General features: G+C 72.7%; 94 protein-coding genes and 3 pseudogenes (2 of these 97 running past the window's edge). 57 read left to right on the top strand and 40 right to left on the bottom strand.

Annotated features, from left to right (window positions below; translation table 11 throughout):
- Positions 1–118, top strand: partial view of a DUF4240 domain-containing protein gene (locus tag ACFYOV_RS01255; protein WP_389082414.1) — the final stretch only. Its footprint begins 401 nt before the window's first position; the window shows 118 of its 519 coding nt (coding positions 402–519); the start codon falls outside the window, past its left edge; the stop codon is at positions 116–118.
- Positions 119–175: 57 nt separating this feature from the next.
- Here the strand turns inward: ACFYOV_RS01255 and ACFYOV_RS01260 are convergent, their stop codons facing one another.
- Positions 176–943: a peptidoglycan recognition protein gene (locus ACFYOV_RS01260; protein WP_389082416.1), complete on the bottom strand. Its 768-nt coding sequence runs from the start codon at positions 941–943 to the stop codon at positions 176–178.
- A gap of 286 nt (positions 944–1,229) precedes the next feature.
- On the opposite strand from ACFYOV_RS01260, the gene ACFYOV_RS01265 reads away from it, so the two are divergent.
- Positions 1,230–2,414 (top strand): MarP family serine protease, encoded by a 1,185-nt coding sequence (locus tag ACFYOV_RS01265; RefSeq protein WP_389081268.1) that lies wholly within the window; start codon positions 1,230–1,232, stop codon positions 2,412–2,414.
- 48 nt (positions 2,415–2,462) lie between these two features.
- Here the strand turns inward: ACFYOV_RS01265 and ACFYOV_RS01270 are convergent, their stop codons facing one another.
- The gene (locus ACFYOV_RS01270; RefSeq protein ID WP_389081271.1) at positions 2,463–2,954 is read right to left on the bottom strand and encodes a GNAT family N-acetyltransferase; all 492 of its coding nucleotides are present in this window, start codon (positions 2,952–2,954) and stop codon (positions 2,463–2,465) included.
- 71 nt (positions 2,955–3,025) lie between these two features.
- On the opposite strand from ACFYOV_RS01270, the gene ACFYOV_RS01275 reads away from it, so the two are divergent.
- A complete protein-coding gene (locus tag ACFYOV_RS01275; RefSeq protein WP_389081273.1) occupies positions 3,026–3,928 on the top strand; it encodes a TIGR01777 family oxidoreductase in 903 nt (300 codons plus the stop codon).
- Between the two features lie 206 nt (positions 3,929–4,134).
- Positions 4,135–5,529: an NAD(P)/FAD-dependent oxidoreductase gene (locus tag ACFYOV_RS01280; protein WP_389081276.1), complete on the top strand. Its 1,395-nt coding sequence runs from the start codon at positions 4,135–4,137 to the stop codon at positions 5,527–5,529.
- 648 nt (positions 5,530–6,177) lie between these two features.
- Here ACFYOV_RS01280 and ACFYOV_RS01285 read toward each other — a convergent pair.
- On the bottom strand, positions 6,178–7,644 hold the full coding sequence (locus ACFYOV_RS01285) for a regulator (RefSeq protein WP_389081278.1): 1,467 nt from the start codon (positions 7,642–7,644) through the stop codon (positions 6,178–6,180).
- Positions 7,645–7,996: 352 nt separating this feature from the next.
- Here ACFYOV_RS01285 and lipB point away from each other — a divergent pair, with 352 nt between their 5' ends.
- The 4 genes from lipB to ACFYOV_RS01305 all read left to right on the top strand — a co-directional run bounded on the left by lipB (position 7,997) and on the right by ACFYOV_RS01305 (position 11,133).
- Positions 7,997–8,794 carry a lipoyl(octanoyl) transferase LipB gene (gene lipB, locus ACFYOV_RS01290; protein WP_389081280.1) on the top strand — a complete coding sequence of 266 codons (798 nt, stop codon included), beginning with the start codon at positions 7,997–7,999 and terminating at the stop codon, positions 8,792–8,794.
- A gap of 117 nt (positions 8,795–8,911) precedes the next feature.
- Positions 8,912–9,877, top strand: a complete 966-nt coding sequence (gene lipA / locus ACFYOV_RS01295; RefSeq protein WP_389081283.1) for a lipoyl synthase — start codon at positions 8,912–8,914, stop codon at positions 9,875–9,877.
- A 264-nt stretch (positions 9,878–10,141) separates the two neighbouring features.
- The gene (locus ACFYOV_RS01300) at positions 10,142–10,327 is read left to right on the top strand and encodes a hypothetical protein (protein WP_389081285.1); all 186 of its coding nucleotides are present in this window, start codon (positions 10,142–10,144) and stop codon (positions 10,325–10,327) included.
- Positions 10,328–10,431: 104 nt separating this feature from the next.
- Complete coding sequence (locus ACFYOV_RS01305; RefSeq protein ID WP_389081288.1) at positions 10,432–11,133, top strand: DUF4191 domain-containing protein; 702 nt, start codon at positions 10,432–10,434, stop codon at positions 11,131–11,133.
- Positions 11,134–11,217: 84 nt separating this feature from the next.
- Here ACFYOV_RS01305 and ACFYOV_RS01310 read toward each other — a convergent pair whose 3' ends face one another.
- A complete protein-coding gene (locus tag ACFYOV_RS01310; protein WP_389081290.1) occupies positions 11,218–11,685 on the bottom strand; it encodes an RDD family protein in 468 nt (155 codons plus the stop codon).
- Positions 11,686–11,895: 210 nt separating this feature from the next.
- Between ACFYOV_RS01310 and glnA (ACFYOV_RS01315) the strand changes: the two genes are divergently transcribed.
- The 3 genes from glnA (ACFYOV_RS01315) to ACFYOV_RS01325 all read left to right on the top strand — a co-directional run bounded on the left by glnA (ACFYOV_RS01315) (position 11,896) and on the right by ACFYOV_RS01325 (position 14,389).
- Complete coding sequence (gene glnA / locus ACFYOV_RS01315) at positions 11,896–13,305, top strand: type I glutamate--ammonia ligase (protein ID WP_389081292.1); 1,410 nt, start codon at positions 11,896–11,898, stop codon at positions 13,303–13,305.
- Positions 13,306–13,858: 553 nt separating this feature from the next.
- Positions 13,859–14,116 (top strand): hypothetical protein, encoded by a 258-nt coding sequence (locus ACFYOV_RS01320; protein ID WP_389081294.1) that lies wholly within the window; start codon positions 13,859–13,861, stop codon positions 14,114–14,116.
- A gap of 42 nt (positions 14,117–14,158) precedes the next feature.
- Positions 14,159–14,389 (top strand): hypothetical protein, encoded by a 231-nt coding sequence (locus ACFYOV_RS01325; protein WP_389081296.1) that lies wholly within the window; start codon positions 14,159–14,161, stop codon positions 14,387–14,389.
- A gap of 55 nt (positions 14,390–14,444) precedes the next feature.
- Here ACFYOV_RS01325 and ACFYOV_RS01330 read toward each other — a convergent pair whose 3' ends face one another.
- Positions 14,445–14,759 carry a hypothetical protein gene (locus tag ACFYOV_RS01330; protein ID WP_389081299.1) on the bottom strand — a complete coding sequence of 105 codons (315 nt, stop codon included), beginning with the start codon at positions 14,757–14,759 and terminating at the stop codon, positions 14,445–14,447.
- A 267-nt stretch (positions 14,760–15,026) separates the two neighbouring features.
- Between ACFYOV_RS01330 and ACFYOV_RS01335 the strand changes: the two genes are divergently transcribed.
- The 3 genes from ACFYOV_RS01335 to ACFYOV_RS01345 all read left to right on the top strand — a co-directional run bounded on the left by ACFYOV_RS01335 (position 15,027) and on the right by ACFYOV_RS01345 (position 17,101).
- On the top strand, positions 15,027–15,386 hold the full coding sequence (locus ACFYOV_RS01335; RefSeq protein ID WP_389081301.1) for an arsenate reductase family protein: 360 nt from the start codon (positions 15,027–15,029) through the stop codon (positions 15,384–15,386).
- Between the two features lie 66 nt (positions 15,387–15,452).
- Complete coding sequence (locus tag ACFYOV_RS01340; RefSeq protein ID WP_389081304.1) at positions 15,453–16,274, top strand: hypothetical protein; 822 nt, start codon at positions 15,453–15,455, stop codon at positions 16,272–16,274.
- 122 nt (positions 16,275–16,396) lie between these two features.
- A complete protein-coding gene (locus ACFYOV_RS01345; protein ID WP_389081306.1) occupies positions 16,397–17,101 on the top strand; it encodes a hypothetical protein in 705 nt (234 codons plus the stop codon).
- Between the two features lie 4 nt (positions 17,102–17,105).
- On the opposite strand, the gene ACFYOV_RS01350 is transcribed toward ACFYOV_RS01345, so the two are convergent.
- Positions 17,106–17,969: an alpha/beta fold hydrolase gene (locus ACFYOV_RS01350; RefSeq protein ID WP_389081309.1), complete on the bottom strand. Its 864-nt coding sequence runs from the start codon at positions 17,967–17,969 to the stop codon at positions 17,106–17,108.
- A gap of 161 nt (positions 17,970–18,130) precedes the next feature.
- Here ACFYOV_RS01350 and ACFYOV_RS01355 point away from each other — a divergent pair, with 161 nt between their 5' ends.
- The 7 genes from ACFYOV_RS01355 (at position 18,131) to ACFYOV_RS01385 (ending at position 25,672) form a co-directional block, all read left to right on the top strand.
- Positions 18,131–18,559, top strand: a complete 429-nt coding sequence (locus ACFYOV_RS01355; protein ID WP_389081311.1) for a MarR family winged helix-turn-helix transcriptional regulator — start codon at positions 18,131–18,133, stop codon at positions 18,557–18,559.
- 269 nt (positions 18,560–18,828) lie between these two features.
- Entirely contained in the window at positions 18,829–19,857 is a 1,029-nt protein-coding gene (gene glnII, locus ACFYOV_RS01360) for a glutamine synthetase (RefSeq protein WP_389081314.1), read from the top strand.
- A 409-nt stretch (positions 19,858–20,266) separates the two neighbouring features.
- Positions 20,267–20,833, top strand: a complete 567-nt coding sequence (locus tag ACFYOV_RS01365) for a winged helix-turn-helix domain-containing protein (RefSeq protein WP_389081316.1) — start codon at positions 20,267–20,269, stop codon at positions 20,831–20,833.
- A gap of 76 nt (positions 20,834–20,909) precedes the next feature.
- On the top strand, positions 20,910–21,932 hold the full coding sequence (locus tag ACFYOV_RS01370; RefSeq protein ID WP_389081318.1) for an SDR family oxidoreductase: 1,023 nt from the start codon (positions 20,910–20,912) through the stop codon (positions 21,930–21,932).
- 53 nt (positions 21,933–21,985) lie between these two features.
- Complete coding sequence (locus tag ACFYOV_RS01375; protein ID WP_389081321.1) at positions 21,986–23,272, top strand: sensor histidine kinase; 1,287 nt, start codon at positions 21,986–21,988, stop codon at positions 23,270–23,272.
- On the top strand, positions 23,257–23,910 hold the full coding sequence (locus tag ACFYOV_RS01380) for a LuxR C-terminal-related transcriptional regulator (protein WP_389081323.1): 654 nt from the start codon (positions 23,257–23,259) through the stop codon (positions 23,908–23,910). Before ACFYOV_RS01375 ends, ACFYOV_RS01380 begins: the two co-directional genes overlap by 16 nt.
- 214 nt (positions 23,911–24,124) lie before the next feature.
- Positions 24,125–25,672, top strand: coding sequence for a DUF1996 domain-containing protein (locus ACFYOV_RS01385; RefSeq protein WP_389081326.1), 1,548 nt, complete (start codon positions 24,125–24,127; stop codon positions 25,670–25,672).
- Between the two features lie 80 nt (positions 25,673–25,752).
- On the opposite strand, the gene ACFYOV_RS01390 is transcribed toward ACFYOV_RS01385, so the two are convergent.
- Complete coding sequence (locus ACFYOV_RS01390; RefSeq protein WP_389081328.1) at positions 25,753–26,199, bottom strand: hypothetical protein; 447 nt, start codon at positions 26,197–26,199, stop codon at positions 25,753–25,755.
- 132 nt (positions 26,200–26,331) lie between these two features.
- Between ACFYOV_RS01390 and ACFYOV_RS01395 the strand changes: the two genes are divergently transcribed.
- The 3 genes from ACFYOV_RS01395 to ACFYOV_RS01405 all read left to right on the top strand — a co-directional run bounded on the left by ACFYOV_RS01395 (position 26,332) and on the right by ACFYOV_RS01405 (position 29,575).
- A complete protein-coding gene (locus ACFYOV_RS01395; RefSeq protein WP_389081330.1) occupies positions 26,332–26,844 on the top strand; it encodes a tetratricopeptide repeat protein in 513 nt (170 codons plus the stop codon).
- Between the two features lie 48 nt (positions 26,845–26,892).
- Complete coding sequence (locus tag ACFYOV_RS01400; protein ID WP_389081332.1) at positions 26,893–28,815, top strand: hypothetical protein; 1,923 nt, start codon at positions 26,893–26,895, stop codon at positions 28,813–28,815.
- Positions 28,816–28,879: 64 nt separating this feature from the next.
- Positions 28,880–29,575 (top strand): TetR/AcrR family transcriptional regulator, encoded by a 696-nt coding sequence (locus ACFYOV_RS01405; protein ID WP_389081334.1) that lies wholly within the window; start codon positions 28,880–28,882, stop codon positions 29,573–29,575.
- A 62-nt stretch (positions 29,576–29,637) separates the two neighbouring features.
- Here ACFYOV_RS01405 and ACFYOV_RS01410 read toward each other — a convergent pair whose 3' ends face one another.
- The 7 genes from ACFYOV_RS01410 to ACFYOV_RS01440 form a co-directional block, all read right to left on the bottom strand.
- Positions 29,638–29,997: a 5-carboxymethyl-2-hydroxymuconate Delta-isomerase gene (locus tag ACFYOV_RS01410; protein WP_389081336.1), complete on the bottom strand. Its 360-nt coding sequence runs from the start codon at positions 29,995–29,997 to the stop codon at positions 29,638–29,640.
- Positions 29,998–30,052: 55 nt separating this feature from the next.
- Positions 30,053–35,464 carry a pullulanase-type alpha-1,6-glucosidase gene (gene pulA / locus ACFYOV_RS01415; protein WP_389081339.1) on the bottom strand — a complete coding sequence of 1,804 codons (5,412 nt, stop codon included), beginning with the start codon at positions 35,462–35,464 and terminating at the stop codon, positions 30,053–30,055.
- Positions 35,465–35,911: 447 nt separating this feature from the next.
- Positions 35,912–37,285: an alpha-amylase family protein gene (locus tag ACFYOV_RS01420; protein ID WP_389081341.1), complete on the bottom strand. Its 1,374-nt coding sequence runs from the start codon at positions 37,283–37,285 to the stop codon at positions 35,912–35,914.
- A gap of 306 nt (positions 37,286–37,591) precedes the next feature.
- Entirely contained in the window at positions 37,592–39,337 is a 1,746-nt protein-coding gene (locus ACFYOV_RS01425) for a glycoside hydrolase family 13 protein (RefSeq protein WP_389081343.1), read from the bottom strand.
- A gap of 186 nt (positions 39,338–39,523) precedes the next feature.
- Complete coding sequence (locus ACFYOV_RS01430) at positions 39,524–40,435, bottom strand: sugar ABC transporter permease (RefSeq protein ID WP_389081346.1); 912 nt, start codon at positions 40,433–40,435, stop codon at positions 39,524–39,526.
- A 13-nt stretch (positions 40,436–40,448) separates the two neighbouring features.
- Positions 40,449–41,453, bottom strand: a complete 1,005-nt coding sequence (locus tag ACFYOV_RS01435) for a carbohydrate ABC transporter permease (protein ID WP_389081348.1) — start codon at positions 41,451–41,453, stop codon at positions 40,449–40,451.
- A gap of 96 nt (positions 41,454–41,549) precedes the next feature.
- Complete coding sequence (locus tag ACFYOV_RS01440) at positions 41,550–42,821, bottom strand: extracellular solute-binding protein (protein WP_389081351.1); 1,272 nt, start codon at positions 42,819–42,821, stop codon at positions 41,550–41,552.
- Between the two features lie 421 nt (positions 42,822–43,242).
- Between ACFYOV_RS01440 and ACFYOV_RS01445 the strand changes: the two genes are divergently transcribed.
- Positions 43,243–44,277 (top strand): LacI family DNA-binding transcriptional regulator, encoded by a 1,035-nt coding sequence (locus tag ACFYOV_RS01445; RefSeq protein ID WP_389081354.1) that lies wholly within the window; start codon positions 43,243–43,245, stop codon positions 44,275–44,277.
- A gap of 190 nt (positions 44,278–44,467) precedes the next feature.
- Entirely contained in the window at positions 44,468–45,328 is an 861-nt protein-coding gene (locus tag ACFYOV_RS01450) for a phosphatase PAP2 family protein (protein ID WP_389081356.1), read from the top strand.
- A 33-nt stretch (positions 45,329–45,361) separates the two neighbouring features.
- Here ACFYOV_RS01450 and ACFYOV_RS01455 read toward each other — a convergent pair whose 3' ends face one another.
- On the bottom strand, positions 45,362–48,364 hold the full coding sequence (locus tag ACFYOV_RS01455) for a bifunctional [glutamine synthetase] adenylyltransferase/[glutamine synthetase]-adenylyl-L-tyrosine phosphorylase (RefSeq protein ID WP_389081358.1): 3,003 nt from the start codon (positions 48,362–48,364) through the stop codon (positions 45,362–45,364).
- A gap of 217 nt (positions 48,365–48,581) precedes the next feature.
- On the opposite strand from ACFYOV_RS01455, the gene ACFYOV_RS01460 reads away from it, so the two are divergent.
- The 5 genes from ACFYOV_RS01460 (at position 48,582) to ACFYOV_RS01480 (ending at position 51,617) form a co-directional block, all read left to right on the top strand.
- Entirely contained in the window at positions 48,582–49,100 is a 519-nt protein-coding gene (locus ACFYOV_RS01460) for a pyridoxamine 5'-phosphate oxidase family protein (protein WP_389081360.1), read from the top strand.
- A 46-nt stretch (positions 49,101–49,146) separates the two neighbouring features.
- Positions 49,147–49,596 (top strand): VOC family protein, encoded by a 450-nt coding sequence (locus ACFYOV_RS01465; RefSeq protein WP_389081362.1) that lies wholly within the window; start codon positions 49,147–49,149, stop codon positions 49,594–49,596.
- Between the two features lie 206 nt (positions 49,597–49,802).
- Positions 49,803–50,546: a hypothetical protein gene (locus tag ACFYOV_RS01470; protein WP_389081365.1), complete on the top strand. Its 744-nt coding sequence runs from the start codon at positions 49,803–49,805 to the stop codon at positions 50,544–50,546.
- A 1-nt stretch (position 50,547) separates the two neighbouring features.
- Positions 50,548–50,970, top strand: a complete 423-nt coding sequence (locus tag ACFYOV_RS01475; protein ID WP_389081367.1) for a phage holin family protein — start codon at positions 50,548–50,550, stop codon at positions 50,968–50,970.
- Positions 50,946–51,617: a DUF3618 domain-containing protein gene (locus ACFYOV_RS01480; RefSeq protein ID WP_389081369.1), complete on the top strand. Its 672-nt coding sequence runs from the start codon at positions 50,946–50,948 to the stop codon at positions 51,615–51,617. Before ACFYOV_RS01475 ends, ACFYOV_RS01480 begins: the two co-directional genes overlap by 25 nt.
- A gap of 274 nt (positions 51,618–51,891) precedes the next feature.
- Here ACFYOV_RS01480 and ACFYOV_RS01485 read toward each other — a convergent pair whose 3' ends face one another.
- Positions 51,892–52,428: a GNAT family N-acetyltransferase gene (locus ACFYOV_RS01485; RefSeq protein ID WP_389081372.1), complete on the bottom strand. Its 537-nt coding sequence runs from the start codon at positions 52,426–52,428 to the stop codon at positions 51,892–51,894.
- Positions 52,429–52,631: 203 nt separating this feature from the next.
- Between ACFYOV_RS01485 and ACFYOV_RS01490 the strand changes: the two are divergent.
- Both ACFYOV_RS01490 and ACFYOV_RS01495 read left to right on the top strand, forming a co-directional pair.
- Positions 52,632–53,511, top strand: a pseudogene (locus ACFYOV_RS01490) (helix-turn-helix domain-containing protein).
- Positions 53,508–53,699, top strand: a complete 192-nt coding sequence (locus ACFYOV_RS01495) for a DUF397 domain-containing protein (RefSeq protein ID WP_389081374.1) — start codon at positions 53,508–53,510, stop codon at positions 53,697–53,699. The pseudogene ACFYOV_RS01490 and the gene ACFYOV_RS01495 overlap by 4 nt, the downstream one beginning before the upstream one ends.
- A 517-nt stretch (positions 53,700–54,216) precedes the next feature.
- Here ACFYOV_RS01495 and glnA (ACFYOV_RS01500) read toward each other — a convergent pair.
- On the bottom strand, positions 54,217–55,578 hold the full coding sequence (gene glnA / locus ACFYOV_RS01500) for a type I glutamate--ammonia ligase (protein WP_389081377.1): 1,362 nt from the start codon (positions 55,576–55,578) through the stop codon (positions 54,217–54,219).
- Between the two features lie 333 nt (positions 55,579–55,911).
- Here glnA (ACFYOV_RS01500) and ACFYOV_RS01505 point away from each other — a divergent pair, with 333 nt between their 5' ends.
- Positions 55,912–57,096, top strand: a complete 1,185-nt coding sequence (locus ACFYOV_RS01505) for a globin domain-containing protein (protein WP_389081379.1) — start codon at positions 55,912–55,914, stop codon at positions 57,094–57,096.
- 101 nt (positions 57,097–57,197) lie between these two features.
- On the opposite strand, the gene ACFYOV_RS01510 is transcribed toward ACFYOV_RS01505, so the two are convergent.
- A complete protein-coding gene (locus ACFYOV_RS01510; protein ID WP_389081382.1) occupies positions 57,198–57,644 on the bottom strand; it encodes an RrF2 family transcriptional regulator in 447 nt (148 codons plus the stop codon).
- A gap of 374 nt (positions 57,645–58,018) precedes the next feature.
- Between ACFYOV_RS01510 and ACFYOV_RS01515 the strand changes: the two genes are divergently transcribed.
- The 3 genes from ACFYOV_RS01515 (at position 58,019) to ACFYOV_RS01525 (ending at position 61,173) form a co-directional block, all read left to right on the top strand.
- Positions 58,019–58,681 (top strand): DUF3105 domain-containing protein, encoded by a 663-nt coding sequence (locus ACFYOV_RS01515; RefSeq protein ID WP_389081384.1) that lies wholly within the window; start codon positions 58,019–58,021, stop codon positions 58,679–58,681.
- A 4-nt stretch (positions 58,682–58,685) separates the two neighbouring features.
- Positions 58,686–59,315, top strand: a complete 630-nt coding sequence (locus tag ACFYOV_RS01520; protein WP_389081386.1) for a DUF305 domain-containing protein — start codon at positions 58,686–58,688, stop codon at positions 59,313–59,315.
- Positions 59,316–59,406: 91 nt separating this feature from the next.
- Positions 59,407–61,173 (top strand): NAD+ synthase, encoded by a 1,767-nt coding sequence (locus tag ACFYOV_RS01525; RefSeq protein WP_389081389.1) that lies wholly within the window; start codon positions 59,407–59,409, stop codon positions 61,171–61,173.
- A gap of 923 nt (positions 61,174–62,096) precedes the next feature.
- On the opposite strand, the gene ACFYOV_RS01530 is transcribed toward ACFYOV_RS01525, so the two are convergent.
- Together ACFYOV_RS01530 and ACFYOV_RS01535 are read right to left on the bottom strand one after the other, a co-directional pair.
- On the bottom strand, positions 62,097–63,149 hold the full coding sequence (locus ACFYOV_RS01530; protein ID WP_389081391.1) for an endonuclease/exonuclease/phosphatase family protein: 1,053 nt from the start codon (positions 63,147–63,149) through the stop codon (positions 62,097–62,099).
- A gap of 283 nt (positions 63,150–63,432) precedes the next feature.
- Entirely contained in the window at positions 63,433–66,771 is a 3,339-nt protein-coding gene (locus ACFYOV_RS01535) for a glycosyl hydrolase (protein WP_389081394.1), read from the bottom strand.
- Between the two features lie 311 nt (positions 66,772–67,082).
- Here ACFYOV_RS01535 and ACFYOV_RS01540 point away from each other — a divergent pair, with 311 nt between their 5' ends.
- Both ACFYOV_RS01540 and ACFYOV_RS01545 read left to right on the top strand, forming a co-directional pair.
- Positions 67,083–68,105, top strand: coding sequence for a LacI family DNA-binding transcriptional regulator (locus tag ACFYOV_RS01540; protein WP_389081396.1), 1,023 nt, complete (start codon positions 67,083–67,085; stop codon positions 68,103–68,105).
- Between the two features lie 98 nt (positions 68,106–68,203).
- Positions 68,204–68,427: pseudogene (locus tag ACFYOV_RS01545) on the top strand (family 1 glycosylhydrolase); the annotation flags it as partial.
- Positions 68,428–68,446: 19 nt separating this feature from the next.
- On the opposite strand, the gene ACFYOV_RS01550 reads toward ACFYOV_RS01545, so the two are convergent.
- Together ACFYOV_RS01550 and ACFYOV_RS01555 are read right to left on the bottom strand one after the other, a co-directional pair.
- A complete protein-coding gene (locus ACFYOV_RS01550) occupies positions 68,447–69,067 on the bottom strand; it encodes a TetR/AcrR family transcriptional regulator (RefSeq protein ID WP_389081398.1) in 621 nt (206 codons plus the stop codon).
- A gap of 71 nt (positions 69,068–69,138) precedes the next feature.
- Positions 69,139–70,728 (bottom strand): MFS transporter, encoded by a 1,590-nt coding sequence (locus tag ACFYOV_RS01555; protein ID WP_389081401.1) that lies wholly within the window; start codon positions 70,726–70,728, stop codon positions 69,139–69,141.
- A 213-nt stretch (positions 70,729–70,941) separates the two neighbouring features.
- Between ACFYOV_RS01555 and panB the strand changes: the two genes are divergently transcribed.
- From panB to ACFYOV_RS01570, 3 genes are all read left to right on the top strand, one after another.
- Positions 70,942–71,817: a 3-methyl-2-oxobutanoate hydroxymethyltransferase gene (gene panB / locus ACFYOV_RS01560; RefSeq protein ID WP_389081403.1), complete on the top strand. Its 876-nt coding sequence runs from the start codon at positions 70,942–70,944 to the stop codon at positions 71,815–71,817.
- Between the two features lie 175 nt (positions 71,818–71,992).
- Positions 71,993–73,012, top strand: a complete 1,020-nt coding sequence (locus ACFYOV_RS01565; protein WP_389081406.1) for an ATP-binding cassette domain-containing protein — start codon at positions 71,993–71,995, stop codon at positions 73,010–73,012.
- Complete coding sequence (locus tag ACFYOV_RS01570; RefSeq protein ID WP_389081408.1) at positions 73,009–73,830, top strand: ABC transporter permease; 822 nt, start codon at positions 73,009–73,011, stop codon at positions 73,828–73,830. Before ACFYOV_RS01565 ends, ACFYOV_RS01570 begins: the two co-directional genes overlap by 4 nt.
- Positions 73,831–73,848: 18 nt before the next feature.
- Here ACFYOV_RS01570 and ACFYOV_RS01575 read toward each other — a convergent pair whose 3' ends face one another.
- Together ACFYOV_RS01575 and ACFYOV_RS01580 are read right to left on the bottom strand one after the other, a co-directional pair.
- Entirely contained in the window at positions 73,849–77,202 is a 3,354-nt protein-coding gene (locus ACFYOV_RS01575) for a BTAD domain-containing putative transcriptional regulator (protein ID WP_389081411.1), read from the bottom strand.
- A 325-nt stretch (positions 77,203–77,527) separates the two neighbouring features.
- On the bottom strand, positions 77,528–78,289 hold the full coding sequence (locus tag ACFYOV_RS01580; protein ID WP_389081413.1) for a DUF6578 domain-containing protein: 762 nt from the start codon (positions 78,287–78,289) through the stop codon (positions 77,528–77,530).
- 111 nt (positions 78,290–78,400) lie between these two features.
- Here ACFYOV_RS01580 and ACFYOV_RS01585 point away from each other — a divergent pair, with 111 nt between their 5' ends.
- Entirely contained in the window at positions 78,401–79,201 is an 801-nt protein-coding gene (locus ACFYOV_RS01585; RefSeq protein WP_389081416.1) for a site-2 protease family protein, read from the top strand.
- 6 nt (positions 79,202–79,207) lie between these two features.
- Here ACFYOV_RS01585 and ACFYOV_RS01590 read toward each other — a convergent pair whose 3' ends face one another.
- Positions 79,208–79,396: a hypothetical protein gene (locus ACFYOV_RS01590; protein WP_389081418.1), complete on the bottom strand. Its 189-nt coding sequence runs from the start codon at positions 79,394–79,396 to the stop codon at positions 79,208–79,210.
- A 61-nt stretch (positions 79,397–79,457) separates the two neighbouring features.
- A complete protein-coding gene (gene npdG, locus ACFYOV_RS01595) occupies positions 79,458–80,171 on the bottom strand; it encodes an NADPH-dependent F420 reductase (RefSeq protein ID WP_389081421.1) in 714 nt (237 codons plus the stop codon).
- 175 nt (positions 80,172–80,346) lie between these two features.
- On the opposite strand from npdG, the gene ACFYOV_RS01600 reads away from it, so the two are divergent.
- On the top strand, positions 80,347–80,949 hold the full coding sequence (locus ACFYOV_RS01600; RefSeq protein WP_389081423.1) for a hypothetical protein: 603 nt from the start codon (positions 80,347–80,349) through the stop codon (positions 80,947–80,949).
- Between the two features lie 188 nt (positions 80,950–81,137).
- Here ACFYOV_RS01600 and ACFYOV_RS01605 read toward each other — a convergent pair whose 3' ends face one another.
- Complete coding sequence (locus ACFYOV_RS01605) at positions 81,138–81,368, bottom strand: hypothetical protein (protein WP_389081426.1); 231 nt, start codon at positions 81,366–81,368, stop codon at positions 81,138–81,140.
- A gap of 60 nt (positions 81,369–81,428) precedes the next feature.
- Here ACFYOV_RS01605 and map point away from each other — a divergent pair, with 60 nt between their 5' ends.
- The gene (gene map / locus ACFYOV_RS01610) at positions 81,429–82,286 is read left to right on the top strand and encodes a type I methionyl aminopeptidase (protein WP_389081428.1); all 858 of its coding nucleotides are present in this window, start codon (positions 81,429–81,431) and stop codon (positions 82,284–82,286) included.
- Between the two features lie 138 nt (positions 82,287–82,424).
- Entirely contained in the window at positions 82,425–83,072 is a 648-nt protein-coding gene (locus ACFYOV_RS01615) for a heme oxygenase (biliverdin-producing) (protein ID WP_389081431.1), read from the top strand.
- Between the two features lie 159 nt (positions 83,073–83,231).
- On the opposite strand, the gene ACFYOV_RS01620 is transcribed toward ACFYOV_RS01615, so the two are convergent.
- A complete protein-coding gene (locus ACFYOV_RS01620) occupies positions 83,232–83,876 on the bottom strand; it encodes a PhzF family phenazine biosynthesis protein (protein WP_389081433.1) in 645 nt (214 codons plus the stop codon).
- A gap of 296 nt (positions 83,877–84,172) precedes the next feature.
- Here ACFYOV_RS01620 and efeO point away from each other — a divergent pair, with 296 nt between their 5' ends.
- From efeO to ACFYOV_RS01640, 4 genes are read left to right on the top strand one after another with little or no spacing between them, the layout of a single operon-like run.
- Positions 84,173–85,324, top strand: a complete 1,152-nt coding sequence (gene efeO / locus ACFYOV_RS01625; protein WP_389081436.1) for an iron uptake system protein EfeO — start codon at positions 84,173–84,175, stop codon at positions 85,322–85,324.
- Positions 85,325–85,341: 17 nt separating this feature from the next.
- A complete protein-coding gene (gene efeB, locus ACFYOV_RS01630; protein ID WP_389081438.1) occupies positions 85,342–86,589 on the top strand; it encodes an iron uptake transporter deferrochelatase/peroxidase subunit in 1,248 nt (415 codons plus the stop codon).
- Positions 86,590–86,591: 2 nt separating this feature from the next.
- The gene (gene efeU / locus ACFYOV_RS01635; RefSeq protein ID WP_389081441.1) at positions 86,592–87,464 is read left to right on the top strand and encodes an iron uptake transporter permease EfeU; all 873 of its coding nucleotides are present in this window, start codon (positions 86,592–86,594) and stop codon (positions 87,462–87,464) included.
- Complete coding sequence (locus ACFYOV_RS01640) at positions 87,424–88,419, top strand: hypothetical protein (RefSeq protein ID WP_389081443.1); 996 nt, start codon at positions 87,424–87,426, stop codon at positions 88,417–88,419. The genes efeU and ACFYOV_RS01640 overlap by 41 nt, the downstream gene beginning before the upstream one ends.
- Before the next feature lie 11 nt (positions 88,420–88,430).
- Here the strand turns inward: ACFYOV_RS01640 and ACFYOV_RS01645 are convergent, their stop codons facing one another.
- Together ACFYOV_RS01645 and ACFYOV_RS01650 are read right to left on the bottom strand one after the other, a co-directional pair.
- The gene (locus ACFYOV_RS01645; RefSeq protein WP_389081445.1) at positions 88,431–89,162 is read right to left on the bottom strand and encodes a bifunctional DNA primase/polymerase; all 732 of its coding nucleotides are present in this window, start codon (positions 89,160–89,162) and stop codon (positions 88,431–88,433) included.
- Between the two features lie 273 nt (positions 89,163–89,435).
- Positions 89,436–90,110: a TetR/AcrR family transcriptional regulator gene (locus tag ACFYOV_RS01650; RefSeq protein ID WP_389081448.1), complete on the bottom strand. Its 675-nt coding sequence runs from the start codon at positions 90,108–90,110 to the stop codon at positions 89,436–89,438.
- Between the two features lie 112 nt (positions 90,111–90,222).
- On the opposite strand from ACFYOV_RS01650, the gene ACFYOV_RS01655 reads away from it, so the two are divergent.
- Together ACFYOV_RS01655 and ACFYOV_RS01660 are read left to right on the top strand one after the other, a co-directional pair.
- Positions 90,223–90,468 carry a DUF6243 family protein gene (locus ACFYOV_RS01655; RefSeq protein ID WP_389081450.1) on the top strand — a complete coding sequence of 82 codons (246 nt, stop codon included), beginning with the start codon at positions 90,223–90,225 and terminating at the stop codon, positions 90,466–90,468.
- 366 nt (positions 90,469–90,834) lie between these two features.
- Positions 90,835–91,830, top strand: a complete 996-nt coding sequence (locus tag ACFYOV_RS01660; protein ID WP_389081452.1) for a small ribosomal subunit Rsm22 family protein — start codon at positions 90,835–90,837, stop codon at positions 91,828–91,830.
- Between the two features lie 563 nt (positions 91,831–92,393).
- Here ACFYOV_RS01660 and ACFYOV_RS01665 read toward each other — a convergent pair.
- Positions 92,394–93,524 carry a serine hydrolase domain-containing protein gene (locus ACFYOV_RS01665; protein WP_389082418.1) on the bottom strand — a complete coding sequence of 377 codons (1,131 nt, stop codon included), beginning with the start codon at positions 93,522–93,524 and terminating at the stop codon, positions 92,394–92,396.
- 11 nt (positions 93,525–93,535) lie between these two features.
- A complete protein-coding gene (locus tag ACFYOV_RS01670; protein ID WP_389081455.1) occupies positions 93,536–94,981 on the bottom strand; it encodes a multidrug effflux MFS transporter in 1,446 nt (481 codons plus the stop codon).
- Positions 94,982–95,108: 127 nt separating this feature from the next.
- Here ACFYOV_RS01670 and ACFYOV_RS01675 point away from each other — a divergent pair, with 127 nt between their 5' ends.
- Positions 95,109–96,200: a Gfo/Idh/MocA family protein gene (locus ACFYOV_RS01675; RefSeq protein WP_389081457.1), complete on the top strand. Its 1,092-nt coding sequence runs from the start codon at positions 95,109–95,111 to the stop codon at positions 96,198–96,200.
- Here ACFYOV_RS01675 and ACFYOV_RS01680 read toward each other — a convergent pair.
- Positions 96,187–97,824 (bottom strand): alkaline phosphatase D family protein, encoded by a 1,638-nt coding sequence (locus tag ACFYOV_RS01680; RefSeq protein WP_389081459.1) that lies wholly within the window; start codon positions 97,822–97,824, stop codon positions 96,187–96,189. The two genes, ACFYOV_RS01675 and ACFYOV_RS01680, sit on opposite strands and share 14 nt — an antisense overlap.
- 103 nt (positions 97,825–97,927) lie before the next feature.
- On the opposite strand from ACFYOV_RS01680, the pseudogene ACFYOV_RS01685 reads away from it, so the two are divergent.
- A pseudogene (locus tag ACFYOV_RS01685) lies at positions 97,928–98,813 on the top strand (SDR family oxidoreductase).
- 221 nt (positions 98,814–99,034) lie between these two features.
- Here the strand turns inward: ACFYOV_RS01685 and ACFYOV_RS01690 are convergent.
- The gene (locus ACFYOV_RS01690) at positions 99,035–99,361 is read right to left on the bottom strand and encodes a nuclear transport factor 2 family protein (protein ID WP_389081462.1); all 327 of its coding nucleotides are present in this window, start codon (positions 99,359–99,361) and stop codon (positions 99,035–99,037) included.
- 233 nt (positions 99,362–99,594) lie between these two features.
- Here ACFYOV_RS01690 and ACFYOV_RS01695 point away from each other — a divergent pair, with 233 nt between their 5' ends.
- Together ACFYOV_RS01695 and ACFYOV_RS01700 are read left to right on the top strand one after the other, a co-directional pair.
- Positions 99,595–100,140 (top strand): DoxX family protein, encoded by a 546-nt coding sequence (locus tag ACFYOV_RS01695; protein WP_389081464.1) that lies wholly within the window; start codon positions 99,595–99,597, stop codon positions 100,138–100,140.
- Between the two features lie 32 nt (positions 100,141–100,172).
- Positions 100,173–100,523, top strand: a complete 351-nt coding sequence (locus ACFYOV_RS01700; RefSeq protein WP_389081467.1) for a MazG-like family protein — start codon at positions 100,173–100,175, stop codon at positions 100,521–100,523.
- Positions 100,524–100,628: 105 nt separating this feature from the next.
- On the opposite strand, the gene ACFYOV_RS01705 is transcribed toward ACFYOV_RS01700, so the two are convergent.
- The gene (locus ACFYOV_RS01705) at positions 100,629–102,161 is read right to left on the bottom strand and encodes a peptide MFS transporter (RefSeq protein WP_389081469.1); all 1,533 of its coding nucleotides are present in this window, start codon (positions 102,159–102,161) and stop codon (positions 100,629–100,631) included.
- Between the two features lie 646 nt (positions 102,162–102,807).
- A complete protein-coding gene (locus ACFYOV_RS01710) occupies positions 102,808–104,988 on the bottom strand; it encodes an MMPL family transporter (protein WP_389081471.1) in 2,181 nt (726 codons plus the stop codon).
- Positions 104,989–105,196: 208 nt separating this feature from the next.
- Between ACFYOV_RS01710 and ACFYOV_RS01715 the strand changes: the two genes are divergently transcribed.
- Positions 105,197–107,119: an ABC1 kinase family protein gene (locus ACFYOV_RS01715; RefSeq protein ID WP_389081474.1), complete on the top strand. Its 1,923-nt coding sequence runs from the start codon at positions 105,197–105,199 to the stop codon at positions 107,117–107,119.
- A 378-nt stretch (positions 107,120–107,497) separates the two neighbouring features.
- On the opposite strand, the gene ACFYOV_RS01720 is transcribed toward ACFYOV_RS01715, so the two are convergent.
- The 4 genes from ACFYOV_RS01720 to ACFYOV_RS01735 form a co-directional block, all read right to left on the bottom strand.
- On the bottom strand, positions 107,498–107,650 hold the full coding sequence (locus ACFYOV_RS01720) for a hypothetical protein (RefSeq protein ID WP_389081476.1): 153 nt from the start codon (positions 107,648–107,650) through the stop codon (positions 107,498–107,500).
- Between the two features lie 98 nt (positions 107,651–107,748).
- Entirely contained in the window at positions 107,749–109,965 is a 2,217-nt protein-coding gene (locus ACFYOV_RS01725; protein ID WP_389081478.1) for an amino acid ABC transporter ATP-binding/permease protein, read from the bottom strand.
- A complete protein-coding gene (gene cydD / locus ACFYOV_RS01730) occupies positions 109,962–111,878 on the bottom strand; it encodes a thiol reductant ABC exporter subunit CydD (RefSeq protein ID WP_389081480.1) in 1,917 nt (638 codons plus the stop codon). The genes ACFYOV_RS01725 and cydD overlap by 4 nt, the downstream gene beginning before the upstream one ends.
- Positions 111,879–111,971: 93 nt before the next feature.
- Positions 111,972–112,271: the final stretch of a cytochrome d ubiquinol oxidase subunit II gene (locus ACFYOV_RS01735; protein ID WP_389081483.1), read on the bottom strand. It continues 711 nt past the right edge of the window; the window shows 300 of its 1,011 coding nt (coding positions 712–1,011); its start codon lies beyond the right edge, outside the window; its stop codon occupies positions 111,972–111,974.

Consider the following 112,271-nt stretch of genomic DNA (forward strand, 5'->3'; position numbering starts at 1 on the left):
CCCCGACCTGGACCTCCCCGCGGCCCCCGCGGAGCCCGAGGGCACCCCCCTCGACTTCGAGGACGACTCCGTGCTCGCGGAGCGCTACCCCCGTCTCTGGGAGCGCTTCCGGGGGTGAACGGGGGCGGGGTCGGGCGGCGGTGGCCCCCGCGCGTGCCCGCCGGCCCCCTGCCCGTCACCGCGCGGCCGCCGCGGGACCCGTGGCGTGCGCGGGGCGTCCCTGGAGGCGTGCGGCCATTTCCCGGATGTCCGGGAGGCGGGCGTGCAGGGCCGCGCCGGGGCAGCTGGTCATGAAGCCTTCGTTGTGGCCCGCGAGGGCCGGGAGCGTGGCCGTGGTGCCGGCCGCGTACCGGCTGCCGCCGTTGCTGGACACCAGCCGGACCTCGCCGCGCGGGTCGGTGCCGCTCGGGCCCAGCTTCCAGGCGGCCAGCGCGGCGATGGAGCGCACCATCGCGGGGGGCACGGTCGCACCCTCGGTGAACGTGCCGAGCGCGGCGATCCCGGTGGTGCGGTGGTTGAAGCCCTGGGTGTGGGCGCCGGTGACGGCACGGTCCACCCCGCCCGCGCGGCCCTCGTAGATGATGCCGCAGCGGTCGACGAGGAAGTTGTAGCCGATGTCGTCCCACCGGCGCCCGTCGGTCTGGCCCTCGTACAGGTGCCGGATGATGCCGGGCGCATCGGCGCAGTCGTACCCGTTGGGCGAGTCGGTGTGGTGGACGAAGACGGCGACGACCTCGTCGTCGTAGCGCGGGGGCGGCTGCTCCCGGCCGGCGTCGCCCAGCCAGATCGAGCGCGGCACGACGGGTGGCCGGGGGGCGGTGTACGGGGCGGGGGCGCGGGGGGTGGCGAGGGCGCCGGAGGAGCGGGCGGCCCGTTCGACGCCGTGGGCGCACAGCACCAGGGCGACGGCCGCGGCGAGGCCCGGCAGACAGCCGAGCGCCACGACGACGGCCCGGGGCAGGCGCGCGGGGCCCGCCCCGCCGGGTATCCGGGCGGCGCCGCGCCTTCGCGTCCCACGCCGTCCTCGCACGACACGCATGCACCCACTGTGGGTCCGGACCGCTCGGTCGGCGAGGTGTGCTGTGCCACCCGGTGGAACCATCGTCCGGGTCCGGGGCGTTTCTCCGGGTACGCGCGTGCCCGCCCGTCGTCCGGCGGCCCCCGGGCACGTGGCTGATCAGCGGGCCCCTTCCCCACGTACTAGGGGGCCCGAGAGAAAGGCGGCGTGCGTGGACCTGCTCGACATCCTCCTGCTGCTGGTCGTCCTGGCGTACGCGGCGTCCGGCTACCGGCGCGGGCTGCTGGCGGGCTGCGTCTCGCTGGCCGGTTTCGTGGGCGGCGCGGTGGTCGGCGTGTGGCTGTTGCCCTGGGTGATGGACCTGGTCACGCCGGGGACCACACGGGCGACGGTGGTGGCGGTGGTCACGGTGCTACTGCCGGCCGTGGTGGGCCAGGAGCTGGCGGGGCGGCCCGCCCTCCGGTTGCGCCGGGGGCTGGCCCGGGGGCCGCTGAGGGTGGCGGACGGGATCGGCGGGGCCGCGGCCGGCTCGGTGGCCGTGCTGATCGTGGCCTGGGTGGCCGCGAGCGTGCTCGGCGCCTCCTCGTCGCCGCTGGTCACCTCGGCCATCCGGGACTCGCGGCTGCTCGGCGCGGTGCAGCAGGCGATGCCGGACGCCACCCCCGCGTGGTTCTCACGGGCCACGTCCGCGCTGACCGAGGCGGGCTTCCCGCAGGTGTTCAACCCGTTCGAGAGCGAGTCGACCGCCGAGGTCGCCGAGCCCTCCGGTGACAGCGTCACGCCCGCGGCCACCGCCGCGGCCCGGCGCAGCACGGTGAAGGTCGAGGGCGTCGCCGGCACCCAGGGGCGCGAGGGCAGCGGGTTCGTGTACGCGCGCGAGCACGTGATGACCAACGCCCATGTGGTGGCCGGCATCGACGAGCCGACCGTGCGGGTCGGCGGGGTCGGGCGGGCGTACGGGGCACGGGTGGTGCTGTTCGACCCGCAGAAGGACGTGGCCGTGCTGTACGTGCCCGGTCTGCGGGCGCCGGTCCTGCGGTTCGACGACGAGGCGGGGCGCGGTGACGCGGCGGTCGTCGCCGGCTATCCGCAGGACGGCGGCCTGAACCTCCGGGCGGCGACGGTCGCCGGCCGGGTGGAGGCCCGGGGCCAGAACATTTACAACGACCGGACGGTCACCCGGGAGATCTACTCGATCCGCTCCACCGTGCGCCCGGGCAATTCCGGCGGGCCGCTGCTGACCCCGGAGGGCCGCGTGTACGGGGTGGTGTTCGCCCGTTCCACCTCGGACGCCGAGACGGGGTACGTGCTCACGGCGGCCGAGGTCGCCGACGAGGCGGAGCGCGCGGCGGACGCGACGCGTGCGGTGGACACCGGGGACCTGGTCACCTCGTAGGGACGGGGCAGTTCCTCGCGGGGCAGCCTCTCGGGGAGGTGGGCCCGGTCAGCTCAGGGGCCGGCCCATCAACACGTCGTCCACGTATGTGCCGTCGACGCAGAACTCCTCCGGCTGGACGCCCGTCACCACGAAGCCCTCGGACTCGTACAGCGCGCGGGCGGTGGTGTTGTGGCCGAGGACGCGCAGGGTGATGCGGCGGGCGCCGCGCCGCCGTGCCTCCTCGACGGCAGCCCGCACCAGGGCCCGTCCCACGCCCCTGCCGCGGGCGTCCTCGGCGACGGCGAGGCCGCGGATCTGCCGTACGTGCGCGTTGGAGGCGAGCGCCGTGGGGAAGCCCAGGCGGACGTAGCCCACGAGGCGGCCGTCGTACTCGGCGACGAGATGGTCACGGGGCCCGGAGCGCTCGCTGAAGAAGGAGTCGTACGGCGGCTTCGGGGGCGGGGTGACCGCGTGCAGCGGGGACCAGGTGTCGCGGTCGAGCCGGGCCAGGTCCTCCTCGTCGTCGGGGCGCGCGGAACGTATGTGCGGTTCGGGCATGGCGGCACTGTACGGCGGGGGCGAGGTCCGGCTCGCGTGATTTTCGGGCGCGTGGGGGCAGGATGGGCGCCATGGAACGTATCCGAATCGCGGTGGCCGGTGCGTCCGGTCTGATCGGTGCCGCCCTGGTGCGGTCCCTGACGGCCGACGGCCACGAGGTGGTGCGTCTGGTGCGGGGCGCTCCCCGGGCGGCGGACGAGGTGCGGTGGGATCCGGAGCGGGGGTCGGTGGACGCGGCCGGGCTGGCCGGGTGCGACGCCGTGGTGAACCTGGCGGGGGCCGGGGTCGGCGACCGCCGCTGGACGCCGGAGTACAAGGCGCGGATCCGCGCCAGCCGGGTGGGGGGCACGGCCGCGCTGGCCGGGGCCGTGGCGGGGCTGGATCCGGACGTGCGGCCGCGGGTGTTCGTGAACGGCAGCGCGATCGGCTACTACGGCGAGACCGGCGATCGGGCCGTCGACGAGAGCGCGCCGGCGGGCGAGGGCTTCCTGCCGGCGCTGTGCGTGGAGTGGGAGGCCGCGGTGGCGCCGGCGCGGGAGGCGGGCGTGCGGACGGTGTTCGCCCGGACCGGGCTGGTGGTGGCGCGCGGGGGTGGTGCGTGGGGCCGGCTCTTCCCGCTGTTCAGGGCGGGGCTCGGCGGGCGGATGGGCGACGGGGGCCAGTACTGGTCGTACATCGCCCTGCACGACGAGGTGGCCGCGCTGCGCCATCTCCTGGAGACCGAGGGACTGTCGGGACCGTTCAACCTGACCGCGCCGCATCCGAGGACGAACCGTGAGATCACCGAGGCGATGGCGCGGGTGCTGCGCCGGCCGGCGATCTTCACGGTGCCGGCGCCGGTGCTGCGGACGGTCCTCGGGGAGATGGCCGGCGATGTGCTCGGCAGCGCGCGGGTGCTGCCGACGCGACTGCTGGAGTCGGGCTTCCGGTTCGCCTTCCCGGACATCGAGGAGGCGATCCGGGCAGCGCTCTGAGCGTGTGTTCCCGATCGGAACCGTGCGCCGTGCGACCGGAGGCGGCCGATCCGGGTCGGGCATGCGACCGCCGTGCGCCCGTGCCCTGGCGATGCGCGACTGCCCGGGACCGATCACGGCCCTAACCTCGTCCCGAACTCGGGTATCCCTGGGGCCTGTTGAGGGCATGACGTCTCCAGCGCCCGCGCAACCTCGAGGAGGGGCACGTGCCAGAGCCCACGTACCAGGCGGACGTCGTCGTCGTGGGAGCCGGGGTCGCCGGACTCTCCGCGGCGCAACGACTGACCAGCGCAGGAGTCACCACCACGGTCCTGGAGGCCGCCCCTTGCGTGGGCGGCCGCCTGGCCACCGAGAAGGTCGACGGCTTCCGGCTCGACAGAATCGGGCAGTTGCTGTCCACGGCGTATCCCGAGCTACGGCTGACCCCCGGCCTGGACGGGCTCGCCCTCCGCCCGTTCGCGCCCGGCGTGCTGCTGCACAGCGACGGGCGACATCATCGCGCCGGCGCTCACAACGGCGCGGGGGGCGCAAGGGGCGCACTCCATACCGTGCGCGCTCTGGCGAGCGCCCCTCGGACGGGGGCGGCGCCCAGGCGGCCGATGGCCGTGCCGGGGCGGCAGGTGTCCCTGCCGCGCAGCCGGACCGGCGCCCCCTTGGGCAGCGCGGTCGACCAGGCCCGCCTCGGCGCCGCGTTCACCCGGCTGGCGGGGACGCCGGTGGACCGGCTCCTGGCCCGGCCCGAACTGCCCGCGGCCGAGGCGCTGGTGGCCCGAGGGCTGCCCGCCCGGACGATCGACGGGTTCCTGCGTCCGCTGCTGGCGGCGCTGCTGTGCGACCCGGACCTGACCACGTCCAGCCGCTGCGCGGACCTGGCGCTGCGCGCTTTCGCGAGCGGGCGGCTGTGCCTGCCGGAGGGCGGGGCCGAGGCGCTGCCGGAGCTGCTGGCCCGGACGCTGCCGCCGGGTACGGTGCACACCGGGGTGCGGGTCACCTCCGTCTCGACGACCTCCGTCACCACCGCCGAGCACGGGGAGTTCCGCTGCCGGGCGGTGCTGATCGCGACCGACGCGCGGGCCGCGGCGGAACTGCTGCCGGGGCTGCGGGCACCGGACTTCCACCCGGTGACCGTGGTGCACCACACCACGGACGAGCCCCCGGCGACGGGCGCCGCGCTCCTGCTCGACGCCGACCGGGGCGGGCCGGTGGCGCACACGGCGGTGATCAGCCGGGTCGACCCGGCCCGCGCCCCGGCCGGGCGCGCGCTGGTCTCGTCGACGGTGCTGGGCCGGCCCCCGGCCCATGTGGACACGGCCGTCCGGATGCACCTGGCCCGCCTGTACGGCCTCTCCACCGCGCGCTGGGAGACGCTCGCCGTCCACCACACCGCCGAGGCGGTGCCCGCCATGCGCCCCCCGCACGACCTGCGCCGCCCGGTGCGGCTGCTGGCAGGGCTGTACGTGTGCGGCGACCACCGCGACACCAGTACGGTCCAGGGCGCCCTGCACTCGGCCCGCCGGGCGGCGGCGGCGATCCTGACCGACCTCGGAGCGGACCGCCCCCTGCACACCGCCGACCCATTGCCGGCAGCCCGGGCGGCCTGACCTCCGCTCCCGCCGCCCTCCGCCCGCCCCTCGACCTCGTCCCGGGCGGGCGGCCCGGGTCGGCAGTGGCCCGGAGTCCTCAGGACCCCGCCCAGATGACGCCCCACCTGTCGGCGCGCTCGGATCCCGGGGCGACGCGCCGACCGCCACACGGCCCGCCCACCCCCGCCCACCGCACCACCCCGGCAACCGCACCAACCGAGCGGCCGGTCCGAGCCGGGAGCGGCCCGGATCCGCAGCGCGGCCCGGAGTCCTCAAGCAGCGCGGCCCGGAGTCCTCAGGACACGCCCCAGATGACGCCCCACCTGTCGGCGCGCTCGGATCCGGGGGCGGCGCGCCGACCGCCACGCGGCCCGCCCACGGGCGCCGCGGCCTGCGGCACGGCCGGGCCGCCTGCTCACCGGGTCGGGGCCCGGCCGCCCGACCACCCACGGCCGGCGAGCACGCAACCCCAGCGCCGCGTCCCACACCCCCACGAGCAGGGACGAACCGCCGCCGCGCCGACCCCACGGACACACCCACCCACCGGCGAACTCGCCACCCCGTCGCCTCCGCACGACCGGCCGCACGGACCGTCACCCACGCGGCGGGCGCGGCGCCCGGCCGGGCTCGCCGGTGCACCGCGCCCCCGAACCACCCCGGGTGCGCCTACCCGTACGCCGCCACCCGGTCGCGGTAGCTGCGGACCGGGGCCGCGTCGCGGTAGGGCTCCAGGCGGCGTTCGAAGTCGCGGACGTACTCCACCGCCCGTACCGAACGCATCTCGGCCGCTTGGGCGGCCGCCTCGGCGGCGAGCTGGCAGGCCTGGTCCAGCTCGCCCAGGCCGAGGCGGGCGGTGGCGAGGACCACGCGGCAGAACAGACGGCTGCGGGCGTAGCCGGGGGCGCGCAGCTGCAGTGAGCGCTCGGCGTGCTGGGCCGCTGCCCGGAACTGCTGGAGGTCGCGGTGGCAGTGGCCGAACTCGTCCGCGAGCTGGGCCTCGTCGAAGAACCGGGCCCAGTACGGCACCTCGTCCCCGGGCCGCGCGCTCTCCAGTGCGCGCTCGGCCCGTACCAGCGCGGTGGTGCAGGCCCGCACCTCGCCGAGCACCGCGTGCCCCCGTGCCTCGGCGGCGTGCAGCAGCGCCTGCACGAGCGGCGGCACGGATCCGCCCGCGCCCTGCTGGGCCACCCGCGCGAGTTGCACGGCCTCCCGCCCGTGCCCGAGGTAGACGGCCTGTCGGCTCATGGTGACCAGCACGTACGCTCCGTAGGCCCGGTCCCCCGCCGCCTGCGCCAGCCGCAGCGCCTGCACGAAGTAGCGCTGGGCGAGCCCGTGCGCGGCGATGTCGTACGAGGTCCAGCCGGCCAGCCGGGTCAGGTCGGCGGCGGCCGCGAACAGCCGGCGGCCGGTCTGCTCCCCGTAGGTGCCGCGCAGCATGGGCTCCAGCTCGTGCTCCAGGTAGCGCACGAGGGCCTGGCGGGCGTGGCCGCCGCCGTAGGCGTCGTCCAGGGTGCGGAACAGTTCGCCGACCGAGCGCAGCGCGGCGATGTCGCCGCCGGAGACCTTCTGCCCCGGCCCGCGCTCGGCCTGCTGCCCGCGTCGGCGCGTGCCGAGCTCCGGCGGCCCGGCGGTACGGGTGCCGGGCCGGCCCTGGGCGGGGACGCGGACGGCCGGCTCGGCGCGGGCGACCTTCTCGTCGGCGCGCCCGATCAGCCAGTCCCGGCTGGGCACGACGAGCCCCGCCGAGGTGAAGGCGATCTTGCGGAGCTCGGCGTGACTGCCCGAGTCCTTGCGCCACAGCCCGCTGACGATGTCGACGGCCTCCTCGGGCGTCGCGGCGAACTCCAGCCCCGCGTAGACGGGCGCGCAGGCGTCCAGGCCGAGGTCCTGCGCGGTGAGGCGGCGGCCGAGGCGGCGGGTGAAGACCTCGGCGATGAGCGCGGGTGTCGTACCCCGGGGCTGCTGGCCGCGCAGCCACCGGGTGACGGATGTCTTGTCGTATCTGAGGTCGAGCCCGTGTTCGAGACCGAGCTGGTCCACGCGACGGGCGAGTCCCGCGTTGGAGAACCCCGCTTCTGCGATGAGCGCGGCGAGCTGGCGGTTGGGGGTGCGCTGCGCGGGTCGTTCCGTCATCTGCGGTGCGGTCTCCTGCCTTCCGGCGAACGATGTGCCCGGATTGCCTGTGAGCAGCCCTTATGGCCTCGTGGACGGCGCGAATGTAGCGGAGAGTAAACACCCCATCGCACATTTCGACAGCCATTCATCCGATCGTGTGAGGATTGGACCCAGGCTGACGGTCCGCGGCCGTTCCGGTGCCGGACCGGGGACGGGCCGGGGACGGGCCGTGGGCCGATCGTCCTCACCCACCGGGCCGGTCGGCCTCCGCGCGGGGGCCGACCGGCCGCCGGTCCGGGGCCGGTCGTACGGTCGTACAGTGGCGTGGGCGCGTGTCGCGCCTTACGAACCTTCCAGGGAGGCGCTTGCCGTGAGTGAGTTGCGGTTCGTCCGTATGGGTTTCGGTACCGAGGCCGTGGACTACCGGGTGGCCTGGGACGAGCAGCGCCGGGTGCACGCAGCGCGGTTCGCCGACGAGGTGCCCGACACCGTGATCCTCCTGGAGCACCCGCCGGTCTACACGGCCGGCCGGCGCACCGAGCCGGGCGAGCGGCCACTGGACGGCACCCCGGTCATCGACGTGGACCGCGGCGGCAAGATCACCTGGCACGGCCCCGGCCAGCTGGTGGGCTACCCGATCCAGAAGCTGCCCCGCCCGGTGGACGTGGTGGCGCACGTGCGGCGGCTGGAGGAGGCCCTGATCCGCGCCTGCGCGGAGTTCGGCCTGGAGACCACCCGCGTCGAGGGCCGCAGCGGGGTGTGGGTGCTGGGCGACCCGGTCGAACAGCGTCCCGCGCTCGGCGGACTCTCCCTGGACTTCGACCCCCGGCTGCACGACGAGGAGTTCGACCCGCGGCTGAACGGCCCCGACTACGCGCCCTCCAACGCCGGGCAGCGCCGTGAGGACCGCAAGATCGCCGCGATCGGCATCCGCGTCGCCAAGGGCGTGACCATGCACGGCTTCGCTCTCAACGTGAACCCCGACAACAAGTGGTTCGACCGCATCATCCCGTGCGGCATCCGCGACGCCGGCGTCACCTCACTGGCCAACGAACTGGGCCGGGACGTCACGATCGAGGAGGTGCTCCCGGTCGTGGAGCGCCACCTGCGGCAGGTGCTGGAGAACGCGGATCCCCAGCCGCGCGAGGTCGAGCGGGCCTCGGCGTAGAAACCGGTGACCGTGCGGCTCCCTGGCCGTGCGCCCCGCCCGCACCGCGCCGGGCAACCATCGAAAACACGGGCGTACCCTTGAGGACGCCGAAGAATCAATCGCTAGGGAGCCGACGTGTCCGCAGTCGCACCCGACGGACGCAAGATGCTGCGCCTGGAGGTCCGCAACAGCCAGACCCCCATCGAGCGCAAGCCCGAGTGGATCAAGACCCGGGCGAAAATGGGTCCCGAATACACGCAGATGCAGAAACTCGTCAAGAGCGAGGGCCTGCACACGGTCTGCCAGGAAGCCGGCTGCCCGAACATCTACGAGTGCTGGGAGGACCGCGAGGCGACCTTCCTCATCGGCGGCGACCAGTGCACCCGGCGCTGCGACTTCTGCCAGATCGACACCGGCAGGCCGGAGGCGCTGGACCGCGACGAGCCCCGCCGCGTGGGTGAGTCCGTGGTCACCATGGACCTGAACTACGCCACCGTCACCGGCGTGGCCCGCGACGACCTCGAGGACGGCGGCGCCTGGCTGTACGCCGAGACCGTGCGCCAGATCCACCAGCAGACCGCGAACCGCGAGGGCGGCCGCACCAAGGTGGAACTGCTCGCCCCCGACTTCAACGCGGTCCCCGAGCTGCTGGAGCAGGTCTTCGCCACCCGCCCGGAGGTCTTCGCGCACAACGTGGAGACCGTGCCCCGGATCTTCAAGCGCATCCGCCCCGGCTTCCGCTACGACCGGTCGCTGAAGGTCCTCACCGCCGCCCGTGACTACGGCCTGGTCACCAAGTCCAACCTGATCCTCGGCATGGGCGAGACCCGCGAGGAGGTCAGCGACGCGCTGAAGCAGCTGCACGACGCCGGCTGCGAGCTGATCACCATCACCCAGTACCTGCGCCCGTCCGTGCGCCACCACCCCGTCGAGCGCTGGGTGAAGCCGAACGAGTTCGTGGAGCTGAAGGAGGAGGCCGAGCAGATCGGCTTCTCCGGCGTGATGTCGGGCCCGCTGGTCCGCTCCTCCTACCGGGCCGGCCGCCTCTACCAGATGGCCGTCGAGAAGCGCGGTACGTACATCGCGACCCAGGCCGTCTGACGCCGCGTCACCCCCCGCGTCCGGCCAGGATCCGCGACTGTGTGAATTCGCGCACAAGCACCTACTTGCGAGTAGTGACCGATATGACGCGGTCCCGACCGTCCTCCCAGTTGAGGGCACGTGTCGGGGCCGCGTCGGCGTTCCGCTCCACCGCATCGGCGCTTCATGGGTGTTTGACCGGCCGGTCACCCGCTGGTAACACCGAACAGTGACCCTGGAGTCACAGGTCGTACACCCGTTCCGCTTCGAGGGGGGACCTCCGTCATGCAGGCCGCGCCCGTCCGCGCCAACGCCATCCCGTCCTTCACCACCGCCCTGCGCGCGGTGGAGTCGCTGCTGATGAGCGGAGGCCAGCGCACCGCCCGCCGCAACGCCTGGACCTCCGTACTGGAGGACCGCCGCCGCGCCAAGGACCGGATCGAGGCCCAGCGGGTGCTCGAGCAGACCTGACGAGCCGCCCGGCGATCCTCCCCTGACCCCGCCCGCTCCGCCGTCCCGCCCCCGCGCGGGCACTGCCGTCGTCGGTGCTCCCGGGGGCACGTAGACTTCGTGGCATGGCGAGGAAGGAAACCGCAGCGGACGCTGCGAACCCCGGGCGACTGAAGCAGATCGCCCTGACCTACAAGATGACCCGCAGGGCCGACAAGAAGATCGGTCTTGTACTCGCGGCTGTCGGAATCGTCACCTTTGGTGTCTTCCTCGCGATCGGTTTCTTGATCGGTCACCCCATCTATCTCGGCATCCTGGGCCTCCTGCTCGCCTTCCTCGCGACGGCGATCGTGTTCGGGCGCCGGGCCGAGCGGGCGGCCTTCGGGCAGATGGAGGGACAACCGGGCGCCGCCGCGGCCGTGCTCGACAACATCGGCCGGGGCTGGACCACGACCCCCGCGGTGGCGATGAACCGCAACCAGGACGTGGTGCACCGCGCGGTCGGCAAGGCCGGGATCGTGCTGGTCGCCGAGGGCAACCCGAGCCGGGTGAAGAACCTGCTCGCCGCCGAGAAGAAGCGGATGAACCGCATCGTCGCGGACGTCCCGGTGCACGACCTGATCGTCGGCACCGGCGAGGGTCAGGTCGAGCTGAAGAAGCTGCGCACGACCATGCTCAAGCTGCCGCGTGTCCTCACCGGCCCGCAGGTCACCGCGACCAACGACCGGCTGCGCGCCCTGGGCGACCTGATGAGCAACATGCCGCTGCCCAAGGGTCCGATGCCCAAGGGCATGAAGCTGCCCAAGGGCGGCCCGAAGGCCCGCTGAGGCCCGTCCGCCACCGCTCACGTCGATGGGGGCGCCCGGAGTGATCCGGGCGCCCCCATCGACGTATGGGCGCGGCGGTGGCCGTCAGATCCGCACCTCGACCGTGCGGGCCAGCCGGTCGTGCAGCCCGCGGCCGTCGCGGTCCCAGATCAGGGCGGGGACCGCGAGACACAGCAGGACCGAGCGCAGCAGGCCGCGCACCGGGTTGACCCGGCCGGTGTCGAGGGCGACCACGCGCAGACCGAACAGGCGCTTGCCGGGGGTGAAGCCGACGGTGCCGACGGTGAGGACGCTCAGCACGAAGAAGATCAGCAGTGTCCAGTTGCTCGTCGCCTGGTCGTAGCCGTGAGTGATCAGACCGTATGCGATCAAGAGGCACAGGCCCCAGTCGACGGCGAGGGCGCCGAGCCTGCGCCCGGGACGGGCGATCGAGCCCGGCCCCTCCTCCGGCAGACCGAGTTGCTCGCCCCGGTACCCGAACGTCGCACCGGCGTCCTCCATGGCCGCCCGCGGTCCGGAAAGCCACGATCCGATTGCTTGCCTGTTGTCCACCCGTCCACGGTACTGCGCCCGTATATGACCGGGGGACGGCGGGGTGTGAACGGGCTACGGTGGGAGAGGGGCCGGTTAACTTGCGCGAAACAAATGGGTCACGCCCGAGAAATCACCCGTCCCTAGGGTCGAGTGCAGCGTGTGCCACCCGCACTGGCCGCACGAACGATCTACCACCCCGGCGGGACTGTCGGGAGTAGGAGGAGCTGGATGTTCCAGAACGCCGACGAGGCCAAGAAGTTCATCGCGGACGAGGACGTCAAGTTCATCGACGTCCGCTTCTGCGACCTCCCGGGCGTCATGCAGCACTTCACGGTGCCTGTCGATGCGTTCGACCCCGACGAGGAGCTCGCGTTCGACGGATCCTCGATCCGTGGATTCCAGGCCATCCACGAGTCCGACATGGCGCTGCGCGCGGACCTCTCCACCGCCCGGGTGGACCCGTTCCGCCGCGACAAGACGCTGAACGTCAACTTCTTCATCCACGACCCGATCACGGGCGAGCAGTACTCCCGCGACCCGCGCAACGTGGCGAAGAAGGCCGAGGCCTACCTCGCCTCCACCGGCATCGCGGACACCGCCTACTTCGGCCCGGAGGCGGAGTTCTACGTCTTCGACAGCGTGCGCTTCAAGACGTCCGAGAACGAGTCCTTCTACCACATCGACTCCGAGGCGGGCGCCTGGAACACCGGTGCGCTGGAGGACAACCGCGGCTACAAGGTCCGCTACAAGGGCGGCTACTTCCCGGTCCCGCCGGTCGACCACTTCGCCGACCTGCGCGCCGAGATCTCCCTGGAGCTGGACCGGGCCGGCCTGAAGGTCGAGCGCCAGCACCACGAGGTGGGCACCGCCGGCCAGGCCGAGATCAACTACAAGTTCAACACGCTGCTCGCCGCGGCCGACGACCTCCAGCTCTTCAAGTACATCGTGAAGAACGTGGCGTGGCGCAACGGCAAGACCGCGACCTTCATGCCGAAGCCGATCTTCGGTGACAACGGCTCCGGCATGCACGTCCACCAGTCGCTGTGGGCCGGCGGCGAGCCGCTGTTCTACGACGAGCAGGGCTACGCGGGCCTGTCCGACACCGCCCGCTACTACATCGGCGGCATCCTCAAGCACGCGCCGTCGCTGCTCGCCTTCACCAACCCGACGGTGAACTCCTACCACCGTCTGGTCCCGGGCTTCGAGGCCCCGGTGAACCTGGTGTACTCGCAGCGCAACCGCTCCGCCGCGATGCGCATCCCGATCACCGGCTCGAACCCGAAGGCCAAGCGCGTGGAGTTCCGCGCGCCGGACGCCTCCGGCAACCCGTACCTGGCCTTCTCGGCGCTGCTGCTGGCCGGCCTGGACGGCATCAAGAACAAGATCGAGCCGGCCGAGCCGATCGACAAGGACCTCTACGAGCTGGCCCCCGAGGAGCACGCCAACGTGGCGCAGGTCCCGACCTCCCTCGGCGCGGTCCTCGACCGCCTCGAGTCCGACCACGAGTTCCTCCTCCAGGGCGACGTGTTCACGCCGGACCTGATCGAGACGTGGATCGACTTCAAGCGCGCGAACGAGATCGCCCCGCTCCAGCTGCGTCCTCACCCGCACGAGTTCGAGCTCTACTTCGACGTGTGATGTCGCCCCAGGCCGGAGCGGGCAACCGCTCCCCTGGGCCGTCTGTGGGCCGTCGGCCGTGTCCCTTCCTCGAGGAAGGGGCACGGCCGACGGCCTTTTTCCGGCCCGGCCTGCCGCTCGACGGGGCGGGCCCGCCGGATCGTGCCGCGCCCGGCTGGGGCAGATGGGCAGGATCCTTCGCACAGGCGGGGGCGACAAGCGACGAAGGCCACGCCGCAACGTCTTGTCAGTGACTCCGGCTCCTGTGCGCGGGGCTGGGCCGGACGGAGATCATCAGGGACTCGCGGCCACGGGGGGTGGGTAGGAAGGTCCCCGGCACCCAGCCCGGGACCGGAATCGGTATGCGTGGCCCCACCCCGTCTCCGCCCCTGCGGCACCGGTGCCTGGAGCATCCTGGCGCTGGACGGAGCGGGCCTGGTGCCCCCACCGACGCGCACGGCGATATCCGGGGCGGGCCGGCGTCGTGTGTCCGGAATGCTTCCCCCGGTGGGCGCGGAGGGGGATCATTGGCCGTGACACTGTTGTTCGAGAAAGGTCACGAGAGGTCACGGGGATGTCCGAACGGGACGACGAGGAGCACGAGTTCGACCTCAAGTGGGCGGACGGTGCCGAGCACAAGGAGCCCTCGGCGCGGGCCCGCATGCTCGCCGCGCGCTGGAAGGCCAACCCGCCCGGACCGGTCCCCTTCCGCCCGGACCCCGAGCACACGGCGTCGTCCGGAAGGTCGTCCTGGGTGTCGACGGCGGTGGTGCTGGGCTGCGTCGCGGCCGTGATCGTGCTCCTCGGCTACCTCAACTTCCGCCCCTACTGACATCGGGCCGACGGCCGCCGCCCGCCGCTCGGCGCGTTCCGGTTGCTGGAGGCACGCGGCGGGGTGCACCGGCTGCGGGCCGCGGTCGGACTGCTGGACGACCCGGACGTGAAGCTGCGGCGGTGGGCCGGGCAGTCCGTGCAGGGCCGGCACGCGTCGGCGGACACCGTGCGCGGTGATCCCGAGGTGGGGGACCTGCTCGATCGGGCCCGGCACCTCTTCAGCGACCACGTCCTCACGCGTCGCAAGCGGGAGGCGGGACCGAGCGGATGATCGCAAGGAGCGGGATCGCCGGGCGCCCCGAGGTGGAGGGCGCCCGGCGGGCGGCTCAGCGGTGGTAGCGCATGAAGGCGCGCACCATGTGGCACGTGGTGTCCGACGGCGGGTGCACACCGATCAGCTCCGCCGTGCTCCGGATGGTCTCGTTGCGCGCCTGGCCGGGGTGGTGGACGCCGGAGTCGAGCAGGGCGATGGCCAGCCGCATCGCTTTCAGCCGGCGGTTGTGGGTGATGTACCACTCGCGCGGCCGGCCCGGGGGCAGCGGACGCTTCTCCACGGGCGCGCAGGGCAGTTCGAGCAGGACGGGACGCTTCGCGGTGGACTGGGTGGGCAGGGGCTTCGGCTTGAGTGCGGCAGCGGGCACAGGCATCCTCCTGTCGCGGTCAGGGCACCCCGCCGAGGTCCACGACGACCCCGGCGACTCCCTCGAACACTGCTCCCATTCTACTGCCCGGCACTGACATTCCGTGGGTCACGGAAGGGCCATAAAGCCCCAGCTCAGCCACGAAATTGAGCGCGCGTCGCGTGCGGTTCACGAGATGCGCATGAGGCGCCAGGAATTCGAACAGAGCACCCTTGCGGCGAAGGACGGGGGTTGGGTGCCCCGGCGGCCCGGGCGTAGCGTGGACGCATGGAGATCTGGATCAATCCGGCCTGTTCGAAGTGCCGCAGCGCCCTCAGCCTGCTCGACGCCGAGGGCGCCGACTACACCGTCCGCCGGTACCTCGAGGATGTCCCCGGGGAGGACGAGATCCGGGAGGTGCTGAAGCGGCTCGGGCTGGAGCCGTGGGACATCACCCGCACCCAGGAGGCCGCGGCGAAGGAGCTGGGGCTCCGGGAGTGGCCGCGGGACGCCGGTGCGCGCGACCGGTGGATCGCGGCGCTGGCCGAGCATCCCAGGCTGATCCAGCGCCCCATCATCACCGCGGACGACGGCACGGCGGTGGTGGCGCGCACCGACGAGGCAGTCCGGGACGCCTTGTCCCGCTGAGGACCGGTAGGGGCCGTTTGTCCGGCGGCGGGATTTCGGCGGTCCGCGCTGTTACCCTCCGCCGCCATGAGCTTCGGTGATCAAGGAAATCCCTACGGACCCCACGGCCCCCAGGACACCCGGGCGCGGACGCAGGAGTGGCGACGCGGTCCCGGCGGGCCGCGGCGGGGTCGGCCCGCGGTGGGCGGCGCGGTGGCGGCGGCGCTGGTCGCGGCCGTGGCGATGGGCGCGGTGCTGTACGTGAACGGCGACGGCGGCGAGGACCCGGCCGAGGCGTCCGCGTCTGCCCCCGCCTCCGCCTCCGCCGAGGGGTCCGTGCCCTCCGTCACCGCCTCCCTGCCCGCCGGCGCCCCCGCGGCCCTGCCGTCGCTGCTCGCGCGGCCCGTGGTCCGGCCGGAGCAGGCGTTCCCGGAGCGGACCGTGCGGCTGCGGGACGGATCGCGGTACGAGCGGGTCGACCTGGCGACCACCACGAGCTGCGCCCGGGGCATGTCGCCGGACCTGGCCACGCTGACCGGCCAGGGCGAGGGTTGTGTGCGGCTGACCTCGGCGCTGTTCACCGACGCCGCGCGGCGCTCGCAGGTGACGGTCACCGTGGCGAGTTTCCGGCGGGTCGAGGACGCGTCCACGGTCTTCACCATGGCCTCCATGGATCCGGTGACGTACCAGACCGTCTCGCTCGATCCCCCGCCGGGAGCCGGACTGCCGACGGTGCCGCCCGGCTCGGCCGGTGTGTTCCGGCGGGTGATGACCGTGCGGTCCGTGGTGTTCGCCAACGGGCAGTGGGGCGACGGCGCCGAGACGGGGGAGGCCGAGCTCACCGGCCAGACGGAGGGGCTGCTGGGGTACGTGAACGACAACGTGGTGGCGTACGAGGAGGGCTCCTGATCCGACGGCCCGCCCCTCCTGTGACGCAGGTTACTTCGGCGACTTGAGCCGACCGCTGAGTAACTCCGTTCGGTATCTCGTACATAACGGCGTACGCTCCCCTACCTCTTCAGGAGGCGCGCATGTCGCGCAGGAGAACTCTCGGCCCCAAGAAGAAGCTCGCGCTGCTGGTCAGCGCCGCGACGGTGGCCGGAGGCGGTGCCTTCGTCATGGCGAACACGTCGAACGCCGCCCCGACGCCCACCACCAAGGCGGCGGCGGACTCGACCGTCTGCCAGGGGCTCGCCACCGCGCTCGCCAACAACCAGAAGTTCATCGAGGGCCAACGGGCCGAGCCCGACGCACAGTCCGAGGCGCGGATCGCCAACCGCGAGGCGGTCATCGCCGAGATCCAGCGCAAGCAGGAGGCGTCCGGCTGCGAGGTGGGGGAGTCGGCTCAGGACTCCCAGCCCGCGCAGCCGGAGCAGCCGGCCCCCTCGGCGCCGGCCCAGGGTGAACAGGCCGGTGGCGAGCAGGCGGGCGAGGACGCCCAGGCCGGTGCCGGTGAGCAGGCCGGCGGGGACGCCCAGGCCGGTGCCGGTGAGCAGGTCTGCAACGGTTCCACGGTCACCGTCTCCGGCGAGGGCGGCGCTCCCGCCGCGTCCAGCAACCAGTTCCCGGCCGGCACCAAGCTGAAGGTCACCAACCTGGACAACAACAAGTCCACGACGGTGGAGGTCACCTCGGTCTCCGGCAGCTGCGTCCTGCTCAACAACGCGGCCTTCGAGCAGGTGCGCGAGCCCGGCAAGTTCCTGATCCGCCGCGCGGTCATCGAGAAGGTGGGGTGACGCCCTAGGGATTCAGGAATTCCCTGAGGTGGCGGCCCACTTCGGGGGGCGGGACGTGCGGCAGCGCGTGATGGGAGACGTCCGGAAGGATGTGCGTCTCCACGTGCCGCAGCCACGTCCCGGCCCGGGCCGCCACCTCGTGCGTGTCGTGCGTCCTGCTCTCCCCGGCCAGGAGCAGCAGGACCGGCGTCTCCAGGCCGCGCAGCGCCTCGGGCGCCGGGCGGGGCCCGGTCACCGGCCTGGTCGAGGGGAAGCCCGTGGCCGCTTCCTGGAGCCGGAGCCAGTCGGGGTCGAGGTCCGCTCCCCCGGTCTCCCACTCGAGGAACGCCCGGGTCCGCCGCGGGGCGGGCCGCAGCAGCATCGGCAGTGCACGCAGCAGGTAGGCCGCCCGGTACCCGGCGAAGCACTGGGTCGGGTCCAGGAGGACCAGGCGGCGCACCCGGCCGGGCGCGTGCAGGGCGTGGTGCAGCGCGATCCACCCGCCGTGGGAGTGGCCGCCGAGGGCGGTGTGCGCGAGGCCGAGTCCGTCCAGCAGCGCGTCCAGCCAGGTCATCAGGTCGGCGACCGTGCGGGCACGGCGGTCGGCGGCCGGCGTGCTGCGGCCCGGCGCCCCGATCAGGTCGGCGGCGTACACCCGGTGGGTCGCGGCGAGGTCCGCGGCCTGCGCGAACCAGGACGCCGAGGTGGCTCCCCCGCCGCCGGGAAGCAGCACCAGCGGGAGCCCGTCGGCCGGGCCGCAGACGTTGACGTGCGTCGCGCCGAACGGTGTGGCGACGGTGAGTGAGCCGCGCCCGACCGGCCACTTCGCCAGGACCCCGTCGTACGCCGCCAGGAATCCGTCCATGTCGTACGAACCGCGACCGCCCATGAGCCCCCAGCCCTCCACCTCGCGCGCCGCCCCCGATCGCCTCGCTCAACAATATACTCGCCGAACGAGATAAATGCCGGAGTCGTGAGCGGGAGGCGATCGTGCGGGACCGGGGACGGACGCGGCCACAGGAACCGGAACCGGAGTCCGGAGGCGCCGAGATGGAGATCGTCCATCTGCTGCGGGCGGTGACGGTCGAACTCGGCCTGCACAGCGCCCGATTCGCACAGCGCAACGGCATGCACCCCACGGACGTGCGGGCCCTGATCGCCCTCATGGACGCCCTCCGGGCCGGCGAGGAGACGACCGCCGGGAGCCTCGGCGCCGCACTCGGGCTGAATTCGGCGGGGACCACGGCCCTCGTCGACCGGCTGGAGCGGCTGGGCCTGGCGCGCCGGATCAGGAGCGAGCTGGACCGGCGCAGGGTGGTGGTCGAGGTGACCGAGCGCGCCGTGGAACTGGGACGTGCCTCCTTCGGCCCGCTCATCGACCGGGCGGTCGCGCTGCTGCGGGAGTACGACGAGCGGGAGCTCGCCGCGGTGCGGGGATTCCTCGCGGGGATGCGGGAGGCGGCTGCCGCGGGCGAGTAGCGGGCGGCCGCCCGTCGGGAGGGTCCACCGCGGCCACCCCTGACCACAGCCATCCGCCGCAGCCGCCCATCGCATACGAACGACCGGGTCGCGCGCGTGCTCACACGGTGAAATGAGCCACAGCATGACCAGGTAACACGGGGTTCACATACGGGCAATGGACGGGAAATCGCCTGTTGACAGGCTGCGGGGCATCGAGCGGTGCCCCAGTGCCGCAGCGCCGCCGCACCCGCACATGCGCCCAGACCCACCCCCGAAGGATGTGGACCGTGAGCTTCAAGGCTGAGTACATCTGGATCGACGGCACGGAGCCGACGGCCAAGCTGCGTTCCAAGACGAAGATCCTCACCGACGACGCCAAGGGTGCCGAGCTGCCGATCTGGGGCTTCGACGGGTCCTCCACCAACCAGGCCAAGGGCCACGCCTCGGACTGTGTGCTCAAGCCGGTCTTCGTCTGCCCCGACCCGATCCGCGGCGGTGACGACGTGCTGGTGCTGTGCGAGGTCCTCAACACGGACATGACGCCGCACGAGACCAACACCCGTGCCGCGCTGGCCGAGGTCGCCGAGAGGTTCGCCGCGCAGGAGCCGATCTTCGGTATCGAGCAGGAGTACACGTTCTTCCAGGACGGCTACCCGCTCGGCTTCCCCAAGGGCGGCTTCCCGGCTCCGCAGGGCGGCTACTACTGCGGCGTCGGCTCCGACGAGATCTTCGGCCGTGACGTGGTCGAGGCGCACCTGGACAACTGCCTGAAGGCGGGCCTGGGCATCTCCGGCATCAACGCCGAGGTCATGCCCGGCCAGTGGGAGTTCCAGGTCGGCCCGCTGGCCCCGCTGGAGGTCGCCGACCAGCTGTGGGTGGCCCGCTGGCTGCTCTACCGCACCGCCGAGGACTTCGGCATCGCCGCCACCCTCGACCCGAAGCCGGTCAAGGGCGACTGGAACGGCGCCGGCGCGCACACCAACTTCTCCACCAAGGCGATGCGCGAGAACTACGACGCGATCATCACCGCGTGCGAGTCGCTGGGCGAGGGCTCCAAGCCGCTCGACCACGTCAAGAACTACGGCGCCGGCATCGACGACCGCCTCACCGGTCTGCACGAGACCGCCCCGTGGGACAAGTTCTCCTACGGCGTCTCCGACCGCGGCGCCTCGGTGCGCATCCCGTGGCAGGTCGAGAAGGACGGCAAGGGCTACATCGAGGACCGCCGCCCCAACGCCAACGTCGACCCCTACGTGGTGACCCGTCTGCTGGTCGACACCTGCTGCACCGCCCTGGAGAAGGCCGGCCAGGTCTGATCCCGTTCGCTCCGCACGAGGGGGGCGCCCGCCGTCACGGTGGGCGCCCCCCTCGCGTTGTCCTGCGGGGCGCGCGCAGGCGCCCGCAGGACACAACGCGCCGAGGGCGTCGGCTTCCCACCGCCGCGGGCGTCCGGGCGGTGAGCGGGGCTGCTGTCCGCGCCCGGCGTCTGGTTCAATGGGGCCATGGCCGGCTTCCGGAAGTGCCTCGCGACGGGTCGTCACGACCTCGAGCCCTTCTGGCCTTCCCGTCAGCACGACGACTTCGACCGGGTGTGTTGCCGCGCGACGACCGCGCCGGCCCGCTGAAGCCGTACATCCCGGCCCTCGACGCCGTACCCGGCTCCCGGCCCGCGCGCACCGACGTACGTCCCTCGTCGAACCTCTCGCGCGAAAGAGCTGACCTCTCATGGCGACCACACGTTCCCTGTCCCCCGCTCCCCCCTCCGCCCCGTCCGAGAACGGCGCACGGCACCGGCTCAGGGCCGTCGGCCCGGACGAGGTGGTGGGCGTCGCCGGCCTCCTGCCGCCGGACGCCACCTGGCTGCCCGCGCCCCAGCACGCCCTGCCCACCCTGCCGGGGCAGCCGCCGATGGTCGGCTACCTGGTGCTCGTCCCGGCCGACCGGCAGCCGCCGGTCCGGTCGGCCGCCACGACCGGCGACCCGGCGGTCCCCGCCCACGACCCGCTGATCCGCGTCGACGGCCTCCAGCGCACCGCCCACGTGGACGGACGGCAACTCGACCTGACGTACCTGGAGTTCGAGCTGCTCGCCCACCTCGTGGCACACCCGGGCCGGGTGCACACCCGCGACCACCTGGTCGCCACGGTGTGGGGCTACGACCATGTCGGCGACGGCCGCACCGTCGACGTCCACATCGCCCGGCTGCGCCGCAAGCTGGGTACCGGGCACCGGGACACGATCCGCACGGTGCGCCGCGTCGGCTACACGTACGTGCCGCCGGCGGGACGCTGACCGCGGCCGGCGGCGCGGATCTGCCGGCAGCAGATTCCCGTTCCCCCGCGCCGCCGCACCGGGCAGAGTCGGCCCCATGAAACTTCTGATGCTGGGTGGCACGGAGTTCGTGGGGCGGGCCGTCGTGGAGGCGGCCCTCGGCCGGGGCTGGGACGTGACCCTGTTCCACCGGGGACGTCACGAACTCCCGGCCGGAGTCAGGACGTTGCACGGCGACCGCACCGCGCTCGACGGTCTGGCCGCGCTCGACGAGGACACCGGCGAGTGGGACGTCGTCGTCGACACGTGGTCGGCCGCCCCGCGCGCGGTGCGGGACACGGCCCGGCTGCTGCGGGGCCGCGCCGGACGGTACGTGTACGTGTCGAGCTGCTCGGTGTACGCCTGGGCCCCGCCCGCCGGGTACACCGAGCGGGCTTCCCTGGTCGAGGGCGCCTGCCCGGACGCCGCCCGCACCGACTACGCGCGGGACAAGCGGGGCGGCGAGCTCGCCGTCCTGGACGCCTTCGGCGCGCACCGGTCGCTGCTGGTGCGTGCCGGGCTGATCCTCGGCCCGTACGAGAACGTCGGGCGGCTGCCCTGGTGGCTGGCCCGGACGGCCCGCGGCGGACCGGTCCTCGCGCCCGGGCCGCGCGACCTGCCCCTGCAGTACGTCGACGTCCGCGACCTCGCCGACTGGGTGCTCGGGGCGGTTGAGCGGGGGCTGAGCGGGCCGTACAACCTGATGTCCCCGCAGGGACACACCACCATGGGCGGGCTGCTCCAGGCGTGCGCCGAGGCGACCGGGGGCGCGGCCGAACTGCGGTGGACCGCGCCGGAGGTGATCCTCGACGCGGGCATCGAGCCGTGGACGCACCTGCCGGTGTGGGTGCCGCCGGGCAGCGACATGCACGACGCGCTGCACTCGGCGGACGTGTCCCGCGCGGTCGCGGCGGGACTGCGCTGCCGGCCGGTCACCGAGACCGTGACCGACACGTGGGCATGGCTGCGGGACATCGGCGGGACGGCACCGCGGCGGCCGGACCGTCCCGGCGTGGGACTGGATCCCGAGGTGGAGGCCGAGGTGCTGGCGACGGGAGGTGTACACAGCACCACCTCATGAGCGGGGCCCCTGCCCCGTGACGGCCCCTGCCCCGCTCGACCAGACTGACGCCCATGAACACCACCACGAAGAGCGACGGCGACGCGTCGAGGGCACGGGGGATGGTGCGCGCCGCCTGGCGGGGGCTCGTGCTGGCGGTCGTCTCACTGCCCCTGGCCGTGCTGTGCTTCACCCTCACCGCCGTGTCCCTCGCGCTGATCCCGGTCGGCATCGGCCTCGTCACGACCCCGTACGTGCTGACGGGTGTGCGGACGTTCGCGAACCGGCGGCGGGTGCTGGCGGCCGAGTGGGGCGGGGTGCGCATACCGCCCGCCTACCGGCCGGTCCCCGAGGACGCCCCTCCGTGGACCCGCACCTTCGCGCTGCTGGGCGACCCGGCCACCTGGCGCGATCTGCGGTGGCTGCCGGTGGACATGACGGCGGGATTCGTGACCGCGCTGCTTCCGGCCGTGCTGGTGCTCTACCCGCTGGAGGGCTTCGCGCTCGCGGCCGGGCTGTGGCGCACCATGACCGGCGGGCCGTACGGCGAGTACGGCCCGTACTGGTACGGCTTCGTGCCGGTCGACGACCAGACGTCCGCGTTGGCCGCCGGCGGCCTCGGCGCCGTCCTGCTGATCGTCGCGCACCGGTACACCGTGCCCGCCTTCCACGCGCACTTCCGCCTCACCCGGGCCGTGCTGGCCTCCAATCAGCGTGAACTCGCCGAGCGTGTGCGGGTGTTGACGGAGACACGGCGGGACGCGGTGGACGCCTCGGCCGCCGAGCTGCGACGCATCGAACGGGACCTGCACGACGGGGCGCAGGCACGGCTCGTCGCCGTGGGCATGGACCTCGGCACGATCGAGGCGCTGCTCGACAAGGACCCGGAGAAGGCCAGGGAGCTGATCGCGCAGACCCGCAGGTCCTCCGTGGAGGCCCTGACCGAGTTGCGCGAACTGGTGCGCGGCATCCACCCGCCGGTGCTGGCCGAGCGGGGCCTGGGCGACGCGGTGCGGGCACTGGCACTGCGGCTGCCGGTGGACACCGAGGTCACCGTGGAGCTGCCCGGGCGGGCCGAGGCACCGGTGGAGTCGGCCGCGTACTTCGCGGTGAGCGAGGTGCTCACCAACGCGGTGAAGCACTCCGGCGCGGACCGCGTCTGGGTCGACCTGCACCACGCCGACGGCCATCTGCGGATGTCCGTCACCGACAACGGCAGGGGCGGCGCGGTGATCGGCGCCGGCTCGGGGCTGACCGGGGTGGAGCGGCGACTGGGTACATTCGACGGCGTCCTGGCCGTCAGCTCTCCCGCGGGCGGCCCCACCATGGTCACCATGGAGATTCCTTGCGCGTCGTCCTAGCCGAAGACCTGTTCCTGCTGCGCGACGGACTCGTCCGGCTCCTCGAGGCGCACGGCTTCGAGATGGCGGCGGCCGTGGAGTCCGGGCCCGAGCTGGCCCGGGCGCTGGCCGAGCTGCAGCCGGACGTCGCCGTGATCGACGTCCGGCTGCCGCCGACCCACACCGACGAGGGGCTCCAGTGCGCGCTCCGGGCCCGCCGGGAGCGGCCCGGACTGCCGGTCCTGGTGCTCTCGCAGCACGTGGAGCAGCTCTACGCGCGGGAGTTGCTGGCCGACGGCAGCGGCGGGGTGGGGTACCTGCTCAAGGACCGGGTCTTCGACGCGGAGCAGTTCGTGGACGCGGTACGGCGGGTGGCGGCGGGCGGTACGGCGATGGACCCGCAGGTCATCCAGCAGCTGCTGGCGCGCCAGTCGCGCGACGACCACCCGTTGGCGCGGCTGACGCCCCGCGAGCGGGAGGTGCTGGAGCTGATGGCCCAGGGGCGGTCCAACACGGCGATCGCGGGGAAGCTGGTGGTGACGGAACGGGCCGTCGCCAAGCACACCGCGAACATCTTCGCCAAACTGGGACTGGAGGTCTCGGACGACGACAACCGTCGCGTGCTGGCGGTTCTCGCGCATCTCGACCACGGCCGGTGAAACCGGTCCCGGACTCTCACAGCCCGTGGACGGTCGACAACTCCCGGTGTTTGCAACGGTGTTGGAACAACTGTGATCCGACGAACCTCTCGACGATTTCCGTGACGGGTGAACACCCGTGGGGCGGCTCCCGTACTCAAGGGAGCCGCTTCACTCCTGTCGGGCGCCTCGATGCCCCGCAAGGGATGCCCCGCAAGGAAGTCAGAGGAGTTCCATGGGACGCAACACAAGAAAACGCCGTACGCCGCTGGCCACCAAGGCCATAGCCGCATCGGCGGCCCTAGCGCTCGGTGGGGGCGGGCTGATCTGGGCGAACTTCTACGCTTCGGCGCACGAGGACAACTCACCGGACAACTGGACGAAGGCGAGCTCGGCGCAGATCGCCACGATCGACTGTCCGGACGTCGGCCAGCAGCTCACCGACGTGCCCGACCGGGCGCGTGGCGAGGTGGACGCCGAACTCGCCTCGCTGGACCAGCAGATCACCGACGCCTATCAGCGCCTCGTCACCACACGGCAGGCTCAGGCCGGGGACGCGAATTTCGTCCAGAACTCCATTCTGGGTCCGCTCAAGGACCGGCGGACGGCGATCATCGACCGCATCCAGCTGGAGATCAACCGTGCGGGTGGCCAGGACCAGGACGAGCTGGACCAGCTCGCCGGCTGCAAGGGCGTACCCGCGGAGCAGCCGCAGCCCAACGACGGCGCCCAGGACGGCGGCCAGGACCAGGACGGCGGCCAGGACCAGGACGCTGGCCAGGACCAGGGCGACGGTGGCCAGGACCAGGGTGACGGCGGCCAGGACCAGGGTGACGGCGGCAACGGCGGACAGGCCGGCAACGGCCCCGTGGCGGACGACTTCATCAACATCGAGGACGTCGAGCCGAACTCCCGCAACCTGCCGAACGGGCTGGCCGCGAACGGCGACGGCGGTTCGACGGGCACCTTCACCACCGAGTGCGGCACCAACGAGAACGAGAACCGCAACTCGGACAACGTGATCGTCGCTCCCGGTGTCAGCAACGGTGCCCAGCACCAGCACGACTACGTCGGCAACCAGGCCAACAACGCCTTCGCGAGCGACGAGGACCTGGCCAACGGCGACACGACCTGCCAGAACCAGGGCGACAAGTCGACGTACTTCTGGCCGGTGCTGCGGATCCAGGACGGTTCGCAGGACGTCGACCAGGACCAGCCCGGCGGCGGTCAGGACGGCAACGTCGGCAAGATCGTCGAGCCGAGCCAGGCCGACCTGAAGTTCGTCGGCAACCGGACGAGCGACGTCGTCGCGATGCCGACGGGTCTGCGCATCATCACCGGTGACGCCAAGTCCTTCACCAACGGCCTGAACAACGCCAACACCTCCTGGAGCTGCACCGGCTTCGAGGACCGTCAGGTGACCGACAAGTACCCGATCTGCCCCGAGGGCAGCAGCGTGGTCCGGACGTCCAACTTCCAGAGCTGCTGGGACGGCCAGAACATCGACAGCGCCAACCACCGCACGCACGTCGACTTCGTCGAGGCGGACGGCAGCTGCTCGAACGGCTTCCAGGCCATCCCCCAGCTCCAGGTGCGCCTGGTGTACGACATCCCGGCCCCGCAGATCGACAACGGGCAGCTGGTGAACCCGTTCGCGGTGGACTCCTTCCCGGAGCAGCTGCACAAGCCGATCACCGACCACAACGACTTCATCAACTTCTTCGACGAGGACCTGATGAACGAGATGGTCGACTGCATCAACAACGGCCAGGACTGCCAGTAGTCCGGGACCGGTGAGCGAGAAGCCGGCGGTGGGAACCTCCCACCGCCGGCTTCTTCGTGCGCCCGGCCGCGACGGCGCCGTCAGCCGTGGTGGCCGCCACCGCCGTGGCCGCCCCGGTTGTGGCTGCCCCCGGGGTTCATGTGCTCGGAACCCTCCTCCAGCGTGCCGCCGAGCGTGGACCGCAACCGCACGACCGTCTTCTCCTGGCCGACGGCGACCCATTTGCGGCCGACGAGGTAGTAGCCGCCGTAGTCCTTCGCCCCGTTCAGCCACTCGCGCTGGCCGCGGTCGGTGGCGAAGGTGGCGAGGACGAACTTGCCGTCGCTGATGTCACAGAGGGCCTGCCGGATCTCGTCGGCGTCCGTCTGCATGTTCGGCCTGCACTTCACCTCCGCGGCCAGATGCTCGAGGCTGCCGGTCGCGGTCTCGGGCACCTCGCTCTTCTCGTCGCCACCGGACCCGCAGCCCGCCAGCGCCAGGGCCGCCACCGCGCCGGTCAGCGCGAGCATCGGTCGGGTCAGCCTCATGTGTTCCTCCGGTACTTCGGCGACATACCGCACGGAGCCCCCGGCGAGGGGCCCTCGCCTCTCATACGGCCGCGACGTCCGCGACGCTCAATTCCCGGTGCGGCGCGGGCACTCGCGTGCGAGGGTGGCCGTATGGACCGGGACTGGGAAGAACGTGCGGCCGCCGCCTGGGCGCGTCTCGACGACTACGCCGAGGAGGACGCGGCGGCGTTCCGCGCCGTGATCGACGCGCTCGTCGCCGAGCTGCCCGAGGGCAGTCCGCTGGGCCCCTTCGAGCGGGCCTGTGCCTTCGACTCGACGGGACACCCCGCCGACGCGGTCCGGCTGTACCGGGAGGCACTGGACGGCGGGCTGACGGAGGTAAGCCGCCACAAGGCGAGGCGGGCGAGGATCCAACTGGCCAGCTCGCTGCGCAACATCGGCCGGGCCGAGGAGGGCGTCGCCCTGCTGACGCCCGAACTGCACGCGCCGTCGGACGAGTTGGACGACGCGGTGCGGGCCTGCCTCGCCCTGTGCCTGTCGAGTCTGGGCCGTGACCGCGAGGGGCTGTCACTGGTCCTCGAGGCGCTCGTTCCCCACCTGCCGCGCTACCAGCGGTCGATGGCCCGCTACGCGCGCCTGCTGGTGGAGCCCGGCAGGGCGTGACGCCGCGCGGCCAGGTGACCATCCACCGGTTCGCTCGTTGCGCTGGACGTGCAGTCACCGGATGTCGCCCCGCACCCCGCGCCCTCCTCCCCCGCCGGCCCGGCCGTCGACGTCGAACAGGCCGAGGCGGCGCTCGTGGAGCACTATCCGCGGCTGGTCCGGCTCGCCTACCTGGTGCTGCCGCCCGGCCGGGCGCGGGGCCGGCGGGTGCTGACCGCCCACGCCCTCACCCAGGGCGCACTGCCCCGCAGCCCCGGCCCGGTGCCGGCCATTCCCGCCCAGCCGGCCGGCCGCGAGGGCGACCCGGGATACGGCCTGCTCCGCGCCCGGGTGGTGCGGGCGGCACTGGCGAGAAGCCTTCCGCTGCGGCGCCGGACGTGGGCGATGCGGACGCACCTGCCGCCGCTGCTGCCCCAGGTGTGGGGCCTGGCGCTGTTCCCCCGGTCCGGCGGGGCCGACGAACTCGCCCTCGAGGAGCGGCTCGCCGCCCTGTCCGGGCCGGCCCGTGCCGCGTACGTGCTGCGCGGCCTGGAACGGCTGCCGGACGGGGACGTGCGTGGGGTCCTCACCGCCGCGGGCGTGGCCGACGCGGACGCCGCGCTGCGCGAGGCCGACCGGCTTCCCGCGGACCACCGGCTGCTGCACTCCCCCGAGTTCGACCCCTGCTCGCTCCAGGCCCGGCCCACCGACCTGATGCGCCGCCGCCGGCGCCTGAAGGCCGCACTCGCCGCCGGCGCCGCGCTCGCCGTGTGCGGGGCGCTGCTCGGGCTGCCCGGCGACGGCTGGGGGCCCGACGGCGCCGCCGCGCCCCCGTACGCGCGCAACCCGGCAGCCGAGGCGGCCCTGGACCCGGGGCGACTGACCCGGGTCTCCCCCACCGCCTGGAAGACCTCCCCGCGCACCGACTTCACGGTGTGGCCGGCGCGCGGTGACCTCAAGGGCGACGAGGCGCTGCTGCGCCGCGCCCTCGCCGTGTGGGCCCGCCCCGGTGGCAGCGTGCGGGTGGCGGCGACCCCCGGCACCCCGTCCGGCGGCCCCGCCGGACCGCCCCAGTTGCTGTACGCGGGGACGGTCGACAACGCTCGCGTGGTGCTCCTCCACGACGGTCTGCGCATCGCCCGGTACGCCGAGCCCAAGGACGGCACCGAGGGCGCCGCCCTCGACTTCGCCCGGGTCGACGGCGCCGACCGGGCCGTGGCGAGCGCGGTGGTGCTGGGCCGGGCGGACGGCAACGTGCGTTATCTGACGGCGCCCTGGGTGCGCGGGGCCGCCGCCCGGGACCTGCGCAGGCCGGACTCCGGCGCGTCGGGCCTGACACTCACCGGCGGGGTGACATCACCGCTGGCCGGTCCCGCGCTGCAGCGGGGCGCGTGCACCTCGTGGACCGCGCTCCAGCTGACCGACGAGGCCGGGACGCGGCTGGTCACCGACCTGGGAGAGCTGGTGCCCGCACACCTGACCGCGGGACGGCCGGGGGCGGTCGGCAAGACCGCCCGGGCCGGGGCGCTGCGCACCTGGGCGCCGTTCGCCTGCTCGCTGACCGCGATGCGCTCGGCGGGTGTGCGGAGCGTGAACGCCTGGCCGTTCGCCGAGCAGCCGCTGCCCGACGGGAGCGGATCGGCGGCGTGGGTGTGCACACGGGCCGAGACCTGGCGCGGCGGCGGCGCTCGGGTGCTGGCTCAGTTCCACACCCCGGGCGGGCCCCACGGGGCGGTGGCGGCCAGGGCCGAGGGCAGGCCGGCCTGCGGGCCGCGCGAGCCGCACGTCCTGGCCGGGGTGCTGTGGAAGGCGGCGACCGGCGCCTGGTACCTGCTGGCGGCGGGCAGCCGCGGCACCGCCTCCGTGCGGGCCACGGGCGGCGTCGAGGGCTCCGCCGCGGGGCACCTGCTGACCGTCCGGGCCGCGCAGGGCGCGCGGGCCGACCTCAGGGGCACCCTCGAGAACGGGCGCGCGGTCAGCGGACTCGGATGACCGTGTGAACACTCCTGGCCACTCCGGACCGTTCGAGGCTGGAATCGATCGGTAAGGTGTTCGCATGACTACCGGGGTACGCCGCAGATTGGGCGTCGAGGAGCGACGGCAGCAGTTGATCGGCGTGGCCCTCGAACTGTTCAGCCGCCGCTCTCCCGACGAGGTCTCCATCGACGAGATAGCGTCGGCGGCGGGTATCTCGCGCCCGCTGGTCTACCACTACTTCCCCGGCAAACTCAGCCTGTACGAGGCTGCGTTGAAGCGTGCCTCGGACGACCTGGCCTCCCGGTTCGAGGAGCCGCACGAGGGCCCGCTGGGGGTGCGGCTGCGGCGGGTGATGGGCCGGTTCTTCGACTTCGTGGACGAGCACGGCCCCGGTTTCTCCGCCCTGATGCGCGGCGGCCCGGCGGTCGGCTCCTCGACCACCAACGCTTTGATCGACTCCGTGCGACAGGCCGCCTATGACCAGATGCTGTCGCACCTCGGTGTGGTGGGCGAGGCGCCCCCGCGTCTGGAACTGGTCGTGCGGTCCTGGATCTCGCTGGCCGAGTCGACCGCGCTGATCTGGCTGGACGGGCGGCGCATCCCGCGCGCCGAGCTGGAGACCCAGCTGGTGCACGACTTCGCCGCGCTCGCCGCCGTCGCCGCCGCCCACGACCCGGAGCTGGCCGCGCTGCTGCGGGCCCTGCTCACGGACGAGCCGGGCGACGGGCCGTTCGCCGACCTGGCGACGCGGCTCATCACGCTGGCGTCACCCTGACCGGTGACCGGTGGCCGGGGCGGCCTGCCCCTCCACCTGGCGGGGCCCGGGACCGGCGGGTCCTACTCGCCCTCGAACGTGCGGTAGGACGCGTTTAGCTCGCGCACCTCGGCGGAGGCGTGCAGCACCAGGCCCTCGGTCGGCTCGACGTACTGGCGCAGCAGCCCCAGCACGGCCTCGGTGAGTTTGGCCCTGGTCTCGTCGGTGCGGCCGGGCAGCAGGGCGATGTGCACGTGGACGTGGGCGTGGCCGTCGGTGTCGGGGCCGACGACCACGTCCTCGGTGCGGCGGAACCGCGTCTTGCACGCCGGCGGCCTGGCGGCCGCGATGTCGACGACGGCGGTGTGCAGGTCCCGAGCGAGAGCCGGCCGGTCGAATCCGTCCGCCAGACGGTCGGAGTAGTCGACGGTGATCTGCGGCATGAGCCCTCCTGTCCAAGGTCAGAAGGGCTCACACCAGCCGCAGCTCCCTACCGGGTCAGCCGCCCGTGGTGAACACGGCGACCGTGCGCGCCGGGACGGTGAACGTGCCCGTGCCCTCGGCGTACGACGAGGTCTTCACGACCGTGTCGCCACCCGCGGCCTGCACCGGGTGCAGACGGTAGTCCGTCCCGGAGAGCGCGACGACGCGCTGCTCCTGCCGCTCGGGCGTCGCGTTGAAGACGACGACCAGGTCGCCGAGCCTCATGGTGATCACGCCGGGCTTCTCGTCCTCGCCGGACAGCGGGAACGACAGCCGGGACTGCACCTGCTCGGCCGTACCGAGGGAGAAGACGTCCTCCGTCGTGCGGATCCGCAGCAGATCCTGGTACGCGGCCGAGGCGCCCTCGATCTGCGGGCAGCCCACCTCGACGGCGGTGAGCAGCGGCTTGGCGTAGGGCCACTTGGCCTCGTTGTCGGCGGCCGGCGGCAGACCGCGGCCGAAGCCGTTGCCGTCCGCACAGTTCCAGTGGATGGCGTTGAACCAGTCGCCGCTGTCGTAGGAGTTGCGGTCCAGGGACTTGGAGCGCAGCAGGTCGGTGCCGGCCTGGGAGAGCGCCGGGCCCTGCGAGAGGGTGGCGGTGGCCATGGCGAGGACCTGCATCCGTGCCCGGTCCGCCGCGGACGTGTCCTTCGGCAGCTTGAAGGCGAGCGCGTCGAACAGCGACTCGTTGTCGTGCGCGTCGGCGTAGGCGAGGGCGTCGCCGGGGGCGTCCGCGTATCCGGCGGGCGAGCCGTTGTAGTCGACCTGGCTGCCCTTGACCTCCTTGCCGCTGGTGTCGGTGAAGGTGTACGCGGCGAGGTTGCCGCTCAGCCCGACCTTGATCAGGTCCTGGTAGTGCAGGAGCCGGGCCCGCTGCTCGGCCTCGGTGCCGTTGCTCTTCGACGAGTTGGGGTCGGTGTACAGGCCGGAGGCGAAGCCCTGCACGCCCGGGTCCTCGTCGAAGGGTCCGCCGCCGCGCACGGCGTCACGGGCCCGGTCGGAGAAGGTGGCGATGCCGGTGCCGGCCATGTTCTTCTGCGTGGCCTGGACGAAGCGGGCGTCGTCGGCGACCTCACCGAAGTTCCAGCCCTCGCCGTACAGGATGATCTTCTTGCCGTCGACCCCGTCCTTCTCCGGGGTGAGGGCGTCGAGGGCCTTGCGGACGGCGAGGATGTTGGCCTTCGGGTGGTGGCCCATGAGGTCGAAGCGGAAGCCGTCGACCTTGTACTCCCGGGCCCAGGTGACGACCGAGTCGACGACCAGCTTGCCCATCATGGCGTTCTCGGTGGCCGTGTTGGCACAGCAGGTGCTGTTCGCGACCGAGCCGTCGGCCAGCAGCCGCTGGTAGTAGCCGGGCACGATCCGGTCCAGGACGCTGGTCCTGGCCTGGCCGCTCGCGGCCGTGTGGTTGTAGACGACGTCCATGACGACGCGCAGGCCGTCCTCGTTGAGCGCCTTGACCATCCGGCGGAACTCGACCGTGCGGGCGGTGCCGTCGGGGTCGGTGGCGTAGGAGCCCTCGGGGACCGTGTAGTGGTACGGGTCGTAGCCCCAGTTGTAGGCGTCCTTGGCGGCGATCTTCGCCACGCACTCCTGCTGCTCGGCGGAGTCGGCGGCGTAGGAGGCGAGGTCGCAGTCGACGGTCGCCTGGTCCGACGTCCTCTCGGGGATGGTGGCGATGTCGAACGCGGGCAGCAGGTGCACGTACGAGGTGCCGGACTTCGCCAGCTCGCGCAGGTGCCGGGAGCCGTCGCTGTCCTTGTCGGTGAAGGCGAGGTAGGTGCCGCGGTCGCTCGCCGTGCGGTCCTCCACGGAGAAGTCCCGGATGTGCAGTTCCTGGATCTGGGCGTCCTTCAGCGGCACGGCCTTCGGCTTGTCCAGACCGGCCCAGCCCTTGGGGGCGAGGGCGCGGTCGCGGAGGTCGACGACCAGGCTGCGCTCGGAGTCGGTGGTCAGGGCGACCGAGTAGGGGTCGGTGACCTTGTTGGTGACGATCTCGCGGGCGGTGGGCGCCCAGACCTTCACGGCGTACCGGTACGGCTTGCCCTTCCAGGAGGCCGGGCCGGTGACGGACCAGACGCCGGTGGCGTCGTCGCGCTTCATCCGGACGGTGGAGCCACCGATCTCCAGGGAGACGTTCTGCGCGGTCGGTGCCCACACGGAGAGCGTGGGACGGCCGTCCCGGAAGACCGGGCCGAGCTTCGCCCCGGTGGCACGGTCGGCGTAGAGGTCGTCCAGGACGCCGGCGATCTGGACGCCGGTCGCGGCGAGCACGGCGCCGTTGGCGGCGCGCTGGGAGGCGACGACCTGGCCGCGCAGGGCCTCGCGGACCCGGTCGCGGTCACGGGGGTCGACGGACCAGGCGGTGGCGTTCCCCAGGTGCGGGAACTTCTCCTTCTGGGCGCCGGTGAGGGACGTCTTCGCCAGCCGCAGCCAGCGCTCGTCGTCGCTGGTCAACGCACCATCGGTGACCTTGATGGAGCCGTTGCGGGAGTAGAGCAGCTGGGTGGAGGCGGCGGCCTCGGAGCCGTTCCACACGACCGTGTTCCGGTCGATCCAGACCGCCTTGGAGGTGGCCGGGTCGAGGGCGGCCGCGGAGCCCGCGGGCTGCGGCAGCAGGTACTTCTCCTGGCCGTTCAACAGCCACACCTCGTGCCCGTTGGCCTTGAGGTCGAGCGACTGGTCGGACGGGAGGTCCTTCTCGTCGCCCTTGTGGATGATGTAGCTGAGGCTGGTGGCACCCTCGGTGAGCGGCACCTCGAAGACAGCGCCATAGGCATCAGTCTTCACCGGCTTCAGCGGGTTCGACCACTCGGTGGGGTGCGCGGCGCCGGTCCACACGTGCAGGCCCCAGCCGTCGTAGTTCCCGTCGGCGCGGTGGTAGTGGAGCACCGCCTTGGTGCGGTCCTGCGCCGGGTACTCGGGCCGTTCGGTGGTGACGGTTTCCTTGCCCTGCTCGATCCAGATCTCGCCGGTCCTGGTGACGTCGATGGTGCGGTCGGTGGAGACGTCCTTGTTGCCGTCCTTGTCGATCACCAGGAAGCCGACGTCGGAGGCGCCGGGCTTGAGCTTGACGTAGGCGAAGGCGCCGTAGGCGTCGCGGCCGGCGAAGGGGTGGCTCTTCGGCCACTCGGTGGCCTCGCCCTCCGCGAGGTCGCCCCAGGCGTACAGACCCCAGTCGTCGTAGTCGCCGTCCGCGCGCTTGTAGTGGACGACCGCGTAGTCGCGGGAGGTGGCGGTGGGCGGCGACTCGACCGGCGGGGTGCCGGTGGTGGAGCCGGCCAGGGCGCTCGCGGTGCGGCCGGCCGAGTCGATCACGACGGCCTTGTAGCGCAGGGCGGTGCCGGCCGGGACGTCCGCGTCGATGGTGTGCGTGACCTTGTACGGGGCGTGGTCGGCGGAGCCGAGGGTGCGCCAGGGGCCGTTGCCGGTCTGGGCGGCGAAGACGACGCGGTTGAGCTGCCCGCCGTCGACGTCGGCGGTGAGCGCCACGGTGCCGGTGGCGCCTGCCTCGGGGGCCTCGAGCGTGAGGGTGGGCCCGGTGGCGGGCCGGGCGAGCGGGCCCGTGGCCTCGAGGACGATGGCCGAGCCGGCCGGGACGGTGACGGTGATCTTCTTGTCGGCGTCGCTGGTGACCGAGGCGTCGGTGCCGTGGATGCCGCGGAAGGTCATGCCGGCGGAGTTGGTCGCGAAGGTCGCGGTCTTCTTCTCCGCGGCGTTGTTGAAGGCGACCACGTATTCGGTGGTGTCCTTGCCGGTGCCGGTGCGGGAGAAGGCGTAGACGCCGGGTCCGTCAGCCGCGTGGCGCTCCTGCTGGATGCCGTCGGTGAGGGCCGGGTGGGCCTTGCGCAGTTTGGCGAGAGCGCTGATCTGCCGGTAGAGCGGTGCTCGCGTGTCGTAGCTGTCGTCGGCGTGGGTGCGGTCGGTGCCGATCAGGTCGTCGTCGAGGTAGTCGGCGGTGCGGGAGGCGAACAGGGTCTGGCGGGCGTCCTTGTCGCCGCCGGCGCCGGTGAAGCCCTGTTCGTCGCCGTAGTAGACGACCGGGTTGCCTCGGCTGAGGAACATCAGCTCGTTGGCGAGCATGTCCTTCTTCAGCAGTGCGGCGTCGGACGCGTTCGGGTTGTCCTGCTTCAGGAACGTGCCGATGCGGCCCATGTCGTGGTTGCCGAGGAAGGTGACCTGCTCGTAGGCGTTGGCCTTGTCGGTCGCGTACTTGTAGTCGTCGCCGAAGACCGCCGCGAGCTTCCTTGCGCTGCCGCCCTGGGAGGCGTACTGGCGGGCGGCTTCCTGGAAGGGGAAGTCGAGGGTGGCGTCGAGGCGGCCCTCGGTGACGTACGGGGCGGTGATGTTCGTGTCGGCGGAGTAGACCTCGCCGAACATGAAGAAGTCGTCACGGCCCTGCCTGGCCGCGTAGGCGTCCAGAGCGGTGGCCCACTGGGTCCAGAACTCCATGTTGACGTGCTTCACGGTGTCGATCCGGAAGCCGTCGATGTCGAAGTCCCTGACCCACCGCTGGTAGATCTTCTCCATGCCCTCGACGACCTCGGGGCGCTCTGTCCACAGGTCGTCCAGGCCGGAGAAGTCGCCGTAGGTGGTGGACTCGCCGGCGTAGGTGGAGTCGCCCCGGTTGTGGTACATCCGCGGGTCGTTGAGCCAGGAGGGGACCTTGATCCGCTTCTTGGCGTCGGGAACGGCCGGGGTACGCGGGAAGGAGTCGGCGTCGACGCGCGGGAACTCCCGCGAACCGTCGGCGTAGTCGGCGTCGTCGAAGGGGCGGCCGTCCTTGGTCAGGTACGGGAAGGCGCCCTTGGAGAGGTAGGTGTAGGACTTCTCCTCGTAGTCGACGACGTCGGCGGTGTGGTTGGTGATGACGTCGAAGAAGACCTTCATGCCCTTGGCATGGGCCTTGTCGATGAGGGTCTCGAGATCCTCGTTGGTGCCGAAGTGCGGGTCGACCTGGGTGAAGTCGGTGATCCAGTAGCCGTGGTAACCGGCGGAGGCGTCCTTGCCGGTGCCCTGCACGGGCTGGTTCTTGAAGATGGGCGCCATCCAGATGGCGGTGGTGCCCATTCCCTTGATGTAGTCGAGCTTCTTCGTCAGGCCCTTGAGGTCGCCGCCCTGGTAGAAGCCCTTGTCGGCGGGGTCGTACCCGGTGCTGAGCCGCGAACCGGTCAGACCGCCGCGGTCGTTGCCGGTGTCGCCGTTGGCGAAACGGTCCGGCAGGACGAAGTAGAACTGCTCGCGGGTCAGGTCGTGCCGTGCGGGCGACTTGGCCAGCGTCGCGTCCGAGGGGGGCGCGGGCGGGGTGTCGGCGCTGGCCGCGAGGGGCTGCACCAGGGCGGCGGCGAGCGCGGCCACGGTGACGGCGGCGACCCTTCTGCCCTGTACGGTGCGGCGCCTCGCGGGCGCCGGCCATCTGGGTATCACAGGCGTGAACTCCTTGCGACTACGGCTCATTGGGTCCGACCCCACGCCACGGCACAGCCTGTTTCCGGCCACGTCACCGGGGCGCCGGCGTGACCGTATCGCCGGAGAAAGGTTTACAGCAAGAGTTTTGAAAGCCGTAGCAAGACTTTTCACCGAAGCGGGCCCCGAGCGGAGACGCCCTGACCGCCCAGCCGGTACCGCACGTGGGCCTCGCCCCAGGCCCACGAACCGCTGTTCGCGCGCCCGCACCACCTCGGTGGAGAGCGGCCCGCGAGGTGCCGGCGGACCTCCGGATCGGTCCACGTGCGGGTGTGGTCCTGGGAGGTCCCGGGCCTGCACGGGGCGCAGGAGGAGGCGCCGGGTCGTCCCCGTCAGGGGCCAGGGCGTGAACGGGACGCGGCAGGCAGGGGGACGAGGGTGTCACCTGCCGCGCCCGGGGGTGTCCACTCAGCAGGAGGACTTGCCCGCGTACACCGCCAGGGCCGTGTTGCTGCCCAGGGTGGCCGTGAGCTGGCCGGAACCGTTCACCGTCACCTGCGTGTTGTTCTGGACGTTGCAGTACGTGCCCGCCGGGAGGGAGGTCTGGTAGGTGCGGGTCAGCGAGCCGGACTCGTGGTTGATGGCCACGAAGCCCTTGCTGCCCCGGCCGAACGCGATCGCGTCGCCGCCGTTGTCCCACCAGTTGGTCACCGACTGGCCCCGGGTCGCGTTACGGAAGGCGACCATGGATTTGATCTCCGGCCAGGCGTGCTGGCACTTCCAGCCGCTCTGCCAGCAGGCGTCGACCCGGCCGCCGTTGGGCGGTCCCGCGTCGTGGTCGGTGAACTCGTAGCCGGAGTTGATGTCCGGCGCGCCGTAGGGCCAGGCCAGCATGAAGACGTTCGCCAGGGTGTAGGTGGCGTTGTCCTTGTAGCTGAGGGTGGAGCCGTTGCGCTCGGTGTCGTGGTTGTCGACGAAGACGCCGGAGAGGGAGCTGTTCATGTAGCCCCAGCCCTCGCCGTAGTTCTTCAGGTAGGCGAGGTTCTCGTTGTTGAAGACCCGCTTGAGGTCGTAGGCGTAGCGGAACTCCTGGACGTCCCCGTTGCCGGTGTACTCGGTGGGCTGGACGGCCTCGCCGGTGCCGAAGATGACCTCCTGCTTCCAGTACGCCGAGGGGTTGGTCAGGCGGGACTTGATGGTGGCCAGGTCGGCGGCCGGCATGTGCTTGGCGGCGTCGATGCGGAAGCCGTCCACGCCGAGGGAGAGCAGGTCGTTCATGTAGCGGGCGATGGCTCCGCGGACGTAGTCCTCGCCGGTGTCGAGGTCGGCGAGGCCGACCAGTTCGCAGTTCTGGACGTTCCAGCGGTCCTGGTAGTTGGTGATGTGCGAGGTGCAGTTGTCGAAGTCGTACGTGGAGTACAGGCCGGGGTAGTTGTACTTGCTGTACGACGAGCCGCCGGTGCCGGTGCCGGTGCCGGCCGACATGTGGTTGACGACCGTGTCGACGACGACCTTGACGCCGGCCGCGTGACACGTGTCGACCATGGTGCGGAAGGCGGTGCGGTCGCCGAGCCGGCCGGCGATCCTGTAGCTGACGGGCTGGTACGAGGTCCACCACTGTGAGCCCTGTATGTGCTCGGCGGGCGGGGAGACCTGGACGTAGCCGTATCCGGCGGGACCGAGGGTGTTGGTGCACTCGCGGGCGACCGAGGCGAAGTTCCACTCGAACAGGACGGCCGTGACGTCCTTGGTGCCGGGCGGCGACGCCTCCGCGGTGGTCGGGGCCATGACAACCGAGACCACCGCGAGGGCGGCGGCTCCGGCAAGGGTTCTGCGTGCCATGTGGGGTTCCTTCTTCATCGAAGGGGGTGGGGAACGCCGACAGGCGCCTGAATGTTCTTGCAGAAACCTTCAGAAACCTTGCGGCAACGCAGATGTTAAGGGCCCACAACCCAAAAGGGCAGCGGGCCGTACGAAGTTGAAGGAAAAAAGTTGCGACCCGGCCACGGAGCGGACCTCATGGACCGGCCTCGGACCGGACCTGCGACTCCTCGTCGGACCCCGTGTGGACCCCGCGTCGGACCGGGCCCGGGGGCAGCCGAGGGGCCCCGGGGCATCAGCGCCCGGGGCCCGTCGACCGCGGCTGCCTCAGGCCGTGGTCCACCACACCGTGGTGTCGCCCGGCACCTTCACCTCGCCGCCCGTCTCGGCCACCTCACCGCTGGCGAGCAGCACCCGCCCGTACGAGGGGGTCGTCACCGACTCACCCGTGGTGTTGGCCACGCACACGAACTCCCCGCGCCGGAAGGCCAGCACGCCCTTCGGCGCCCGCAGCCACTCCACCGCGTCGCCCGGACCCAGGTCCGGGTGCTCCCGGCGCGCGGCGAGCGCGGCCCGGTACAGCTCCAGCGTCGAACCGGGCACCCCGGTCTGCGCCTGGACGCTCAGCTCGCCCCAGCCCTCCGGCTGCGGAAGCCAGCTGCCGCCGTCGCCGAAGCCGTACGAGGACCCCTCGCACGTCCACGGGATCGGCACCCGGCAGCCGTCACGGAAGCCGTCCTGACCCGCGCCCCGGAAGTACGCCGGGTCCTGGCGCACCTCGTCGGCGAGGTCCACGACGTCCGGCAGGCCCAGTTCCTCGCCCTGGTAGACGTACGCCGAGCCGGGCAGCGCCAGCATCAGCAGCGTCGCCGCGCGGGCCCGGCGCAGGCCCAGTTCGCGGTCGCCGGCCAGGCGGATCTGGGTGCCGAGGCCGGGCGGGTTGGCGAAGCGGGTGGCGTGCCGGGTGACGTCGTGGTTGGACAGCACCCAGGTGGCCGGGGCGCCGACCGGGCGCATCGCCTCCAGGGTGCGGTCGATGACGGCACGCAGCTCCTCGGCCTCCCAGTAGGTGCCCAGGTACTGGAAGTTGAACGCCTGGTGCAGCTCGTCGGGGCGCACGTAGTTGGCGGTGCGCTCCACGGTCGGCGTCCACGCCTCGGCGACGAAGATACGCCCGCCCGTCTCCCGCCCCCGCCCTTCTGCGGAAGGCCCTTCGGGCCCCATTGCATCCGAGTACTCGTCGAGGATCAGCCGCCACTGGCGGTAGATCTCGTGGACGCCGTCCTGGTCGAAGAACGGCATGACATCGTTGCCCAGCAGCTTCAGCTGCTCGTGGGATCCAAGGTCCGGCAGGCCCTCGGCCTTCACCATGCCGTGCGCCACGTCGATGCGGAAGCCGTCGACGCCCATGTCGAGCCAGAACCGCAGGATGGAGCGGAACTCGTCGCCGACCGCCGGGTGCTCCCAGTTGAAGTCCGGCTGCTCGGGGGCGAAGAGGTGCAGGTACCACTCGCCGGGGATGCCGTCGGGCTCGGTGACCCGGGTCCAGGCCGGGCCGCCGAAGATGGACTCCCAGTCATTGGGCGGCAGTTCGCCGTTCTCGCCCTTGCCGGGACGGAAGTGGTAACGCTCCCGCAGCGGCGAACCGGGGCCCTCGGCGATCGCCCGCCTGAACCACTCGTGCTGGTCGGAGGAGTGGTTGGGGACGAGGTCCACGATGATCCGCAGGCCCAGGGCATGGGCGTCCCGGATCAGCGCGTCGGCGTCGAGCAGCGAGCCGAACATCGGGTCGACGGCGCGGTAGTCGGCCACGTCGTAGCCGGCGTCGGCCTGCGGGGAGGCGTAGAAGGGGCTGAGCCACACGGCGTCCACGCCGAGGTCGCGCAGATACGGCAGACGGGAGCGGATGCCCTCCAGATCACCCATGCCGTCGCCGTTGCTGTCGGCGAAGCTGCGCGGGTACACCTGGTAGATCACCGCGTCCCGCCACCAGTCACGGCGCCTGGCGACGGTGGCGACAACCGAATCGGTCGGAGAGGTCGGGGCCGGGGCGGCGGAGTGCTGCTGGCTCATGTCGTCCTTGATGCGATGGGGTCCTCCCGCGCGGACGGAACCGGAAGCGGGGGACGGAATGACGGTCATCGGGTCGAGGGTGGGGGCGGCGGGATGAGAAGGCGGCCGCGGTGACAGCGGGGTCGGATGGACACCGCGGCCGCCTGCCCGCGCGGTCAGGCGCGCGGGAGTCCTCGCACTCGGGGGTCAGCCCTTCGTGCCGCCGGCGGTGAGGCCGCTCACCAGGTTCTTCTGCACGAGGTAGAAGAACGCGGAGACGGGTATCGCGATCAGGACCGCGGTGGCGGCCATGAGGTTGCGCTGGGCGTCGTGCTCGCTGACGAAGCTCTGCAGACCGACCGCGAGCGTGTACTTCTCGTCGTCCAGCATGAACGTCGTGGCGAAGGCGACCTCGCCGAACGCGGTGATGAAACTGTAGAACGCGGCGACCGCCAGGCCCGGCTTGGACAGCGGAAGGATCAGCCGCGAGAACGTACCGAAGGGGGTGAGCCCGTCGACCCGTCCCGCCTCGTCGATCTCGAACGGAATGGTGTCGAAGTAGCCCTTCATCAGCCAGGCGCAGTACGGCACCGCGGTCGAGCAGTAGACGAGGATCAGGCCGAGGTAGCTGTCGATGAGCTGGAGCTCCGACAGGATCTGGTACATCGGCACCATCAGCACGGCCACCGGGAACATCTGGGTGACCAGGAGCACCCACATGAACTTCTTGTACCCGGGGAAGCGCATCCGCGACACGGCGTAGCCGGTGGTCGCGGCCACCATGACGCCGATGAGCGTGGTGCCGAGAGAGACGATCAGCGAGCTCTTCAGCCAGTCGAAGAAGTTCGTGTGCTGGAGGACGAACGCGTAGTTGTCCAGCGTCATCTTGCCCCAGATGCCGCCGGGGCGCAGATAGTCGTCCTTGTCCGGGCCGAGCGACAGGAAGACCAGCCAGGCGACCGGGAAGAGCGCGATCAGGCTCGCGGCGACCAGGATGCCGTGGGAGGTGAGCCTCGCCAGCGGGCTGCGCTCGCCGCGGCCGCGCACCGTGCGGGGCGGGGTCGCGCCGCCGGCCGGCCGGTCCGCCGGAGCGGCGGTCTTGACGGTGGTGGTGCTCATGGGGACTCCTGCCTCAGATCGCGAGCTGCTGCTCATTGCGGTTCAGCCAGCGGCGGTAGAAGGAGGTGAAGACGATCAGGATCGCCAGCAGCAGCATGCCGTAGGCGGCGGACTCGGCGAACTCGCGCGGCTGCTGCCCGAAGCCCAGCTGGTAGGCCCAGGTGACGAGGATCTGTGCCTCGGGGGCGGTGTTGCCGAACAGCAGGAAGATGATGGCGAACTGGTTGAAGGTCCAGATCACGCCGAGCAGGACGACCGTGGAGCTGACCGAGCGCAGGCCGGGCAGGGTGACGTGGCGGAAGCGCTGCCAGGCGTTCGCGCCGTCCATCTCGGCGGCCTCGTACAGGCTGGCGTCGATGGACTGGAGGCCGCCGAGCAGGGAGACCATCATGAACGGCACACCGCACCAGGTGTTGACCATGATCGCGGCGAACCGCTGCCAGAAGGTGTCCTCCAGCCACTGCGGCGCCGGCAGGCCGAGGGCGTCCAGGCCGGAGTTGATGATGCCGCTGTCGGCGAGCATGAAGCGCCAGCCGAAGACGGTGACGAAGGTCGGCACGGCCCACGGCAGGATGAGGACGAGCCGGTAGAGCGTGCGGCCCCGCAGCTTCTGGTTGAGCAGCAGGGCGAGGCCCAGGCCGATGCCGTAGTGCAGGGCGACGCAGGCCGCCGTCCACACGATCGTCCAGATGAAGTGGGACCAGAACCGGTCGTAGGAGGTCTCGCCCCACAGGATGTCGGCGTAGTTGTCCAGGCCGATGAACTTGTAGGTGGCCTCGATCTCGTTGACGCCGATGGTGCGCGCCGAGTTGAGGCTGTCGGCGTCGGTCAGCGTGAGGTAGAAGCCGTACGCCAGGGGATACAGCACGAGGACGCCGAGCACGACGGCCACCGGCGCGATCATGGCGTAGGCGTACCAGTGCTTGGCGAATCCGCGCTTCATGCGGCGGACCGGCCCGGGCCGGGGCGCGCGGTCACCGCGGCGCTTGCCGGTCGCGCGGTCGATGGCGACTGTCATGGTTCGACACCTTCTGGATGATCAAGGAGGACGGCACACAGCCCGCAGGCCGCCGGACCCCTCCCTGCACGGGGCGGATCCGGCGGCCACACGGGTTTACTTGCTGAAGTCCGGCACCAGCTTGACGATCGCGGTCTCCGCGTCGCCCAGGCCCTTGTCCAGGGACTCCTTGCCACCGGCGATCTGCGGGAGCTCGTCGTCCAGCGGACCCCACAGCGAGCTGTACTCGGGCAGGGCCGGGCGCGGCTGGGCGGCGGCGAGGACCGTCTGGTAGCCGGCGATGCCCGGGTCGGCCTTGACCTGGTCGGTGTAGGCGTCGTCACGCGTGGGCAGCGTGGAGTTCTTCAGCGCGATGGTCTCCTGGGCCTTCGCGGAGGTCATGAAGTTCAGGAACTTCAGCGCGGCCTCCTGCTTGTCCTTGGTGGAGCCGGCGTAGACCGAGAGGTTGTGGCCGCCCGTCGGGGCGCCCGCCTTGCCGCTGGAACCGGCCGGGACGGTGGCGATGCCGAGGTTGTTCTTGTCCTTGAACGCCGAGCCCTTGTAGAAGTTGGTGATCTCCCACGGGCCCTGGATGATCGAGGCGACCTTGCCGTTGACGAAGGCGTCCTGGATGTGGGCGTAGGCGTCGGCCGTGGTGTCGGCCTTGTGCAGGCCCTTGCCCTTGAAGAGCTCCAACCAGGTGCCGTAGGCCTTCTTGGCCTCCGGCGACTTGACGGTGATCTTCTTGGCCTCGACGTCGACGGTGTCGGCGCCCTCGCCGTAGAGGAAGGACTGGGCGTAGTAGGCCTGGGTGGAGCCCCAGTAGCCGTCGACGCCGGTCTTCGCCTTGATGGTGGCGGCGGCCTTCTTCAGGTCGTCCCAGGTCTTGGGGGCCTCGACGCCGGCCTTCTCGAAGAGCTCCTTGTTGTAGACCAGAGCGAGCGTGTCGGTGACGAACGGCACGCCGTACGTCTTGCCCTCGTACTTCGCCTGCTCGAGCAGGTTGGACTTGAACTGGCTCTGCTCCTTCAGGGCCTCGGTGCCGTCCAGCGGCAGGAAGAAGCCCTTCTTGGCGAAGGCCGGGGTCCAGCCGACCTCGGAGCGCAGCACGTCGGGGGCACCCTTGGAGCCGGCGGCGGTGTCGAACTTGTTCTGCGCCTGGTCGAAGGGGACGTTGACGTAGTTGACCTTGATGTCCTTGTTGGCGGCCTCGAACTCCTTGACCAGGGCCTTGTAGGTCGGCGCCTCGTTGGTCGCGTTGGAGGTGTCCCACCAGGTGATGGTGACCGGGCCGTCCGCCTTGTCGCCGCTGTCGCTGTCTCCGCCGCAGGCCGTCGCCGCGAGGGCGAGGGACGCCACCAGCGCGGTGGCCGCTATGCCACGCCGCATGAGTTCTCCTTGAGGGTGAAAGCCCGTGTGGTGCGAGGGCGGCCCCGTCTGCCGCTCCCGCCGACTTGCCGACTGCGCCGTTGCGGCCGCCGGGCGACGTGAACGTAACAGCCGTGCAACCGATCCGAAAGACCTTGCTGAAAAATTTTGCAAGCGGCCTGGAGAGTTATGCCGCCGTGACCTCCCCTCCATCGCCGCGCGACGCGCGTTTGCGGGCGTAGGGCGGGGTCCGCACGGGTGTGCAAGACTCTGCAAGCACTTGCCATCCGTTTCCACGGGGGGAATCATCCGTTGCGGAACGGTCGCCGACCACGACGTGAGGACCGCGATGACCCAGCAGCCCACAGCGGGCCGTCCTACGGCGCGCAGCAGGCATGCGCTCGGTGTGCAAGGGCGGAAACGCCCGCTACAGTCCGGTTCTGTGACCACACGACTTGCCGACATCGCCGCTCAGGCGGGGGTGAGCGAGGCGACCGTCAGCCGCGTCCTCAACGGCAAGCCGGGCGTCGCCGCCACCACCCGCCAGTCCGTGCTCGCCGCCCTCGACGTCCTGGGTTACGAGCGCCCCGTGCGGCTGCGGCAGCGCAGTGAGGGTCTGGTCGGTCTGATCACCCCCGAGCTGGAGAACCCGATCTTCCCGGCGCTGGCCCAGGTCATCGGCCAGGCGCTGACCCGCCAGGGCTACACCCCGGTGCTCGCCACCCAGACCCCGGGCGGGTCCACGGAGGACGAGCTGACCGAGATGCTCGTGGACCGCGGGGTCGCCGGCATCATCTACGTCTCCGGACTGCACGCGGACACCACGGCCGACATGCAGCGCTACGAGCGACTGCGCGCCCAGGGCGTGCCGTTCGTGCTGGTCGACGGCTTCTCCCCGAAGGTGCAGGCGCCGTTCATCTCCCCCGACGACCGCGCCGCGATGGCGCTCGCCGTCACCCACCTCGCCTCGCTCGGCCACACCCGGATCGGTCTGGCGCTCGGGCCGAAGCGTTTCGTCCCGGTGCAGCGCAAGATCGAGGGCTTCGTGCGCACCATGCAGGAGCAGTTGGGCCTGAGCGCCGAGACGGTCGAGACGGAGCTGATCCAGCACTCGCTGTACACCCTGGAGGGCGGCCAGGCCGCCGCCACCGCCCTGATGGAGCGGGACTGCACCGCGGTGGTGTGCGCGAGCGACATGATGGCCCTGGGCGCGATACGGGCGGCCCGGCAGCGCGGACTGGACGTGCCGAAGGACATCTCGGTGGTCGGCTTCGACGACTCGCCGCTGATCGCCTTCACCGACCCGCCATTGACCACGGTCCGCAAGCCGGTCCCGGCGATGGGCCAGGCCGCGGTGCGCACGCTGCTGGAGGAGATCGGCGGGACGCCCGCGCCGCACAGCGAGTTCGTGTTCATGCCGGAGCTGGTGGTGCGCGGTTCGACCGCCTCGGCCCCCGGTGACAGGTTCCGCCCCTAGAGACCGGCACCGACCAGGGAGAAACGAATCACCTTCAGAGGTGGTAAATCCTCCTCGGGGCGGAGAAAGCGACTTTTCACGCACTGCCACGGGAGGACTGCGCGGCTCTTCTCCCGCAGGAGAACATGCGAGCCGGTCCCGCCCGGGGGATGATCTGAAGGGGAGCGCTTTTCTGGCAAACTCTCTGCCTATGGGTGACACGACCGTGACAACGACGGAAGGCCGGGAAGAGGTCGTTCCGCATCCCGTCGCGGACGGGACGGGGCAGCGGTTCGTGCGCCGTCTGCGCACCCCTCGCCGACCGCGGGTGTGGTTCGAGATCCTGCTGATCGCGGTGAGTTACTGGACGTACTCGCTGATCCGCAACGCCGTGCCCGAGCAGAAGTCCGAGGCACTGCGCAACGCCGACTGGATCTGGCGGCTGGAGCACCAGCTCGGCATAGCCGTCGAGGAGTCCGTCAACCACGCCGTGAACTCGGTGACCTGGCTCGTCGTCGGCATGAACTACTACTACGCCACCCTGCACTTCGTCGTGACCCTGGGTGTCCTGGTGTGGCTGTACCGCAGACACCCCGGCCGCTACGCGGCGACCCGGCTGGTGCTGTTCTCCACCACGGGTGTCGCCCTGGTCGGCTACTACCTGTATCCGCTGGCCCCGCCGCGGCTGATGAGCGGCCGGACCTTCGTCGACACCGTCCTGGTCCACCAGACCTGGGGTTCGATGGCCTCCGGCGACCTGAAGAACATGTCCAACCAGTACGCCGCCATGCCGTCGATGCACATCGGCTGGTCGGTGTGGTGCGGGCTGACGATCTTCGCGCTGGCCGCGGTCCCGTGGGTGCGCGTACTGGGTCTGGTGTACCCGGCGGCCACTCTGGTGGTCATCGTGGCCACCGCCAACCACTTCTGGCTGGACGCGGTGGGCGGCGTGCTGTGCCTCGCCTTCGGCTACGGGGTCGCCCTGGTCTGGTACGGCAGCCAGCCCTACGCCCTGCCGAGGCTGGTGCCGGGCCGGGCACCGGGCGGCGGAGGCCTGCTGCCGGTCCGCTGACGGGGCGCTGCCTCCCGGCAGGGGCCCGGTGCGTCATGACCCCCCGTAGAACAGCTCCTCCACCACGCCCCGCGCCCTGCGGGCCGTGCGACGGTACGCGTCGAGCATGTCGCCGGCGTGGCCGGGGCCGTAGCCCAGGTAGCGGCCGACGGCGGCCAGCTCGCGCGGGTCGGTGGGGAAGGTGTCCCCGGCCCGGCCCCGGACCAGCATCACCGCGTTGCGGACCCGCGTGGCCAGCACCCATGCCTCGTCCAGCGTGCCGGCGTCCTCGGCGGAGATCAGTCCGGCCTCGCGGGCGGCGGCCAGGGCCGCCCTGGTCCGGGTGGTGCGCAGGCCGGGCTCCCGGGCGCCGTGCCGCAGTTGCAGCAGCTGCACGGTCCACTCCACGTCGGACAGCCCGCCCGGCCCCAGCTTGGCGTGCAGCTTGGGGTCGGCGCCGCGCGGCAGCCGTTCGGACTCCATGCGCGCCTTCAGCCGCCGGATCTCGCGGACCGCGTCCTCGCCGAGGCCGTCCGCCGGGAAGCGCAGCGGGTCGATCAGCTCGGTGAACCGGCGGCCCAGGTCCTCGTCCCCGGCGACCCGTTCCGCGCGCAGCAGTGCGTGCCGCTCCCACACCAGCGACCAGCGGCGGTAGTACGCCTCGTACGACTTCAGGGTGCGCACCATCGGCCCGGACTTGCCCTCGGGGCGCAGGTCCGCGTCGATGAGCAGGGGCGGGTCGGCGCTGGGGATCTGGAGCAGGCGGCGCATCTCGGAGACGACCTTGTTGGCGGCCTCGGCGGCCTCCCGCTCGTCGACGCCGTCAACTGGCTCGTGCACGAACAGGACGTCGGCGTCGGAGCCGTAGCCCAGCTCGTGCCCGCCGAACCGGCCCATGCCGATGATCGCGAACCGGGTGGGCAGGCTGTCGCCCCAGCCCTCCCCCACCACCGCCCGGAGCGTGCCGGCCAGGGTGGCGGCCGTCAGGTCGGACACGGCGCCGCCCACCAGGTCCACCAGGGCGCCCTCGTCGGCCTCGGCGGGCTGGGACTCGGTGCCGTAGGAGCCGACGATGTCGGCGGCGGCCGTGCGGAACAGCTCGCGGCGGCGGACCCCGCGGGCGGCCGTCACGCCCTGGGCCGCGCCGTCGGCCCGGCGGACCGCGGCGAGTATCTCCTGCTCCAGGTGGGCGCGGGAGCGGGGCCGCAGTCCCCCGCCGTCCCCGTCACCGAGCAGCGCCACCGCCTCGGGGGCGCGCATCAGCAGGTCGGGGGCGAGCCGGCCGGCGGACAGCACCCGGGCGAGGTTCTGCGCCGCGGCGCCCTCGTCGCGCAGCAGCCGCAGGTACCAGGGGGTCTTGCCGAGTGCGTCGGAGACCTTGCGGAAGTTGAGAAGACCCGCGTCCGGTTCGGCGGAGTCCGCGAACCAGCCCAGCAGCACGGGCAGCAGGGTGCGCTGGATCGCGGCCTTGCGGCTCACGCCGGAGGCCAGCGCCTCGAGGTGGCGCAGCGCGGCGGCCGGGTCGGCGTAGCCGAGGGCGACCAGGCGCTCGCGGGCGGCCTCCGCGCTGAGCCGGGCCTCACCCGGGGCGAGCTGGGCGACGGCGTCGAGCAGCGGCCGGTAGAACAGCTTCTCGTGCAGCCTCCGTACGACGGAGGCGTGCCGCTTCCACTCCCGGTTCAGGGTGGCCACCGGGTCGGTGCGCAGACCGAGGGAGCGGCCGAGGCGGCGCAGGTCGGCCTCGCCCTCGGGGACCAGGTGGGTGCGGCGCAGCCGGTGGAGTTGGATGCGGTGCTCCATGGAGCGCAGGAAGCGGTAGGCGTCGTCGAGCTGGGCGGCGTCCGCGCGGCCGACGTAGCCGCCGGCGGCGAGTGCCTCGAGCGCCTCCAGGGTGCTGCCGCTGCGCAGGGAGACGTCGGTGCGGCCGTGCACCAGCTGGAGCAGCTGGACGGCGAACTCGACGTCGCGCAGGCCCCCGGGGCCCAGCTTGAGCTGGCGGTCGACCTCGGCGGCGGGGATGTTCTCGACGACCCGGCGGCGCATCTTCTGCACGTCGGCGACGAAGTTCTCCCGCTCGGCGGCCTTCCAGACCAGCGGCTGGAGCGCGGCGACGTACTCCTCGCCGAGCGTCGCGTCCCCGGCGACCGGTCGGGCCTTGAGCAGCGCCTGGAACTCCCAGGTCTTGGCCCAGCGCTGGTAGTAGGCCACGTGGGAGGCGAGGGTCCGCACCAGCGGGCCGTTGCGCCCCTCGGGCCGCAGGTTGGCGTCGACGGGCCAGATGGTGCCCTCGACGGTGCTCTCGGAGCAGATCCGCATCATCTGCGAGGCGAGCCGGGTCGCGGCGCGCAGCGCCTTGCCCTCGTCGGCCCCCTCGGCGGGCTCGCCCACGAAGATCACGTCGACGTCGGAGACGTAGTTCAGCTCGTGTCCCCCGCACTTGCCCATCGCGATCACCGCGAGCCGGCACAGCGCGGCGTCCTGCGGCGCGGCGGCCTCGGCGAGCGCCAGGGCGGCGCGCAGGGTGGCGGTGGCGAGGTCGGCGAGCTCGGCGGCGGTCTCGGCGACCTCGATGGTGCCGCAGACGTCACGGGCGGCGATGGACAGCAGGCAGCGCCGGTAGGCGACGCGCAGGGCCACCGGATCGGCGGCGCCGACCAGCTCGCGCTCGAACTCCTCGACACCGGGGTGGAGATCGCGCGGCTCGTAGGTGACGAGGGCCTGCCAGTCGCTCGGGTGCCGGGCGAGGTGGTCGCCGAGGGCGGCGGAGGCGCCGAGCACCCCGAGCAGCCGGTCCCGCAGCGGCTTGGCGGCGATCACCGTGTCGAGCAGTTCCCGGCGGGCGGTGGCACCGGGCTGGGCCTCCAGCAGGCGCACCAGGCCGAGCAGCGCGAGATCGGGGTCGGCGGTGGCGCCGAGGGCGTCGAGCAGCACGGGGTCGTTGCGCACGGGGGCCAGTTCGGGGCCGTCCAGCAGGCGCTCGGCGGCGGAGGCGTCGGTGAACCCGTGCCGCAGCAGCCGCGTGAAGGTGCTGCTCCTGCGCCCCGGCGCCGACGTCATGCGCGGCCTCCCTCGGTCCTCGGGCGAAGCCCCGTACCGGCTTCGTACTGGCCATGAGCCTAACCGGAGCGGGCACAGCGGGCGCCGGGAGTCGCGGGGCGATGAGTTTCGCCGCGGTGCGGAGTCGGAGTGGGGGAGAGAACGTCCGGCTGGGCGGCCGTGGCCGGCGGCCGGAGCGCCGAGCGGCCGCGTCGCGGCCCCGTCCGTGGAGGGCACCGTGACCAACAGGACACCCCAGACCCGTATCGACCCGCGCTACAGCGACCCGGGGGCGAGCGCGACTCCCTGGGCCGAGGCGGAGGCACTGCTCAGGGACGCGGAACTGTTCTGGATCTCCACGGTCCGCCCGGACGGCCGCCCCCACGTGACCCCGCTCCCCGCGGTCTGGTCGCAGGACGCACTGCACTTCTGCACCGGACCGGACGAGCGCAAGGCCCGCAACATCGCGGAGCATCCGGACGTCGTGCTGACGACCGGCACCAACACCTGGAACAAGGGCTACGACCTGGTGGTGGAGGGCGCGGCGGTGCGGGTCGCCGACGAGGCGCGGCTGCGCGAACTGGCCGCGGCGTGGGAAGCGAAGTACGGGAGCTTCTGGCACTTCGAGGTCCGCGACGGGCACTTCCACCACGGACCGGGACGGGCGGTGGTGTTTTCGGTGGCGCCGCGCACCGTTTTCGGATTCGGTAAAGGACAGCCGTTCAGCCAGACGAGGTGGCGGTTCGACCGGTCCTGATCAACCCCCGACCCCCAACCCCAACAGCCGACGAAGGAGCACGCACATGGACATGACCCTCGAGGTGATCCCGCTCCCCGTGAGCGACATCGATCGCGCCAGGGACTTCTACCGGGACAAGGTCGGCTTCCACGTCGACATCGACGAGGAGGTCATGCCGGGCATGCGCCTCGTCCAGCTGACGCCGCCCGGCTCCGGCTGCTCGATCGTCCTCGGCGACACCGTCTGGGAGGGGCTGGCGGGCCCCCGCCCCGCCCCGGGCTCCTACCAGGGCCTCCAGCTGTGCGTCGCCGACATCGAGGCGGCCCGCGCGGAGCTGACCGGACGCGGCCTGGAGATCTCCGAGCCCGTCCGGTACGCCCCGGACGACGGCGCCACCTTCATGTACTTCACGGATCCGGACGGCAACGGCTGGTCGATCCAGGAGTTCCGCCGGCGTGCGAAGGAACCGCTGCACAGGCTCCTGGCGGACCTGGCGCAACGGGGCGGCCAGTAGCGGCAACCGGCGGGCCGCCCCGGCGACTTGGGGCTCCCGGACCGCCCCGGCCCCGTGAGGCCGGGGCGGCTTCCGCCGGGCCGGGATCCGGGGGTGGTCCGTCTCCTCTCCTCGACCGCGGTGATCGCGGATCGGACATTTCCTTTTCGATTCTTGTCGACAAAGCGTGTCAAACGTGACCAGAGGGCCACTCGACGCTGGACCGCATGCAGGCATTCGACGAGGAGAAGTCGCCGATGAGTGAGTCCGTACGAACCGGAGCCGGAAGCACCGGAGAGAAGGTCAAGGCGGAGACCTCCGCAACGGCCGATCAGGCCAAACAGGCCGCGAGCCAGGTCGCGGGCACGGCGGCGGAACAGGCCCGGACCGTGGTGGGTGAGGCGCGGCAGCAGGCCGGAACGGTCATCGACGATCTGCGGAGCCGCGCGATGGACGAGGCCGATGGCCAGACCCGGCGCGCGGCCGGCGCACTGCGGCAGTGGGCGGACGACCTCTCCGGCCTGGCCGAGAGTGCCCGCGACGAGTCGCCCGCACGCAGTCTGGCGGCCCAGGCGGCCGACCGGGGGCACCGGGCGGCCGACTACCTGGAGAAGCAGGGGGCCGAGGGCCTCGTCTCCGACCTCCAGGGCTTCGCCCGCCGCCGCCCCGGAGCGTTTCTCGGCGGCGCGCTGCTGGCCGGACTGGTCGCCGGGCGCCTGGCCAAGGCGGCCGGGGCCGCGTCCCGGTCCGACGGATCCGGGCAGGGGCCGGACCAGGGGCAGGCCATCGCGGGACCGGACACGGGCGCGCTGGACGCGCCCGCCTCGCAGGCCCTGCCGCCGGGGCCCCCGACGGGGTCCGTGGCGGGAACCCCGCCGGTGGCACCCCCTGCTCCACCCGCTCCACCCGTTCCGCCCGCCGTCGGTACGCCGCCGGGCGGCATGCCGGGTCGCCCGTACCCGGAGGTGTGACATGGCGTCGATCCACCCCACACCCGGCTCGGCCGAGCCGCAGGGGCAGGACAGGTCCATGGGCGAGCTGCTGTCGACGGTGACCGCGGACCTCCAGGCCCTGTTCCGTCAGGAGGTCGAGCTGGCCAAGGCCGAGATCAGGGAGGAGGCGACCCGGGCGGGCAAGGCCGCCGGCATGTACGGCGGGGCCGGTTTCGCCGGCTACATGGTCCTGCTGTTCCTCTCGCTGGCCGCCATCCTCGGCCTGTCCAACGTGATGGACGGGGGCTGGGCCGCTCTGATCGTCACCGCGGTGTGGGCCGTCGTCGCGGCCGTCCTGTACCAGCGGGGCCGCGCGCAGATGCGCACCGTCTCCCCGAAGCCCGAGCGAACCGTCGAGACCATGAAGGAGAACGCGGAATGGGCACGTCACCCGACCAAGTGAGGGCCGAGATCGAAGCCACTCGCGAGCGGCTGTCCACGAACGTCGACCAACTCGCCGACCGGACCAGTCCCCGACGGGTCGTCCGCCGCCGCACCCAGAGGGTGCGTGGCGCGGTGTCGGGCCTCCGTGATCGGGTCATGGGCACCGCGTCCGACACCGCGCACGGCGTGTCCCACACCGCCCAGTCCGCGGCCGGTTCCCTCCAGGAGGGCGCCGGCCGGGCGGCCGGCACGGCCCGTGAGGCGGTCGGCCAGGCGGGACAGGCGGTGCAGGAGGCGCCCGACATGGCACGCCGCCAGACCCGGGGCAATCCGCTGGCCGCGGGCCTGGTCGCCTTCGGGGCGGGCCTGCTCGCGTCCTCGCTGCTGCCGACCTCGCAGGCCGAGCAGGAAAAGGCGTCGGAGCTGATGCAGAGTGACGCCCTGGAGCCGGTGAAGCAGGCCGCCACCGAGTCCGCGCAGCACCTGAAGGAAGGCGCGAAGGAAGTCACCCAGAGCGCCGCGGCCGAGGTGAAGGACACGGCGGCGCAGGGCGCCCGTGCCACCCAGGAAGAAGCGCGTGGACAGGCCGGCCAGGTCACCGAGCAGGCGCGGGACTCCGGGCAGAGCCTCGCGGACGAGGCCCGGAACCGCTCCGGCCCCGTGTGAGGCTCCCGCTCGCGCACGTATGAGGCTCCGCCTCGGGCACGTGTGAGGCTCCCCCTCGGGCACGTGTAAGGCTCCCGGCGGTCGTCCCCCGTGCGTCCCCGGGCGCTGCCGTCGAGCGCGCCGCATCCCGAGCCCCGTCCCGGCCCGTCGTCCCGGCCGGGGCGGGGCTCGGCGGCGAGGGGCGCATCCCGCCGGCTGTGCCCGGGAAGCCGGCCTTCACGGCAGAAGGGGACGTTCATGATGTGCGGCCGGGTCGGCGGGTGGTCGCCGACGGCTACGAGGCCGGCTTCCACTCGTCGGAGAGAAGGCCCAGCAGCACCTCGTCCAGGAACTCGCCCATCACCCACGCCGAGGACCGCAGCACGCCCTCACGGACGAAGCCGTTGCGCTGGGCGGCGCGCAGCATCGCGGCGTTGTCCGACAGCGTCTCGATCCGGAGCCGCCGGAAGCCGCGCACGACGAAACCGTAGTGGCACAGCACGGCGACCACGTCGCTGCCGTACCCCTTGCCGCGGGCGGACGGCAGCAGGCCGAGCCCGATGTGCGCGTTCCGGTTGTGCGTGTCGATGCCCCACAGCGACGCCGTGCCGACCAGCGTGCCGCCCTCCAGCTCCACCACGGAAAACGGGACGTGCCGCTGGTTCGTGTCGTCCACCACGAGCGGCGAATCCTTCGAGCCCGGCGTCATCGGGCGCCACGGACCGCCCTCGGCCCGGGAGGAGTTCACCACGTCGTCGTAGAGCTCCGTTTGCAGGACCGGGATGTCTTCTTCGTGCCTGGCCCTGAGCCCGACCTTCGTCCCTTTCAGCATGGGCGCTTCCTATCGGCCCGGACCGGTGCGCCGCAAACCATTTGGCTTGCGCTGAGGGCCGGTTGGGGCACGGGGCCGGCACCGGGCTTCCGCCCGTCGTCACTCGATCGGGGCTGACGTCGGCATATGCGCCGAGGGGCGGGCTCCGCGCTTCTACCGTGCGGGGCATCGCATGTGTCGCGTACCGGCAAGAGGGGTTGCGGATGCTCGTCGAGGGAACGGCCGCGGGGGCGGACGGCGGGGAGGCCGATGAGGCGGGGTGGGAGGTCGATCCCGAGGACGAATGGGGGCTCGCCGTCGTCGCCACGGTGGGGCGGCAGTTGAAGCTGCGCCGGGAGGCCGCGGGGATGCGGGCGGGTGAGTTCGGCGCGGCCGTCGGGTACGGGGAGGACCTCGTCTACAAGATCGAGAGCGGCAGGAGGATCCCCCGGCCCGAGTATCTGGACCGGGCGGACGAGGTCCTGCGGGCGGCCGGCTTGATCTCCGCGATGAAGGAGGACGTGGCGAAGGTCCGGTATCCGAAGACGGTTCGGGATCTGGCCAAACTGGAGGCGCGGGCGGTCGAGATGTTGTCGTACGGCAGTCACAACATTCACGGCCTGTTGCAGACCGAGGAGTACGCACACGCCCTGCTGGCCACGCGCAGGCCCGCCATGACGGAGGACGAGTTGGAGCGGGCGGTCGCCGCGCGCATGGCTCGACAGACGGTCTTCCAGCGGAGGCCGGCGCCAGAACTCAGTTTCGTCCAGGAAGAGGTCACCTTGCGACGCCCCGTCGGGGGGAGGGCGGTGCTGCGCCGACAGCTCGAACACCTGCTGGAGGTGGCCGAGTCGAGGCACGTCGACATCCAGGTGATGCCCCACGTCACGGGGCGACCATCCCGGGACGGGAGGGCGCGTGCAGGTGCTGAAGTTTCCGGACGGCACGGCGATCGGCCGGGCCGATGACGAGTTCGGCAACCGTCCGGTCTCGGACCCCAGGCAGCTCCGGGTCCTCGAACTGCGCTATGGCATCATCCGGGCCGAGGCACTGACCTCCCGGGAATCGCAGGCATTCATCGAGCAACTGCTGGGGGAAACATGAGCCATTCTTCCGACATCGCCTGGATAAAGAGCAGCTACAGCGACAGCAGCAACCCGAACGACTGCGTAGAAGTAGCCCTGTCCCCGACCACCGTCCAGATCCGTGACTCCAAGGTCCCCCACGGCCCCCGCCTCGCCGTCGCTCCCGGCACGTGGACCGACTTCCTGGCGCACGCGGCGGCTCGGTGAGGGCCCTCGCCCCGGGGGCAGGCCTCGGTCCACACAGGTGAACGCCGGTGAAGGTGACGCCCCGTCGGCGTCGACCTCTCCGCGGAGTCCGAGCAGGGGGGTGGGCCCGCATGTCGGGATCTTGAGCGGCTGGTGCGTCATGTCGCGGCGGATGCCGCGGAGTTCGTCTTCACCGGCACGGCACTACGCGCCGAGCAAGCGCTTTCTGTTCGCAGAGAACAGGGCGGCGTTCAGCGGGCTGACAAGGGTTCGCGCGGTCCCATGGGGTGCGTTGGGGCGTAGCCCCAGGTGAGAAGCGCGAATTGCCAGGGAAACAGCGCCAGGAAACCGTCAGCTCGCTGAACCGGCGGAGCACACCTCGGGCCCCGCCCTCGCCGGTACGGCGAGCCTGGCATGGGGACGATCACGCGGGCCGCGGCGCCCACCGCCTTCGGTCGGCGGGACGCGGACGGGGCCGACGGTCCGCGACCGTCGGCCCCGTCCGCTGAATCAGCGGGACACCTGCTTTGACCTGCGCCTACAGCACCGGCAAGTTCTTGCGCAGCTCGAACGCCGTGACCTCCGAGCGGTACTCCTCCCACTCCTGCCGCTTGTTGCGGAGGAAGAAGTCGAAGACGTGCTCGCCCAGGGTCTCGGCGACCAGGTCGCTGCGTTCCATCAGGGTGAGGGCCTCGCCCAGGTTCTGGGGCAGGGGCTCGATGCCCAAGGCGCGGCGTTCCGCGTCCGACAGGGCCCAGACGTCGTCCTCGGCGCCCGGCGGGAGTTCGTAGCTCTCCTCGATGCCCTTCAGGCCCGCGGCCAGCAGGACGGCGTAGGTCAGGTACGGGTTGGCGCCGGAGTCGATGGAACGGACCTCCACGCGGGCCGAGCCGGTCTTGCCGGGCTTGTACATGGGCACGCGGACCAGGGCCGAGCGGTTGTTGTGGCCCCAGCAGATGTACGACGGGGCCTCGCCCCCGGCGCCGGCCGTGCGCTCCGTGCCGCCCCAGATGCGCTTGTAGGAGTTCACCCACTGGTTGGTGACCGCGGAGATCTCCGCCGCGTGCCGCAGCAGGCCCGCGATGAAGGAGCGGCCGACCTTGGAGAGCTGGTACTCCGCGCCGGACTCGTAGAAGGCGTTGCGGTCGCCCTCGAAGAGGGACAGGTGGGTGTGCATGCCGGAGCCCGGGTGCTCGGAGAAGGGCTTGGGCATGAAGGTGGCCTGCACGCCCTGCTCCAGCGCCACCTGCTTCATCACCAGGCGGAACGTCATGATGTTGTCCGCCGTGGACAGCGCGTCCGCGTAGCGCAGGTCGATCTCCTGCTGGCCGGGGGCGCCCTCGTGGTGGGAGAACTCCACCGAGATGCCCATCGACTCCAGCATGGTGATCGCCTGGCGGCGGAAGTCCATGCCCACGTTCTGCGGGGTGTGGTCGAAGTAGCCCGAGTTGTCGGCCGGGGTCGGGCGGCTGCCGTCGACCGGCTTGTCCTTCAGCAGGAAGAACTCGATCTCCGGGTGGGTGTAGAAGGTGAAGCCCAGGTCGGAGGTGCGGGCCAGGGCGCGCTTGAGGACGTAGCGCGGGTCCGCGAAGGACGGGGAGCCGTCCGGCATGAGGATGTCGCAGAACATCCGGGCCGTGCCGGGGGCCTCCGCGCGCCAGGGCAGGATCTGGAAGGTGGACGGATCCGGCTTGGCGATCATGTCCGACTCGTAGACGCGGGCGAAGCCCTCGATCGCGGAGCCGTCGAAGCCGATGCCCTCGTCGAAAGCCTGCTCGAGCTCGGCCGGGGCCACCGCCACGGACTTCAGGAAGCCCAGCACGTCCGTGAACCACAGGCGTACGAACCGGATGTCGCGCTCCTCCAACGTCCGGAGCACGAACTCCTGCTGCTTGTCCATCTTCCGCTTCCCCATCCTTGCCGGTCAGGCCGCCTGTCTCTCCCGCGCCACGGGAGGCGGTCGGGCACCCGAGCATCCCACCACATCAGCGTTTCACCTGCGTTGCCGACCTTGATCGGCCGTCCGTCCGTGGCCTGAACGCCTGGCGTACGGCAGGTGTACCGCTCGGTCGCCTCTGTCGCCCATCTTGCCCGTTCGGACGGACATCCGTAACCGGCGGGTCCGCCGGACCCTGCGGCGCGTGGGTCCCCAGAGCCGACCCCCCTTTAATTGGAATTTCGGATGCAAGTTTTAATGGGGTCCGGACCAAGCAGTCGAGCCAGAGGAGAACCGATGCTGTCCGAGCAGTCCGCCGCCACGGTCCGCGCCACGCTTCCCGCCGTGGGCGCGAACCTGGCCGAGATCACCGAGCGCTTCTACGCCGGGATGTTCGCCGCCCGCCCCGAGCTGCTGCGCGACCTGTTCAACCGCGGCAACCAGGCCGCCGGCACCCAGCGGCAGGCCCTCGCGGGATCCATCGCCGCCTTCGCGACGTACCTGGTGGACCACCCGGAGGAACGGCCCGACGCGATGCTCCAGCGCATCGCCCACAAGCACGCCTCGCTCGGGATCACCCCCGACCAGTACGCCATCGTCCATGAGCACCTGTTCGCGGCCATCGCAGGCGTGCTGGGCGAGGCCGTCACGCCCGACGTGGCGGCCGCCTGGGACGAGGTCTACTGGCTGATGGCGAACGCCCTCATCTCCGTCGAGAAACGGCTGTACGAGGAGCGCGGCGGGCAGCAGTGGCGCTCCTGGGAGGTCGTCGAGCGGATCACCGAGACCGCCGACGTCGTCACCTTCCGGGTCCGTCCCGTCGACGGGGGGCCGGTGCGGGGCTTCCGCGCGGGGCAGTACGTCTCCGTCCGGGTCGCCCTCCCGGACGGTGCCCGGCAGATCCGCCAGTACAGCCTCTCCGGAGCGCCCGGCCCGGACGAGCGGCGCTTCAGCGTCAAGCGGGTGCCGGGCGGCCCGACCCCCGAGGGCGAGGTCTCGAACCACCTGCACGCGCGCGTGCGGACCGGTGACGTCCTCGAGCTGTCCGAGGCGTACGGCGATCTCGTCCTCGACGCCGACGCGGACACGCCCCTACTGCTCGCCTCCGCGGGGATCGGGGTCACCCCGATCGTCGCCATGCTGGCGGACCTCGCGGAGAGCGGTCACCGCGCCCCGGTGACCGTCGTGCACGGCGACCGCTCCCCCGCGGACCACGCCCTGCGCACCGACCACGAGGCGTACGCGGCCAAGCTGCCCGACGCGTCCGTGCGGTTCTGGTACGAGCAGGACGCGCCGGCCGGTGCGGACACCGGGTACGTCGACCTCACGCGCGTGCCGGTCGCCACGGGCACGCGCGCGTACCTGTGCGGTCCGCTGCCGTTCATGCGGGCGGTGCGGGAGCAGCTGATCGGCAAGGGTGTGGCGCCGGCCGACATCCACTACGAGGTGTTCGGGCCCGACCTCTGGCTGGCGGCCGAGTAGCCGGATCGCCGGCAGGGGGCCGAGTGGTCGGCCCGCCGGCAGGGCGCCGAGTGGTCCGCCCGCCAGACCCCGCGTCTGCGGCGTGATGCGACCGACAAGCCCTAAGCCGGGTCCCGGGAGATGCCCAGCAGGAGCGCGCCCGTCGGGTCCGCGACGATGTCGGACACCGTGACCGGGTCCAGCGAGGCGAAGAACGCCTCCTGGGCCCGGCGCAGGGCACCGCGCAGACGGCAGGCGGGGCTCAGCGGGCAGGGGGCGTTGGTGGGGGTGCCCTCGCAGTCCACGACGTCGTCCTCGCCCTCGAAGGCGCGGACCAGGGCGCCCACGGACGCCGTGCGGCCCTTCTCCGTCAAAGCGAGGCCGCCGCCCCTGCCGCGCCGGGCGGTGAGCAGGCCCATGTGCTGGAGCTCCGCGACGACCTTCGCGGCGTGGGTGTACGGCACGGCCATGGCCTCGGCGACCTCGCGCGTCGTCGGGTGGGAGTGGCCGGCCACGGCGAGCCGCATCAGGAGGCGCAGGGCCAGATCGGTGGAGCGCAGCAGCCGCATGGCAGGCAGCGTAGGTAATACGCATCCAGCGTTCAAATTATCCGGCGGGATTCGGGGAAAATCGATTCGGGAGTCGGTCTCGGGGGTGGGGTCCGGGAGTGCGGTCCGGGGGTGAGCCCCGGAGTGGGTTGCGGGAATGCGGTCCGGGGGTGAGCCCCGGAGTGGGTTGCGGGAGTGCGGTCCGGGGGTGAGCCCCGGAGTGGGTTACGTACGGGAGTGGGTTCCGGGTTGTTTCGCGGTCTTCCCGTCGCGATCGGGACCCGTTCCCGCAGACCACGTGCGGTCCGTTTCCGCCGCCCCCTACGACTCGCCTCGCCTCCCCCTTACGATCAGATCACCCGTTCGTCACACCCACCCCCCGAAGGACATTCCCCATGGGCTCCGCCAAGAAGAGCAGCGCGGCACGCAAGGCGCGCATAGAGGAGATGCGTCGCGCAGAGCAGGCACGCGAGCGCCGCGGCCGGATCCTCACCATTGGCGCCAGCGTGGTCGTCGTCGCCGGTCTCGTCGTCGGCGGCGTGGTCCTCGTCCAGTCGCAGTCGGACGACGACTCCGGTTCGGCGAGCGACGCCAAGACCTCCGGCCGCTTCGTCGCGGGCAAGGACGGCGTGAAGAAGTGGGAGGGCTCGCTGGCCCGCAACCACGTCACCAAGGCGGTCACGTACCCGACGACACCCCCGGTCGGCGGCGACCACAACCCGGTGTGGATGAACTGCAACGGTGACGTGTACACCAAGGAGATCAACAACACCAACGCCGTGCACTCCCTCGAGCACGGCGCGGTGTGGGTGACCTACAACGCCGACGCCCCGAAGAAGGACGTCGACGCGCTCGCGGCGAAGGTGAAGAAGACGCCGTACACGCTGATGAGCCCGGTCGACGGGCAGAAGGACCCGCTCATGCTCACGGCCTGGGGCCACCAGCGTGCCGTGACCGGCGCGGACGACCCCGCCGTCGACGCGTTCCTCGAGGAGTTCGTGCAGGGCAAGCAGACCCCCGAGCCGGGTGCCGCCTGCACGAACGGGCTGGGGCAGTGAGCCGGTGAGGACCCTCGGACTGATCACCGGAGCCGCGGCGGCGGCGCTCGTCGCGGCCGGTGCGATCACCTACGCCGTCGCCGGGGACGAGGGGTCCGACGGAGCCGGCCGAACGCCCACCGCCGACTCCGCCGACGCCGGGTTCGCCCGCGACATGGCGGTGCACCACCAGCAGGCCGTCGAGATGTCGTACATCGTGCGGGACCGGACGAAGGACGAGGAGGTCCGGCGGCTCGCCTACGACATCGCCCAGACACAGGCGAACCAGCGGGGCATGCTGCTGGGCTGGCTGGACCTGTGGGAGCTGCCCAAGGTGTCCGCCGATCCGCCGATGACCTGGATGGGCATGGGCGACACGGCCTCCGGCAAGGACGGGGCGCTGATGCCGGGCATGGCGACGAACGCCGAGATGAAGCGGCTCGGCTCGCTGAGCGGCAAGGAGGCCGAGGTCTTCTACCTCCAGCTCATGACGGATCACCACAAGGGTGGGGTCCACATGGCGCAGGCCTGTGTCAGCGCGTGCGAGGTCGGCGTGGAGAAGCGGCTCGCGCGGGGGATGGTCGAGGGGCAGGAGTCGGAGATCGATCTGATGGCGGGGATGCTGGAGGAGCGGGGGGCCAGGGCTCGGTCCTAGTGGGGGCGCGGCTCACGGGTGGTGCCTCGTGGCCGGGGCCCGGTGTTCCCGGGTAATCCAATCGCGTCGGATTGACGATTACACTGGGCGCGTGCCTCAACTTCGCCTCGCCCTGAATCAGATCGACTCGCGCGTCGGTGACCTCGCCGGCAACGCGGAAACGATTGTCCGCTGGACCCGGCACTCCGCCGAGCAGGGAGCGCACCTCGTGGCGTTCCCGGAGATGGCGCTGACCGGGTACCCCGTCGAGGACCTCGCTCTGCGGTCGTCCTTCGTGGAGGCCTCCCGCGAGGCCCTGCGCTCCCTCGCCGCACGTCTCGCCGCCGAGGGCTTCGGGGAGCTGCCGGTCATCGTCGGCTACCTCGACCGCAGCGCCGTCGCCCAGCCGAAGTACGGCCAGCCCGCGGGCGCGCCGCAGAACGCGGCGGCCGTGCTGTACGGGGGTGAGGTGGTGCTGGGCTTCGCCAAGCACCACCTGCCGAACTACGGCGTCTTCGACGAGTTCCGGTACTTCGTGCCCGGCGACACCATGCCCGTGCTGCGGCTGCACGGCGTCGATGTCGCCCTCGCCATCTGCGAGGACCTCTGGCAGGACGGCGGCCGCGTGCCGGCCGCCCGGTCGGCACGGGCGGGGCTGCTCGTCTCCATCAACGCCTCGCCCTACGAGCGGGACAAGGACGACACCCGGCTGGAGCTGGTGCGCAAGCGCGCCCAGGAGGCCGGGTGCACCACGGCCTACCTCGCGATGATCGGCGGACAGGACGAGCTCGTCTTCGACGGCGACTCGATCGTCGTCGACCCGGACGGCGAGGTTGTGGCCCGTGCGCCGCAGTTCTCCGAGGGGTGTGTGGTCCTCGACCTCGACCTGCCCGCGGCAGACCCCGACGCGCCGACGGGGGTCGTGGACGACGGGCTGCGCATCGACCGCGTCGTGCTGTCCGAGGAGCCGCTGCCCGCGTACGAGCCGGAGCTGACCGGGGGGTACGCGGAACGGCTTGACGACGACGAGGAGGTGTACTCGGCGCTGGTCGTGGGGCTTCGGGCGTACGTCGCGAAGAACGGGTTCCGGTCCGTGCTGATCGGGTTGTCCGGAGGGATCGACTCGTCGCTGGTCGCGGCGATCGCGTGCGACGCGGTGGGCGCGCAGAACGTGTACGGCGTGTCGATGCCGTCCAAGTACTCCTCCGAGCACTCCAAGGACGACGCGGCGGAGCTGGCGCGGCGGACGGGGCTGAACTACCGGACCATGGCGATCGAGCCGATGTTCGACGCGTACATGGGGGCGCTGGGGCTGACCGGGCTGGCGGAGGAGAACCTCCAGTCGCGGCTGCGGGGCACGCTGCTCATGGCGATCTCCAACCAGGAGGGGCACATCGTGCTGGCGCCCGGCAACAAGTCGGAGCTGGCGGTCGGGTACTCGACGCTGTACGGGGACTCGGTGGGCGCGTACGGGCCGATCAAGGACGTGTACAAGACGCTGGTGTTCCGGCTGGCGGAGTGGCGCAACCGGGCGGCGGTGGAGCGGGGGCAGACGCCGCCGATCCCGGAGAACTCGATCAGCAAGCCGCCGAGTGCGGAGTTGCGGCCCGGGCAGGTGGACACGGACTCGCTGCCGGACTACCCGGTGCTGGACGCGATCCTGGAGCTGTACGTCGACCGGGACCGGGGGGCGGACGAGATCGTCGCGGCCGGGTTCGACGCGGAGCTGGTGGCCAGGACGCTGCGGATGGTGGATGTCGCGGAGTACAAGCGGCGGCAGTATCCGCCGGGGACGAAGATCTCGCCGAAGGGGTTCGGGAAGGACCGGCGGCTGCCGATCACGAACGGGTGGCGGGAGCGGGTTCCTGCGACGGACTGAGCCGGGGGCGGAGCCCGTGCCTTCGACGGACTCAGCCGGGGGCGGAGCCCGTGCCTTCGACGGACTCAGCCGGGGGCGGAGCCCGTGCCTTCGACGGACTCAGCCGGTTGGGCGGGAGCCCGTGCCTGCGGCGGACTCAGCCGGTTGGGCGGGAGCCCGTGCCTGCGGCGGTGCCCCGGGAGTGGCGTCGGCGGGTGCGTGCGGCGAGTGCAGCCTGCGGCGAGCTGAGCGGGGTGGGAGTGCACGTCGATGCCTGCGGCGCCTGTGCGGGTTCGGTGGGGGTTGGTGTAGCGCCCTCGGTTCGGTGGTGGGGCGGGGCCGGGTCGGGGGTGTCCGTCCTCGGTCCGGCGCGGAATCGGTCGGCCGGGAAGCGGGGACGTTGACGCGCCGGCCGCTGCGGGCGGGCACCCCCGCCCCGTCCCCTTCCCGCCGTGGGCGCCTTCTCCGACGCCCACTCCGTCCGTGTGTGGTGCGCCGCGTGCGGCTTCGTCCTCGTCCGTTGTGCGCGTGCGCTGCGCGCCGCGTGCCGCTTCACCCACGCCCACTGTTCCCCTGCGCTGCGCGCCGCGTGCCGCTTCACCCACGCCCACTGTTCCCCTGCGCTGCGCGCCGCGTGCCGCTTCACCCACGCCCACTGTTCCCGTGTGCTGCGCGGGTGGTGCGGCTTCACCCACGCCCACTGTTCCCCTGCGCTGCGCGCCGGGTGCGGCTTCACCCTCGTCCGTTGTGCGCGTGTGCTGCGCGGGTGGTGCGGCTTCACCCACGCCCATTGTTCCCGTGTGCTGCGCGGCCGGGGCGGTCATTTGGGGCCCGTTCGCTGCCCCGCCGCCTGTGGGCCACCCCCGCCAACGATGCATGTCGGTGTCACGTCGTGTGCGGCTGCCGGGGAGTCGGGTCGCGCGGGGCCGGTGGCGGGACGGGTGTCAGTCGGTTGGTGGGGCGAGCTTCACGCGGGCGGCGACGGGGAGGTGGTCGCTCGCCGTTGCCGGCAGCGTCCACGAGGTCTCCGGTTCCGCCCCCTTGACCATGATCTGGTCGATCCTCGCCATCGGGAACGACGCCGGCCAGCTGAAGCCGAAGCCGCTGCCCGCCGCGCCCTGGGTGGAGCGCATCTGGGAGGTGACGCCGTTCAGGGCGCGGTCGTTCATGGTGCCGTTGAGGTCGCCGAGCAGCACGACGTTGGTCAGGGGCTCGTGGGCGATCGCCTCCCCCAGGGCGTCCGCGCTCTTGTCGCGCTGGCGGGCCGTGAAGCCGGCCTCCAGCTTCACCCGGACCGACGGCAGGTGGGCGACGTAGACGGCGACCGGACCCGCGGGGGTGGTGACCGTGGCCCGCATCGCGCGCTTCCAGCCCAGGCGGATGTCGACGGCCTCCACGCCGCCCATGGGGTACTTGCTCCACAGCCCCACCGTGCCGACGACCGCGTGGTACTTGTACGTCGACTGCAGCGCCTTCTCGTACGTCGGGGCGGCCGTCGCCGTGAGCTCCTCCAGGGCCAGCACGTCCGCGCCGGAGGCGGCCACCTCCCGGGCCGTGCGGGAGGGATCCGGGTTGTCGGCGTTGACGTTGTGCGTGGCCACCGTCAGGTCGCCGCCGGAGCCGGCCTTGTCGGTGAGCAGGCCGCCGAAGAGGTTCAGCCAGACGACGGCGGGCAGCACGGTCGCGATCAGTGCCGTCGCGGACCTGCGGACCAGGGCGAGCAGCAGTAGGACCGGGACGGTGAGACCCAGCCAGGGCAGGAAGGTCTCGACCAGGCTCCCCAGGCTGCCCACCCTGTTCGGGATGTGGGCGTGCGCCAGCATCACCAGGGCCAGCAGGCAGGCGCAGACGGCCAGGACCAGCCCTCGGCGCCAGATGCGCCGGTCGCCGCGCCAGCCTCTCGCCAGACGGTCCAGCAGGCGCCGGAGCCGGGGGGCTCGGCGCTCGGGCCCCGAGCCGCCGTTGTCCGTCTCCGTCATGTACGCCTGCTGCGCCATACCGTCGCCTCACAACCTGCCGTGCACACCGTGTCCCCGTGTGGCCAAAACCCTAGGGGATGATCGGTTCCTTTCCTGCCGCCCTGGGACGGCCTTACGGGGGCGATGACGTACGGGGCCGTTCCGGGAGTTCCGGGGTGACCGAGGAAAGCGTGCTCTGTGACGAAACGCGCACGACGGGGACGCGGCGGAAGGGGATTGCGAGTTGGCGGGGTCGTGGCCCGAAGGTGCCGTTGCCGGTCCGGCCGGTGGGACGGGCCCACCGGCCGGACCTGGTGTCCCGTCAGGCGAACGGGATGGTGAGGACGGAGCCTCTGCTCACCTGGAGGGTGGAGGGGCCGTTGCCCAGGGCGCTCCAGACCTCGACGCGGACGATGCCACCGTCCAGGTCGCCCAGGGTGCCCGAGGCGGAGTGCAGGCCCTGCCGGGCCGAGGAGTACTCCTCCCAGCCCGGGATCGGGTCGGTGGCGAAGTAGCGGAACGTCTCGACGCGGTCGAACGTGCCGTCGCCGGTCAGGTCGTACGACACCCGGGCCTGCTGAGCGTGGCCGACGGAGGTGCCCGCGTCCACCTTGAAGGTGAAGGCGGTGGAGGAGCCCGCCCTCAGGCTGCCGTTGACGTTATCGACCTCGTAGACGAGCGGGTTTTTCGGAGTTCCGTCGTTGTTGGTGCCTTCGGCGGAGGGGATGGTGTCGGAGGAACCGGTCGCGGCCGCCTCGGTGGCGAGCCCGCCGCCCGGCTGCGGGTAGAAGGTGTCGCCCGTGACCGGCGGGTCGCCCGCGGTGGTCACCTTCAGCGTGCCGCTCGCCGGACCGGCCTGGCCGGCCGTGTCACGGGCCTTGACGCTGTACGTGTACACGGTTCCGGCTGTCAGCCCGGTGTCGGTGTACGTGGTGCCGGTGACGGTGGCGACCTTGGTGGTGCCGCGGAAGACGTCATAGTTCCTGACGCCCTTGTCGTCGTTCGCCGCCTCCCACGTCAGCTCGACGGAGGTGCTGGTGACCTCGCCGGCCACCGGGGTGCCGGGCGCGCCGGGCGGCTGGTCACGCGTGCCGGTGGTGGTGACGGTCACGGTGCCGCCGGCCGGTCCGACCTGGTGGGAGGTGTCGCGGGCCCTGACGCTGTAGGTGTACTCGGTTCCCGAGGCCAGCCCGGTGTCCGTGTACGTGGTGTCGGTGACGGTGGCGATCTTGACGTCGCCGCGGTAGACGTCGTAGTCCTTGATGCCGAGGTCGTCGGTCGCCGCTTCCCAGGTCAGCGCGACGGACGTGTCGGTGATGTCGCCGACGACCGGGGTGCCGGGCGCACTGGGCCTGTCGTCACCCGCGGCGCCGCACAGCGTGCCGAGCTCGGCGTCGTCGCCCGCCCCGGACGCCGTCGACTTCGCCGGGACGTTGAGCACGCCGCCGTCGGAGAAGAGAACCGAGCACGTCTCGGCGCCGTAGTTGTGCGCGGCGTAGGTCTTGGTGCCGTTCTTGGCGAAGACGACGGCCGTCGGCGAGTTGGCCGTGACGGTCATGTCCGGAGCGCCGAGGGAGTTCATCGTGGAGACCCAGTGGTAGGTGTGGGCCTTGGTCTCGCCGGCCTCGGGAACGTACCCGCCGTTGTACTGGTTCCAGGACTGCATGGCCTTGGCAGGGTCGTAGAGGGCCTGGACCTGCCAGAAGATGTCCTTCCACTCGACGGCCGGGCCGCCGTTCTCCTCCTCCATCTCGGTCACGCTGCGGCGCAGCATGTCCTTCTCACGTGCCAGGTGCAGCGAACCGCCCGTCGCAGGAAGGAAGTTGATGCCGTGGATCTCCTCGGGGTTGGCCGTCCACCAAGTGGCGTAGGCGCCGCCGCTGCTCCAGACCATGCCCACCACGTCGTGGGTGAAGTCCTCGGGGTAGACCTGCTGCTCGGCGTCGAACCAGTACTGCGCGATCGACTCCGACTCGGTCGTCATCATGTAGACGCCCTGGTCGCGCAGCGCCTTGTCGCCCATGGCCGAGCCCCACATGATCAGGCCGGCGCTGAGGTTGATCGACTCCGAGGACGACTCCTGGTTGTTGCCGGCGGCGAAGGCCTCGTGGCCGGCGGCCCAGCTGTGGCCCGCGTAGACGTCGAAGCCGCGCAGGAACGGGTACCTGGCGCTGTCCCTGGCCGGGTTGGCGGCGTCCCTGATGAGCTCCTTCACCATGCCGCCCCACTCGGAGTCGGCGGCCCATCGCGGGTCGTACTGCGCCACGATCGCCGCGGCCATGACGTAGTACGAGTAGTGGAAGTGGTGGTCGTTGAGCTCCTGGTCGCTGCCGTAGGAGGCCGGGTAGCCGATGAGCGTGCGCCAGTCCTTGTCGTAGGAGAACTCCGACGGCCCACCGACGGTGAACCACTCCTCCATGCGGCCCTTGAGCAGCTCGACGAGCCTGTCGCGGCTCGCGGTGTCACCGAGCTGGTCGGCGATCGGCACGAGCTGGGCGAGCTTGCCCAGGGCCTTGCCGGTCCAGTAGGTGTCGATGGCGCCGCTGAACGGGTCGCCCTGTGTCAGCACCTCGTTGATGTGCGCCTTGAGCTTGGTCTTGTCGACGCCCGCGGCACTCGGTAACCCCGGCAGCACGCCGTTCACCTTCTGCACGGTGGTGAACGTCCTGCTCTCGCGGACCTTCATCTCGCCGCGCGGGGACACGTAGCGGTAGTCGGTCAGGGGGTCGGAGGTGTGCAGCCATTGGTGGCGGTACAGCGCCTGGAGGGTGCCCGTCTGCGTACCCTCCTTCGCCTCGGTGGTCAACGAGTAGGTCGCCTCGACCTCCCCGTCGCCCTCCCGGTACTCCCAGTCCACCGTGGAGCCGGTCACAAAACTGAAGGCGTACTTCGTGTAGTCGGCCAGCGCTTCCTTGTTGGGCAGGATCGCCAGGGAGAAGTAGTCCTTGGAGCCGAGGTCGGCCTTGATGTCGTTGCCGGACACCGTCCAGTCGCTGCTGCTCGGGGCGAACAGCGCGTAGTGGTGGCCGGAGATGGTGACGCCGAGGACGTTGCCCCGGTCGGCGAAGACGGTCGGCTGGACCGCGGCGCTGATCTGCGCGGCGCCGCCCGTGCCTTCGGCATACACGTATGGCATGCCGTGGCCGATGGTCGTCCGAAGCGTGCGTGTGCCGTCGCTCCAGTACGGGGTGACGGTCCAGTCGCTCCACCCGCCCGCCTTGGCATCGGGCGAGTTGAGTCCGGTGAGGCCGAGGGTCAGGTCGGCCTTGTGCGGGAACTCGTACTGGCGTCCGCCACCGACGATCTGGTGCGTGGTCGGGTAACCGACCTCCAGACCGCCGGACACCGCCTTGTAGGTGAGGGGGTGCCCGTACATGTTCTCCGACCACGGGTTGCTGGAGAACCGCTGGAAGGCCAATGAGGACCACCAGTCGTTGGTCGGCACCGGTTTGTCCGCCATGGCCGGCGTGACCTTCGGCCTGACCGCCTGGCCGCCGTTGTTGGAGGGGCCCTGCCGCCCGGCCGGCCGGACGTCACTGTAACTACCCTTGCCCACCTCGATGGTGGCGGCCGAGGCGACGCCGCTGGCGACGGTGGCCACGAGGCCCCCCGCGGCCATCACGGCTGCCGACAGCAGCGCCAGGGGTCTATGGAGTCTCATGGGCAACCTCTCTGAGAGCGCTCTCAAGGTGGCGTCAACGTAGGCATCGGGCAAAGAACGGTCAATACTTCAAGCACGAATTGGTGCCCGCGGCCCGCGCGACGGCCGACGGCTACGGAGGTGCAGGCCTCAACCAATCGGGTACTTCGGCCGGACCGTCCCGCACACAGGCCGGAGACAGTCGCGGTCGGCGCCGCTTGCGGGCCACTCCGCTGACCTGAAAGCCCTCTCAGACCGGGGTGGGGGAATCTATCCTGTCTACTGGGAGGAGCGGCAGGCGATAGGTGCCGCGCGGCAGACCAGGAGTTCCCTTGCCCGAGCAGACAGCGGCAAACCGTCCGACGCTGGAGGCTGTCGCTGCGCGGGCGGGCGTGTCACGAGCGACGGTGTCGCGCGTGGTCAACGGCGGCGCCGGTGTGCGTCAGCCGCTGGTCGACAAGGTGCGCACGGCGGTCGACGAGCTGGGTTACGTCCCCAATCACGCGGCGCGTTCGCTGGTGACGCGTCGGCACGGCGCGGTCGCCGTGATCATCGCGGAGCCCGAGTTCCGGGTCTTCTCCGACCCGTTCTTCGCGCAGCAACTCCGGGGCATCAGCCGGGAGCTGACCGCCAACGACATCCAGTTGGTGCTGCTGTGGGTGGAGAACGAGTCCGATCACGGGCGGATCGCCCGGTACCTCGCCGGGGGCCACGTCGATGGCGCGATCGCCTTCTCCCTGCACGGCGACGATCGCCTGCCGACGCTGATCACCGAGAGCAAGGTCCCCACGGTCCTCGGCGGCCGTCCGGGGGCCGACGCCGGCTCCCTGCCGTACGTCGACACCGACAACCGGGGCGGCGCGCGGGCGGCGGTGCACCACCTCGTCTCCCTGGGGCGCCGCACCATCGCGCACATCGCAGGCCCGGGCGACCAGACCTCGGCGCTGGACCGGATCGCCGGCTATCACGACGTGCTGATCGATCCCGACCCGGAGTTGCTGCGCGAGGGTCACTTCACCGAGGAGAGCGGCGCCCGGGCCATGGCGGAGCTGCTCGACCGGCGGCCCGATGTCGACGGCGTCTTCGTCGCCAACGACCTCATGGCGCTGGGCGCTCTGCGCGTGCTGCGCGAGCGGGGTCTGCGGGTGCCGCAGGATGTGGCGGTGGTCGGCTTCGACGACATGGACGCGGTGGTGAGTGTCAGCGACCCGGCGCTCACCACGGTGCGCCAGGACGTCGAAGGACTGGGCAGGCTGACGGTGAAGCTCCTGATCAAACTGCTGAACCGGCAGGCCGGCCACGTCCCCGCGTCCGTGATCATGCCGACGACCCTGGTCCGCCGCGCCTCGGCGTGAGGACCGGCTCCCGGGCGGTCCCGGGAGTGCGACATCGTGCCCACTTCCGGCCCCGGGGCGATCGGCCCGACCACGGCGTTCCCCGCGGCCACCGGCCCATCGGGGCCGCACCCGTCACACTCACCGGCGACACGACTGTCCTGCGGTTCCCGGACGGGTTCCGGTGGGGCACCGCCACCGCCACGGCCGCCTACCGAGGGCGCCGCCGCCGAGGACGGCCGCGCGCCCTCCAACCGGGACTTTCAGCCACACCCCCGGCAAGGTCCGCAACGGCGACACCGGCGACATCGCCGCCGACCGCTGCCACCGTATGCACGAGGACGCCTGACGGGTGACAGACCTCAGCCGTCGGCCGGGCGCAGCCCTCCGAGGAGTGTGTCCACCACGCGTTCGGCGAGGTCGTCCGGGAGGTTGGCGTCGGGGTTGAGGACCGTGCGGACCAGTAGAGGGCCCACCACGATGTCGTTGAGCAGGTCGAGGTCGACGTCGGCGCGGAGTTCGCCGTTGTCCCGGCCGCGGCGCAGCACCTCCAGGACGAGTCTGCGGCGCGGTGCTATGACGCTGCTGTGGTAGGCGGCCCAGATTTTGGGGCTGCTCTTCATCTGGGCGTGCACGTTGTGCAGGATCACCGAGGAGCGGCTGGCCAGGCCGCGCCGGCGCAGGGCATCCAGCAGGACGACGAGGTCGTCGCGCATGGAGGTGCCGGGGAGTGCGGGGTCGGGGGGCTCGGCGGCGCGCAGGACGTCGACGAACAGTTCCTCCTTGCCGCGCCAGCGGCGGTAGATCGTGGCCTTGCCGACGCCGGCCGTGCGGGCGACGCGTTCGATGGAGACTTCGGCGAGGGGCACGCCCTCCTCCAGGAGCCTCATCGCCCCCTCGACGATCGCGCGTTCCACCGCCTCGCTGCGGGGGCGGCCGCGCGGGGGGCCGTCCTGCCGGGGACCGGTCTCGGCGAGGCTCACGTCGGTGCGTCCTTTCCGTGGGCTGGGACGATTCTCCCGGGTCGGCCGCCCGCCCGGGGACCCCGGGGACGTCATTCCGCCGCCGGGACCAACTCCTGGTCCTGCTCGCCCCCTTCGGACGCCGGTGTGCGGCCCGGCAGGAACAGGGCGACGACGACCGCGCCGAGCACGGCGATGCCCGCTCCCCACAGCGCCGTGACGTGCATCGCGTGCAGGAAGGCGTCGTTGGCGGGGCCGACCAGGGCCTCACCGCGCGGGCCCATCCGGTCCGCCGCGGCCAGGGTGGCCTCGATGGACTCACCGGCGGCATGGCGTGCGCCGGGCGGCAGCAGGGCGAGTTCGTCCTCGATGCCGAGGCGGTAGGCGGTGGAGAGCACAGAGCCGAGCACCGCGATGCCGAGGGCGCCGCCGACCTGGCGGAAGGTGTTGCTGAGCGCGGAGGCCGAGCCCGCCTTCTCACGCGGCAGGGCCTGCATGATGACGACGCTGACCGGCGTCATGATGTGCGCCATGCCGGCGCCCATGAGGAAGAAGACGGCCTCGAGGATCCAGATCGGGGTGTGCGCGTCGAGGACCGCGAACGCGGCGAGCGTCGCCGCCAGGACCAGCATGCCGCCGGTCGTGGTGGCCCGGTTGCCGAAGCGGTCCACGAGCAGACGGGCCCGTGGGGCGAAGATCATCTGCGCGGCGGCCAGCGGCAGCATCAGCAGACCGGTCTCCAGGGGGGAGTAGCCGCGCACGCTCTGGGTGTAGAACACCGCGAAGAAGGTCACGCCCATCAGCGCGAAGAAGACCAGCGCGATGGCGGCGATCGCGGCGGAGAAGACCTTGTTCCTGAAATAGCGCACGTCGATGGACGGGTGGTCGCTGCGCTTCTCGAAGAGCACGAACAGCACGAGTACGGCGAGTCCCACGCCGGTGGTCGACAGCACGGTGGCGTCGGTGAAGTCGGCGAGCTGGCCGCCCTTGATGATGCCGTAGACCAGCAGGACGAGGCCGACGACGGACAGCACGACGCCGACCGGGTCGATCCGGCCCGGATCGGGGTCGCGGGAGTCGGGCACCAGCCACAGCATCAGGCCGACCGCGAGGAGCACGATCGGCACGTTGATCAGGAAGACCGAGCCCCACCAGAAGTGGTCGAGCAGCGCGCCGCCGGTGATGGGGCCGATGGCGATGGCCAGGCCCACGCCGCCCGCCCAGATGCCGATGGCCTTCGGCTGCTCGTCGCGCTCGAAGACGTTCATCAGCACGGCCAGCGTCGCCGGCATGACGAACGCGGCCCCCAGGCCCATCAGGGCGCGGAAGCCGATCAGCTGGGTCGGCGAGCCGGAGAACGCGGCCAGCGCCGAGCCGATCCCGAACACCGCGAGGCCGCCGATCAGCACCTTCTTGCGGCCCAGCCGGTCGCCCAGCAGTCCCGCGGTGAACAGCAGGCCCGCGAAGACGAGCGTGTAGGAGTTGATCGCCCACTCCAGCTCGCTCTGGGTGGCGCCCAGACCGGTGGGTGCGGGGGTGGAGATCGTCTTGATGGCGACGTTCAGGATCGAGTTGTCCAGGACGACGATCAGCAGGCTCAGCATCAGCACGCCGAGGATCGCCCAGCGGCGCCGGTGCACGGCTTCCGGGGTCCGGGGGGCGGGAGCGGCGGGAGTGGTCATGCGGTCCAGCCTAGGCACACTGCCCGGAAATTTCGATACGAGACCGTCTCGTATCGCAACCCTTTGCCGAGACCTTGCCCCGGCGCGACGTGACCGGGGCAGGACCGAACTCACAGGGGGTCCCCTGGCCCTCGCCCGGCCGAGGTGCCACCATGGACGTGGTCCGGGGACGCCGTCAGGGCGCCTCGAGATGACGTGTTAGGAGCCGTTGCAATGACGCAGCTTTCGGCTGCCCAGACCGTGACGTCAGGTCCCTCCGACGGCAGCAAGGCGCTGTACGGGGGCAAGGGCACGCGCCGCATCACCGTCCGCGACATCGCCGCCGCCAAGGAGCGCGGCGAGAAGTGGCCCATGCTCACCGCCTACGACGCGATGACCGCGTCCGTCTTCGACGAGGCCGGCATCCCGGTCATGCTCGTCGGCGACTCCGCGGGCAACTGCCACCTCGGGTACGACACCACCGTGCCCGTCACCCTCGACGAGATGACCATGCTGTCCGCCGCGGTGGTGCGCGGCACCCGGCGCGCCCTGATCGTGGGCGACCTGCCCTTCGGCTCGTACCAGGAGGGCCCGGTGCAGGCGCTGCGCTCGGCGACCCGGCTGGTCAAGGAGGCGGGGGTGCAGGCCGTGAAGCTGGAGGGCGGCGAGCGGTCGCACGAGCAGATCCGGCTGCTGGTCGAGTCCGGCATCCCCGTGATGGCGCACATCGGCCTCACCCCGCAGTCGGTCAACGCCATGGGCTACCGCGTCCAGGGCCGCGGCGAGGAGGCCGCCCAGCAGTTGCTGCGGGACGCCAAGGCCGTGCAGGACGCGGGCGCGTTCGCGGTGGTGCTGGAGCTGGTGCCGGCCGAGCTGGCCGCCGAGGTCACCCGTGTGCTGCACATCCCGACGGTCGGGATCGGGGCCGGGCCGCAGACGGACGCGCAGGTGCTGGTGTGGACCGACATGCTCGGGCTGACCGGCGGGCGGGTGCCGAAGTTCGTCAAGCAGTACGCCGACCTGCGCGCGGTGATGAGCGGTGCGGCGAAGGCGTTCGCCGAGGACGTCGTCGGCGGGACGTTCCCGCAGGAGGAGCACTCCGTCCACTGAGCCACCGCCGCACCACCGCCGGCCCCGCCGATCGTCCCCCGTCGGCGGGGCCGGCGCCCTGTGTGCCTCCGGTCTGCCGGTGGTGTCGGTGGTCCGTCGGTGATCCGTCGGTGGTCCGTCGGCGGTCTCGGTGCATGTCGGTGGTTCGTCGGGCGGATCCGGCAACGTCGGGGGCATGACGCGAATCGAGAAGAAAGCCGGTGGGGCGGCCGTCACCGTGCGGGGGCTGGTCAAGCACTACGGGGAGACCAAGGCGCTGGACGGGGTCGACCTGGACGTGCGGGAGGGCACCGTGATGGGGGTGCTCGGGCCGAACGGAGCCGGCAAGACCACGCTGGTGCGGATCCTGTCCACGCTGCTCGCGCCGACCGCCGGACGGGCCACCGTCGCCGGGTACGACGTGGTGCGCCAGCCGCGGCAGCTGCGCCGGGTGATCGGGCTGACCGGGCAGTACGCCTCGGTGGACGAGAAGCTGCCGGGCTGGGAGAACCTGTACCTGATCGGGCGGCTGCTCGACCTGACCCGCAAGGAGGCCCGGGTCCGCGCCGACGAACTGCTGGAGCGGTTCTCGCTGACCGAGGCGGCACGGCGCCCGGCCGCCACCTACTCGGGCGGGATGCGGCGCCGGCTGGACCTGGCCGCCTCCATGATCGGCAGGCCGGCCGTGCTCTACCTGGACGAGCCGACCACGGGTCTGGACCCCCGCACCCGCAACGAGGTGTGGAACGAGGTCGAGCGGCTGGTCGGTGACGGGGTGACCGTGCTGCTGACCACCCAGTACATGGAGGAGGCCGAGCAGCTCGCCACCGAGCTGACCGTCGTGGACCGCGGCCGGGTCGTCGCCGGCGGTGGCATCGAGGAGCTGAAGGCCCGGGTCGGCGGCCGCACCCTGCGGATCCGCCCGGCCGACCCGCGCCGGCTGCGACCGCTGGCCGACGCCCTGGACGCCCTGGGCATCACCGGGCTCGCCACCACGACCGTGGACGCCGAGCGCGGCGCGGTGCTCGTCCCCGTCCTCAGCGACGAGCAGCTGACCGCCGTGGTCGGCGCGGTCACCGCGCGGGGCATCACCCTCGCCTCCATCACCACCGAACTGCCCAGCCTGGACGAGGTGTTCCTCTCCCTCACCGGCCACCGTGCCGGTGTCCCGCAGGACAGCGTGCCCGCCGACACCCGCGAGGAGGTCGCCGTATGAGCGCCACCACCACTGCCACCGCCGGCCCCGCCGCGGACGCCCGGATCCCGCTGCGCGGGCATCTGCGCCACACCGGGGCGCTTGTGCGCCGCAACCTGCTGTGGATCCGGCAGGACCCGGAGTCGATGTTCGACGCGGTGCTGTTCCCGGTCGTCTTCACGCTGCTGTTCGTGTACGTCTTCGGTGGCTCCATCGGCCAGGCGCTGGGCGGCGGTCAGGAGGAGTACGTGCACTACATCGTGCCCGGACTGATGGCCATGATGGGCATGAACATGGCCCAGGGGGTGGGCACCGGGTTCAACCAGGACTTCAACACCGGGGTGATGGACCGGTTCCGGTCGCTGCCGATCGGCCGTGGCTCGGTGCTCTTCGCCAAGATCGCGGTGGAGCTGATGCGGATGCTGATCGCCACCGCGATCCTCATGGTGGTCGGCGTCCTGGTCGGCTTCGACATCACCCGCTGGACGGGGCTGTTCGCCGCCGTGGGGCTGTCCGCGGTGTTCGGCTCGGCGCTGATGTGGATCTTCCTCACGCTGGGAGTGGTGATGAAGAACGCGCAGTCGGTGCAGGCGATGGGCTTCCTGGTGCTGATGCCCCTCCAGTTCGGCTCGTCGATCTTCGCTCCGCCCCGGTCGATGCCGGGCTGGCTCCAGACCTTCACCGACTACAACCCGCTGTCCTCGCTGGCGGACGCCGCGCGCGGGCTGATGGTGGGCGGCCCGGTCGCCGACGACGTGTGGATGACGCTGGGCTGGTCGGTGGCGATCACGGCGGTGATGGCGCCGATCGCAATCCACAAGTTCCGGACCAAGAGCTGACGGGCCCGCCCGTGCGGGTCACAGCAGGGCGGCGGCCTCCTCCGCGGTGAGGCCGCCGCCCTCGGCGTACGCGGCTTCGTAGGCGGTGTCGCCGAGGGCGGCCCTGGTCCGCCGTTCGGCGAGGTCGCGTGCCTCGCGTTCGATGCGGGAGGCGACGTGGCCGTCCAGCAGTGCGCCGTCGGCGGCGCCCAGGCAGCGGGCGGCGTCCCGCGCGCGGTGGCCGCCGTCGAGGACGGCGAGGGCCGCGGCGCCCATGACCAGGTAGGCCGGGCGCATGTTCGGCGCCATGGCCGCGGCCAGCGGTTCGGCGGCCCGGTCCACCGCTTCGCGCAGGGTGGCCAGCGCCTTGTCCTCGTGCCCGTCGACCACGTCCATCCAGCCCTCGGCGCCGAGGATGAACGCGTCGAAGACGGCGTAGTGCGCGATGCGGAACTCCTCGCGGAGCGCCCGCAGTTGCTCCCGTGCCTCGGTGGTCCGGCCGGTCACCCCCAGCCAGCCGGCCAGGAACAGCCGGGCGGCGGGCAGGGCCTCGTTGTGCCCGCAGCGCGTGGTGTCGATGACCTCGCGCAGCAGCCGTTCGCCGCGTTCGTCGTCGCCGATCTCCAGCAGCGCGCTGCCCAGGCGGGCGTTGAGCACGGCCACCTGGGCGCGGGCGCCGAGGCGTTCGGCGAGTTCGATGGCCGCCTCGTACTGGCGGGCGGCCGAACGGTGGTCACCGGCGTTCTCGCACGCCTCACCGCGTGCGGACAGGGCCTCGGCGGCGCCCCAGGTGTCACCGATGCGCCGGTAGATCTCCAGGGACTCGTCGGCGTCGCGGCGCGCGTCGCCCGCCCAGTCGCTGCGGTTGGCGAGGAGGTTGGCGCGCATCTGGAGGTTGGAGGCCAGTTCCCACTCGAACCCGGGCGTCTCCCGGCAGGTGCGGACGGCCGCGTCGACGACCCGGCGCAGCCGGTCCATGTCGCCGGTGAGCATCACGGCGAACGACCAGAGCATGCCCGGCGGGCGGCAGGCCTGCGGCAGACCGGGCTCGTAGGCGGTGGCGATGACGCGCAGCCGGTGCTGCGCCTCGGGGGTCTGCCAGTCGTCCAGCTCGGTGTCCATGCACGCCATGTGGGCCAGGTGGACACCACGCCGGGCCTCGGCGAGTACCTCGCCGGTCATCGGGAGCGGGTCGTCGGTGCAGCGCCTCCACAGGGGGGCGGCGGGGCGGACCGGCTCGGCGAACGGGTCCGGGCCGAGGGCCATGACCTCGCGGCACCAGGTGCGGGCCTCGATGCGCAGATCGCGCATCTGCCAGTACCAGGCCAGCGACAGCGTCAGGCACAGTGCCTCCTGCTCGTCGCGCCGGGCGAGGGCGTGGCGCAGGGCCGTGCGCAGGTTCTCGTACTCCCGCTCCAGCCGTTCGATGGCGGCGAGCTGGTCGGGGCCGCGCAGCAACGGGTCGGTGGTGCGGGCGAGTTCGCGGTAGTACGTCAGATGGGCGTGCTCGGCGTCGGCGCGGCCGCCGGCCTCGTCCAGGCGCTCGCCCGCGTACTCGGCGACGGTCTCCAGGAGCCGGTAGCGCATCTCGCCGTCGCCCGAAGGTGCGGCCACCACCAGGGACTTGTCGACCAGGGAGCCGAGCGCGTCGAAGGCGGCCGGTCCGCACACGGCCTCCGCGGCGGCGAGGTCGCAGCCACCGGCGAACACCGACAGGCGGCGCAGCACGTCCCGTTCGTCCTCGTCGAGCAGGTCCCAGGACCAGTCGACGACGGCCCTGAGCGTCTGCTGGCGGGGCAGGACGGTGCGGCTGCCGGAGGTGAGCAGGCGGAAGCGGTCGTCGAGCCGGTCCGCGATCCGGCGCGGGGTGAGCATCCGCAGCCGGGCGGCGGCGAGCTCGATCGCCAGGGGCAGGCCGTCGAGGCGACGGCAGATCTCGGCACAGGCCGCCGCGGTGTCCTCGTCGGCGTCGACGCGGAAGCCCGGGCGCGCGGCGGCCCCCCGGTCCGCCAGCAGCCGCAGGGCGACCGGCTCGGGCAGCGGCTCCACCGGACGCAGCAACTCCCCCGGTACGCCGAGGGGTTCGCGGCTGGTGGCGAGGACAGTGAGGCCGGGGCAGCGTTCCAGCAGGGTCTCGGCGAGCCGGGCGGCGGCCTCGACGACGTGCTCGCAGTTGTCCAGGATCAGCAGCATGCGGCGCCGGCCGCAGTGCTCGGCGAGGCGGTCCACGGGGTCGGCGGGCCGGTCGGTGACCGCCCGCATGGTCTCGGCGCCGACGCCGTGGAGCACGGTCTCGCGGGCTCCCACGGCGGTGAGCACCGCCTCGGGGACGGCGTCGGGGTCGTCGAGCGGGGCGAGCTCGGCCAGCCACACGCCGTCCGGTGCGAGCGGGCGGACGGTCTCGGCGGCCTCCTGCGACAACCGGGTCTTCCCGGAGCCGCCGGGGCCGAGCAGGGTGACCAGGCGGGCGGCGGCCAGGTCCTGCCGGATCGTCTCGATGTCGGCCTCCCGCCCGACGAAGGAGGTCAGCCGGGCCCGGAGATTCCCGGGGCGCGGGGCGCGGGACGGCTCCGGGGCGCCGGAGGTCCCCGGGGCGGGGGACCTCGGCGGACCGGCGGTGAAGGGCGGGCGCGCGGAAGGGGGGCCGGGGTACGGGGGCGGGGGCTCCGACTGGAGCAGTTGGGCGTGCAGGGCGCGTAGTTCGGCGCCCGGGTCGGCGCCGAGGCGGTCGGCCAGCAGGCGCCTCACGTCCTCGTAGGCGGCCAGGGCCTCGGCGGTGCGGCCCGCGTCGCGCAGGGCGCGCAGCCGAAGTGCCTGGAGGGATTCGTCGAGGGGGTGGCTGTCGCACAGGGCGGTCAGCTCGGGAAGGGACTGTTCTGCGTGGCCGAGGGCGAGGGCGGCGGTGTGCCGGGCGCGCAGGACGTCCAGGCGCCGGGTGTCCAGGCGGGCCGCCTCGGCGGTGCGGTGGGGGAGGTCGGCGAGCGCGGGCCCGTGCCACAGGGCGAGGGCGTGGTCCAGCACCGCGCCGGCCTTGGCGGGGTCGCCGTCGGCCAGGGCGCGCAGGCCCTCACCGGCCAGCCGCTCGAAACGGTGCAGGTCGATGTCGTCGGGCGGGGCGGTGAGGCGGTAGCCGCCCTCGACGGACGCCACCGCGCCCGCGCCGAGCGCCCGGCGCAGCCGCCCGACCAGGGCCTGGAGCGCCCCGGTCGCGTCGGCCGGCGGGTCGGCCTCCCAGACCTCGTCGACCAGCACGCTCACCGGCACCGCGCGGCCGGGCCGCAGGGCGAGCACGGTCAAGAGCGCACGCAACCGCGCCCCACCGACGCGTACGGGGGTGCCGTCGGTGCGGAGTGCCTGAGTGGTACCGAGGATGCGATAACGCACGGGGTCCATTGTCTCCGGTGGTGAGAAGGGCCGGCCGACGCCTCCGCGGGGCGGCCCCACGGTGGGGGCGACAGGGCAGCGCGGGCCGGTGGTCTCCGTTCGGGCCGGCCGACGCCTCCAGCCGTCCCTGCGTCACCAGTGCGGTCACGAAACCCGGCCCCGAGGTGCCCCCGGCACGATACTCAAGAGCGCGATGCCGTGGCGGCCGGTCAGGCCGGAGGGCGGCGGCCAGGATCTGGGGCAGACAGCCGACGAGGTACGGGTCGAGGGCGTCCAGCCCGAACCCGTACCCGCGCCGCCCGCCGCCCGCGTACGTCCGCTTCTGCCGCACGGCTCAACGTGGGTCTTGTCGCGTACGGCGGTGTCCTGCCGGACCGTTCCGGAGTGGTGGGCCGGGGCGGGTCGTGCTCAGGGTCTCCAGCAGGGCCGTCAGGTCGGCGGGCGGCAGGTCCGCGGTCTCCGCTCCGGGGCGGGCCCCCTGGTGCGGGATGCCCCGGGCCTCACGGACGGCGTGGGAGAGCCAGGAGTCGGTGCCGGGGACCTCCAGGGTCACCACGGCGGCCGAGTCCACCCGGCGGCGTGCCCGTCCGTCGGGGCCCGGCGTGTCCCTGCGGTCGGCGAACCACTTGGGGCAGCGCTCCACCGGCCGCAGCGACCGCTCCCGGGCCACCGGCTCGAACGCCCGCGAACCGGGCGCGGTCTCGGTGAAGACCTGGGTGAGCAGCTGCACGGCCCGCACCCGCCCCTCGGTCTCCGGCCAGGCGCCGGAGTGCTGCTCCACCTTGAGCAGGCCGACCGCCCGGATCCGGCCCCCAGGGCCGACCTCGTCCCACTCCCCCGGCTCGTCGTCGCAGGAACCGCCGGACAGGGCGACCGTGGGCCCGTACTCGTCCCGCACCAGTCGCATCACACCCACCCCGTCCGTCAGCGCCTCCACCGGGCCGGTGATCTTCGTGAGCTGATCGCGCCAGCCGCCGCCGAGGACGTCGTCGGCGCCGCTGAGCAGCAGCGGCCAGCTCACCTCGTCGCCCACCGCGAACGGCTCCCCGCAGCACTCCATCTGCCAGTTGTCGTAGAACACGTGCCAAAGCCCCATGCCCCCACCCTCGCCGGAACCGGCGGCCCGCGCGAGACGTTTTCCCGGTGCGCCCGGTACGGTCGGGCAGTCCCACGAGTCCCCCGTCTGCCCGAGAGTCCAGGGAGCCCCATGACCACCGCCACCACCCGCCCCGGCGACCGGCGGGTCAGTCCCGTCTTCGTCGGGATCCTGGCCGTGACGGCGGTCACCGGATGGGCCGCCTGGACCGGGTTCGCCGCGCAGCCCGGGGTGGCCGTGTTCCTCTTCGTGACAGCCGCCTGGATCGTCTCGCTGTGCCTGCACGAGTACGCGCACGCCCGCACCGCCCTGCACGGCGGCGACATCTCGGTCGGCGCGAAGGGTTATCTCACGCTGAACCCGGTGAAGTACACGCACGCCCTGCTGAGCATCGTGCTGCCCGTGCTGTTCGTGATCATGGGCGGGATCGGTCTGCCGGGCGGCGCGGTGTTCATCGAGCGGGGGCGGATCCGGGGCCGGTGGCGGCACAGCCTGATCTCGGCGGCGGGTCCGCTGACGAACGTCCTGTTCGCGATCGTCTGCACGGCGCCGTTCTGGCTGGACGCGCTGGACGGCGTGCCGGCGGACTTCCGGTTCGCGCTGGCCTTCCTGGCGCTGCTCCAGGTGACGGCCGCGATCCTGAACTTCCTGCCGGTGCCGGGGCTGGACGGCTACGGGGTGATCGAGCCCTGGCTGTCGTACGGCGTGCGGCGCCAGGTGGAGCCGTTCGCCCCGTTCGGTCTGCTGTTCGTGTTCGCGCTGCTGTGGGTGCCCGCGGTGAACGGCGCGTTCTTCGGGGTGGTCGACTCGCTGCTGGAGGCGCTGGGCGTCCGCGATGTCGACACGTACTGCGGTTTCGAGCTGTTCCGCTTCTGGCGGGGGACGAACGAGTTGTGCTCGGCCGGCTCGTGAGGCCGGTCAGCCGGCGGCGCCGTCGTTCTGCGCCGCGCGGCCCCGCTTCAGGTAGTACCAGGTCATGTTGGACGACAGGCCCGCCAGCAGCACCCACACGACGCCGATGAGGACACTGTCGCGCACGAAGGAGACGACGGCCGCCGTGACGGCGAGCAGGCAGACGGCGAGGGCGTAGAGGGCGAGGCGGGGCATGGCGTCGGCTCCTTCCGGGGGGCGGGGGACACTGCTACGGCGACCAGTGTCCCCCATCGGTTCACACGTCGGTGACGCGGAGCCCGGCGTGTGCCTTGTAGCGGCGGTTGACGGAGATCAGGTTGGCGACCAGCGCCTCCACCTGGTGGGCGTTGCGGAGCCGGCCCGCGAAGACGCCGCGCATGCCGGGGATCCGGCCGGCCAGCGCCTGCACGATCTCCACGTCGGCCCGCTCCTCGCCGAGCACCATGACGTCGGTGTCGATCTCGTCGATCTTCGGATCCTGGAGGAGGACCGCGGACAGATGGTGGAAGGCGGCGGTGACCCGCGAGTCCGGCAGCAGCGCGGCGGCCTGTTCGGCGGCGCTGCCCTCCTCGGGCTGGAGCGCGTAGGCGCCCTTCTTGTCGAAGCCGAGCGGGTTGACGCAGTCGACGACCAGCTTGCCGGCGAGTTCCTCGCGCAGGGACTCGAGCGTCTTGGCGTGTCCGTCCCAGGGCACGGCGACGATCACGATGTCGGCGCGGCGGGCGGTCTCGGCGTTGTCCGCGCCCTCGACGCCGTGACCGAGGTCCTCGGCGGCGGACCGGGCGCGCTCGGCCGCGCGGGAGCCGATGATCACCTTCTGGCCGGCCTTGGCGAGCCGGAGGGCCAGGCCCTTGCCCTGCGGCCCGGTCCCGCCGAGCACACCCACGACGAGCCCGGAGACGTCGGGCAGGTCCCAGGGGTCCTTGGCGGGGGCCTTGACGGGCTGCTGTGCGCTGTCGGTTGAGGTCATGCGCCGACTCTACGTCCGCCCGGCCGGGCTTTCGGGGCCGCGTGAGCCCCGTCACGGGCGGGGCCCACGCGGCCCCGGTGGGACTTCGTACGGATGCGCCCGCCGTGCCCGGATGGGGCGAATGCGCGCCGAACGCCCGGTGCGGCCCCTGGGGGTTGGGGCAGGATGCGGCCGTATGGATGCGGTACGGGTCGCGCTGCTGCGGGAAGTGCTCGCCGGCACCGAGTGGCTGGGGGCCACCCGGCGGTTCGCGGGGGCGCTGCGGGGGTCGGTGGTGTCGCACGGCGGCGGGCTGCTGCTGGTGGGCACGCGGGACTACGAGCCGTGGCACCTGGCGGCGCACCTGGTGGACGAGGCCGCCTGGTCGGGCACGCCGGAGCTGGCGCCGACGCTGGTCCGGCACGACGCCCGCCCCTCGGACCCGGCCCATCTGGCGGTCGGGCTGGGACGGCTGGAGGCGGCGCGGCGGGGCGAGACGCTGCTGGTGGTGGCGCCCGACGGGCCCGCCGACCCGCTGCTGGAGCGCGTGTCGGACGCCCGCCGGGCGGGTGCGACGGTCCTGGCCCTGGGCCCGGGCGAGGGCGCGCTCCCGGCGATGGCCCACGAGACCCTGGCCGTCCCGGACGGCTCCGAGCTGGACCTGGACTCGGTGCAGCACCTGGTGAGCGCGGCGGCGGGGGAGAACGCCCTGCCGGCTCCCCGCGGCCGCCGCCGCTTCCGCGACCGGCTGTCGCGCCTGGCCGACCTCCTGACGGCACCGCCTCCGACCCGCTGGTGACGCGGGCCGGCGCCGGGACGCGCGCCCTCCCCGGCGCCCCGCGACGGTCGCCCCGCGGCGGTGGGCCGCGGAAATCGCGTCGTCGTCGGCGCACGGGGCGGGAGCGGCGCGGAGCCGGCGCCCGGGGGCAGTGCGGTCAGCCGGCACCCAGGGGCGGTGCGGTCAGCCGGCGCCCAGGGGTGGTGCGGTCAGTCGGCGTCCCGTTCGCCCGCGGGGGCGTCGTGCCACTTGGGGTCGTTCTCCCACTGGAGGTTGCGCTCGCGGGCCGTCTCCATCGCGTGCTCGGCCTCCGTGCGGCTCGCGTACGGGCCGAAGCGGTCCTTGCCGGGGCAGTCCGGGCCCTCCTCGACCTTCTTGTGCTCCAGGCAGTAGTACCACTCGCCCGGCTTTCCGACCGTCCGCTTCTTGAACAGGGGCATGACCGGCTCCTTTCGCCACGGAAGATGGTCCCCCATCGCCGCTGACTTAGACTCGCTGGCATGTCTGGCCAGTCGCTGCTCGTCCCAGGGGAGCTGTCTCCCACCCGTTCCGTACCCGGAAACATCCGCCGGCCCGAGTACGTCGGCAAGCCCGCGCCCACGCCGTACACCGGGCCGGAGGTGCAGACGCCCGAGACGATCGAGGCGATGCGGGTCGCCGGGCGGATCGCGGCGCGGGCGATGGCGGAGGCCGCCAAGCACATCGCGCCCGGGGTCACCACCGACGAGCTGGACCGGGTGGCGCACGACTTCATGTGCGACCACGGCGCCTACCCGTCGACGCTGGGCTACCGCGGTTTCCCCAAGTCGCTGTGCACCTCGGTCAACGAGGTGATCTGCCACGGCATCCCGGACTCGACGGTGCTGCGCGACGGCGACATCGTGAACCTGGACGTGACCGCGTACATCGGCGGGGTGCATGGCGACAACAACGCCACGTACCTGGTGGGCGACGTGGACGAGGAGAGCCGGCTGCTGGTCGAGCGCACCCGTGAGGCGCTGAACCGGGCGATCAAGGCGGTGCGGCCGGGCCGGCAGATCAATGTCATCGGCCGGGTCATCGAGTCGTACGCCAAGCGCTTCGGCTACGGGGTGGTGCGGGACTTCACCGGTCACGGCATCAACAGCTCGTTCCACTCGGGTCTGATCATCCCGCACTACGACAGCCCGCACGCGACGACGGTCATCCAGCCGGGGATGACCTTCACCATCGAGCCGATGCTGACGCTGGGGACCCACGAGTACGACATGTGGGACGACGGGTGGACGGTCGTCACCAAGGACCGCCGGCGCACCGCCCAGTTCGAGCACACGCTGGTGGTGACGGACACCGGAGCGGAGATCCTGACGCTGCCGTGACCGCCCGGTTCCGGTGACCGCCGTGGCCCGCTCTCCCCGGAGGGCGGGCCGTTCCGCGCCGTGGGAGGGCAGGAAGTTGCCGACGCCCTGTCGGCAAGGTATTGACTCGGGCTCGCCCCACTCGGAGGATCTGGACTCATGGACTCCTTCTCGACGCTCATCCGCACCGCCTCGCACGAGCAGCACGTGGAGGCGGAGACCTCGGCCTTCATGAGCGACCTGCTGGGCGGCCGACTGGGAGTGGAGGCGTACGCGCGCTACACCGAGCAGCTGTGGTTCGTGTACGAGGCGCTGGAGTCCGGCGCGCGGCGCCTTGCGTCGGATCCGGTGGCCGGGCCGTTCATACGGCCGGAGCTGTTCCGGCTGGCCTCGCTGGAGCGGGACCTGACGCATCTGCGCGGCCCCGGCTGGCGCTCGACCCTGGCCGCGCTGCCCGCGACGCGCGTCTACGCCGAGCGCGTCGCCCACTGTGCGCGGGACTGGCCGGCCGGTTACGTGGCCCACCACTACACCCGCTACCTGGGCGATCTGTCCGGCGGGCAGATCATCCGCGCCAAGGCGGAGAAGACGTGGGGCTTCGCGCGCAAGGGCGACGGGGTGCGCTTCTACGTCTTCGAGGAGATCCCCAACCCGGCTGCCTTCAAGCGGGGTTACCGGGAGCTGCTGGACGGGGTGCGGGCGGACGACCTGGAGAAGCAGCGGATCGTGGCCGAGTGCCGGCGCGCCTTCGCCCTGAACTCGGCGGTCTTCCGGGCCTTGGGCGAGGAGTTCCCGCTGTCGGCGTGACGGTGGGCGTGACGCGGCCGGCTCCGCCGCGGGGAGCGCCCCGGCATTCGCCGCGCCCCGGCTCCCCGCCCGGCGCGTCCCCTCTCCCACCCGGCCCGTTACCTCTCCGCCGCCCGGCGCTTTGCCTCTCCGCCGCTCAGCGTTTTGCCTCTGCGCGGCTCAGCGCTCCAGGTACACCCGCCCGCCGACCTCCGTCCAGCCGTCCGGCTGCGGGGCGGTGAGGATCTGGGAGCCGGTGCCCTGGGTGATGTTCAGGGCGCGGCCCAGGCGGTCGGTGAGCAGGAGGGCGGCGGCACCCGTGGCCTCGTCCTCCTCGATGCCGTCGTCGCGGCCGGGGAAGGCGCGGGCCCGCACCCGGCCGGCCGGTTCGTCCTCCCAGGCCCAGGCGTAGACCCACTCCCCTGGTGGCGGCACGCTCAGGTCGTCGACCTCGGCGGCGGTGACGTACTGGCGCAGGGTGCGCGGCGGCACCCATTCCGCCCGCGCCTCGATCCAGCAGAACTCCCCGTCCTGCCGGGCGCCCACCACCCCGGCCGGGGTGACGAGTTCCGGCACGTCGAGCAGCCAGGCGGTGCCGACGCAGGGGTGGCCGGCGAAGGGCAGGCGCACCGTCGGGGTGTAGATGTCGATCACCCCGCGCTCGGGGTCGTCGACGAACACGGTCTCGCTGAAACCGAGTTTCGCGGCGAGGTCCTGCCGGTCGCTCGGTTCGGGCAGCACGGAACCGTCGCGGACGACGCCGAGTTCGTTGCCGTATCCGCCACGGGGGCCGCAGAAGACGCGCAGCACGTCGTAGTCAGTCACGGGGGCATTCAAGCATCGCGCGGGCGGCGAGGTCGTCCTCGTCCGCGGTCGCCGCACTCCGGCCACCGCACGGCCGCGGTCGGGAGTTGACCTGTGCTTGACCCGCACCGACGATTCCTTGACCCGACCATGGCAACCGTTTTGAGCCACCGTAACCGGCTCGTGCTCATCCACCGTCCATGAGAGGTGGATCACTGTATGAGCGGGTATCGCTGCACCCAGCCTTCGGTATGTTAGGCGAGCCTCACCTTACTCGGGGGGCATCACGTCTTCTTTCCGGCCACCTGGGAGCCTCCATGCGACCCGCCAGACTCTCCGTCCTCACCGCCGCGGCCACCGCGGCCGCCCTCGCCGCCGTCACCGGCTGCACCGAGAAGGGCGCCGGCGGGGACGGCGACCAGGTGGTCGAGGTGACCGCGACGGACGACACGTGCGAGGTGTCGAAGAAGGAGTTCCCGGCCGGGCGCGTCGAACTCGCCATCGAGAACAAGGGCTCCAAGGTCACCGAGGTCTACATCCTGTTCCCCGACGACCGTGTCGTCACCGAGCGGGAGAACATCGGCCCCGGCACCAAGCAGCGCGTCACCGCCGAGGTGAAGGCCGGCGAGTACAGCATCGCCTGCAAGCCGGGGATGCGCGGCAAGGGCATCCGCCAGGCCGTCAGGGCCACCGGCGGCAAGGCCGTCCAGCGCGACCCACGGCTGGACAGGGCCGTGGCCGCCTACCGTGAGTACGTCCAGACGCAGGCCGACCAAACCCTGCCGAAGGCCCAGGAGTTCGCCGAGGCCGTCAAGGACGGCGACCTCGAGGCCGCGAAGAAGGCGTACGCGCCCTCCCGCATCGGCTGGGAGCGCACCGAACCGGTCGCCGAGTCCTTCGGCGACATCGACCCGAAGGTCGACGTCCGCGAGGACGGCCTCGAGGACGGCCAGGACCCGGCGACCGACTGGACCGGCTGGCACCGCCTGGAGAAGGCCCTCTGGCAGGACAAGAAGATCGGCGACCGGGAGAAGGAACTCGCCGGACTGCTGATCACCGACCTCGAGGACTGGCAGAACCGGGTCGGCAAGGCCGAGATCACCCCGACCTCCATGGCCAACGGCGCCAAGGAACTCCTCGACGAGGTCGCCACCGGCAAGGTCACCGGCGAGGAGGAGCGCTACTCGCACACCGACCTCGTCGACTTCAAGGCCAACGTCGAGGGCGCCCAGAAGTCCTACGACCTGCTCAAGCCGGTCGCGCGGGAGAACGACGCCGCGCTGGTGAAGGAACTCGACGAGCAGTTCGCCGCGTTGCACACGCTGCTGGACCAGTACCGCGCGGACAAGGAGTCCTACGACTTCATCTCGTACGACAAGGTCGGCAAGGCCGACCGCAAGGAGCTGTCGGACGCGGTCAACGCGCTCGCGGAGCCGCTTTCCCGGCTCGCGGCCGCCGTCGTGAAGTAGGGGCGGGGGACACGGCCATGACGGACACGGACAGCACTCCGGCCACCCCCTCGCGGCGCTCCCTGCTCGGCTGGGGCGGTGCCGGTCTCGCGCTCGGCGCCGCCGCGGCCGGCGGCGCGGCGATGGCCCGCACCGGCGACGACGCACAGCCGGCCGGGGCCGCGGCGGGCGCGGCGGTGGAGTTCCACGGCCCGCACCAGGCGGGCATCGCCACCCCGGTGCAGGACCGGCTGCATTTCGCCGCGTTCGACGTACGGAGCGACAACCGCGCCGAGTTCGTGCAGCTCCTCAAGGACTGGACGGAGGCGGCCCGCAGGATGACCGCCGGGAAGCCGGTCGGCGAGGGCGCGTACGGAGGGCTCGCCGAGGCGCCTCCGGACGACACCGGTGAGGCGCTGGGCCTCAAGCCGTCCCGGCTGACCCTGACGATCGGCTTCGGGCCCTCGCTGTTCAGCAGGTTCGGCCTCGTCGACCGGCGCCCCGAAGCGCTGGTCGACCTGCCGAAGTTCCCCGGGGACAACCTCGACCGGGCCCGCAGCGGCGGGGACCTGTGCGTGCAGGCGTGCGCGGACGACCCGCAGGTCGCGGTGCACGCGATCCGCAACCTGGCCCGCATCGGATTCGGCAAGGTCGTCGTGCGCTGGTCCCAGCTCGGCTTCGGCAAGACCTCCTCCACCACGCCCGACGCGCAGACACCGCGCAACCTGTTCGGCTTCAAGGACGGCACGCGCAACATCTCCGGCACCGAGAAGGACCGGCTGGAGAAGTTCGTGTGGGTCGGCGCGAAGGACGGGCCGGACTGGATGACGGGCGGTTCCTACCTCGTCGCCCGGCGCATCCGCATGCACATCGAGACCTGGGACCGCACCTCGCTCCAGGAGCAGGAGGACATCTTCGGCCGCGACAAGGGCGAGGGCGCGCCGGTCGGCACATCCAAGGAGCGCGACGAGCCGTTCCTCAAGGCGATGAAGCCCGACGCGCACGTGCGGCTCGCCCACCCCGACGCCAACGGCGGGGCGACCCTCCTGCGCCGCGGCTACTCCTTCACCGACGGCACGGACGGCCTCGGCCGCCTGGACGCCGGCCTGTTCTTCCTCGCGTACCAGCGCGACCCGCGCACCGGGTTCATCAGGATCCAGCGGAGCCTGGCCACCGACGCGCTCAACGAGTACATCCAGCACGTCGGTTCGGCGGTGTTCGCGGTCCCGCCCGGGGTGCGCGACCGGGACGACTGGTGGGGCCGGCAGTTGTTCGAGGGGGCCTGAGCGTGTTCTCCAACTACCTGATCGGTCTGCGCGAGGGACTGGAGGCGAGTCTCGTCGTCTGCATCCTGATCGCCTACCTCGTCAAGACCGGACGCCGGGATGCCCTCAAGCCGGTCTGGACGGGCATCGGGGTCGCCGTCGCCCTGGCGCTCGGCTTCGGCTGCGCCCTCGAATTCGGCTCCCAGGAGCTGACCTTCGAGGCACAGGAGGCGCTCGGAGGCTCGTTGTCGATCCTCGCGGTGTGCCTGGTGACGTGGATGGTGTTCTGGATGCGCCGCACCGCCCGGCACCTGAAGGCGGAGCTGCACGGAAAGCTGGACGCCGCCCTCGCGATGGGCACGGGGGCGCTGGTCGCCACCGCCTTCCTCGCCGTGGGCCGGGAGGGCCTGGAGACGGCCCTTTTCGTGTGGGCGTCGGTGCACGCGGCCGGTGACGGCAGCCCCCGCCCGCTGATCGGGGTCGCCCTGGGCCTGGCCACGGCGGTGCTCCTCGGCTGGTTGTTCTACCGGGGCGCGCTGCGGATCAACCTCGCCAGGTTCTTCACCTGGACCGGCGCCCTGCTGGTCGTCGTCGCGGCGGGCGTGCTCGCGTACGGCTTCCACGACCTTCAGGAGGCGGACTGGCTGCCGGGGCTGACGGACCTGGCCTTCGACGTCAGTGGCGCCGTCCCGCCGGACAGCTGGTACGGCACCCTGCTCAAGGGCGTATTCAACTTCCAGCCCGACCCGACCGTCCTCCAGGTCACGGTGTGGCTGCTGTACCTGGTCCCCACGCTCGCGCTGTTCCTCGCCCCGGTAGGGTTCGCCTCCGGGAAGGGGAAGGTGAAGGAACCGGATGAGCAGGGATCTCGGCCTTCGAAGGCTCCGCAGGCCTGACCGCGGTGCGCTGCTGGCGGCGTCGGTGACCGTCTTGTCGTTGACGGCGAGCGGCTGTGTGGTGGTGCACGGCGAGCGCGAGGTGCTCCCGGCCACCACCCGTGCCGAGGCCGCCGAGGCGCTGCGGGAGTTCACCGCCGCCTACAACAAGGCGGACAAGGCGTACGACAGTTCCCTGGACGCCGACCGCACCACCGGCGCGCTCGCCGACATCGACGCGGCACGGCTGAAGGCGGGGCGGGCCAACAACCCGGGCGGCAATCCCTCCCACGCGCCGCTGGAGCTGACGGACGCGCGGTTCACCATCCCCAAGAAGGCGGGCTGGCCCCGCTGGTTCCTCGCCGACGCGGCGGGCAACAAGGGCGGCGAGGCCCGCTGGCTGCTGGTGTTCACCCGCAACGGCCTGGACGAGACCTGGCAGGTGGCGTATCTGACGCTGGTCGCGCCGGACGACGTACCGGAGTTCAAGACCGACAAGGACGGCTGGGCCGAGGCCGTCCCCGCGAACTCCACCGAACTGGTGGTCAGACCGGGTGAGTTGAGCCGGGAGTACGCGAACTACCTGAAGAACGGCGGGACCGCCTTCGCCCCGGGTGCGCACACCAGCTCCTGGCGGGCGCTGCGCAAGAAGCGGTCGGTGCGGCCGGGCCTCGCCACGCAGTACATCGACGAGCCGGTGACGCGCGGCGCCTACGCTCCGCTGGCGTTGCGCACCGGGGACGGCGGGGCCCTGGTGTTCTTCACCACGCGCCACTTCGAGAAGCAGACCGCCGCCGCGGGTACGTCGGTGCCGGAGCCGAACAAGGACGTGCTGGCGCTCACGACCGGCGAGATCAAGCAGTCGCTGACGATGGAGTTCGTCTCGAACGAGGTGGCGCTGGACCCGGGCGCGGACGCGGGCCGAGTGGAGATCCTGGGGCGGATCCAGGGGCTGACGTCGGCGAAGGGCGAGTAGGCACGCCGCGCTCAGTGGCGCAGGGGCCAGGCCGAGGTCGGGTGGTCGGTGTCGCCGACGTAGCGGGCGCAGGAGTCGGTGAGGACCTCCAGCAGGCTCAGCGGGTCGGGCAGCGGATGCTCCGGGCCGCGCACCCAGTGCACCGACTGGTCGTCGTCACCGGGCAGCCGGGCGGGCGGCACCAGCACATAGGAGCCGCGGCAGTGCCAGCGCAGGCCGGGATGCTCGTCCATGGTCTCCGGGTGGCAGTCCAGCTCGCACGGCCACCACTCGTCCTCGTCCTCGGGGGTGCCGCGGGTGAGGGTGAAGAACAGCATGCGCCCGTCGTCGCTCTCCGCGACCGGGCCGACCTCGACACCGGCCGCGAGCAGGCGCTCCAACGCGGCGCGACCGGCATCCAGGGGCACGTCGAGAACGTCGTGCACCATGCCGGTCGCGGTGATGAAGTTGGCCTGCGGCTGGTGGCGGGCCCAGCGCTCGATCTGGGCGCTGTCGGTGGTGGACTGCGTCTGCCAGGCGAAGGAGACCGGGTGCCGGGCGGGGGTGGGACAGCCGACCCGGTCGCAGGAGCAGCGGTATCCGGCCGGGTGCGCGGCGGGCGCCAGCGGCAGTCCCGCGGCGGCGGCGGCGAGCAGCAGGGTCTCACGGCCGCCTTCGTCGGCGGCCTGCTTCGGGCGGCGTCCTCGCAGCCACTGGGTGAGTTTGCCCTGCCGGCCGGTCCGGCCGCCGAACTCCGCGCTCATCTATCCCCTCGCCTCGCCGTCGTGCGGAACAGCATGCCCTATGGTCCCACCATCCTGCGCATCGGGGGGCCGTAGCGCACAATCCGCCCAGGTGGGACGAGGGGGGCCGCAGGGGACGAGGGGGGTGCCGGTGGGGCGAAGGGGGTGGGCCACGAGGGGGTGGCCGGGTGGAGGGGGGTGAAGCCGGGTGGAGGGGGGTGAAGAAGGGGGTGGCCGGGTGGAGGGGTGAGGAAGGGGGTGGCGGACTGAAGAAGGCGGGGTGCGGTGGGGCGGTCAGCGGGGCGCGAGGCCGTTGAGGGCGTAGTCGACGAGGGTGTCGGTGTACTCGTAGGTGATCGGGCCCGTGTATTGGAGCCAGCGCTGGGCGAGCGGGGAGACGAAGAGCTCCAGGGCGATGCGCGGGTCGATCTCCGGGCGCACCTGACCGGTCTCCTGCGCGGAGCGCAGCCGCTCGACGTACAGCTGCAACTGCGGTTCCAGCAGCCTGGCCACGAACCTGCGCCCGAGCTCCTCGTTGACGACGCCCTCGGCGGCCAGCGCACGCGTCGGCGCCTCGAACGTGGGGTCCCGCAACTCGTCGACCGTGGCGCGCAGGACCAGCTTGAGGTCGGCGGCAAGGTCACCGGTGTCCGGGAAGACGTGCGGCTCCTGGCCGGAGGCCCGGGCGGCCTGCTCGCTCAGTTCGAGGAACGCCTCCAGCAGGACGTCCGCCTTCGACGGCCACCAGCGGTAGATCGTCTGCTTGCCGACGCCTGCGCGGGCGGCGATGCCCTCGATCGTGGTCTTCGGGTAGCCGACCTCCGCGACGAGGGAGAGGGCGGCGGCGTAGATGGCGCGCCGGGAGCGCTCGCTGCGACGGGTGGCGTCGGGAGTCGTCCTGTCGCGGGAGGTGTGCTGGGGGGTGTCTCGGGGAGGCTGCGCGGACTTGGCGGACTTGTTCGGGGCCATGGGTCGAACTTATCAGGTTGACAAGACGCTCCGTCTCGCCGGACAGTGTGAGGGTCGAATGCGAGACGATACGTCTCGTCACTGTGGCGGGATGCAAGGAAAGGGGATCACCATGACCCGAGGCGGAGCCGGAAACATGCTCGGTGTCGGCGGCACCCGGCAGCACCTCGGCCGCGAGGCACTGCGCGGCGGCGAACGCGGCGGCCGCGTCGGCGGCGGCCGGGACCCGCAGGCCCAGAAACGGGAACTGCTGCGCAAGCTCCAGCAGAAACGACAGGAGGACCAGGGGCAGGAGGACCAGGGGCAGGAGGGGCAGAAAACAGGAGGACCAGAAGCGGTAGGGGACCAGAAGCGGTAGACGGACCAGAAGCGGTAGGGGCGACGGGAGCGCCCGCTGGGGGGAGAGCGGCGGGAGCAGCGGCTGGAGACCCGAAGCGACAGGGAGACCCCAAGCGGTGGGGAAACCGCATGGAGAGCGGTGCTCGCCCCGGGGCGTGGCGAGCAGTGCTCACAGTGGTGTGCAGTGCTCATGCGGGGCGGGACGGGGCGAGGTGAGGCGGGGCGCGCGGCGGGTATCGACTCGAGGGTGAGCGGTGCTCGTACCTGCACGCGGCGCCCGTGTCGGCGAGCAGCGGTCTCCGCAGTGAGCAGTGGCCTCCATGGCGAGCGGCCGTCTCGACAACGAGCTGTGCTTCCGTCCCCCGTCCGCCCGTAGAATCGCCAGGTGAACGCCCCCGCCCCCGCCCCCACCGCCGAGACCCTGCGCGGCGCGCTCGCCGGGCTGCTCGACGGTCTCCCGCCGCGGCAGGCCACGCAGGCCGTCGAGCGGCTGATCGCCAACTACCGCGGGGTCACCCCCACCGACGCCCCCATCCTCCGGGACCGCGCCGACGTGGCCGCGTACGCCGCGTACCGGATGCCCGCGACGTTCGAGGCCGTGCGGTCGGCGCTGGAGGCGTTCGCCGAGGCGGTGGCGGGGTGGGTTCCCGGCGGTCATGTGGACGTCGGCGGCGGGACCGGCGCCGCGGCCTGGGCCGTGAGCGCGACCTGGGACGGCGAACGGCCCGTGACCGTGCTCGACTGGGCCGAGCCCGCACTCGCCCTCGGCCGGGAGCTCGCCGCCGCGAACCCCGCGCTGAAGGGCGCCCGCTGGCAGCGCTCTCGCATCGGATCGGCGCTCACCGTCGAGAGCACCGACCTCGTCACTGTCTCCTACGTCCTCAACGAGCTCACCGCCCCCGACCGCGCCGCCCTGATCGACGCCGCCGCGACTGCCGCGCAGGCCGTCGTGATCGTCGAGCCCGGCACTCCCGACGGCTACGCCCGCGTCATCGAGGCCCGTGACCGACTGATCTCGGCGGGCTTCCACGTCGCCGCTCCCTGCCCGCACAGCGCCGCCTGCCCCATCACCCCGGGCGCGGACTGGTGCCACTTCTCGGCCAGGGTCAGCCGTTCCTCACTGCACCGGCAGGTCAAGGGGGGCTCCCTCGCCTACGAGGACGAGAAGTTCAGCTACGTCGCCGCCACCCGCCTGCCCGTCACCCCCGCCCCCGCACGCGTCGTCCGCCGCCCCCAGATCCGCAAGGGTCAGGTCCTCCTCGACCTCTGCGAAACGGACTCCTCCCTGCGCCGTGCCACGGTCACCAAACGCCACGGCGACCTGTACCGGGCGGCCCGCGACGCCGACTGGGGCGATGCGTGGCCACCGGCCGACCATTAGCCGTGGCGGGGACACCCGGTCTACCGCCGTGGGCGCCGCCGTTCTCCCTGCCGGGGTGCTCCCAGGACCGCGATCGCTGACGCGGCCAACGCCCGGGAGCACGTGTGCACCGCTCACACGGCGCGCAGCGGTCGCCGAGAGCACCGCTCAGCTGCAGGAGCAGCGCTCACCGAGGCGACCGCCGCCCGCAGACGTGAGCACTGCTCACGACGCGATCGCCGCCGCATTGCGGAACGCGGGCCGCCACTCCCCGAGACAGACACCGCTCCACACCGCGGGACAGACACCGCTCCGCACGGCTCCACACCGCTCACCAGTAAGAGCATCGCTCACGAAAGCGGCCACCACCCGCGAGGATGAGCACCGCTCACCCAGCGTGCACCCTCACACAGCGCACCCCGTTACCTAGAGCACCGCTCACCGCTCAGCGAGGGCACCGCCCACCGGCAAGAGCACCGCTTACCGAGAGCAGCATCACCGAGAGCACCGCTCACTACCCCCAGCCACCGCCCGCCGGACAGCACCACTCACCCCGCCCCTCACCCCGTCCCTCACTCTGCCCCTCACTCCGGTCCTCCCCTCCCCCACACCGCCCGAGCCACCCGGGTCGCCGCCGCGGCCCGGGGGCCGTTGTCGGGGGTCGGACGTCGGCGGGGGTGGACCGTGTTGGCGAGGAGGATCAGGAACGTGTCCGTGGTCCGGTCCAGGACCAGGGACGTGCCCGTGAAGCCGGTGTGCCCCGCGGCCCCGCGCCCCGCCAGCTCCCCCATGAACCACGGCTGGTCCACGGCGAAGCCCAGGCCCGGCGGCGTGAAGAGCAGGTCGACGAAGTCGCGGCCGAGGATGCGGGCGGGGCCGTAGGAGCCGCCCGCCAGGAGGGTGCGGCAGAAGATCGCCAGGTCGCCGCCGGTGGAGAACAGGCCGGCGTGGCCCGCGACGCCGCCCAGGGCCCAGGCGTTCTCGTCGTGGACCTCGCCCCGCAGCATGCCGCGGTCCGCCTTGGCCCACGGCCGGCGTTGGTCCTCCGTGGCCGCCGCGCCGGTGCAGGGGCCGAATTCCGTGGACGTCATGCCGAGCGGGCGGGTGATGCCGTCGTGGACGAGGGTGTCGAGGGTGCGGCCGGTAAGGCGTTCCAGGAGGTGCTGGAGGAGCAGCATGTTCAGGTCGGAGTAGCAGTACGTGCCGGGCACCCCGACCGGCGGCTCGACGCGCAGCAGCGCCAGGCGTTGCTCGTCGTCGGCACAGTCGTACAGCGGGAGTTCGGGGCGCAGCCCGGAGGTGTGGGTGAGCAGTTGCCGCACGGTGATGCCGTACCGGACGGCCGCTGGGAAGTCCGGCAGGTACGCGCCGACGCGCGCGTCGATGCCCAGCGTGCCCCGCTCGATCTGCTGCACGGCGGCCACGGCGGTGAACAGTTTGGTGAGGGACGCGAGGTCGAAACGGGTGTCCACGGTCATGGGCACGCGTGCGGACGGCGGCAGTTCGACGGGTGCCTCGGCCTCCTCGTCGTACGCCGCGTAGCGCACGGCCCAGCCCGCCGCCTCCTGGACGGCTAGCACCGGGCCGCGGCCGACGACCACGACGGCGCCCGCGGCCCAGGGGCGTCGGCCGGTGGTGAGGGCGTGGACCTCCCGGACGAGGTGCCGGAGCTCCTCGGGGTCGAGTCCGGCGCGTTCCGGTGTGCCGGGACGCAGTCTCGGTGTGCTCAGTTGTCCTCCCCCACCCTCTCGTCGCCGGCCGGGTGCTCCGCGCCCGTGTGCCCGCGTCCGGGGCGGCACATGCCCACGAAGCAGGCGAGCGCCACCAGGGCGGCGGCCAGTTGGACGACGGCCATCGGGACGGCGGTGTCCTCCCCGGCGATGCCGACCAGCGGGGAGGCGATCGCACCGATGAGGTAGGAGGACGTGCCGAGCAGCGCGGAGGCGGAACCGGCGGCGTGCTTGGTGCGCATCAGGGCGAGCGCCTGGGTGTTGGGCAGGGTGACGCCCATCGCGGACATCAGCACGAACAGCGCCGCGGCCACGGGTGCGAGCCCCACCTCGCCGAACACGCCGAGGGACATCAGCAGCAGCGCCCCCGCGGCGGAGATGACGACGGCGAGGCCGAGGCCGAGCACCCGGTCCAGGCGGACACGGCCGACGAGCACCTTGCCGTTGATCTGCCCGGCGACGACCAGGCCGACCGAGTTGAGCCCGAAGAGCAGGCTGAACGTCTGCGGGGAGGCGCCGTGGATCTCCTGGACGACGAACGGGGAGGCCGCGATGTAGGCGAAGAGGGCCGCGAAGGCGAATCCGCCGGCGAGCATGTAGCCGGTGAAGGCGCGGTCGGCGAGCAGCCGGCGCATCGTGGTGAGAGTCTCGCCGATGCCGCCGCCGTGGCGGTCGGCGGGGGCCAGCGTCTCCGGGAGTCTCGCCCAGACCACGGCCGCGAGCAGTACCCCGACGCCGGTGAGGACGACGAAGACGCCGCGCCAGTCCGTCACCCGGAGGATCTGCCCGCCGATGAGCGGGGCCACGACCGGCGCCACCCCGGAGATCAGCATGAGGGTGGAGAAGAAGCGGGCCATGGCGACGCCGTCGTAGAGGTCGCGCACCACGGCCCGGGCGATGACGATGCCGGCCGCGCCGGCGAGGCCCTGGGCGAGGCGGAAGGCGACCAGGAGTTCGACGGTGGGCGCGAAGGCGCACAGGGCGGTGGCGACGACGTAGACGGCGAGGCCGGTGAGCAGCGGGCGCCGCCGTCCCCACCGGTCGCTCAGGGGGCCGACGACCAGCTGCCCGAGGGCCATGCCGGCCAGGCACGCGGTCAGGGTGAGCTGGACCGTGGCGGCGGGCGCATGCAGGGCCCTGGTGACCTGCGGGAGGGACGGGAGGTACATGTCCATCGCCAGCGGGGGCGTGGCGGTCAGGCCGCCCAGGATCAGCGTGACCAGGAGGCTGGTGCGGCCCGCCGCACCGGGGCCCGCGCTCCCCCGGCCGCCCGTGGCCGCGCCGTGGGCCCCGCGGCCCGCGGTGCGGCGGGCCGGGAGGTCGCTGCCCCCGCGGCTCCCGTTTCCGGGGACGGCGGAGGCGGCCGTGTCCGCGTCCGGTACGGCCGCCTCCGGTGCTGCGCTCGATGTCGAGTCGGATATGGACGCCCCACCCTCGGGCATGTGGCCCCTCCCTTTCCGCGTCGTGCGCTCCCTATGCTCTCAGCTCGTACGGAGTGCCCGGCCGACGGCGACGCCATGGGAGCGCTCCCAGTACGCTACGGGCCAGGACACGAGCGAGGGTGGGCGAATGACGAGGCAGAAGGTGCGCTGGGGGATCCTGGCGACCGGCGGGATCGCGGCGACGTTCACGGCGGATCTGGTCCACCTGCCGGACGCGGAGGTCGTGGCGGTGGGATCACGGTCGCGGGAGTCGGCGGAGGCGTTCGCCGGGCGGTTCGGGATCCCCCGGGCGTACGGCGACTGGGAGTCGCTGGCCCGGGACGCGGAGGTGGACGTCGTCTACGTCGCCACCCCGCACTCGGCGCACCGGGTGGCGGCCGGGATGTGCCTGGAGGCGGGGCGGCACGTGCTGTGCGAGAAGCCGTTCACGCTGAACGTGCGCGAGGCGGAGGAGCTGGTCGCGTTGGCGCGCGGGGGCGGGCGCTTCCTCATGGAGGCAATGTGGATGTACTGCAATCCGCTGGTGCGGCGACTGAAGGCACTGGTGGACGACGGCGCGATCGGCGAGGTGCGCAGCGTGCGGGCGGACTTCGGGCTGGCGGGGCCGCTCCCGGCCTCGCACCGGCTGCGGGACCCGGAGCTGGGCGGTGGCGCGCTGCTGGATCTGGGGGTGTATCCGGTGTCGTTCGCGCATCTGCTGCTGGGTGAGCCGTCGGACGTCACTGCGCGAGCGGCGCTCTCGAAGGAGGGCGTCGATCTCCAGACGGGGGCGGTGCTCTCGTGGGAGAGCGGTGCTCTCGCTTCGGTGCACTGCTCCATCGTGGGCGGCACGCAGACCTCCGCGTCGATCACCGGTTCACGGGGCCGGATCGACATCCCGTACGGCTTCTTCTTCCCGGACGCCTTCGTGCTGCACCGGGACGGCCGTGCCCCCGAGGAGTTCACCGCCGACCCGGCCGACGGCCCGCGCGACAGCCTCAGACACGAGGCCGCCGAGGTGATGCGGGCGGTGCGGGCCGGCGAGACGGAGTCCCCGCTGGTCCCGCTCGACGGCACGCTCGCCGTGATGCGGACGCTCGACGCGATCCGGGACCGCGTCGGCGTCCGCTACCCGGGCGAGGCGGGCGAGGCCCCCGGATCCGGCCCGGACACCGGCTCGCAGGGCGATCCGCGGAGCGCCCCGGAGGCCGGCCCCGAGGCGCGGCTCACGCCGGCCTGAGCCCCGGGTTCCCCGCCTCGACGACGAAGGACGCGGCCGTCGTGACCGGCGCGCCGGGCCGGGTCACGTACGGCACCGTCCGGAAGTCGGCCCGCGCCGCCCGCCTGCCGAGCCCGACGGTCACGTAGCCGCGGCGGCCGTCGTAGAACTTCAGGTGCGGGTTGGCGCTCATGTACGTCTGCCAGTTGGCCGGCCGCTCGGCACCTTCCTTGCCGCTGGCGATCGAGGTGGCGACGACCTCGGTGCCGACGGTGCGGGAGGCGGGGTCGTCGAAGTCCTGCTTGATGTCGAAGGCGTAGCCGACGTGCACGTCACCGGTGAGGACCATGAGGTTCTCGATCCCGGCGGCCCGCGCCCCCTGGAGGACGCGGCGCCGGGAGGCGCGGTAGCCGTCCCAGGCGTCCATCGACACCCGGGACGGGCTGGTGAGGTCGAAGTTGCGCTGCGAGAAGACGACTTGCGGCACGACGTTCCACAGCGCACGCGAGGACCGCCAGCCGTCGAGCAACCACCGTTCCTGTTGCGCGCCGGTGATGGTGCGCGCCGGGTCGTCGGACTCGAAGCCGGGGACGCGGGCGCCGTCGCCGTAGGCCTGGTTGCTGCGGTACTGGCGGGTGTCGAGCACGTCGAACTGGGCGAGCCGGCCCCAGTGCAGACGCCGGTAGAGGCGCATGTCGGGTCCGTCGGGCCGCTGGGGCCGGCGCAGCGGCTGGTTCTCCCAGTAGGCACGGTAGGCGGCGGCGCGGCGCAGCAGGAACTCCTCCGGCGGGACGCCGTTCTCCGGGATGTCGCCGGCGTAGTTGTTCTCGGTCTCGTGGTCGTCCCAGGTGACGACGAAGGGGTGCGCGGCGTGGGCGGCGCGCAGGTCGGGGTCGGACCGGTAGAGGGCGTAGCGCAGGCGGTAGTCCTCCAGGGTCACCGTCTCGCGGTTGAAGACGGCGGGCAGGGTCCGGTCGGTGTAGTTGCGGGCGCCGCCCACCGAGTTGACGGCGTATTCGTAGAGGTAGTCGCCGAGGTGGAAGACGATGTCGACGTCGTCGGCGGCGAGATGGGCGTACGGGGTGAAGTAGCCGTCGTGGTAGGCCTGGCAGGACACTGCGGCGAGGGTGAGGGAGCCGGGGGTGCCGTCCGGGGCGGGGGCGGTGCGGGTGCGGCCGGTGGGGCTGATCCAACGGCCCGTCCGGAAGCGGTAGTAGAGCACGCGGTCGGGGCGCAGGTGGTCGACCTCGACGTGGACGGTGTGGTGGAACTCGGGGTGGGCGAGCGCGGTGCCGCGTCTGGCGATGCGCCGGAACCGCTCGTCGTGGGCCACCTCCCAGTGCACGACGACCCGTTGGGCGGGCAGGCCGCCGTCGGGCTGGAACGGAGCGGGGGCGAGCCGGGTCCACAGGAGCACGGAGCCGGGCCCGGGGTCGCCGGAGGCGACGCCGAGGGTGAACGGGTCGTCGGCGATCCGGGCGGCGTCGAGTTCGGCGGCGGCGGCCGTGCCGGCGGTGGGCAGATGGACGGAGAAGGCGAGCGCGGCGGCCGCACCGGTGGTGGTCAGGAATCGGCGTCGGCCGAAGTGGCGTGCCGCCGCGCGGAGTTCGAGGGTGTGCTGGGACTGACGGGCCTCGGGTGTCATTCGGTCCTCCCCTGACGGTGGATGCGGGAAGCATTCGAGCGGCCGCGGACGACGCCTGGTTGACGCGTACACATCATCCGGATGGCGGGTGTATGAGTTCCGCATGGCGGACCCTCCCGTGCGCTGCGGGGCCGTGAATGCCGAGCGAACGGACGGGACGGCGGAGATCACCGCGGTGACGGGGGCGGGTTCCGGTATCGGCCGCGCGGTGGCCGTGGAACTGCTGCGCGGAGGCAGGTCGGTGGTGGCCGCGGGGCGGCGCGCCGAGACTCCGGGGGCGACGGCCGCGTGTGCGGCGGAGGCGGGTGGCGGGAGCCCCGGTGGCGCGGCGGGCGAGTCCCTCGTGGTGCGGACGGACGTCTCACGCCCGCGGGGCGTGGCCGCGCAACTCGCGGCCACGGTGGAGCGCTTCGGCCGGGTCGACCTGCTCTTCGACGACGCGGGGACGTTCGGGCCGGGCGGCGCGCCGGTCGAGGAGCTGTCCTACGACACCTCGCGGCGCGTGGTGGACGCCGACCCTCGACGGGGCGTTCCCGTGCGCACGGGCGGCGTACCGGCGGATGCAGGAGCAGGGCGTGCAGGGCGGCCGGGTCATCGACCACGGGTCGGTGTCCGCCCACGCGCCCGCCCGCGCTCGGTCGCCCGCATTGCGACCGGCACGCGCTGACGGGGCTGACGAAGTCGCTGTCGCCGGACGGGCGCCCGTACGGGATCGCGGCGGGGCCGGATCGACGTCGGCAAGGCGGCGACGGGGAGGACCGAGGACATGCGGACCGGGGGCTCCCGGCGAACGGGGAGGTCGCCCCGGACCGGTGATGGACGTCGCCGACGTGGCGACGTGGCGCGCACGGTGCGGCACATTGGCGGAGCTGCCGCTGGAGGCGAACGCGCGGTGCGCGACGGCGCCGGCGACGGCGATGCCGCACGTGGGCGGGAGACAGCCCGCCGACAGCTCGTCAAGCACCCACCCCTACACAACCGGAATTTGAACATCCGCACCATTGCGGCCGGTAGGGGACTTATGCTCAACTCTTCTACACCAAAGCTTCACATGTGGTGAAGGGCTTTCCGTGAGCCATGTCCAGGGGGGATCAGGGGGGATGCGGCAGCCGTTCCGTGCCACCGGGTGGGGGTGGGCCCGCGGGGGACCGCGGGGACGCACCGGGGCGTGGAACGGCTGCCGCGTACACCGGCGGACCGTGACCGGACGTCACGCCTGTCCGGTCTCGAAGCGGGAGATCCGGCCGTCGGGGTCGACGGTGAAGCTCCAGCGGGTGCGCATCTCGCCCCAGGTGTCGTTGCGGTAGCGGACGAGGAGCCTGCGGCCGCCGTCGGACTCGCGGTCGACCTCCATGTGCCCGTTGGAGGAGAAGATCTCCCGGTCAGTCCAGTCGGCGAGGTCGCGCTCCGAACCGTCGTCCGCCATGGTCGCGCCGGGGGCGAGCAGCGTCATGAACCCCTCGCGGTCGTGGTGGTTCACGGCGGTGACGAAGGCGCGGACGGCGGGGTTGCTGAGGCGGGTGGTCTGAATCGTCATGCCTGTCAGCGTCGTACCGCTCCCGGGGCCACGCCACCCGCGCCACCCGAACGGCGTCCGGCGACGGGCCGGTGGGGACCGGAGATGTGACGGTGAGGTGGCCGGGCGCCGCGGCTCCGACGAGCGCGGCCGAACGACCGCACCGATCGCCCGCACCGACCGCCCGCTCCGGACGACCGCTCCGGACGACCGTGCGGTCGACAGCGCCGATGGACTGCTCCGGGAGACGAGACGTGAACGCTTACGACCGACGTGATCTGGGCCTGCTGCTCCTCCGGCTGGGCACGGGCGGCGTGCTGGCCGCGCACGGCGCGCAGAAGCTGTTCGGCTGGTTCGGCGGCGGGGGGATCGAGGGCACCGGCCAGTTCATGGAGACCATCGGCTACGCGCCGGGCAAGGCGAGCGCGATGGCGGCGGGCCTGGCGGAGGCAGGCGGGGGCGTGCTGCTGGCCCTCGGCCTGGCGACGCCGGCGGCGGGCGCGGCGGCGGCCGGGGCGATGGCCGGCGCGGCGGCGGTGCACACCCCGAGCGGCTTCTTCAACCAGGAGGGCGGCTACGAGTACGCCGCGACCCTGGGCCTGACCGCTGCGGGTCTGGCCATCACCGGCCCCGGTCGGCTCTCCGTCGACCACGCCCTCGGCCACACGGTCAACCGGGGCTGGATGATCCCGGCGGCGTTCGCGGCGACCGCGGCGGCGACGATCGTGGCCGTGGGGGCGCGCAGCAGGCGGCTGCGCAAGTTCAAGGAGGGCGAACAGGAGCCGCTGTTCGAGGAGTAGCCCTGTCGGTGCGCTGTGCCAGGCTCTGCCGCATGAGCGATCGCCTCTCTCCTCCCCCGTCCCCCGCCCCCGCCGGCCTCTGGGAGTCCGTCGACGCACTGTGCGGCTGGCTGGATGCGCGCCGTCCGGCCGACGGCCGCGAGGGCCTGCTGCTGCGCATTCTGAAGCTGTCCGAGGAGGTCGGCGAGGTCGCCGAGGCGGTGGTCGGCGCGACCGGCCAGAACCCGCGCAAGGGCACCACGCACACCTGGGACGACGTGCAGTCGGAGCTGTGCGACGTCGCCGTCACCGCGCTGGTGGCCCTGCGCACCCTCACCCCCGACGCCCGTGAGGTCTTCACCCGGCACCTGGCGAACGTCAGACGGCGCTCGCTGGGAAGCTAGCCGGTCGCGAAGGGCCCCGGTCCGATCGGTACCCCGTCACCCGGGCGCGGCCGTCCCGTTCGCGCGTGCGCCCCGGGACGCGCGAGCGGGGCGGTCCGTGCGGGGTCAGACGCCGAGGCGGCGGGTGAGGGGGTGGCGCCACAGCAGAAGGGCGGTGCCGGTGGCCAGGGCCGCGGCGCCCAGGGCGAGGAAGTAACCGGCGCCGGGGACCTGGTCGCCGGAGACCTTCAGGGCGTTGCCGCCGACGCCGCCGCCGAGCGCGCCGGCCAGCCAGAACAACGCCACCATCCGGCTGACGAAGGTGGCCGGGGCGATGGCCGTGGTGGCGCTCATCCCGATCGGGGCGAAGGCGACCTCGCCGGCGGCGAGCAGCAGGAAGGCCAGCAGCAGCCACAGCGGCGACACCCGCGCGCCGTCCGCGGCGAGGGCCGCGGCGACCGCCATGACCAGGTAGGCGGCGGCCGTGGCCGCCATGCCGGTGGCGTACTTCGCCGCCGTCGGGACGCGGTCGCCCGCGCGGGTCCACAGCCAGGCGAACAGCGGTGCCAGAGCGAGGACGAACAGCGGTATGGCTGCCTGGAACCAGCTGGCCGGCACGGTGCGGCCGAAGACCTCGCGGTCGGTGGCGTGCTTGGCGAACAGCGCGAAGGCCGAGCCGCCCTGGAGGAACAGCGCCCAGAAGACCGCCGAGGCGGCGAAGAGCCAGATGTACGTGCGGACGCGGACGCGTTCGGCGGCGGTCAGCAGCGGGTTGCGCAGCAGCCGCCAGAAGCAGACGACCGGGAGGACGACGCACAACAGGCCGATCAGGGCCATGAGATGGGCCAGCTGGAAGGTGCCGGCGGCGGCGTCGGCACCGTAGACCAGGACGACGAGGGTGGTGACGGCGAGGGTGGCGCGCACGACGCGGCGGCGCTCTGCGGGGGCGGCGCAGTGTTCGGGGGCACCGCCCGTGTCGCCGAAGTGACGGGAGCCGCGGACGTACTGGAGCAGGCCGAGGCCCATGCCGACGGCCGCGGCGCCGAAGCCGAGGTGCCAGTTGACGCCCTCACCGAGCAGGCCGACGACGATGGGCGCGAGCAGGGCGCTGACCTGGACGCTCATGTAGAAGACGGCGAAGCCGGCGTCGCGGCCCGTCCGGTCCTCGCGGTCGTAGAACGCGCTCAGCAGGCCGGCCATGTTGGGCTTGAGCAGGCCGGTGCCGCAGGCGATCAGGAGCAGGCCGGGGTAGAGGGCGGGGCCGACGGGGACGGCCATCGACACATGGCCGAGGGCGATGAGCACTCCGCCGTACAGGACGGCGCGGCGGGCGCCGAGGACGCGGTCGCCTATCCAGCCGCCGGGCACGGAGGCGAGGAAGACTGAGGCCATGTACAGGCCGTACAGCAGCGAGGCGTCGCCGGCGGACATGCCGAGGCCGCCGCGGTCGGTGTCCTCGGTGGCGTAGAGGACGAGGATCGCGGTCATCCCGTAGAAGCTGAAGCGCTCCCAGATGTCGGTGCCGAAGAGGGTCGTGAACCAGCGGGGCCGACCGAGCAGGCCCGGGCGCCGACGGGGCGGCGTGCCGGTCGCGGTGGCGGGGGCGGCAGCTTCGGCGGTTGCGGGGGCGGCGGCGGGGGGTCGGATCGGGGCGGCCATGGCTCCTCCGTGGAGACGTCGGACGTGCGCAGCCGAGCGTGGGCGCGACCGTTCGACACCTGCTCGAGGACGGCTGGGGAAAGGAAGGGCCGGGGACGGCGCGGGGAGGGCCGGGGACGCCCGCGGCCGGCGACCGCGGCCGGCGACCGTGGCGGGCGACCGTGGCCGGTGACCGGGGCGGGCGGCCGGGGCGGGCGGCCGCACGGCGCGGACACCAGGCGGTCGGGACGGGCGGGCCGGGCGAAGACGCCGGCTCCGGAGGGACGCGCGGCGCCCGGCCGGGGGATGTACCGGGCGCCGCGGGTGGGAAGGAGGGGCCGCACCCTCGGGCGACCGCGGTGGACGGGGGATGCCACAGCGGGGCCCTGAGGGGCGGCCCGGCTCCCGGCGCCGCCCGTTGCGCTCGGCAGCCGTTCCCTCACGCCCACAGGAAACCGCCCCGGGCTCGGGACCGACTCGCGCCCGGCTCGCACCGACGCCGCCGAGGCCCTGGTCCGTCCCGCGACGGCGGCCCCATGGACGGCCGGGGGACACGAAGGAGCCCGGGCGCGTCAGGGGCACCCGGGCTCCGGCTCGGATACGGCGGTGGCGCGCCACCGGGGTCACGCGGCCGGCCCTCGCCGGCCGGCCCCCGTCGGCCGCGCCCTCAGTCGTGCTTCTCGATGTCCCAGTGGGGCAGGCGGCGGTCCAGCCAGGCCGGGAGGGTCCAGGCGTGGCGGCCCATCAGCTGGAGGGCGGCGGGGACGATCAGGCAGCGGATGACGACGGCGTCGACGAAGACCGCGACGACCATGCCGAACCCGAACTGCTGGAGCATCCGGTCACCGCCGAGCATGAAGGCGCCGAAGACGGCCATCATGATCGCGCCGGCTGCGGTGACGACCGCGCCGGTGTGCGCGAGTCCCTCGCGGATCGCCGCGGAGGCGTCCTTGCCGCGCAGCCACTCCTCCCGGATGCGGGAGATGAGGAAGATCTCGTAGTCCATCGACAGCCCGAAGACGATCGCGAAGATCATGATCGGCAGATACGCCTCGATCGGCCCGGGCTCCACCCCGAACATGCCCTTCTGGAAGACCAGCGTCATGGCCCCCAGGGACGCCCCGATGCTCAGCAGGTTGAGCAACGCCGCCTTCAGCGGCACCAGCAGCGAACGGAACACCGCGACCAGGATCAGCACCGACAGGCCGACCACGATGGCGATGAACACGGGCATGCGGGCCGAGACCGTGTCGGCGTAGTCGATGACCGCCGTGGTGGAGCCGCCCACCAGGTAGCGGGCGCCGGTCTCCCGGCCCAGGTCCGCCAGGACGTCGTCGCGCAGGGTGTGCACCAGCTCGGTCGTGCGCTCGTCCTGGGGCGAGGTCTCGGGGAAGGCGATGACGGTGTACGCCTTGCCGTCCCCGGCGGGGATGGGCCCCGTGGCGGCGGCGATGCCGGCCGTGTCGTTCAGCTTCCGCGTCAGCGCGGCGCCCGCCGCGGGCTCGCCCTCGGCAACGACGACGAGCGGGCCGTTGAAGCCCGGGCCGAAGCCCTCGGCGAGCAGGTCGTACGCCTTGCGGCTGGTGCTGGCGGGCGGTTCGTTGCCCGCGTCGCCGAAGCCGAGCCGGAGGTCGAGCGCGGGGACGGCCAGCGCGCCGAGCGCGGCGACGGCCAGCAACAGCGAGGCCAGCGGACGCCGCTGCACCGCCTGCGACCAGCGGCGCCAGGCCGCCCCGCCCTCGACGGCCCGGCCCTTGGCGGCGCGCTTGTCGGCCCGGGCCCGGAACTGCCGGGCGAACCGCTCGCCGAACAGCGAGAGCAGCGCGGGCAGCAGGGTGAGCGAGGCGATCATGGTCACCAGGACGGTCAGCGCCACGGCGACCGCGGTGCCCTGGAGGGAGCCGAGGCCGAGGGCGACCAGGCCGAGCAGGGCGACGATGACGGTGCACCCGGCGAAGAACACGGTGCGCCCGGCGAGGTCCAGGGCGCGCCGGCCCGCCTCCTCGGGGCTCGCGCCCCGCACCAGCTCGGTGCGGTAGCGGGCGAAGATCAGCAGCGCGTAGTCGATGCCGACGCCGAGGCCGACCAGCATCATGATGTACGGGGTGTAGCTGGCGATCGTGAAGACGTGCGAGAGCAGGATGATCGCGCCGAGGGTGCTGCCGACGGCGAACACGGCGGTGATGACGGGCAATCCGGCGGCGATGACGGTGCCGAACATGAAGCCGAGGATGACGAGCGCGGCGAGCATGCCGACGCCCTCGGACGCGCCGCCCGACGGTTCGGCGAGGGCGCGGGCCGCCTCGCCGCCGAGTTCGACCGTGAGGCCGCCGGACTGGGCGGTGCGGGCGGTGTCGAGGATGCGCGTGGTGTCGTCCTTGGTCATGTCCTCGGACCGGCCGTCGAGGACGACGGTGGCGTAGCCGACGGTGCCGTCGCGGGAGACGGCCTGTTCGTCCTCGTAGGGGCTGCGCACCTGGGCGACCCCGGGCAGGCCGGCCACCTTGTCGAGCATGGCCGAGACGCGGTCGCGGGTGCCGGTGCCGTCCAGCCCCCGTTCGTCGTGCAGCACGATGTCGAGGGTGTCGCCGGCCTGTGCGGAGCCGTGCCGCTCCATGGTCTCCAGCGCCTGCTGGGTCTCGGTGCCGGGCAGGGAGAAGTCGTCGCGGTAGGCGTCTCCGGCGGCGGTCGCACCGCCCCAGACGGCGAACAGGACGACGACCCAGAGCAGGAGGGCGGTCCACCGGTGCCGCTGGGCGAATCCGGCGGTGCGTTCCAGGAGGGAACGGCTGGGTGGGGGTGGCGGCGGAGTGGGGGTGTCGCCCTGGACCGGAGTAGTGGTCACCATGCTCTCCTTGTTGAGACAGTGTGCCCAGTGGTGTCACGACCGCTTCGTGCGCGGCTCGAGCCGCGCTCGAGTCCGCCCTTGACGTGCGGGTGAGCCCACGGTGCGGCGCCGGTGACCCGCGCCGGCGAGCGCGCTCCTCCAGCGGGATTCGAGCGATCCTCGAGCGCAACTCCCTTTATTGATAGGGGGATTCACTATCCTGACCCATATGTGGTTCATAGGGACTTTGGGGGCTTTTACCGTCATCCTTCTTCCGGCGCTGACGGCCCGGCGGCTGCTCGGCATGCGGGCCGGTGGCCTGCGGGTGGTGGCCGCCGCGCTGGTCGGCGCGACGGTGTCCGGCACGCTGATCGGCACCCAGTTGCAGAAGGCCGGGCGCGGTCCGGCGCTGCTGCCGCTGATGCTCGGCGTCGGTCTGCTGAGCGCGATGGTGTGCCTCGTCCTGCTCGACCTGCTGCTGCCGGCCGGACGGGTCGGACTGCTCGGGCGGGTCCGGGCGACGCGGGCCCGACTGGCTCGCGCGCGCCGCTACTCCGAGATCCTGACCGTCGTGGGGCGGCACGGCCTGGGGCCGTACCTCACCGGCCGGGCCAGAGGGCGCGGCGGGACCCGGCACGAGCAGCTCGCCCGGGAACTGCGGGAGGCCCTCCAGGCGGGCGGCACCACCTTCGTGAAGCTGGGTCAGCTGATGTCCACCCGCCGCGACCTGCTGCCCGAGGCGTACGTCACCGAGCTCAGCCGGCTCCAGGACCGGGTGCCGCCGGCGCTCTGGCCGCAGGTGGAGACCGTACTGACGGAGAGCCTGGGCGCCCCGGCGCAGGAGGTGTTCGCCGAGTTCGACCGGGAACCGCTGGCGGCGGCATCCGTCGCCCAGGTGCACGCCGCCGTGCTGCGGGACGGCACCCGCGTCATCGTCAAGGTGCGCCGGCCCGGCATCGACGCGGCCGTCGAGCGCGACCTGGACATCGTCGGACGGCTGGCCCGCACCCTGGAGAGGCGCACCGGGTGGGGACGCTCCCTCGGGCTCACCGACCTCGCCCACGGCTTCGCGGTGGCACTGCGCGAGGAGCTGGACTTCCGGGTGGAGGCCCGCAACCTCACCGTGGTGCGCCGGGCCGCCGAGGCACGACGGGACACCACGGTCACCCTGCCCGCCCTGTACGAGGAACTGAGCGGTGAGCAGGTCATGGTGATGAGCCGCATCGACGGCGTGCCGCTCGGCCAGGCGCGGCCGGACGGCCCCGAGCACGGCGCCGAACTGGCGCGGACGCTGCTCACCGCGCTCCTCGACCAGATCATGTACGACGGTGTCTTCCACGCCGACCCGCACCCCGGGAACATCCTGCTGATGCCCGACGGCGCCCCGGCGCTGCTCGACTTCGGCTCGGTGGGGCGGCTCGACGGGGGGCTGCGGTCCGCCATGGTGGGACTGTTCCTCGCGGTGGACCGCGGTGATCCGGCGGCGCTGCGCGACGCGCTGCTGGAGGTGACCGAGCGGCCGGAGGACGTGGACGAACAGCGGCTCCAGCGGGCGCTCGGCCAGTTCAGCGGGCGGCACCTCGCCCGCGGCTCGACGCCCGACGTGCGGATGTTCACCGACCTGTTCCGACTGGTGGCCGAGTTCCGGCTGGCCGTGCCGCCCGAGATCGCGGCGGTGTTCCGCGCGTTGGCCACGCTGGAGGGCACGCTGGGGCGGATCTCGGCGGAGTTCGACGTCCTCGACGCGTCACGGTCGTACGCGGCGGCGCGCTTCACCCGGCAGCTCCAGCCCGACACCGTACGGGACGCGGCGCGCGACGAACTGCTGACCCTGCTGCCGGTGTTGCGCAGGTTGCCGCGGCGGCTGGACCGGATCAGCGGGGCACTGGAGGAGGGCCGGCTCGGGGTGAACGTGCGGCTCCTCGCGGACCCGCGCGACCGCCGGGTCATCGGCGAGCTGCTGAGCCGGGTCCTGCTGGCCGTTCTGGGAATCTTCTTCGGTGTGCTGGGCGTGCAGCTGCTGGACCTCACGGGAGGCCCGGAGGTGACGGCGGGGCTGAGCCTCTACGCGGTGATCGGCGGTCACCTGCTGGTGCTGTCGGCGGCACTGGCGCTGCGCACGGTGTACGTCCTCAGCCGGCCGCTGTCCTGAGCCGGGGCCCGGGAGACGGAGTCGGGGGGCGGGGCGCGGGCGGGCGCTCCGCCCCCTGCTGCTTCGGGCGGGGGACGTGGGGACGGGGCGAAGGGCGCCGAGTCCCTCCGGGGGTAGGCCGGACGCTCGGCCTGTGCTGCCCGGACGCCGGGTCGCGCAGGGGCGGTGCGGGTCACGCCGGGGCGAGACGGGAGACGTCGATGGCCTCCCAGGGGTACCGCCGGGCACTCCGCCCCGTACTGCCCGGACGCCGGGTCACACGGGGGCGGTGCCGGTCACGCCGGGGCGAGACGGGAGACGTCGATGGCCTCCCAGGAGTACGTCCGGGCACTCCGCCCCGTACTCCCCGGACGCCAAGTCACGCAGGGGCGGTGCGGGTCACGCCGGGACCGGGCGGGAGGCGTCGGCGGTCGCCCGGGGGAGGACGGCTCCGGGGGCGCCCCGGTGGAGGACGCGCCCGCCGTGCATCACCAGGATCTCGTCCATCGCCTCGAGCCCCTCCGTACGGTGGGTGACGGCGGTGCGGGTCACGCCGGGAGGGGACGAAGCGCGCCGAGTCCCCCCGTGAGTACCACCGGGCACTCCGCCCCGTACTCCCCGGACGCCAAGTCACGCAGGGGCGGTGCGGGTCACGCCGGGACCGGGCGGGAGGCGTCGGCGGTCGCCCGGGGGAGGACGGCTCCGGGGGCGCCCCGGTGGAGGACGCGCCCGCCGTGCATCACCAGGATCTCGTCCATCGCCTCGAGCCCCTCCGTACGGTGGGTGACGAGGACCAGGGAGCGGCCCCGGGTGGCGGCGAGCACGTCGGCCAGGACCGCGTCGGCGGTCGCCGGGTCCAGGCCCTCGGTCGGTTCGTCGAGCAGCAGCACCGGCGGCGCGGCCAGCAGCGCCCGGGCCAGGACCAGCCTGCGGCGCTGGCCTCCGGACAGCCGACCGCCGTCGGAACCGACGACCGTGTCGAGTTGCCCGGGCAGCGACAGCACCCACTCCAGCAGGCCGGCCCGGCCCAGCGCGTCGTGGAGTTCGGCCTCGGTGGCTGCGGGGCGGGCGGGCAGCAGGTTGTGCCGCACGGACGTGTGGAAGACGTGCGCGTCCTGCAGCGCGCCACTGACCGTGCGGCGCAGGTCCGCCTCGGGCACGTCTGCCAAATCCGTGCTGTCCAGCAGGATGCCGCCCCGGTGCGGCACGGCGAACCGGGCGATCGCGGCGAGCAGCGTCGACTTGCCCGCGCCGCTCTCCCCGAGGACGGCCACGCGACGCCCGGGCGGCAGCTCGAGATCGACCCCGCGCACGGCGAACGGCCCACCGGTCCGGTGCCGCACGTACAGGTCCCGCACGGAGAGGTGGCCGACATGTCCACCGAAGGCGGCCTCTCCGGCGGGGAGGACACCGTTGCCGGAGACTGCGGCTCCGCCGGGGGCGGCACCCTCGGCACGGACGGCACCCCCGGCGCGGACGCCACCTGCGCCGGGTACCCCAGCACCGTCGGCGGCGGCGCCCCCGGCGCGCAGGGAGTCTTTGTCGGGGACGACACCTCCGGCGGGAACTCCAGCCCCGCCCGGCACCGCACCTCCGTCCGCAGCGGCACCCCCGCCACGGACGGCACCTCCGACGGGGAGGGAACCCGCGACCGCGACACCGCCTGCGCGGACGCCACCTCCCTCGGGGACCCAAACACCGCCGACGGCAGCACCCCCGGCGCGCACGGAACCTCCAGCGCCCACGGAACCTCCAGCGGGGACGACACCTCCGTCGGGGACGACACCCACGCCGGGGACCGCAGCCCTGCCGGGTACACCCGCGCCGGGGGCCGCGTCCCCGTGGTCGGCACGACCGCCGCCGACGACAGCACGGGGCGGCGGCGTCCTTTGCGTGCCCTCGGCTTCCGCTTCCGTCTCGTCGGGCCGTTCCGGCGGGTCCAGCAACGCCCGGACCCGTCGCGCGCCCTCCGGGAGGGCCATGAGGTGCTGGGCGGCCGTCGGGAGGGGGCTCAGGACCTCGAAGGAGGCCAGGGCCAGCAGCGGGAGGACGACCGAGGCGATTCCGGGCGCGGTGTGCGCGCTGACGACGGCGACCGCGACGGCCGTGCCGCCCTGCACCACGGTGAGGGCCGCCGCGGCCAGCGCCGACAGCAGGGCCGCGCCCCGGTCGTGCGAGCGCAGCCGGCGAGCGGTGTCGACGGCCCCGGCGGTCTCGTGTTCCGCCGCACCGAAGATCCGCAGGTCCGCCGCACCGTCCAGCAGATCGACCGTCCGCTGGGCGAGTTCCGCGCGCAGGGCGGCGCCCCGCCGGGCCGCCCGGGCCGAGGCGGCGGCCGTCAGGACGGGCAGCAGCACTCCTCCGGCCGTAAGGCCGAGCGCCAGGACGAGCGCGGCCGGCGGGGAGACCAGCGCGGCGCAGCCGATCGCCGCGACCGACACGGCCGACGCGGACAGCGCCGGCAGGGCCACCCGCAGCAGCGCGTCCTGGACCAGGTCGACGTCGGCCACCAGCCGGGAGGCGGCGTCCGCGTCCCGTACGGCGCGGGCGTCCTCGTGGGCGGGGCGGCGGGCCAGGGCGCCGAAGACCCGGCCCCGCAGTCGCGCCACGGCGCGCAGGGCGGCGTCGTGGCCGGCCAGCCGTTCCCCGTACCGGAACAGACCGCGGGTCACGGCGAGCGCCCGCACCGCGACGATCGCCACGGACAGGGCTCCCATGGGCGGCTGCTGGGCGGCACGCGCGATGAGCCAGGCGGCGAGGGTCAGCAGGGCCACCCCGGCCAGGTCCGCGGCGAGTGCCAGGCCGGCGGCGGGGAGCAGCCGGCGCAGCGGACCCGCCGTGCGCAGCACCGTCAGCAGATCCTTCACCGGGTCACCTCGTGTTCCCGCACCGTGCCGCCGGACACGTCCAGCCGGCGGTCGGCGCCGTCCAGGAGCCGGGCCCGGTGAGCGACCACCAGGACGGTCCGGCCGGTCATGAGCCGTTCGCTCGCCGCCAGCACCGCCTCCTCGCTGCCCGCGTCCAGACCGGCCGTGGGTTCGTCCAGCAGCAGGAGAGGCGCGTCGCGCAGGAACGCGCGGGCCAGGGCGATGCGTTGCCGCTGCCCGGCGGACAGTCCGGTGCCGCGGGCGCCGAGCCGGGTGGCGTAGCCGTCGGGCAGGACGGTGACGAAGTCGTGGGCCGCCGCGGCACGGGCGGCGCGCACGACGCCCTCGTGGCCGGCGTCGGGGTCGCCGAGGCGGATGTTGTCGGCGACGCTGCGGTCGAAGAGGTACGGCCGCTGCGGCACCCAGCCGAGGGTGCGCCGCCACTCTTCCGGGTCGAGGGTCGCGAGGTCGCGTCCGCCGGCCAGGATTCGTCCCTCGTCGGGCCGTACGAGGCCGAGCAGCAGGGCGAGCAGCGTGGACTTTCCGGCCCCGCTGGGCCCGGTCAGGGCGATCCGCTCCCCCGGTTCGACGGTGAACGACACCTCCCGGAGGACGGGGTGCGGGCGCCCCGGCAGCCGGACGGTGACGTTCTCGAAGCGCAGGCGGGGGGCGCCGGGCACGGGACCGCCGGCGTGCGGCGACGGGGAGTGCGTGGCCGGGCGGGCCGCGGCCGGGAGCGGCGGCGTCGGGCGGGACCCGGGGGCGGGATGCTGCGGGCGGGGTCGCGGGCCGGGCGCCGGTGCGGTGCTCGGGCGCGGCGCGGTGCCGTCCGCGCCGGTCGCGCGTCCGGCCGCCGCCGCGTCCGCTCCCTCGGTGTCCAGCAGGGCCAGTGCCTCGCGGGCCGTCGTCATGCCCTCCGTACCGGCGTGGAACTGGTTGCCGAGCGCACGCAGCGGCTGGTACGCCTCTGGGGCGAGCAGCAGCACCGTGAGCGCGGTCGTCAGGTCGAGGGAACCGCCGAGCAGGCGCAGACCCACGGGGACGGCGATGAGGGCGAGCGACAGGGTGGCGACGGTGTCCAGCACCAGGGTGGACAGGAACGTGATGCGCAGGGTGCGCAGGGTGGCCCTGCGGTGGGTGTCCGCGACCGCGGCGACGATGCCCTCCTGTGCCTCGGCGCGGCCGAAGGTGCGCAGTGTGGGCAGTCCGCGCAGGGCGTCGAGGAAGTGCCCGCCGAGGTGGGCGAGCGCCGCCCACTGGCGGGCCGTGGCGTCCCGGGTGTGCAGCCCGACCAGGGCGCCGAAGACCGGGATGAGCGGCAGTGTGACCAGCAGGATCGTCGCGCCGAGCGGGTCGTGCAGCAGCATCGCGGCGAGGACCGCGGGCGGCACGACGGCGGCGGCCAGGATCTGCGGCAGATAACCGACGAGGTACGGATCGAGGGCGTCCAGCCCCCGGGTGAGGAGCGTGCTGACCTCACCGGCCCTGCTGTCCCCGGCGTCGTACGCGCTGCGGCGCGCGGCGCTGCGGAGGAGCCGGGTGCGCAGTTCGAGTTTGATGTCGGCGGCGGCCCGCTGTGCGGCGGTGGCGCGCACCCAGCCGGCGGCGCCGCGCGCGGCGACGGCCGCCGCGACCCAGGTGACGGCGGCGGCCGTGGGGCCGTGCCCCTGGAAGATGTCGCCGAGCAGCCGGGCCAGCGCCAGTGCCTGTCCGACGGTGCCGCCGGCGCCGAGCAGCACGCCGGCCGCGACCAGCAGTCCCGCGCCGCGGGTCCGGGCGCTCAGCGCCAGCAGCCGCCGCCGCACCGCCCGGTCGCCGTCCCCCGCCGTGCGGGCCCCGCGCCGGCCGCCCCCGCGGCGCGCCGCGCCCCGGCCGTCGAAGGCCCCGTCGACCGGCCCCCGCGGACCGCTCATCGCCCCTCACCCCCTGGTCGCCGTCGAGGTCCGCCGACCTCACCTGACCGGAATCCACCCGAGCCCCTCGCCCGCGCCCGGGCGGCTCGGGTCTCAGAAGTACGCCGGAGACCGCTCGTCGGTCTTGGCACGGTGGGCCCACCACTGCATGGCCTGGAAGGCGAGCAGCACCGGCAGGACCAGGAGCACCACCGGGCCGACGACACTGAGCGTGGACGGGTCGGCGGCGGCCTCGGAGACCGAGACGTGCTCGCCCGGGCCGGCCCGGCTCACCACCGTCTGGGGGAAGTGGGCGGCGCCCAGCAGCAGGACCGGGGACAGCGCGGCGAAGCCGCTGACCAGCTGGGCCCGCAGGCCGGACGAGGAGATCAGCCTCGGGGCCAGCAGCAGGGC

This window comes from Streptomyces sp. NPDC005931 (genome assembly GCF_042871235.1).
Taxonomy (GTDB): domain Bacteria; phylum Actinomycetota; class Actinomycetes; order Streptomycetales; family Streptomycetaceae; genus Streptomyces.

What these genes read in the sequence shown, in the direction of transcription:
- ACFYOV_RS01435 (WP_389081348.1), bottom strand. Translation starts at nt 41,453, where the DNA reads ATGACAGTCGCCATCGACCGCGCGACCGGCAAGCGCCGCGGTGACCGC.
- ACFYOV_RS01390 (WP_389081328.1), bottom strand. Translation starts at nt 26,199, where the DNA reads ATGAGGCTGACCCGACCGATGCTCGCGCTGACCGGCGCGGTGGCGGCC.
- ACFYOV_RS01455 (WP_389081358.1), bottom strand. Translation starts at nt 48,364, where the DNA reads ATGACGTCGGCGCCGGGGCGCAGGAGCAGCACCTTCACGCGGCTGCTG.
- ACFYOV_RS01565 (WP_389081406.1), top strand. Translation starts at nt 71,993, where the DNA reads ATGACGCGAATCGAGAAGAAAGCCGGTGGGGCGGCCGTCACCGTGCGG.
- ACFYOV_RS01350 (WP_389081309.1), bottom strand. Translation starts at nt 17,969, where the DNA reads ATGGGCGGTCGCGGTTCGTACGACATGGACGGATTCCTGGCGGCGTAC.
- ACFYOV_RS01605 (WP_389081426.1), bottom strand. Translation starts at nt 81,368, where the DNA reads ATGCCCCTGTTCAAGAAGCGGACGGTCGGAAAGCCGGGCGAGTGGTAC.
- ACFYOV_RS01510 (WP_389081382.1), bottom strand. Translation starts at nt 57,644, where the DNA reads ATGCGGCTGCTGCGCTCCACCGATCTGGCCCTGCGCCTCCTGATGCGG.
- ACFYOV_RS01650 (WP_389081448.1), bottom strand. Translation starts at nt 90,110, where the DNA reads ATGGCCCCGAACAAGTCCGCCAAGTCCGCGCAGCCTCCCCGAGACACC.
- ACFYOV_RS01440 (WP_389081351.1), bottom strand. Translation starts at nt 42,821, where the DNA reads ATGCGGCGTGGCATAGCGGCCACCGCGCTGGTGGCGTCCCTCGCCCTC.
- ACFYOV_RS01580 (WP_389081413.1), bottom strand. Translation starts at nt 78,289, where the DNA reads ATGGGGCTTTGGCACGTGTTCTACGACAACTGGCAGATGGAGTGCTGC.
- efeO (WP_389081436.1), top strand. Translation starts at nt 84,173, where the DNA reads ATGCGACCCGCCAGACTCTCCGTCCTCACCGCCGCGGCCACCGCGGCC.
- ACFYOV_RS01300 (WP_389081285.1), top strand. Translation starts at nt 10,142, where the DNA reads ATGCAGGCCGCGCCCGTCCGCGCCAACGCCATCCCGTCCTTCACCACC.
- ACFYOV_RS01715 (WP_389081474.1), top strand. Translation starts at nt 105,197, where the DNA reads ATGTGGTTCATAGGGACTTTGGGGGCTTTTACCGTCATCCTTCTTCCG.
- glnA (WP_389081377.1), bottom strand. Translation starts at nt 55,578, where the DNA reads ATGGACAAGCAGCAGGAGTTCGTGCTCCGGACGTTGGAGGAGCGCGAC.
- ACFYOV_RS01590 (WP_389081418.1), bottom strand. Translation starts at nt 79,396, where the DNA reads ATGCCCCGCCTCGCCCTCTACGCCCTCGCCGTCTGCCTGCTCGCCGTC.
- ACFYOV_RS01645 (WP_389081445.1), bottom strand. Translation starts at nt 89,162, where the DNA reads ATGAGCGCGGAGTTCGGCGGCCGGACCGGCCGGCAGGGCAAACTCACC.
- ACFYOV_RS01505 (WP_389081379.1), top strand. Translation starts at nt 55,912, where the DNA reads ATGCTGTCCGAGCAGTCCGCCGCCACGGTCCGCGCCACGCTTCCCGCC.
- ACFYOV_RS01705 (WP_389081469.1), bottom strand. Translation starts at nt 102,161, where the DNA reads ATGGCCGCCCCGATCCGACCCCCCGCCGCCGCCCCCGCAACCGCCGAA.
- ACFYOV_RS01430 (WP_389081346.1), bottom strand. Translation starts at nt 40,435, where the DNA reads ATGAGCACCACCACCGTCAAGACCGCCGCTCCGGCGGACCGGCCGGCC.
- ACFYOV_RS01480 (WP_389081369.1), top strand. Translation starts at nt 50,946, where the DNA reads ATGGGCACGTCACCCGACCAAGTGAGGGCCGAGATCGAAGCCACTCGC.
- ACFYOV_RS01585 (WP_389081416.1), top strand. Translation starts at nt 78,401, where the DNA reads ATGACCACCGCCACCACCCGCCCCGGCGACCGGCGGGTCAGTCCCGTC.
- efeB (WP_389081438.1), top strand. Translation starts at nt 85,342, where the DNA reads ATGACGGACACGGACAGCACTCCGGCCACCCCCTCGCGGCGCTCCCTG.
- ACFYOV_RS01475 (WP_389081367.1), top strand. Translation starts at nt 50,548, where the DNA reads ATGGCGTCGATCCACCCCACACCCGGCTCGGCCGAGCCGCAGGGGCAG.
- ACFYOV_RS01640 (WP_389081443.1), top strand. Translation starts at nt 87,424, where the DNA reads ATGAGCAGGGATCTCGGCCTTCGAAGGCTCCGCAGGCCTGACCGCGGT.
- panB (WP_389081403.1), top strand. Translation starts at nt 70,942, where the DNA reads ATGACGCAGCTTTCGGCTGCCCAGACCGTGACGTCAGGTCCCTCCGAC.
- ACFYOV_RS01275 (WP_389081273.1), top strand. Translation starts at nt 3,026, where the DNA reads ATGGAACGTATCCGAATCGCGGTGGCCGGTGCGTCCGGTCTGATCGGT.
- glnA (WP_389081292.1), top strand. Translation starts at nt 11,896, where the DNA reads ATGTTCCAGAACGCCGACGAGGCCAAGAAGTTCATCGCGGACGAGGAC.
- ACFYOV_RS01425 (WP_389081343.1), bottom strand. Translation starts at nt 39,337, where the DNA reads ATGAGCCAGCAGCACTCCGCCGCCCCGGCCCCGACCTCTCCGACCGAT.
- cydD (WP_389081480.1), bottom strand. Translation starts at nt 111,878, where the DNA reads ATGAGCGGTCCGCGGGGGCCGGTCGACGGGGCCTTCGACGGCCGGGGC.
- ACFYOV_RS01710 (WP_389081471.1), bottom strand. Translation starts at nt 104,988, where the DNA reads ATGGTGACCACTACTCCGGTCCAGGGCGACACCCCCACTCCGCCGCCA.
- ACFYOV_RS01555 (WP_389081401.1), bottom strand. Translation starts at nt 70,728, where the DNA reads ATGACCACTCCCGCCGCTCCCGCCCCCCGGACCCCGGAAGCCGTGCAC.
- ACFYOV_RS01335 (WP_389081301.1), top strand. Translation starts at nt 15,027, where the DNA reads ATGGAGATCTGGATCAATCCGGCCTGTTCGAAGTGCCGCAGCGCCCTC.
- ACFYOV_RS01575 (WP_389081411.1), bottom strand. Translation starts at nt 77,202, where the DNA reads ATGGACCCCGTGCGTTATCGCATCCTCGGTACCACTCAGGCACTCCGC.
- npdG (WP_389081421.1), bottom strand. Translation starts at nt 80,171, where the DNA reads ATGACCTCAACCGACAGCGCACAGCAGCCCGTCAAGGCCCCCGCCAAG.
- ACFYOV_RS01385 (WP_389081326.1), top strand. Translation starts at nt 24,125, where the DNA reads ATGGGACGCAACACAAGAAAACGCCGTACGCCGCTGGCCACCAAGGCC.
- ACFYOV_RS01495 (WP_389081374.1), top strand. Translation starts at nt 53,508, where the DNA reads ATGAGCCATTCTTCCGACATCGCCTGGATAAAGAGCAGCTACAGCGAC.
- ACFYOV_RS01320 (WP_389081294.1), top strand. Translation starts at nt 13,859, where the DNA reads ATGTCCGAACGGGACGACGAGGAGCACGAGTTCGACCTCAAGTGGGCG.
- ACFYOV_RS01305 (WP_389081288.1), top strand. Translation starts at nt 10,432, where the DNA reads ATGGCGAGGAAGGAAACCGCAGCGGACGCTGCGAACCCCGGGCGACTG.
- ACFYOV_RS01375 (WP_389081321.1), top strand. Translation starts at nt 21,986, where the DNA reads ATGAACACCACCACGAAGAGCGACGGCGACGCGTCGAGGGCACGGGGG.
- ACFYOV_RS01570 (WP_389081408.1), top strand. Translation starts at nt 73,009, where the DNA reads ATGAGCGCCACCACCACTGCCACCGCCGGCCCCGCCGCGGACGCCCGG.
- ACFYOV_RS01410 (WP_389081336.1), bottom strand. Translation starts at nt 29,997, where the DNA reads ATGCCGCAGATCACCGTCGACTACTCCGACCGTCTGGCGGACGGATTC.
- ACFYOV_RS01465 (WP_389081362.1), top strand. Translation starts at nt 49,147, where the DNA reads ATGGACATGACCCTCGAGGTGATCCCGCTCCCCGTGAGCGACATCGAT.
- ACFYOV_RS01285 (WP_389081278.1), bottom strand. Translation starts at nt 7,644, where the DNA reads ATGACGGAACGACCCGCGCAGCGCACCCCCAACCGCCAGCTCGCCGCG.
- ACFYOV_RS01535 (WP_389081394.1), bottom strand. Translation starts at nt 66,771, where the DNA reads ATGAGACTCCATAGACCCCTGGCGCTGCTGTCGGCAGCCGTGATGGCC.
- ACFYOV_RS01690 (WP_389081462.1), bottom strand. Translation starts at nt 99,361, where the DNA reads ATGACGATTCAGACCACCCGCCTCAGCAACCCCGCCGTCCGCGCCTTC.
- ACFYOV_RS01680 (WP_389081459.1), bottom strand. Translation starts at nt 97,824, where the DNA reads ATGACACCCGAGGCCCGTCAGTCCCAGCACACCCTCGAACTCCGCGCG.
- ACFYOV_RS01470 (WP_389081365.1), top strand. Translation starts at nt 49,803, where the DNA reads ATGCAGGCATTCGACGAGGAGAAGTCGCCGATGAGTGAGTCCGTACGA.
- ACFYOV_RS01405 (WP_389081334.1), top strand. Translation starts at nt 28,880, where the DNA reads ATGACTACCGGGGTACGCCGCAGATTGGGCGTCGAGGAGCGACGGCAG.
- ACFYOV_RS01345 (WP_389081306.1), top strand. Translation starts at nt 16,397, where the DNA reads ATGTCGCGCAGGAGAACTCTCGGCCCCAAGAAGAAGCTCGCGCTGCTG.
- ACFYOV_RS01675 (WP_389081457.1), top strand. Translation starts at nt 95,109, where the DNA reads ATGACGAGGCAGAAGGTGCGCTGGGGGATCCTGGCGACCGGCGGGATC.
- ACFYOV_RS01615 (WP_389081431.1), top strand. Translation starts at nt 82,425, where the DNA reads ATGGACTCCTTCTCGACGCTCATCCGCACCGCCTCGCACGAGCAGCAC.
- ACFYOV_RS01530 (WP_389081391.1), bottom strand. Translation starts at nt 63,149, where the DNA reads ATGGCGCAGCAGGCGTACATGACGGAGACGGACAACGGCGGCTCGGGG.
- ACFYOV_RS01365 (WP_389081316.1), top strand. Translation starts at nt 20,267, where the DNA reads ATGGCGACCACACGTTCCCTGTCCCCCGCTCCCCCCTCCGCCCCGTCC.
- ACFYOV_RS01670 (WP_389081455.1), bottom strand. Translation starts at nt 94,981, where the DNA reads ATGCCCGAGGGTGGGGCGTCCATATCCGACTCGACATCGAGCGCAGCA.
- ACFYOV_RS01395 (WP_389081330.1), top strand. Translation starts at nt 26,332, where the DNA reads ATGGACCGGGACTGGGAAGAACGTGCGGCCGCCGCCTGGGCGCGTCTC.
- ACFYOV_RS01355 (WP_389081311.1), top strand. Translation starts at nt 18,131, where the DNA reads ATGGAGATCGTCCATCTGCTGCGGGCGGTGACGGTCGAACTCGGCCTG.
- map (WP_389081428.1), top strand. Translation starts at nt 81,429, where the DNA reads ATGTCTGGCCAGTCGCTGCTCGTCCCAGGGGAGCTGTCTCCCACCCGT.
- ACFYOV_RS01515 (WP_389081384.1), top strand. Translation starts at nt 58,019, where the DNA reads ATGGGCTCCGCCAAGAAGAGCAGCGCGGCACGCAAGGCGCGCATAGAG.
- ACFYOV_RS01370 (WP_389081318.1), top strand. Translation starts at nt 20,910, where the DNA reads ATGAAACTTCTGATGCTGGGTGGCACGGAGTTCGTGGGGCGGGCCGTC.
- ACFYOV_RS01270 (WP_389081271.1), bottom strand. Translation starts at nt 2,954, where the DNA reads ATGCCCGAACCGCACATACGTTCCGCGCGCCCCGACGACGAGGAGGAC.
- ACFYOV_RS01340 (WP_389081304.1), top strand. Translation starts at nt 15,453, where the DNA reads ATGAGCTTCGGTGATCAAGGAAATCCCTACGGACCCCACGGCCCCCAG.
- ACFYOV_RS01485 (WP_389081372.1), bottom strand. Translation starts at nt 52,428, where the DNA reads ATGCTGAAAGGGACGAAGGTCGGGCTCAGGGCCAGGCACGAAGAAGAC.
- ACFYOV_RS01600 (WP_389081423.1), top strand. Translation starts at nt 80,347, where the DNA reads ATGGATGCGGTACGGGTCGCGCTGCTGCGGGAAGTGCTCGCCGGCACC.
- ACFYOV_RS01700 (WP_389081467.1), top strand. Translation starts at nt 100,173, where the DNA reads ATGAGCGATCGCCTCTCTCCTCCCCCGTCCCCCGCCCCCGCCGGCCTC.
- ACFYOV_RS01450 (WP_389081356.1), top strand. Translation starts at nt 44,468, where the DNA reads ATGGGTGACACGACCGTGACAACGACGGAAGGCCGGGAAGAGGTCGTT.
- ACFYOV_RS01655 (WP_389081450.1), top strand. Translation starts at nt 90,223, where the DNA reads ATGACCCGAGGCGGAGCCGGAAACATGCTCGGTGTCGGCGGCACCCGG.
- ACFYOV_RS01420 (WP_389081341.1), bottom strand. Translation starts at nt 37,285, where the DNA reads ATGGCACGCAGAACCCTTGCCGGAGCCGCCGCCCTCGCGGTGGTCTCG.